This window comes from Streptomyces sp. NBC_01142, from assembly GCF_026341125.1.
Taxonomy (GTDB): Bacteria; Actinomycetota; Actinomycetes; order Streptomycetales; family Streptomycetaceae; genus Streptomyces.
This window is the reverse complement of record NZ_JAPEOR010000002.1, coordinates 801010-915175: the sequence shown is the minus strand read 5'-3', so window position 1 is coordinate 915175 and position 114166 is coordinate 801010. Positions and strand designations below refer to the sequence as shown.

The following is a 114166-nucleotide window of genomic DNA, read 5'->3' as shown; positions in this document are numbered from 1 at the left end:
GGGCCGGCGCGGCGAGGGCGGTTCCGGCGACGACCGTGCCGATCCGGGGCCGGGCCTCGACAAGTCCCTCCAGACGCAGGGTGGTCAGAGCCTTGGTGGCGGTGGCGAGCGCGACGCCCCATTCCCCGGCGATCTGTCGGGTCGAGGCAACCCGGTCCCCTGGGGCGAGTTCACCGTCCGCGATGCGCCGCCGGATCACGGCGACGATGCGCAGATAGGGCGGATCACCGGCTGTGCCTGTGGTCTTCGTCACGTCCTGCCGCCTTCCTGTCCTGTACTAGTGCAGAGGGTAGCAGCGGCAACGCCGAACGGAAGGCATCTGCCCTAGTACACGTCTCGCATTTGGCCAGTTGAGTGGGTCTGTGCGTACGACGTACGTTCAGTCGCGCGTACACCGTACAGAGCACTGGAGGAACTCCTCATGCAGACCGTACTCATCTCCGGCGGCGGCATCGCCGGGCCCGTCCTCGCCTACTGGCTGCGCCGCCACGGCTTCGCGCCCACCGTCGTCGAACGTGCTCCAGGCCAACGCCCCGGCGGCCAGGCCGTGGACATCCGCGGCGTCGCGCTCGAAGTCGTGGAGCGGATGGGCCTGCTGGAGCAGGCAAGCCGTGTACGGACCCGGATGCGCGGCATGTCGATCCTCGCCCCCGACGGCCACGAGGTCGACCGCTCCACCGAGGCGACCTTCAGCAGCGGTCGGCTCGACAGCGAAGACATCGAGGTGCTGCGCGAGGACCTGGTACGGATGGTGTACGAGCACACGCGCGCAGGCGTCGAGCACCTCTTCGGCGACAGCATCACCGCGCTCGACGAGGGTGAGACCGGTGTGCGCGTCGACTTCGCGCACAGACCGTCCCGCACCTTCAACCTCGTGGTCGGGGCCGACGGCCTCCACTCCACCGTACGGCGCCTGGCCTTCGGTCCGGAGGAGCGTTTCGCCCACCACCTCGGGAGCTACCTCTCAGTTTTCAGCGCGGACAACTTTCTCGCCCTGGACGACTGGCAGATGTGGCTGCGGGACGGCGACACGGGCTTCGGCATCATGCCCGTACGCGACAACACCGAACTCAGGATCGCCTTCGGCTTCCAGTCCGCCCCCCTCGCCCACGACCTCCGCGACGGCGGCGCCCTGCGGCAGCTCGTAGTGGACAAGCTCGCGTCGATGCGGTGGGAAGGGACCCGCCTTGCCGAGGCCGCCCGGAAGGCACCCGACTTCTACTGCGACGCCATGGCCCAGATCCGTATGGACCAGTGGTCGCGGGGCCGGGTGACCCTGCTCGGAGACGCCGGCTACTGCCCTTCCCCCCTCTCCGGGCAGGGCACCAGCCTGGCCCTCGTGGGCGCCCACGTGCTGGCCGACTGCCTAGCCCAGGCCAACGGCGACCACCGCACCGCGTATGCCCGCTATGAGCGGCGGATGCGCCCCTTCGTCATCCTCAACCAGGCCCTTGCCACCGAGAACCCCGGCGGACCCGCCTCGGAGGAATCCGTCGCGCACGCCAAAAACGCACTCTCACTGGACATCTGATCCCCTGCCCGAACGGACACCGAAGCAGACAGGAAACAGGACAGAACGGCTCCCGCACTCAGCGCCTGCTGTCACCGGGGGCCAGCAGGCTGGTGAGCTCAGCGATCGCCTCCGGGGAGGGCTTGAAGTAGCGGCGGACGTTCTCCGGCTTCTTGTGCCGGGACTTCGCCATCAGCATCAGCAGGCTCGCCCCGGCCTCGCCGAGATGGGTCAGGGAGGAATGTCGGTACTCGTGCAGGTCCCAACCGGTGCCCGGCCCCCGTACAGCGGTGTACTCGTCGAGCAAGGCGCGGGCCTGCCCGTAGGACAGCCGGGCGAAGCCGGTGTCCGGGCAGACGTCGCGGGGGCTGACGACCTTGCCCGGCCCCGGACGGCGGTGGGTGACGAACATCGGCCCGCGCGTACGGCCCTTCAGCAGGCGCGGAAGGAGCCGGGCGGTGCCAGCGTCCCAGTAGACCGTCTCCAACACGAAGTCCTCGCGGCCCTGGCTCCGGCGGCGGGCCTTGGTCCGGGAGCCCTTCGCCTTCACCTGGCAGCGGCGCCCGGCGAAGTCCAGGTCCTCGATGTTGACGCCCAGGATCTCCTCCGCCCGCCCGGAGGTCTCGTAGAGCATCCTCCACAGCGTCTTCTCCCGCAGGTGGACCTCGCGCCGGGCGATCAGCCGGTCGATGGCCATCTTCGAGCGGGCCGAGGTCCCGGAGTCCGGCACCGCCAGCCGCTTCGCCCAGGCCGAGACCGCCGGGCCCTCGTAGCCGCGCTCGCGGCACCGGCCGAGCCAGGACAGGACCGCGGCCCGGCGGGAGTTCCAGGTGTTGACCGCCGCCCTGCCCCAGAGCAGTTCGAGGGCCTCGCCGATCTCGTCGTCCGCGACCGACGCCAGCGGCCGGCCCTCGCCGATCCGCTCGGCGGTCTTGCCCACCCCGATCCCGTAGTTCCGGATCGTGTTCGGGTTGCCGAGCGAGTCGAGGAACACGTCGGCCGCCGCCCGGACGGTCAACGCCTTCCCGGTCGGCAGTTGCACGACGGTGGACACTGCTTCCCCCTGGCCGCAGATAGCAGGGCCGCTTCACGTAGCGGCCGGAGAACGTCACCGCAGGTGACGGATCAAGCTACCGGAGATATTGGGGTGTTATCTGTGGAAGACTTCACTTCTCTGAACTCTGGTGCGTACACGGCTGGGGTCGGTTGCGCATAGGCGGTTGTGCCGCTTTGCGCCTTGCGCCAGCAGGGAGTGCGCCGCACGCAGGAAGACGGCTCGTCCTGTTGGGTTAGGCCCGCTGTCAGAGAGTGTTGGCAAGATCATCGCCATGAACGGCACACGTACCACCCCGCCGCGGCCGGTCGACATCGCCGCGGTCTTCCCCGCGCTGGCCTCGCTGGCCCGCCCAGCGATGCGGTTGCACCCGCGTCCCGGCTCTCCCACGGTGCACGACAGCTCGATCGGCGGGCCCCTGCTGTGGCCCGCACAGGAACCCTGGCGGTACTGCCGCATCGAGCATGAAGGCCTCCACCCCCTGGTGCCCGTGGCCCAGCTGTACACGCGGGACATACCCCTGCTGCGACCGCCCGGGCGGACCGACCTGCTGCAGGTCCTGTGGTGCCCTTCGGAGCACGCGCCGGACTCAAGCATTCCGATCGAATTGTCCTGGCGGACCGCCGCGGACGTCACCGACGTGCTGGCCGCACCACCCGAGCTGTTCGACGCGGACGAGGACCTCTACGTGCCCGAGCCGTGCGTGCTCGCGCCGGAGCAGGTCACCGAGTACCCCGATTCCCTGGAACTCCCCGCAGAGTTGAAGCAGCAGATCACGGACCCCGCGCCCTGGCGGGCGGCGGGCATCGTGGTCGACGACGCCGACCCGCAGGAGCTCTATGACCACGCGCTGTCCCACGCCCCCGGCTGGAAGATCGGCGGCTGGGCCCCCTGGGGACTCACCGACCCCGTCCCGCGGTTCTGTGTGGCCTGCGGCACCGCGATGACGCCGCTGCTGACCATCGCCTCGTCCGAATGGCACCGCAACAGCACGAGCTGGATCCCGCACGAGGACCGGGTCCCCTGCGCATCCGACGACAGTTGGTCCAATCCGCCCGAGATCACGGTGCTGGACGCCAATCACCTCCAGCTCTACGCCTGCCCGGCGAGCGGAGGCCACCCGCACACCGAACTGGTCCAGTGAGGGGCTGCCGCTTCTTCCCCACCTGTTGCCTGATCACCCTTGCCGGTCCGCTCTCGGCGTTGGCAGACCGAGCAGGACAGACCCGCCCGATGCCGCCGCATCGATCTGGCCGATCTTGGATTCGGCGCCGGCGAGGCTGACCCTGAGCCCCTCGATCTCGCCGAGCCAGCCCTCCCGCTCAGCCTCGGCGATCCGGTCGAGCAGGTTGTCGCGGATCTCCACCAGCCGGCCGCGCTGAGCGGGATCGGGGCGTAGGAGTGAGCAGCGGACGCAGGCGTGTTCGTGGATGCAGGCGGTGCCGTAGGCGCGGGCGCAGGTGCCGACGGACAGCTTGCGGCGTTCGAAGTGGCCGAGGAAGTCCTCCCACTCGGCGTCGGTCGGGGTGCGGTACTCCTGAGTTGGGCGCAGGGTGCGGCGGCGGGCGATGAAGGCGCGGTGGGCTTCGATGGTCTCGGTGGGGTACACGGCGTTGTAGCCCATGGTGGTGTTGATGTTGGCGTGGCCGGCGATGACCTGGGCGATGTGGGGTGGCAGGCCGGTGCGGATGGCGTCGGTGATGAACATCCGTCGGAAGTCCTGCGGGGTGAATACCAGCGGGCGGCCGGCGGCGTCGGTCAGCTGCATGAAGGAGACGGTCTCCTTGAGGATCTCCCGGATGGTCTGGGAGTGGATGACGGCGGGTTCGCCGCCGCGGTTGTACTGGAAGAGCAGGGGTGCGGGCGGGTCCCGCTGGCGTTCTTCGCTGTCGTAGCGGGTGACCAGGGGGATGAGGCCGGTCTTGGGGTCGCGGGCGCGGCGGATGATCGTGGCCAGGACGTCGGCGAGCTCGGGGCTCACGAGCAGGACGCGCTCGACGTCGTTCTTGGAGGGGGCGATCTGCAGGAGGGGGACGATCTCGCCGGTGGTGGGTAGCCGGTACTGGATCATCGCGTGGTGGGTGGTCTCCAGCATCTCCTCCACGCGGGCGCCGGTGTGGCGCAGGAACTCGACCGTCGCCCAGGCCCAGAAGGCGCGGTGCTCGGCGCGGTCGAGGTGCACGAGGCAGCCTTGCTCGTCGCGTGCGGCAGCGCCGACCGGGTTCGCGCCCCGGATGTAGGGGGCGCCGTCGAGCGTGAAGCGGGCGCCGGGCGGGGTGGCGCGGGCGATCTCCAGGTGGGCCGCGCGCAGGCGGTGGTGGTCGGCGGCAGCCCGGGCGAAGGCCTCCAGCACCGGTAGGCGTTCGCGGGTGCGCTGGTCCATGCGGGCCTTGGTCCGGGTGACGCGCTTGCGGTTGGCGGTCTCGGCGACCCTGATTGGGCAGGGTGCCACCCACGGTCCCCAGCGCGCGGGTTCCTCGGTCGCCCAGCGGGCGATGTCCAGGTAGAAGGCGCGGACGTAGATGAAGACCATCGTGCGGTCGGCGCGTTCCACGACGGTTTCCTCGATGGAGCCGTCCGGGCGTCGACGTCGTTGGACGCGGGTGCGCAGGCGTTCCTTCCAGCCGGTGACGGCCTCGGCTGGCAGGCGGAGGGTGTCGATGCCGGGGTGGTGTCGTTCGATGTCGGACCAGAAGTTCCTGGTCAGGTGTCGGGCGAGGTTGTCGAGGGTGGAGTAGTCCAGGCGGGGGCGGCGTTCTTAGAGGTAGTCGATGAGCAGGGCCCTGATCCCCGGGGAGGCGACGGGGTGGCGGTCGACGAGCTGGGCGCAGGTGAGCTGGCCGGTGACCTGTTCCAGGAACCGCAAGGTGGTCGGGGCGTCGGCTGGCAGGTGTCCCAGCTCGCGCAGCCACGCGTAGTAGAGGGTGCCGCCGCTGCTGATGCCGTGAGCGCTCGCGCGGAGGCCGGCGTCGTATTCGAGCGCGTCGCCGACGGTGATGTCCGCCAGCCCGCCGCCCTTGGCCAGTACGATCCGGGTCAGCGCGCGGCGGGCCCGGCCCCCGCCCGTCGACGCCCACCGTTCGTCGCCGACAACCTCGCTCAGACGGGCGAAGCCCTCGGGGTCGCGGCACTCCTCGACCACGGTGCGCACGTGGGGGCTGTTGAGTTCCATCTGCCACGGCAGCGCCAGCCGGATCACGTCGGCGGCGGCCAGCATCCGCAGGCCGGCCTGGATGTTGGTCCCGCGCACCGCGGCGGTGTCCACCCACGTCTCTGCCTCCCGCCGCCAGAGCTTTGGGCATCCGGCGGCCGGGGACGCCTCCCATCGCTCCTGCCAGCTCGCCCCTTCGAAGCCCGACAGCCAGGCCAACAGCGCGCGGGCCCCTGACCGCCGGTGCCACCGGGTGTGCGCCGTGTCCGCCCGGAAGGGAGGCCGCTCCAGCGCGGCGAGCACTTCGTCGGCCGGTGTATCCGTCATGGGCCACCGGTGCCCGGCCACCCTGGCCGGGAATCGGGACCGGGCCTGCTCCAGCAGTCCTCCGGACGCCCGTGGTGCCGGTGGCAGCTCGGACGGGCTGACGGCGGCGGCCCCGGTGGTGTCGCGAACCCTCGACCTCACCTGTTCCTCCCAAACAACTCGTCCAGTGAGTCCGGCCGGTAGCCGGCGGCCGGGACCGCCACCACCTGGGCCTCACGGCCGGCCCGCTCGTGGTGGGCCCGCACGGCGTCGATGATCTCCTCCCGGCCCGCGGGCAGGTAGATCTGGGTGGTGCTCAGGTGCGCGTGCCCCAAGACCCACTGGACGTCCGTCAGCGCCAGCTTCGGATCCCGCGCCATCCGGTACGCCGCCGTCCTGCGCAGGTCGTGCAACGTCCAGTTCGACCCCAGCAACCGGTTGGCTCTCCCGAACATCGCCCGTGCCGCGTGGTAGGTCAGTGGCCGAAACGGCGGGCGCAGCGTCCACCACAGCCATCGACCCGGCCCTCGCGGTACCCCCGCCCGCCATGCCTCCTCCTGATACAGGCGCAACCACACGAATGCGTCCGCCGCCGACGGCACCTGCTGATATGCCCGCGTCCCCTTCCGCACCACCCCCAGCAGCTGCTCGCCCGGCAGTGCATCCCGCTGCCGGCACGTCAGCAACTCCTCCGCCCGTACCCCGTTGGAGACCCAGAACGCCAACAGCGCTCGGTCCCGGTGGTGACGCAGCGCCGCGAACAACTCGTCGAATCGCGCGTCCGGGATCCGGCCTGGGACCCTCACCGGCACCGACGGCTGATACCGACCACCAGGCGCGGACCGGATCGGCCTGCCAGCACTCGCGGGCAGCCGACGACGCTCCCGGCGGGTCGGGAACGGGTTGATGATCGGACCGGTACCCGTTTCCAGGTGGAAGTCGTAGAACGACCGCAACACGGTCTCGTAGTGCGCCCGCGTCGTCGCCGCGAACATCGGCCCCGGCCCCGCCCGCCCCGTCACGGTGTTCGGCACCCCAGCCGATGAACCGACTCCGGCCCGCGCCGTGGCGCCGGCCGCCCGGCCGCGCCAGTGCGGCCTCACAGGCTTCGGCGCGATGGCCATCCAGCGGGCGAAGTCCCGCGCCTCCAGCCGGGTGGCCCGATGCCACTCCACCCCGACGGCATGCAGGAATCGCCACCACCGCAGCAGATCCATTCCGTACGAGCGGATCGTCGACGGCAGTCGCGAACACGCCTGCAACTCGGCGAAGAACGCAGACACCGGATCCACCACCACCCCGCCAGCGTCCAGCAGCACATAGGGCTGGGCCGGATTCGCCACCTCCACCAAGGCACCGGTCTGGGGTAGCGCGAAGCTGATCAGATCCCGTGAGGGACCGCCCGTCTCAAGCATGACCGGAAGCTAGCAGAAACCGCATTTGACCTGCGATTATTCGGAATCTAGTTCAGTCAACACCACGACCGCCCCGGCGCCGACGGCCCGTCAGCCCCCGACCAGCGGCGATACGGGCTCAGCGCCAGTTTCCGTTCCGATGTTCCTCAAATCCCACCTCCAGCCGCGGTAGCGAGGGCGGGCCGCCCCCGGCCCCCGGGCGGTGCGGCGGCTGCACGGGCCCCAGGGTGCGGCTGCACGAGCCCCAGGTGCTGTGCCTCTCGCTCCCCGGAGCGCCCCGGTGCCGGCACTGCCGGCCGGCCCCGGGGCGGGCCGTCAGGCTGGTCGGCGGCCGTGGTTGGCTCTGTGCTTTCTGATGCGCCACTTCCGTTTGCGGGTGCGTTTGGACATCGTCGTCCTCTCCCGGGCGGAGTGTTCCCTACGGTCGTAGCCGAGGACGGCGGGCGCGTCGAGTCCCTAGGCGCGGCCGATCGGGGCCAGCACCGCGGACGTGAGTGCCGCCAGGTCCCGCGGGGAGAGTTCGACCTCCAGGCCGCGGCGGCCGGCCGAGACGCAGATCGTGTCGTGGGAACCGGCCGACGCGTCCAGGACCGTGCGCAGGCGCTTGCGCTGGCCCAGCGGCGAGATTCCGCCCCGTACGTAACCCGTCGTGCGTTCCGCCGCGGCCGGGTCCGCCATCGTTGCCCGTTTGCCGCCGACCGCCGCGGCCAGAGCCTTCAGATCCAGCTGGCCCGCGACCGGGACGACCGCCACCGTCAGTTCGCCGTCGACGTCCGCGACCAGTGTCTTGAAGACCCGGTCGGGGGAGACGCCGAGGGCCGCGGCCGCCTCCTCGCCGTACGACGGGGAGGACGGGTCGTGGTCGTACGCGTGGACGGTGAACGCGGTGCCCGCTGCCGTCAGGGCGACCGTCGCCGGGGTGCCACCGTTACTCCCGGATTTCCTGGACTTCTTGGGCACAGCAGCGATTCCCGTCAGTTGGGGCTCGTCGGCGCCCGGGTCAGATCGACCGCGGGCAGCGACGGAAGATGGCGGATCACCGCGGTCTCCGCGCGCAGGAGCGTCAGTTCCTCGCGCAGCCGGGTCGCCGTGTCCGGGGCCTGCAGCAGCCGCTGCTTCGCGGGGGTGTCCAGCACCGCCGCCGCGGCGACCAGGTACGACACCACCGACGGCTCGTCCGGCAGGTCGGCGCCCGTGGAGAGCGACCGCTCGCGCGCGCCCGCCAGCCGCTTCTGGTAGCTGCGGAACGCCCGCAGCACACCCTCGGCGAGCGCGCCCGCGCTGTCCCCGGTCTCCTCCGGGATCTCCTCCAGCTCGGCCGTCAGAAAGGGACCGCTCGCGTCCACCGAGAGGAGTTTCACCCGCGAGGTCCCCGTGGCGAGCACCTCGAAGCTGCCGTCCCCGCGCTCGCGGATCGTCGCCGCGTCAGCGATGCACCCCACCCGGTGGAAGGCCTGGATCGGGTCCGGGCCGAAGCCCGCCGCCGGTCCGCGCTCGGGCAGCGCGGTCTGGTCCGGCATGCCGGGGGCGGTCGGCGCGACCTCACGGCCGTCGCGGATGGCGACCACGGCGAAGCGGCGCGGCTCGGACTCGTCCGTCTTCAGCAGCTCGCGCATCATGGCGCGATACCGCTCCTCGAAGACGTTCAAGGGCAGAACGAGGCCCGGGAACAGCACCGAGTTCAGCGGGAAGAGGGGCAGAGCGATGGTCACAACGGTCAAGACTAATGGCCGCCGAAGCGGCCTCGTCCGGCCCGTCCCCCCGCCCGGCCTCCGGCCCCGCCGCGCAGCGGTGTCGCCGAGGCGATCTGGATCCGTACACCGTCCCTCGCCTTGAGGAACTGCCCCAGCGGATCATCGGTCACGGACGTCCAGGGGAACGATGTCGCATACGGCCCGATCAGCCGGAACTGCTCCAGCGCATCCTCCCAGCGCCCCCGCCCCACCAGGACGTACGTCAGCAGGTTGCGCACCTCGGCCGGCCAGGAATCCCCCGCCGCGTAGTCTCCCGAGAGCGTGATGGCCAGATCGGCCGCCGCGTCGATCCGATCGTCCTGCACGGACGTGGTCTCCCCGGTCAGCAGCTGCGCGAAGGCCGCCCGCACCGGCAGCGCCTGCACCAGCGAGCCCGGCAGCGCGTCCGCCGCCGCCTCCTCGGCGAAGTCGAAGCACTCGCGGTGTGAGCCGTACCACTGGGCGGACAGATACTGCAGCGCCGCGACATGACACCCGTAGTGGTGCGAGGAGCGGCGTACGGCCTGCTCCCACAGCGACTCGAACGCCGTGTGCGTGACGTGTGTGCCGCGCGCGTGGTCCAGCGCGATCCGCCACGGCACCGGATCGTTGTGATCGCCCTCCGCCGCCGCGTCGATCAGCGGCCCGACCTCGCGCAGCCGCTCGGCGCGCGCGGGCGACTCCCACGCCTTGCGCACCGCCAGCTCCGCCTTGACGACCAGCGCGTCGGGGTCGCGGGGCGCGGCCGCGAGCCAGTCGGTGAGCCACTGGTCGCGGTTGTGCGCGAAGGCCGCGAGGCGTGTGACGTAACGGTCGCGGTTCTCCCACTCGGCCCCTTCGCGGGTGGTGGCCAGCACCTTGGCGGCCGGCTCGTACTCGCCCAGTGCGGCCGCGACGAGCGCCGGGCCCAGGCGCCCGTCGGGAGCGTCGAGCAGCACCGCCTCGTCCGGCGGCAGGCCGTCGGAGAGTTGCGGCGTATGACGGATCATGCGCGCGGTGCGGATCAGGGCGGTGAGCAATGACATTGTGCAGACCATTGAAAACCGCAGGTCGGAGGCGCGCCAGAGCCTCGCTGTGAAACTTTCGTAGCGGCAGAATGGTTGTCCTGGCGAAAGCCAAGAGAGCGTAAAGAAAGTGACTCAGCCGCGCCGGAGAAGGCGGGATGCGCCCGCCGCGACCGTCGTCGCGAGGATCCAGCCGAGCAGAATGAGCGCGGCCGCGGCCCATTGCCAGCGGCCCTCCATCCGCCAGTATCCGTCCTGGCCGAGATTGATCACCGGCAGCAGCAGATCCAGGGCGTACAGCGCGGCATTCCACCGTGGGTGCTCGTCGGGTTTGATCGGCGCCGGGTCCACCGTGGCGAAGGCCACCGCGCCCGCCGCCCACAGCACCGCCATCCACAGCGCCGCCCGGCCGGGGCGGTAGCCGTACGCCACCGTCCAGTCCTGGAGATAGCCCCAGAGCTTCGCGGCCAGCGGCAGTGTCTCGCGGCGGCGGCGCTGCTTGGCGAGCAGCACCTCACGCGCGTCCGAGTCCTCGCCGCTGTTGCGCAGGACCGTCGCCAGCCGTTCGTACGGCTCCGGCGAGTACTCGGGAGTCGCCGAGGCCACCCACTCCAGCCTTCGGCCGAGCGGGAACACCTCGTACGGGACCAGGTTCTCGTAGACGAAACCGCCCATCGCCAGACCGCCGGGACCGGGCCAGCTCGCCGCCCTGTCGATCAGCGTCACCACCTTCGCGCCGTTCAGCACGACGCGCCCCTCCTCCGGGCGCTCCGCGTTGAACCGCAGCTCCGGGGTGGCGATCCTGCGCAGCGACAGCTCCTCGCGCGGGCTCATCGCGAACCGTGCCCCTTGCAGATCGACCGCGTCGCCGAACCGCCCGTCGTCCAGCCGCACCCCGCCGTGGCACTCGAAGCGCTGCAGCCGCGTGCCGCGCGCCGGGGTGCCGGCAGCGGCGATGCCGAACGGGGGAGTGGCGCCCTGGTTTCCCGTGGACTCGCTCACCCACGCGCCCGTCATGTAGAGCGTCCGCTCCACGCTCAGCTGCGGGGCATTGAGTGCCCGCCGCTCGCCCGCCGCGCGCAGCCGGCTGCCGCGCAGGCTCAGTGAAACCCCGACCTTCGCACCGCGCAGACTGAACTCGCCGTACGTCTCGATCAGTTCGGCCTGTAAGTCCTGGGCGACGGACATCCCGTCCGCGGTGATCGCGCGGCCCCGGCGGTCCGGCCGTACATGGATCTGGTTGATCAGCAGATCCGTGCCGATCTGTGCGTCGGTGAGCCGGATGCCGTGCTCCACGCGGCAGCGGGGCAGATGCAGATCGCCCTCGGTGCGCAGCCGGGCGGCCTCGATGCGCGGGATCGCGCAGCCGACCATGCGCACCGTCGTGAAGTGCGCCTCGGGCATCAGCAGTTCGCTCTCGAAGCGGCAGCCGTTCAGCTCGACGTACGGGGAGATGCTGCCGCCCGCGAGCTTGAGCGTCCCGGTGATCTGGATCCCACGCAGCTTGAGCGCGGCGACCCGGCCGGGCCGGGCGGCAGGCCCGCTCAGCAGCAGCCGGGCGAGGATGCCGGCGCGGACGCTGCGCTCGGGGCCCCAGGGGCGGGGGGAGAAGGGATCGTTCAGGAGTGGATTGGGGTCGCTGAGGTCGTACGTACTCCCGTTTCTGAAGGCGTTCCACATATGCAGCTCGGTCGGGCTCAGCCCGTCGGGAGGCCCGTCGTCCAGCGGCTCGGTCACTGCCGCTCCTCCGCTTCATTGGCTCGTACAGCTGTTCTTCCCGCTGAGTAACGGACTGAACGCTAGTGGTCATGGTCAACTTCTGGGGCGTGTGGGCGTGTATCAGCCAGTGATACGGGCGACCGGCGGCCGATTCCGGTCTGAGAGAATTGGTCCCGTGATCTCTCGAATCGATCTGCGCGGCGACGCCCTCCCCGAGGGTGGCGCTCTGCGCGACCTGCTGCCCCGTGCCGAGTTCGACGTGGAAGCCGCCCTGGAGAAGGTGCGGTCCATTTGCGAGGACGTGCATCATCGGGGCACCGCGGCGCTGATCGAGTACGCGGAGAAATTCGACGGGGTGAAGCTGGAGCGCGTTCGGGTGCCCGCAGCGGCCCTCGTCGACGCCCTGGATCAGCTCGACCCCGAGGTCAGGGCCGCCCTGGAGGAGTCGATCCGGCGCGCCAGGATCGTCCACCGCGCACAGCGCCGCAGCGAGCACACCACCCAGGTCGTTCCCGGCGGCACCGTCACCGAGAAGTGGGTGCCGGTCGAGCGCGTCGGTCTGTACGCGCCGGGCGGCCGGTCCGTCTATCCCTCATCCGTGATCATGAACGTGGTCCCGGCGCAGGAGGCCGGCGTCGGATCCGTCGCGCTCGCCTCCCCGCCGCAGGCAGAGTTCGGCGGGCTTCCGCACCCCACGATCCTCGCCGCGTGCGCGCTGCTCGGCGTCGACGAGGTGTACGCCGCCGGAGGCGCCCAGGCCGTTGCGATGTTCGCGTACGGAACGACGGGAGCCGACGGCTGTGCGCCCGCCAACATGGTCACCGGCCCCGGAAACATCTGGGTCGCCGCGGCCAAGCGGTACTTCACCGGCCGGATCGGCATCGACACCGAGGCCGGCCCGACCGAGATCGCGGTCCTCGCCGACTCGACCGCCGACCCGGTGCACGTCGCCGCCGACCTGATCAGCCAGGCCGAGCACGACCCGCTCGCGGCCGCCGTGCTGGTCACCGACTCGGTGGAGCTGGCGGACGCGGTCGAGAAGGAGCTCGAGCCGCAGGTCGCCGCGACCAAGCACATCGAGGACCGGATCGTCCCGGCCCTGTCCGGAAAGCAGTCCGCGATCGTGCTCGTCGACGGCATCGACGAGGGCCTCAGGGTCGTCGACGCGTACGGCGCCGAGCACCTGGAGATCCAGACCGCAGACGCCGCCGCGGTCGCCGCCCGGGTCCGCAACGCCGGCGCGATCTTCGTCGGCCCGTGGGCGCCCGTCTCGCTCGGCGACTACTGCGCGGGCTCCAACCACGTCCTGCCGACCGGCGGCTGTGCCTGCCACTCCTCCGGACTGTCCGTCCAGTCCTTCCTGCGCGGTATCCACATCGTCGACTACACCCGCGACGCGCTCGCCGAGGTGACCCACCACGTGGTGACGCTCGCCGAGGCCGAGGACCTGCCCGCGCACGGCGCGGCCATGAAGGCCCGCTTCGGATGGAAGGTGCCCGGCAAGTGACCTTCGGCATCGACGACCTGCCCATCAGGGACGAGCTGCGCGGCAAGTCCCCGTACGGCGCGCCCCAACTCGACGTACCCGTACGCCTGAACACCAACGAGAACCCCTATCCGCTGCCCGAGCCGCTGGTCGAGCGGATCGCCGAGCGCGTGCGCGAGGCCGCCCGGGAGCTCAACCGCTACCCGGACCGGGACGCGGTCGAGCTCCGCACCGAGCTGGCCCGCTACCTCACCCGCACCGCGGGGCACAAGGTCGGCCTCGCCAATCTCTGGGCGGCCAACGGCTCCAACGAGGTCATCCAGCAGCTGCTGCAGACCTTCGCCGGACCGGGCCGTACCGCGATCGGCTTCGAGCCCTCGTACTCCATGCACGGCCTGATCTCGCGCGGCACCGGCACCGGCTGGATCTCCGGGCCGCGCAACGAGGACTTCACCATCGATGTGGCGGCCGCCCGCGCCGTCATCGCCGAGCACCGCCCCGACGTCGTCTTCATCACCTCGCCCAACAACCCCACGGGCACGGCGGTCGAGGCCGAGACGGTCCTCGCGCTGTACGAGGCGGCACAGGCGGCCAGGCCTTCGGTGGTCGTGGTCGACGAGGCGTACGTCGAGTTCAGCCACCGCCCCTCGCTGCTGCCGCTGATCGAGGGCCGGCCGAATCTGGTGGTCTCGCGGACCATGTCCAAGGCCTTCGGCGCGGCCGGTCTGCGGCTGGGCTATCTGGCCGCGCACCCCGCCGTCGTCGACGCCGTCCAGCTGGTGCGCCTGCCGTACCACCTGTCGGCCGTCACCCAGGCCACCGCCCTCGCCGCGCTGGAGCACACGGATACGCTGCTCGGGTACGTCGAGCAGCTGAAGACCGAGCGGGACCGCCTGGTCACCGAGCTGCGAGCGATCGGATACGAAGTCACCGAGTCCGATGCCAACTTCGTGCAGTTCGGGCGCTTCCCGGATGCCCATGAGGTCTGGCAGCAGATCCTCGACCGGGGCGTCCTGGTCCGTGACAACGGCGTACCGGGCTGGCTGCGGGTCACCGCAGGCACCCCGGCGGAGAACGACGCGTTCCTGGATGCGGTCAACGAAGTCATGGCGACAGCCACACGCGACGTCAAGAAGGAGCAGAGCGCATGAGCCGCGTAGGACGGGTCGAACGCACCACCAAGGAGACATCCGTCGTCGTCGAGATCGACCTCGACGGCACGGGCAAGGTCGATGTCGCGACCGGGGTCGGCTTCTACGACCACATGCTCGACCAGCTCGGCCGCCACGGTCTGTTCGACCTGACCGTCAAGACCGACGGTGATCTGCACATCGACAGCCACCACACCATCGAGGACACCGCCCTCGCGCTCGGCGCCGCCTTCAAGCAGGCCCTGGGCGACAAGGTCGGCATCTACCGCTTCGGCAACTGCACCGTGCCGCTGGACGAGTCGCTCGCGCAGGTCACCGTGGACCTCTCGGGCCGTCCGTACCTCGTGCACACCGAGCCCGAGAACATGGCGCCGATGATCGGTGAGTACGACACGACCATGACCCGGCACATCCTGGAGTCGTTCGTGGCGCAGGCGCAGATCGCGCTGCACGTGCACGTCCCGTACGGCCGCAACGCCCACCACATCGTGGAGTGCCAGTTCAAGGCACTGGCCCGCGCCCTGCGTTACGCGTCCGAGCGTGACCCCCGCGCGGCCGGCATCCTCCCCTCCACGAAGGGCGCGCTGTAACCACATGACCGGCCTCTCCACCATCCTTATCGTCGTCGGCCTCTTCCTGGCCGGCGGTGTGTACTCCTTCTCCAAACAGCAGATGCCCAAGGGCCTGATCGTGCTTCTCGGTATCGGGTCCGTGATGTGCCTGGTCGCCGGTGTCCTGCGGATTCAGGGGATCTGGGAATGAGCGCAGCCAAGAAGGTCGTCGTCTTCGACTACGGATTCGGCAACGTCCGCTCCGCCGAGCGGGCCCTGGCCCGGGTCGGCGCGGATGTCGAGATCACCCGTGACTACGACACGGCCATGAACGCCGACGGGCTCCTGGTGCCCGGTGTCGGCGCGTTCTCCGCCTGCATGGAGGGCCTCAAGAAGGCCCGTGGCGAGTGGATCGTCGACCGCCGGCTCTCCGGCGGCCGCCCCGTCATGGGCATCTGCGTCGGCATGCAGATCCTCTTCGCACGCGGCATCGAGCACGGCGTGGAGACCGAGGGCCTCGACGAGTGGCCCGGCACGGTCGGGCCGCTGAAGGCCCCGATCGTCCCCCACATGGGCTGGAACACGGTCGACGCGCCCGACGACAGCCGCCTCTTCGCCGGCCTCGACGCCGACGCACGGTTCTACTTCGTGCACTCCTACGCCGCGCACGAGTGGGAACTCGAAGTCACCAACCCCGCCATCCGCGCGCCCCAGGTCACCTGGGCCACACATGGCGAGCGCTTCGTCGCCGCCGTCGAGAACAACGTGCTGTGGGCGACCCAGTTCCACCCCGAGAAGTCCGGCGACGCCGGCGCCCAGCTGCTGACCAACTGGATCGAGACGCTGTAATGCCGAAGCTTGAACTCCTTCCCGCAGTCGACGTCCGTGACGGCCAGGCCGTCCGACTCGTGCATGGCGAGTCCGGTACGGAGACGTCGTACGGCTCCCCGCTGGAGGCCGCCCTCACCTGGCAGCGCGCGGGCGCCGAGTGGCTGCATCTGGTCGACCTCGACGCGGCCTTCGGCACCGGTGACAACCGGTCGCTGATCGCCGAGGTCGCCGACGCGATGGACATCAAGGTCGAGCTGTCGGGCGGCATCCGCGACGACGCCTCCCTGGCGGCCGCGCTGGCCACCGGCTGCACCCGGGTCAACCTGGGGACCGCCGCACTGGAGACCCCCGAGTGGGTCGCCAAGGTCATCGCCGAGCACGGCGACAAGATCGCGGTCGGCCTCGACGTCCGCGGGACGACGCTGCGCGGCCGCGGCTGGACCCGGGACGGCGGCGACCTCTACGAGACGCTCGCCCGTCTCGACTCCGAGGGCTGCGCCCGTTACGTCGTCACCGACATCGCCAAGGACGGCACGCTGCAGGGCCCCAACCTGGAGCTGCTGCGCAATGTGTGCGCCGCGACCGACAAGCCGGTCGTCGCCTCCGGCGGCGTCTCCTCGCTCGACGATCTGCGCGCGATCGCCTCCTTGGTCACCGAGGGCGTCGAGGGCGCGATCGTCGGCAAGGCGCTGTACGCGAAGGCGTTCACCCTGGAAGAGGCCCTCGCGGCGGTGGCGGAATGACCGACGCGAGCGACTGGACCGACTCCGTACGCAGGGTCGGACCGGACGGCCCCTGGGAGGACGCCCTCGGCAGCTCCCGGGCCGTGCAGCTGCCGAACGGCCTGGTCCTGGTCTCCGGCTGCACCTCGGACGTCGGCGGCCAGATCGCCGCGGGCGGGCCGTACGACCAGGCGGTCGCCGCCTTCGAAGTCGCCCTCGACGCTCTGAAGGAACTCGGCCTCGGCCGGGAGCATGTGGTGCGTACGCGGATGTACCTCACCCATGCGCGGGACACGGACGAGGTCCGCCGCGCCCACAAGGAGCTGTTCGACGAGGTCCGCCCGGCCACGTCGATGCTCATCGTCTCCGGCTTCGTCAACCCCAGCCTGGTCGTCGAGGTCGAGGTCGAGGCGTACCGAGGAGGTGCGGAATGACCCTCGCGGTCCGAGTGATCCCCTGCCTGGACGTCGACAGCGGACGGGTCGTCAAGGGCGTCAACTTCCAGAACCTGCGCGACGCGGGCGACCCGGTCGAGATGGCCAAGCTGTACGACGCCGAGGGCGCCGACGAGCTCACCTTCCTCGACATCACGGCTTCCTCCGGCAACCGTGAGACGACCTACGACGTGGTGCGCCGCACTGCCGAGCAGGTCTTCATCCCGCTCACGGTCGGCGGCGGCGTCCGCACGCCCGAGGACGTCGACAAGCTGCTGCGGGCCGGCGCCGACAAGGTCGGCGTCAACACCGCGGCCATCGCCCGCCCCGAGCTGATCCGCGAGATCGCCGAGCGCTTCGGCCGCCAGGTGCTGGTGCTGTCGGTCGACGCGCGGCGTACGGAATCGGGGTCCTTCGAGGTCACCACCCACGGTGGCCGCAAGGGGACCGGCATCGACGCCGTCGAATGGGCGCACCGGGCCGCCGAGCTGGGCGCGGGGGAGATCCTGCTCAACTCGATGGACGCCGACGGCACCAAGGACGGCTACGACACCGAGATGATCGCGGCGGTGCGCAAGCACGTCACCGTCCCGGTCATCGCCTCCGGCGGCGCGGGCAGGCTCGCGGACTTCCCCCCGGCCATCGCGGCGGGCGCGGACGCGGTCCTGGCGGCGTCGGTGTTCCACTTCGGCGATCTGCGTATCTCCCAGGTCAAGGACACCCTGCGCGAAGCAGGCCACCCGGTCCGCTAGCCACTTGCCCGCCGGCTCATGGCTGCATCGGCTGCGCGAGCTGGATCAGATTGCCGACCGTGTCGTCCAGTACCGCCGACAGAACAGGGCCCTGTTCTGTCGGCGGTGCGGTGAAGGTCACTCCGAGGCCGGTCAGCCGCTCGTACTCCGCCCGGAGGTCGTCCACGGAGAAGACGATGCAGGGCAGTCCGGCCTCGCGCAGCGCCCGGGTGTAGTTCTGCGCGATCGGGTTGCCGCCCGGCTCCAGCAGCAGCTCCACGTCCTGCTGTGCGCCCGCGGCGCCGACCGTGACGAAGAGGTCGTGGCCCAAGTCGATGTTGTTGCGGGTCTCGAAACCCAGCACGTCCGTGTAGAAGGCGTGGGCCTTGCGCACGTCGTCGACGTACACGCCGGTCATGGCGATCTTGATCATGGCTGATCCCTCGGATCCCTCGGGTCGGGTGGGGTCTGCTGTCTCCCGTCCGATCATGCCGGGTGTCACTGACAGCGACCTCCGCGACCGCGATCGCAGATGCACAACAGAACTTGCGCAATTTATATTGCGCAAGTTTTCCTTTCTGTCTACGGTGAGCGGCATGGCCGACAGGGAGTCCCGCAGGATCACCGACCTCGACACCCTCAAGGCGTTCGGGAACCCCCTGCGCATGAAGCTGTACCGGGCCCTGTTCGTCGCCCGTTCCGCCACCGCCTCCCAGCTCGCCGAAAAGGTCGACGAGGCCGTCTCGCTCGTCAGCTACCACCTGCGCAAGCTCGCCGACCACGGGCTCATCGAGGAGGCCGAGCGGCAGAGCGAGGACGGGCGCGAGCGCTGGTGGCAGGTCGCCTCACAGGTGCTGAGCGTGCGCGACGAGGACTTCCGGGGCGCGCCCGAGCTGGCCGCCACCCACGCGGCCGTCTCCCGGGTCTCCTTCGAACAGCGCGGCGAGCTCTACCGCAGCTACCTCGACGCACAGTCCGCCTGGGGGCCCGCATGGCGAGGGGCGTCGTTCAGCTCCGAGTATCTGGCGCGGCTCACCGCCGAGGAGCTCGACCGGCTCGGCCGCGAGATGCACGAACTGATCAAGAAGTACGACGCGATCGGCTGCGCCGCCGAAGAGGCCGGGGACACGGCGGGGCGCGAGAACGTCGCCCTGCATGTGTACGGCTTCCCGTTCCACGCCTGACACCCCCCGACGCGCCCGAGAGGACCGACCCCGTATGCCGGCCGTGGAAACCGAGGCCGTGGCCCCCACCACCGGGCGGCCCGCCTACCGCGACGCCAATGTGCTGCGCTGGCTCTCCGCCTACGCCGCATCGGCAGTCGGCGACACCATCTACTACCTGGCCCTGTCCTGGGCAGCCATCCGTGGCGGCAGCCCCGCCCAGGCCGCAGTCGTCATGGCAGTGAGCGCCGTACCGCGCGCCCTGCTGATGCTCGGCGGGGGAGTTCTCGCCGACCGTCTCGGACCGCGCCGCGTGGTCGTCGTCAGCGACACCGCCCGCTCCCTGATCGTCCTCGGCGTCGCCGCCCTGCTGCTCGTCACCAGCCCGGGGCTGTGGCTGCTCGCCGTCGTGGCCGTGGTCTTCGGCGTCCTCGACGCGGTCTTCATGCCGGCCGTCGGCGCCCTCCCGCCCCGGATCGCCCCGCCCGGACAGCTCGCCAGGATCCAGGGCCTGCGCGGCCTCGCCTCCCGCCTCGCCACCGTGGCCGGCGCCTCCCTCGGCGGCATCGCGGTGGCCGTCGGCGGACCGGCGGTGGCCTTCGGTGCGGCCGGAGTCCTCTTCGCGCTCTCCGTGCCGTTGCTGCTCGCCGTACGGATCACGCCGCTGCCCACCGACGCGGCGCGGCCGAAGTCCACCCCGCGGCGGGACCTGACCGACGGGCTGGGCTACATCCGCCGCCACCCGGTCCTCGCCCCGCTGCTGGTCGTCATCGCCCTCGGCGACCTGGGCTTCGTCGGACCGCTCAACGTCGGACTGGCGCTGCTCGCGGACGAGCGCGGCTGGGGCGCGTCCGGCATGGGCCTGATCCTCGCCGGATTCGGCTGCGGCTCGGGCGCGGCCTCGCTGCTGCTGGCCGTACGGGGCCGGATGGCGCGCGCCGGACTCGTCCAGGCGCTCGCGCTGATCGTCGGCGCCGGCGCTGTCGGCGCGCTCGCGCTGATGACCCAGGTCGCCGCGGCGATCGGCATCGCGGTGGCGATAGGCCTGCTCACCGGAGTGAGCGGCGCGATGTGCAGCGCGCTGCTGCAGACCGAGACCGACCCTGCCTACCTCGGCCGGGTCACATCCGTCTCGACCCTCGTCAGCCTCGGCCTCGCGCCGCTCAGCTTCCCGCTCACGGGTGCGGCCATCGGGCTCTGGGGCACCGTGCCCGTCTTCACCGCCAGCGCGGCGGTCTGCGCGGCCGGAGCGGTCTACGGACTGTGCTCCCCGGCGCTGCGCCGCGCCGAGCTGCCGCGCTGACCCGCCCGTACGCCTGCATCTGCTGACCCGCCGCCTGCATCGGTCGGCGTCGGTCGGCATCGGCCGGCATCAGTCGGCATCTGCCTCCGTCGAATGACTACATCGAAATGCCGAGCCGGGCCTCGTACACCCGGGCGACCGCGTCCTTGTCGCCCTCCAGCTCCACCCGCGCCGCCTCCTGCCGCCCGAACGCGAACAGTGTCAGCTCTCCGGGCTCCCCGGAGACCGTCACCACCGGGGTGCCGCGGCGGGCGACCGCCGTCTGACCGTTCCTGCGGCGCAGTACCAGCCCGACCGGGGACTTGCGGCCCAGCAGCCGGGCCACCTTCTCCAGCCGCGACCACAGGGCGTTCTCGAAGACCTGGTCCAGGTCCCGCGGCGTCCAGTCGGGCAACGCCCGCCGCACGTCCTCGGCGTGCACGAAGAACTCGACGGTGTTCGCCGCCTCGTCGATCTGCTTGATGCCGTACGGAGACATCCGCGGCGGTCCCGAACGGATCAGCTGGATCAGCTCCTCGTACGGCTTGGCGGCGAATTCCGCCTGCACCCGCTCCATACGTGTCCTGAGCGCGCCGATCATAATCCCGCCGGCCGCGTCCGCACGCCGCTCACGCACCACCACATGGGCGGCGAGATCCCTGGTCGTCCAGCCGCCGCACAGGGTCGGAGCCTCGGGGCCCGCCGTTTCCAACAGCTCGGCGAGCAGAAGTCGTTCACGCTTTGCATGGGTCGACATGCACGCCAGCGTACGACTGGAGCACCCGGTCCGCCCAGTGGACGCTCCGTCCGGGGACCCCCGCGGGCACGGCACAATGGCGGTATGACCAGCAGTGTCCCCGCCAGCCCCCTCGATCCCGCCGTCGCCGTGCGCCTCAAGCGCACCGCCGACGGCCTGCTTCCGGCCATCGCCCAGCAGTACGACACCGGTGAGGTGCTGATGCTCGGGTGGATGGACGACGAGGCCCTGCACCGCACCCTGACGACCGGCCGCTGCACCTACTGGTCCCGCAGCCGGCAGGAGTACTGGGTCAAGGGCGATACGTCCGGCCATGTGCAGCACGTGAAGTCCGTCGCCCTGGACTGTGACGCCGACACGATTCTGGTCAAGGTCGACCAGGTGGGCGCCGCCTGCCACACCGGCGAGCGCACCTGCTTCGACGCCGATGTGCTGCCCCTGGGCAAGTAGGGTCGGGAGCCATGGATCTCGACACCTTCCGCAAGCTCGCCGCCGACCGCCGTGTCATCCCCGTCAGCCGCAAGCTCCTCGCGGACGGCGACACTCCGGTCGGGCTCTACCGCAAGCTCGCCGCCGAGCGCGAAGGCACCTTCCTGCTGGAGTCCGCCGAGAACGGCCGGTCCTGGTCCCGGTACTCCTTCATCGGCGTACGCAGCGACGCCACCCTCACCGAGCGCGACGGCCAGGTGCACTGGCTCGGCACCCCGCCCGTCGGCGTCCCGGTCGACGGCGACCCGCTGCAGGCCCTGCGCGCCACCGTCGAGGCGCTGCACACCCCGCGTGACCTCGCTTCCGGCATGCCGCCCTTCACCGGCGGCATGGTCGGCTATCTCGGCTACGACATCGTCCGCCGACTGGAGAAGATCGGCCCCGGCGAGCGCGACGACCTCAAGCTGCCCGAGCTGACCATGCTGCTCACCTCGGACCTCGCGGTGCTCGACCACTGGGACGGCACCGTCCTGCTGATCGCCAACGCCATCAACCACAACGACCTCGACACCGGCATCGACGAGGCGTACGCGGACGCCGTCGCCCGCCTCGACGCCATGGAGGCCGACCTCACGCGGCCGCTGGCCTCCGTGCCCGCCGCGTTGCCGCCCTCCGAGCTGCCGGAGTTCTCCGCGCTGTGGGGCGGCAAGGAGTACCAGGACGCCGTCGAGGACATCAAGGAGCGGATCAGGGCGGGCGAGGCCTTCCAGGTTGTGCCCTCCCAGCGGTTCGAAACCCCGTGCAGCGCGAGCGCACTGGACGTCTACCGGGTCCTGCGGGCCACCAACCCGAGCCCGTACATGTACCTCTTCCGCTTCGACGGCTTCGACGTCGTCGGCTCCAGCCCCGAGGCGCTGGTCAAGGTCGAGGACGGGCACGCCATGGTCCACCCGATCGCCGGGACCCGGCCGCGCGGCGCCACGCCGCAGGAGGACCAGGCCCTCGCCGAAGAGCTGATGGCCGACCCCAAGGAGCGCGCCGAGCATCTGATGCTGGTCGACCTCGGCCGCAACGACCTGGGCCGGGTCTGCGAACCGGGCAGCGTCGAGGTCGTCGACTTCATGTCGGTCGAGCGGTACTCCCACGTCATGCACATCGTCTCGACCGTGACCGGCCGGGTCGCCGGAGGCCGTACCGCCTTCGACGTACTGACCGCCTGCTTCCCCGCGGGCACCCTCTCCGGCGCCCCCAAGCCCCGCGCGATGCAGATCATCGACGAGCTGGAGCCCTCGCGGCGCGGACTGTACGGCGGCTGTGTCGGCTATCTCGACTTCGCCGGCGACTCCGACACCGCGATCGCCATCCGTACCGCCCTGCTGCGCGACGGCACGGCATTCGTACAGGCCGGAGCGGGTGTCGTGGCCGACTCGGACCCGGTTGGAGAGGACACCGAGTGCCGCAACAAGGCGGCCGCGGTGCTCCGTGCCGTACACAGCGCGAACCGCCTCAACAGCGCGGCGAGCGGTAGGGGATAGTGGGGTACGTGAGTGCTGTACCCGTACCCCAGCCCCGTGCCGAAGCCGCCTCCGCCACCAGCAGCCGCCGCAGCCTCGCCGCAGCCCTGTTCCTCGGCGCCGTCGGCGCGACCGTCGTGCTCCTCGCCTCCGGCCAGATCTGGGCCGAGGGCACGGCCGCCGTCGGGGGCGGCGCCGTGCCGCTCGACGCCCAGGGCAGCGATGTCACCGGTGTCCCGACGGCGCTCGCCATCGTCGGCCTGGCCGCGCTCGTCGCCGTCTTCGCGGTACGCAGAGCGGGCCGGCTGCTCGTCTCCGCCCTGCTCGCCCTGAGTGGCGCGGGCGCGGCGCTCGCCGCCTTCCTCGGGGCCTCCGACAGCGCGGCCCTGGACGCGAAGGCCGCGAAGACCACCGGCGACACGGCCGCCGCGATCGACGCGCTCACCCACACCGCCTGGCCCTATGTGGCCGCGGTCGGCGGCCTGCTGATCCTGCTCGCCGGGCTGCTCGCGCTGTGGTTCGGCAAGAGCTGGCCCGCCATGTCCGGCCGGTACGAGCGGGACGGCAGCCCCCGCCCCCGCAAGGCCCCGGCCGTCGACCCGGACCGTCCCGAGGACCTCTGGAAGGCCCTGGACCGCGGCGAGGACCCGACGCGGGAAGCGTGACCGCCCCCACACCGGATCATGCCCCGGCGTACGGGACAATGTCATGTGAGCATCCGGCTCAGCACAGGGCAAAGGCTCACCCCACAGCATCAGCAACGAGGAGCAAACTCATGGCGGGCAGCAACCACGGACACACCCCGGCCGCCTGGACCGGTGTCACCATCGCCTTCATCGGGTTCTGCGTCGCAGGCGTCTTCATGGTGGCGGCCAATCCGCTCGGCTTCGTGGCCGGGTTGGCCATCATCCTGCTCGGCGGCATCGTCGGCGCGGCCATGAAGGCCGCCGGTCTCGGCATGCCGCGGGAGTCCGAGGCCCAGGTGCGGGCCAGGGCGCAGGCCGGCCGGGCGCAGGCCACCGCGCAGCCGGCCGCCGCGCAGCAGGCCACCGCGCAGCCGGCCGCCGCGCAGGCGTCTTCCTGACCCTGCTGTCCGGCTTGCGTTGCAAGGCGCGGCCCGGCGTTGCCGGGCTGCGCCTTTCCGTATGAACGGGGAGAATCACCGGGTGGACGCCATGCCTTCCTCCGCCGCACCCACACCCGCACGCCGGCCCGGCCCCGCCCCGCTCGCGCGTCGCCTGGCCACGCCCCTGGCCACCCTGGCCGGGGCCGCCGCGGCCTTCGCGTACGTGGGCACGGTCGATCCCAACGAGCCGGGCCACTACCCGGTCTGTCCGCTGCTCCGCTACACCGGGATCTACTGCCCGGGCTGCGGCGGACTGCGCAGCGCCCACGCCTTCATCCACGGCGATCTGGCCACCGCACTGGGCGCGAACGCCGTGGCTGTCATCGGCTACGGAGTCTTCGCCGTGGTGTGGGTGATGTGGCTGATTCACGCCGTACGGGCCATGCCCCTGCGCATTACTGCAGGACCCGTCTGGTGGTGGTCGCTCGGAGGCGCTCTGCTGATCTTCAGCGTGGTCCGGAACCTGCCATTCGGCTCCGCGCTGGCTCCGTAAAGTCCCAGGTAGTGGGACAGCGGTCAGCCGGATGCGGGTCCTGCGCCCTCCTGCGGATACCATCGACATTGGCTGATCCTGATCCATCTCCACCGTCCCGGAAGGGGGCCGCTCGCGTGAGTGTGCTCGACGAGATCATCGAAGGCGTACGCGCCGACCTCGCAGAGCGGCAGGCGCGCGTCAGCCTCGACGAGCTCAAGGAGCGGGCCGCGAAGGCTCCTGCGGCCAAGGACGGCGTCGCCGCGCTGCGCGCCGAGGGCGTCCATGTGATCTGCGAGGTCAAGCGTTCCAGCCCGTCCAAGGGCGCGCTGGCCGCGATCGCCGACCCGGCCGGGCTCGCCGCCGACTATGAGGCGGGCGGCGCGGCCGTCATCTCCGTACTGACCGAGCAGCGCCGCTTCGGGGGATCGCTCGCCGACCTCGAGGCCGTACGCGCCAAGGTCGATGTTCCCCTGCTGCGCAAGGACTTCATCGTCACCGCCTACCAGCTGTGGGAGGCCCGGGCCTACGGCGCCGATCTGGTGCTGCTGATCGTGGCCGCCCTCGAGCAGGAGGCCCTGGTCTCGCTCATCGAGCGTGCCGAGTCGATCGGGCTCACCCCGCTGGTCGAGGTGCACGACGAGGACGAGGTCGAGCGAGCCGTGGAGGCCGGCGCGAAGATCATCGGCGTCAATGCCCGCGATCTGAAGACGCTCAAGGTCGACCGGTCCACCTTCGAGCGGATCGCCCCCGAGATCCCGGCGCACATCGTCAAGATCGCCGAGTCCGGTGTGCGCGGGCCGCACGACCTGATCGCCTACGCCAACGCGGGCGCCGACGCGGTGCTCGTCGGCGAGTCCCTGGTCACCGGGCGCGACCCGAAGTCGGCCGTCGCCGACCTGGTGGCCGCCGGCGCCCACCCTGCCCTGCGGCACGGGCGGAGCTGACCCTCCCGTGACCGTCGCCGCCCGCACCGTCGCCCCGCCGTACCCGACGCCTTCGCGCCCGGAGACGGCGGACGCGGCCATGCGCGTCTGCGCGGCGGCAGACAGCCCCGTGGGCTCGCGGTACAGGACTTTCACGGCCTCCTCCCGCGGCGCGGCGCTCACCGCTGTACCGGGGTCGGGTTCGGCGGCGAGCGCCGCGCGCGACCCCTATGCGCGGCTCGCCCGCGGCTGCAGGCCGCGCGGCTGCCGGGCTCCGGCGCGCCGGGTCCACGGCCGCCGGGTACGTTATGTGATCGGCTCCGAGCCGGGCCAGGTCAACGGCATGCGATGGCGCGGGCGCGCCACGCGCCCTCACCGCTAGCTCCCGCCCCCATGGGCTCCGTCCGCGCTCTGCGCGGCCGCGCCCGATGGGTACGGTGCCGTCGGCCGCCGTTGCCGGGCTCGCCCGCCGTTTGCGCGTACGCGCTGCGTCGGTACGGTCCGGCTCCGTCCGCCGTGGCCGGGCTTCGCCCCCGTCGTGCGTACGCGCTGCGTCGGTGGGCACCGCTGGGTGGCTTCCGCCGGGTTCCGTCCGCCGTTGCGCGGGCGGGCAGGCTGCGCCGGTGCGGCACTGCCGTTCGCCGGCCGCGGGCTTCGTCCGTCGCCTCGCGGTCCGGTGTCGCCGGTCCGCACCCGTCTGGCTTCGCCCGCCTTCGGGCGCGCGCCGCGGCCGGTGCGGTCCGCCGGTCCGCGGCCGTGCGGCTCCATGCCGCGCGGGCGCGCCCGGCGGGTGCGGCACCGCCCGTCCGCCGCACGCCTTCCCGCCGTCGCGGCGGGAGCGCGGAGCCCGGCGTCAGGGCCGGCCCGGCGCCCGGGCCCGGCTCGCGGCGGTGGCCGGCGGCGTCGTCCGAGCACCGCAACCGCAGTGGCGGACCGCGGCGGCGCGTGCGCATACCGTGTCCTTTGCACACCAGACTTCAGGGGCGTCAAGCCCCTTCTGAGGAGTACGTCGGATGTCTTCTGACTTCTTCATTCCGGACCCCGAGGGTCAAGTCCCCACCGCCGAGGGCTACTTCGGCGCGTTCGGCGGCAAGTTCATCCCCGAGGCGCTCGTCGCCGCGGTCGACGAAGTAGCCGTCGAGTACGACAAGGCCAAGGCCGACCCCGCCTTCGCCGCCGAGCTCAACGACCTGATGGCCAACTACACGGGCCGCCCCAGCGCGCTCACCGAGGTGCCCCGGTTCGCCGAGCATGCCGGGGGCGCGCGGGTCTTCCTCAAGCGGGAAGACCTGAACCACACCGGCTCGCACAAGATCAACAATGTGCTGGGTCAGGCGCTGCTCACCAAGCGGATGGGCAAGACCCGGGTCATCGCCGAGACCGGCGCGGGACAGCACGGCGTCGCGACCGCGACCGCCTGTGCGTTGTTCGGCCTCGAGTGCACCATCTACATGGGCGAGATCGACACCGAGCGCCAGGCACTGAACGTGGCCCGGATGCGGATGCTCGGCGCCGAGGTCGTCCCGGTGGCATCCGGCAGCAGGACGCTGAAGGACGCCATCAACGAGGCGTTCCGTGACTGGGTCGCCAATGTGGACCGCACCCACTACCTCTTCGGAACGGTCGCGGGTCCCCACCCCTTCCCCGCCATGGTCCGCGACTTCCACCGCGTCATCGGGGTCGAGGCACGCAGGCAGATCCTGGAGCGGGCAGGCCGTCTGCCCGACGCGGCCGTCGCCTGTGTCGGCGGCGGATCCAACGCGATCGGCCTGTTCCACGCCTTCATCCCCGACGCGTCCGTACGGCTCGTCGGCTGTGAGCCCGCGGGCCACGGCATCGAGTCCGGGGAGCACGCGGCCACCCTCACCGCGGGCGAGCCCGGCATCCTGCACGGTTCGCGGTCGTACGTCCTCCAGGACGAGGAGGGCCAGATCACCGAGCCGTACTCGATCTCCGCCGGACTCGACTACCCGGGCATCGGCCCCGAGCACTCGTATCTCAAGGACAGCGGGCGCGGGGAGTACCGCGCGGTGACCGACGACGAGGCGATGCAGTCGCTGCTGCTGCTCTCCCGTACGGAGGGCATCATCCCGGCCATCGAGTCCGCGCACGCGCTGGCCGGAGCGCTGGAAGTGGGCCGCGAACTCGGCAAGGACGGCCTGATCGTCGTCAATCTGTCGGGCCGTGGCGACAAGGACATGGACACCGCCGCCCGCTACTTCGGGCTGTACGACGCGAAGGGCGGCGCGAGGGTCGCGGCCGACGCCTCCGCGGAGAACGGCGACGCCGAGATCAGGAGGGACGCGAAGTGAGCGGGAACATTCAGCTGCTGAGCGACACGCTCGCCGACGCCAGGAACGAGAACCGGGCCGCGCTCATCGCGTACCTCCCGGCAGGCTTCCCGACCGTCGACGGCGGAATCGATGCCGTCAAGGCCGCTCTGGACGGCGGCGCGGACGTGGTCGAGGTCGGGCTGCCGCACAGCGACCCCGTCCTCGACGGCCCGGTCATCCAGACCGCCGACGACATCGCACTGCGCGGCGGAGTCAAGATCGCCGATGTGATGCGTACGGTCCGCGAGGCGCACGAGGCCACCGGTAAGCCGGTCCTCGTCATGACGTACTGGAATCCGATCGACCGGTACGGCATCGAGCGCTTCACCGCCGAGCTCGCCGAGGCGGGCGGCGCCGGCTGCATCCTGCCCGACCTTCCGGTCGAGGAGGCCGGTGTGTGGCGTGAGCACGCCGAGAAGCACGCTCTCGCCACGGTCTTCGTCGTCGCGCCGAGCAGCCAGGACGCCCGGCTGGCGAAGATCACGGCGGCCGGTTCCGGCTTTGTGTACGCCGCCTCGCTGATGGGTGTCACGGGCACGCGCGAGTCGGTGGGCGCACAGGCCCAGGACCTGGTGCGGCGCACCCGTGCGACGACCGCGCTGCCGGTCTGCGTCGGGCTCGGCGTCTCCAACCCCGAACAGGCCGCGGAGGTCGCCGCGTTCGCGGACGGGGTGATCGTCGGGTCCGCGTTCGTGAAGCGGATGCTCGACGCACCGGACCACGCCGCGGGCCTGGCGGCGGTACGGGAGTTGGCGGCCGACCTCGCCAAGGGCGTGCGCCGGGGCGCGTAGCTCATACGGGTGGATATGGGACCGGGGAGGCATGCGCGTGCCTCCCCGGTTCGTTTGTGGGATGTGAGCGAGAAGAATCAAGAACGAATGAAGTCCGCGCGCGAGCGGCTCCAGCGGGAACGTGAGCTGGGGAAGCAGCGCGACAAGCGCTGGCGGGCGCTGATCGTGTCGGCGGCCGTGGTGGGTGTGATGGGGCTGGCTGCCGTGGCCGGTCTGATCGCCGCCAACGCCGGGAAGGACGACGGCGGCTCGGACGCCGGTCCGCTTCTGGCGCCCAGTGGTGTGGCGGGCAAGGAGCAGCTCGCGCTCCCGGTGGGCGCGAGCGACGCCCCGTCCACGCTCACGGTGTGGGAGGACTTCCGCTGCCCGGCCTGCGCCCAGTTCGAGAACGCCTTCAGGAAGACGATCCACGATCTGGTGCAGGCGGGACAGATCAAGGTCGAGTACCACCTCGCCACGATCATCGACGGGAACATGGGCGGCAGCGGCTCGCTGCGCGCGGCGAATGCCGCCGCGTGCGCGCAGGACGCCGGGAAGTTTGCCCCGTATCACGATGTTCTGTACCAGAACCAGCCGCCGGAGACGGACGATGCCTTCGCCCAGAACAGCAAGCTGATCGCGCTCGCGGGCAAGGTCGAGGGCCTGGACACCCCCGCGTTCCGCAGCTGCGTGGAAGAGGGCAAGCACGACGGCTGGGTGAACAAGTCGAACACCGCATTCCAGAACGGCGGCTTCAAAGGCACCCCGACTGTGCAGCTCAACGGCGAGTCCGTCTTCCCGCAGAAGGGCTCCGAGCAGATCTCCATCGCCAACTTCAAGAAGTGGGTCGCGGAGGCGAACAAGGGCAAGAACCCGGGCACCGAGAGTCCACCCGCCGGCCCGGCTCCGGCGGCCTCCTGAGCCACTGCTCGTTATCCAGACGTTGCCGGGTGGGTTGCCGTACGTCCCACCCGGCAAGGTAGCGTCGGTCCTGCCATGGACCTTGCCTACATTCCCAGCCCGTCGACCGGAGTGATCCATCTCGGACCGCTCCCGCTGCGCGGCTATGCCTTCTGCATCATCATCGGCGTCTTTGTGGCCGTCTGGTACGGCAACAAGCGCTGGGTCGCCCGGGGCGGCAGAGCCGGCACCGTGGCCGACATCGCCGTCTGGGCAGTGCCCTTCGGCCTTGTCGGCGGTCGGCTCTACCATGTGATCACCGACTACCAGCTGTACTTCAGCGACGGTGAGAACTGGGTCGACGCCTTCAAGATCTGGGAGGGCGGCCTCGGTATCTGGGGCGCGATCGCGCTCGGCGCGGTCGGCGCCTGGATCGGCTGCCGGCGCCGCGGGATCCCGCTGCCGGCGTGGGCGGACGCCCTCGCGCCCGCCATCGCCTTCGCTCAGGCGATCGGCCGCTGGGGCAACTGGTTCAACCAGGAGCTGTACGGCAAGCCGACGGATCTGCCGTGGGCCCTCAAGATCACCGAGGGCACCAACCGTGAGGCGGGCCTCTACCACCCGACGTTCCTGTACGAGTCCCTGTGGTGCATCGGCGTCGCGGTCCTGGTCATCTGGGCCGACCGGCGCTTCAAGCTGGGTCACGGCCGGGCGTTCGCGCTGTATGTCGCGTCGTACTGCGTGGGCCGGGCGTGGATCGAGTACATGCGGGTCGACGAGGCACACGAAGTGCTGGGTCTGCGTCTCAATGTCTGGACCTCGGTCATCGTCTTCCTGCTGGCGGTCGTGTACATCGTGATCTCGTCGAGGGTGCGGCCGGGGCGCGAGGAGATCGTCGAGCCGGCGGCCGTGGAGACGGCGAAGCCGGAGGCTGACGCCGAGGACGCCGTGGAGGGCACGGAGCACGAGGACAAGAAGGCAGAGACGGACACGGAGTCGGCCAAGAACAGCTCACCGCAGGGCTGACTGCGGGCATTGCGCGACGAGGCCGCCGGGACCGAAAGGTCCCGGCGGCCTCGTGTTTTCCCGCTTTCCCCAGACGCTGCCCAGGGTCCTCAGGCGCTCAGGGCTCCTCGCGGCGGGCGAGGGCGAGGGTTCGCTGAGCCGCGGCCACGATCGCGGCGTCGACGAAGCGGCCGTCCGGCAGGGCCATGGCGCCCGCGTCGGTGGCGGCCGCCTTGGCGATCTCCTCCGCTTCTTCGATCTCCCGGGGCGAGGGGAGGAACGCCCGCTCGATGACCGGGAGTTGGCGAGGGTGGATGGCCGCACGGCCCAGGAAGCCGAGGGCGCGGCCGTGGGCGCACGAGACCGCCAGGGCGTCCAGGTCGCAGATGTCGGGGAAGACCGACTGGACCGGGGGCGCGAGACCGGCCGCGCGGGCGGCGACCACGGTGCGGGTGCGCGGCCAGTCCAGACCGGTGTCGCCGCGTACACCGAGCTCGGCGCGGAGGTCGGCCTCGCCCAGGACGATGCCCCGGATGGCGGGGTGGGCGGTGGCGATCGCGTACGCGTGCTCGACGGCGAGCGCGGATTCGAGCATCGGGTAGAGGGCGAGACCCGGGGCCCGGGCCGCGATCTGCTGAATGTCAGTGGCGTATGCGACCTTGGGGATACGCAGAGCACAGAGGCCGGGGAGTTCGGCGAGGGCCTCGATGTCATGGGGGGTGTTGATGCGGACATGGACCGGACAGGGCTGGGGGACGGAGAGGAGTTCGACGGTGGCGTCCAGGGCGTATTCCTTGCGGCCGGGGGACACCGCGTCCTCCAGGTCGACGATCACGATGTCGGCGCCGGAGGCGAGGGCCTTGCGTACGGTCGCGGGGCGGTCCCCGGGGGCGTACAGCCAGGTGAGGGGAATGGTCATAGCGCGCCTTGGGTGCGAAGGGCCGTGATGTCGGCGGGGGAGAGACCGAGTTCGGTGAGGACCGCGTCCGTGTCGGCGCCGTGCGGGCGGCCGGCCCAGCGGATGGCGCCGGGGGTCTCGGAGAGGCGGAAGAGGACGTTCTGCATACGGAGGGGGCCGAGTTCGGGGTCCGGGACTTCGGTGATGCTGTCCAGCGCCTGGTACTGGGGGTCTTCCATGACGTCGCGGATGTCGTAGACCGGTGCGATCGCCGCCTCGGCCTTCTCGAAGGCGGCCATGGCATCGACGCGGGTGTGGCGGGCGATCCAGCTGCCGACCGCCTCGTCGAGTACGTCCGCGTGCTCGGCACGGCCGCTGCCGGTGGTGAACCAGGGCTCGTCGATCAGCTCGGCGCGGCCGACCAGATGCATGACGCGTTCGGCGATGGACTGGGCGGAGGTGGAGACGGCCAGCCAGGAGCCGTCGGCCGTGAGATAGGTGTTGCGCGGGGCGTTGTTGCGGGAGCGGTTGCCGGTGCGCGGCTGTACGTAACCGAGCTGGTCGTACCAGAGAGGCTGCGGGCCGAGCACGGTCAGGATCGGCTCGATGATCGCCATGTCGACGACCTGGCCGCGGCCGGTCGCGGTGCGGGCGGTGAGCGCGGTCATGACGGCGTAGGCGGTGGCGAGTGCCGCGATCGAGTCGGCGAGGCCGAACGGAGGGAGGGTGGGCGGGCCTTCGGGCTCACCCGTGATGGAGGCGAAACCGCTCATCGCCTCGGCGAGGGTGCCGAAGCCGGGGCGGTGGGAGTACGGGCCGAACTGCCCGAAACCGGTGACGCGGGTCAGCACGAGGCGGGGGTTGGCCACGCTCAGCTCGTCCCAGCCGAGGCCCCACTTCTCCAGGGTGCCGGGACGGAAGTTCTCGATGACCACGTCGGCGGTGGCCGCGAGACGCAAGAGGGTCTCGCGGCCGCCGGGGGCGGACAGGTCGAGGGTGACGGTGCGCTTGTTGCGGCCGAGCATCTTCCACCAGAGGCCCACGCCGTCCTTGTCGGGGCCGTGGCCCCGGGAGGGGTCGGGGCGGGTGGGGTGCTCGACCTTGATGACCTCGGCGCCGAAGTCGCCGAGCATGGTGGCGGCGAGGGGGCCGGCGAAGAGGGTGGCGAGATCGAGGACGCGCAGACCCTGGAGGGGAGCGGCGGTCATGAGGCGTCGTCGATCTCGGTGCGGTACGGCATGGAGGTGGAGGCACCCGGGCGCTGGACGCACAGGGCGGCGGCCGCCGAGGCCCAGATGAGGGCCTGCTGCATCGGCCTGCCCTCGCCGAGCGCGACGGCAAGGGTGCCCACGAAGGTGTCGCCGGCCGCGGTGGTGTCCACGGCGGTGACCCGGGGGGCGGGGACGGTGAGAGGAGGTGCGCCCCGGGTCGCGTACAGGCTGCCGGCCGAGCCGAGCGTGATCACGACCTCGGGGACCTGACGCAGCAGCGCCTCGGCCGCCGCGTGCGGGTCGGCGATGCCGGCGAGGGTGGCTGCCTCGTGCTCGTTGGGGACGAGCAGATCGGCGGCGGCGAGGAGTTCGGGGGGCAGAGGCTGGGCGGGGGCGGGGGTGAGGACGGTCCGTACACCGTGGCGGCGGGCGGCCTGGGCACCGTCGAGCACGGCGCTCAGGGGGAGTTCGAGCTGGAGGAGCAGTGCGTCGGCGGTGGCGATGAGGGATTCCTCGCCGGGGGCGAGGGCGGTGACGGTGCCGTTCGCGCCGGGGATCACGACGATGGAGTTGCCGCCTTCGTCGTCGACGACGATATGAGCGGTGCCCGAGGGGCCCTCCGCGGTGCGGAGGAGGTCGGTGTCGACGCCCGAGGAGACCAGCGTCTGGCGCAGCCGTACGCCGAATTCGTCCGTGCCGACCGCGCCGATCATCGCGACGTCGCCGCCGGCCCGGGCGGCGGCGACGGCCTGGTTGGCGCCCTTGCCGCCGGGGATCGTGCGGAACTCACGTCCCGTGACGGTCTCTCCGCGTTTGGGTGCGTGGGCGACATACGCGACGAGGTCCATATTGGTGCTGCCGAGCACCACGATGCCGGTCATGGGCGGAGTGCCTCCTGGTGCGTGAGGTGGGCCAGGGTGTCGAAGCCGATCCCGTCGAAGCCGGTGACGGAGGTGGCGAGACGGTTCTTGAGCGGTGCGGTCCAGCGGTCGGGGAGCGCGTCGGGATGGCCGGCGATCAGACCCGCGAGGGAACCGGCGGTCGCGCCGTTGGAGTCGGTGTCCCAGCCGCCGGACACGGCGCGGCAGATGGAGGCGGTGAAGTCGCCGTCGGCGTGGGTGAGGGCGGCGGCGAGCAGGGCGGCGTTGGGGATGACGTGGACCCAGTGGTAGGTGCCGTACGCGGCGTGGAGCCGGTCGGCCACCTGCGCGAAGTCCCGTTCCGTGCGGGCTGTTTCGATGCCGAGGCGTACGGCGCGGGCGAGGCGGGAGTGCGGGGGGACGACGGACAGGCCGGCGGAGAGGGCGTCGTGCACATCGGCGGTACGGGTGGCGGCGGTGGCCAGGGCGGCGGCGACGAACATCGCGCCGTACACACCGTTCGCGGTGTGGGTGAGCGTGGCATCGCGGTAGGCCTGCCGGGCGGCGGCCGCGGGGTCGCCCGGGTGCGTCCAGCCGTGGATGTCGGCGCGGATGGCGGCACCGATCCACTCCCGGAAGGGATTGCGGTGGTGGGCGGTGAGCGGGGGTTCGACGCCGCAGAGGAGATTGCGGTAGGCGACGCGCTCGGCGGTGAAGGTACGCCCGGCCGGGAGCTCGTCCAGCCAGAGTCGGCCGACCTGGGCGGTGGTGAAGTTCCTTCCGTGGCGCTGGAGGAGGAGCAGGTTGACGAGGGGGAAGTTGAGGTCGTCGTCCTCGGGCATGCCGTCGATGTTCTCGGCGAGGGAGGTGGCGGCGCTGCGGCGGTTCCAGGGGTGGGCGGCGGCGAGTTCGGCGGGGAGGCCCTTGGCGGTGAACCAGGTGTGGAGGGGCCAGTTGCCGGTGGCGCGGGCGAGGTCGCGGATGGCGTGGAGGGGAAGCTTCTCCACGGGTTTGCCCAGGAGGCAGCCCACGGCACGCCCGAGCCAGGCGGCGTGCAGGGGATGACTCTCCTCTGTGCCTGTGCCCGTGCCTGTGCCCGCGGCCGGGGCAGAGCTGGGTGCTTCGCGCGAACCGGGGGCGGGCGGGGTGCTTGCCGGTGCATCGTCCGCCCGGCCCGGGTACGGGTCGCGCGTGGCCGGCCACGCGGGGCAGGCCGCGACGATCGCGGCGAGCTCCGTCGGTTCGTCGTGGGCCAACGGGGAGGGAATCAGGGCCAGTTCGTCCAGCAGCTCGTGCGCCAGATCGCGGAGCGCGGGGGACGCCGCGGTCGGGGAAGCGCCCGCGCGGGGCGGGGCCACCCGGCCGCCCGCGTCGACCCAGCGGTCGCGGATCCGGGAGGCGTCGCGGCCGTCCTCCCGCGCCTGGCGCAGCTCATGGCCGATCAGGTCTTCCGGCTGGACCCAGGTGAGCCGGAGGCCGGCCGTCATCGCGCCTCCGTCAGGCGGGCGAACGCGGCCTCGTGGGCGCGGCGGCGTGCCGCGTCGCGGGTGAAGACCTCGCGGGTGACCCGGGTCAGTTCCGCCGCCGGGGCGTGCAGGTCGAGGCGGCTGGCCTCGGCGACCCGTTTCGCCCAGTCACCCGGGACCGCGGACTCGCCGTGGAGCGCTCCCGCGACCGCCCCGGCCATCGTCGCGATCGAGTCGCAGTCCCGGCCGTAGTTGACGGAGCCGAGGACCGTACGGCGGTAGTCGCCCCCGCCCACCACCAGCATGCCAAGGGCGATGGGGAGTTCCTCGATGGCGTGGAGCCGGGAGGGGCGCCGGGCCGCCAGGGACGGGGCCCGGTAGTCCGGGCCGACGGTGTCGAAGGGCGCGATCGCGGCACGGAGAGGGGCGAGGGCCGATTCGAAGTCCGCATGGCGGGCCGCGACGTCGGCCACCGCCTCGATGGCCGCGCGCGTACCGTCCTTGGCCAGGGAGAGGGCCGCGTCGATCACTGTGGTGGGTGTCGCGCCCGGTCCGCACGCCGCCGCCACCGCTGCCGCGAAGACGGCCGCCGCCTCACGCCCGTACGAGGACTGGTGCGCGCCCGCGATGTCGAGGGCCTCGGCGTAAGCGGCGGTGGGATGCGCCGCGTTGACCAGGCCCACCGGCGCCATGTACATCGCCGCACCGCAGTTGACGATATTGCCCACGCCCGCCTCGCGCGGGTCGTTGTGTCCGTAGTGGAGACGGGCGACGATCCACTTCTCGGCGAGGAAGATCCGCTGAAGGGGGAGCGCCTCCGCCTCCAGCTCAGGGATCCAGCGGGGGTTCGAGATCAGGTCGGGTACCAGATGGTCGGCGACGGCGTACGCGTCGAGATGGTCACGGACGGTTGCGTACACGCGGATCAGCGCGTGGGTCATCAGGGTGTCGTCGGTGATGTGGCCGTCACCCTTGTGGTACGGGGCGAGGGGGCGGGCGGTGCGCCATTCGTCCCCGTTCCACGGGCCGACGATGCCGTGGACGCGGCCGCCGTGCCGTTCCACGATCTGCTCCGGGGTGTAGCCCTCGACCGGGCCGCCGAGCGCGTCACCGACCGCCGCGCCGACCAGGCTGCCCGTGATCCGGTCCTCAAGTGTGAGCGTCATGTCGGAATTGTCCACCTCGGGCGGTCAGTTCCGTGTGTGCGAGAAGCCCGGCGAGTTCGACGAGATCCGTGCCGGCGAGCCGGGGGAGCGCACAGCCCGCCAGGGTGCGGCAGGCATCGCGCCAGCTCGCCGGGATGGCTTCGCCACCGCCGAGTGCGCCCGTCAGCGCACCGGCGAGCGCGGGGGCGGAGTCGGCGACGCGGGAGAGACATGCGGCCGCGGGCACGGCTTCGGCGACCCGGCCGCGGGCGGCGGTGGCCACGGCGAGCGCGACCGGGACGGTCTCGGCGGCGGCGATTCCGTAGCTGTAGACGTGGTCGACGATCTGGTGCTCGAGGAGCGGTACGAGGGCGAAAGCGCCGTCGGCGTCGCGGGCCAGCTTGACGGCGTGGTGGGCGTTGCGGCCGATCTCGGTGGCGTCGGGGAGTTCGGCGAGGGCGGCGTCGACCGCGTCGTCGACGGGTGCGCCGCCGAGCGCCGCGGCGACGGCGGCGGCCATGGCGCGGGCGCCGTGCACGCCGTCGCCGTCCTGGGTGTACCGCGCGTCGAACTCGGCCAACTCGGCGGCGGCGGCCGGGTCGCCGGGGTGGACGACGGCGAGGACGGCGGCGCGTACGCAGGCGGCGTCGTCGAAGTAGTGCGGGTTGTCGTGGCCGGTGGCGGGTGGACGCAGACCGGTGGCGAGATTGCCGAGCCCGGCGCGTACGGAGATCCGGGCGCGGAGGGGGAGTACGGCGGACTCGACCTCGGGGGCGCGGTCGGCGGCCGCGGCGACCTCGCTGGCCAGGGAGTTCCAGGCGAGGTCGACGGCGGCGCGCATCCGGCGGGCGGGGGCGAGACCGTGGAAGAGGTGACCGGCGGCGATGAGAACGGTCTCGGCGGCGAAGGCTGCCCACTCGGCATCGTCGGAGGGGCCCAGCCGGAGGGGTTCGGGGGGCTGGTTGAGGGCGATGGGGACGGGAAGGGTGGTGGTCGCGTTCTGCTCGGCGAAGGTGTCGAGTTCGCGGGTGAGGCGCCGGGTCCACTCGGGCATCCGGGCGGCGCGGTGCCGGGCGGCGGGCCACCCGGCGGCGTCTCCGGCGGCGAGGCCGAGGAGGAGGCCTTCGATGGGGCGGAGGGGAGCGACCGGGGGGACCGGGGGGACCGGGGCGGGGTGCTCTTCCCTCACCCCGCCCCTTCCCGGAACGGGGGACAGGGCCCCGGCCCCCCGCCCGGTGCCCGGCGCTTCGTGCGCGCGCGGTGAGGTGCCGGGGCCGGGCCGGTGACCCGCGCCGGTGCCCTCCGGCGGGGGCGACGGTTCGTCCCGGGTTCCGGGAGCGGCCGGCGCGGGTCCGCGGAGTCCGGTCCCGCCGCAACCGGCGCAGAGCGGCGTTTCCGCCCCCCGGTCGGCCTCTCCCGGTCCGGGTGCCGTTCCCCGGCTCGTGTCCCCCGCTGCGGGCGTCATGAGCGGGCCTCGGGGTCGTCGTCCGGGGTGAGGAGTTCCGCGATGTCCAGGACGTGGTAGCCCTGCATCGACGGGAGGCAGCTGCCGCGGACCGGACCGATCACCGAGGACCACTCGGGGGGAATGGCCGTCGCGCCGGACAGCGCCCCCGCCAGCGCTCCCGCGACCGCCGCGGTCGTGTCCGCGTCGCGGCCCATGTTGACCGCCGTCAGGACTGACCTGCGGAAGTCGCCGCGGGCCGCCGCGAACGCGCCGAAGGCCAGACCCACCGCCTCCGGGGCCAGGTCCGTCCAGGGGTAGCCGCCGATGACGACCGCCGAGCGCACCGCCCGTTCCATCGCGAGCGTGTCCGCGTGGGTCCGCTGGGCCGCGACGACCGCGCGGCGCAGGGAGCGGGCGGTCCACGAGTCCATCGGGACCACGGACAGCGCCGCGCCGATCATCCCGGCCGGGCCGGAGCCCGCCATCGCCGCGGCGACGGCGGCCGCCACCGCCTGGCCGCCGTAGATGCCCTCGCCTTCGTGGCTGACGCTTCCGTCGATCGCGACCAGCCGCGCCGCCTCGGCCGGAAGGCCCGCCGCGAAGACTCCGAAGGGCGCCGCGCGCATCGCCAGGCCGTCGCTCCAGGCGTGCCGGTGCTGGGCCGAGATCGGTGCGGTCAGCCCGCGCCGCAGATTCTCCAGAGTGCCGCGTTCGCTGAACCCCGCCCCCCGGAACGGACCTTCGTCGAGGTCCACGATCCAGTGGTGCCAGGCCTGCTCGACATGGGTGACGGTCAGCGCCGAGCCGTGCCGGGCCAGCAACAGCCCGGAGAAGATGGCGTACTCGGTGTCGTCCGTGCCGGCCGGGTCGTCGCTCACAAAGCCTTCGATACGGCCCCATCGGCGCCGGATCTCGGACGGCCGCATGTTCTCGGCCGGGGCGCCGATCGCATCGCCCACGGCGAGACCGAGCATCGCCCCGCAGGCCCGGTCATGAAATGCCGCGGCCGAGCCCGTGGAGTCGGCCGGATCAGCAGGATTGCATGCAACCAACTCCATGGGGCGGGCCCCTTTCGCGAGCAGCCGAGCCTGTTCCTGCATCTGTCCCCCCTGCGAGGCACGACGAGTCTGGGAAACGCTTCTGTCACCCGCCTGACTCCAGGTAAGTACGGCCTGCCTTGCTGGCGGGCCCCTTACATCGCGCGTACTTTCGAGGGTGTTGAGGGGGAGCGGGGTCCAACAGGCCCGCTTCTGGAGCAAGGGGAGAGCTGTGTCCATCATCGAAACCGAAGCGACGCTTCACGCGGCGCATCGCGACAACCACACCCACCGCGATGTGAACGGCGGCTGGCTCCGCCCCGCCGTGTTCGGCGCGATGGACGGACTGGTCTCCAATCTGGCGCTGATGACCGGTGTGGCGGGTGGCTCGGTCTCGCAGCAGACCATCGTCATCACGGGCCTGGCCGGTCTTGCGGCGGGTGCGTTCTCCATGGCCGCCGGCGAGTACACCTCCGTCGCCTCGCAGCGTGAGCTCGTACAGGCCGAACTGGACGTCGAGCGGCGGGAGTTGCGCAAGCACCCGGTCGACGAGATGGAGGAGCTCGCGGCGCTGTACGTGGCACGCGGTGTGGAGCCCGCGCTCGCCCGCGAGGTGGCGATGCAGCTCTCCAGGGACCCGGAGCAGGCGCTGGAGATCCACGCGCGCGAGGAACTGGGCATCGACCCCGACGACCTGCCCTCGCCGACCGTCGCCGCGGTCTCCTCCTTCGCCTCGTTCGCGCTGGGTGCCCTGCTGCCCGTCCTGCCGTATCTGCTCGGCGCGAGCGTCCTGTGGCCCGCGGTGCTGCTGGCGCTCGTCGGGCTCTTCGCCTGCGGTGCGCTCGTCGCCCGGGTGACTGCCCGCTCCTGCTGGTACAGCGGACTGCGCCAGCTGGTCCTGGGTGGCGCGGCCGCGGCCCTGACGTACGGCCTCGGAGCGCTCTTCGGTGCCGCGGTCTGAGGAGCCGCCCTGTGGTGAGCCGCTCTCGGTGAGCCGCTCTCGGTGAGCCGCCTCCGGCCGATCCGCGCCGCCTCCGGCCGATCCGCGCCGCCTCCGGCCGATCCGCGCCGCCTCCGGTCAAGCGGAGCCGGAGCCGGATCCGGGCCGAGCCGCTCCCGACCCGGCCGAGCCGCCCCTGAGGGGCCGCCTCCGAGCCGCCCCGCCCTGCTTCGGAATCGTCCTCGCACCGGCCCTCACCAGGGCCGGTGCGCCCGTATGGTGCCGCCCGGCCCCGAACCTGTGACGTACGTCCCCTCCGCGGATCGGCCCCGGGGTGAGACACTATGCAAGGCACTACATAAGTAGCCGTAACTCCGTGGTTTCGCACCCTTAACCACGGGGCATGAGCCGAAGGCGCTGCGGGCAATGAAGCCTGCTCTGCGACGGGCGTGCGGATATCGATCTGTCCGACTGTGACCCGTGTGATCCACCTCCACCGCACGAAGCGGTGTCCGCATGCTGGAATGCGCTATCCACTTTTCGAGAAGCATTCCATCATGTAACCTGCACGAAATTTCGCGAGGGCCAACGTCGTCCCTCGGCAGTGAACATGCCACGACGACGACGGGAGAGCCGATGCGTTCCGACGCCTGGTCGCCCATGGACGGTCGCCCCGCCCCCCAGGGGATGTACGACCCCCGTAACGAACACGACGCCTGCGGTGTCGGGTTTGTGGCCACCCTGACCGGTGTGGCCAGCCATGCGCTGGTCGAGCAGGCGCTGACCGTACTGCGGAACCTCGAGCACCGCGGCGCCACCGGCTCCGAGCCCGACTCCGGCGACGGCGCCGGCATTCTGCTCCAGGTTCCGGACGCCTTCCTCCGTGAGGCCGCCGGCTTCGAGCTGCCCGAGGCCGGTTCGTACGCCGTCGGTATCGCCTTCCTGCCCGCGCAGGACAGCGCGGATGCTGTCTCACGTATTGAGACGATCGCTGCCGAGGAAGGACTGAACGTCCTCGGCTGGCGCGAGGTCCCGGTCACCCCGGATCTGCTCGGCAACGGCGCGCGCGCCACCATGCCGGCCTTCTCCCAGCTCTTCGTCTCGGACGGTACGAGCACGGGCATCGCTCTTGACCGCAAGGCGTTCGTCCTGCGCAAGCGCGCCGAGCGCGAGGCCGGTGTCTACTTCCCCTCGCTCTCCGCCCGCACCATCGTCTACAAGGGCATGCTGACCACCGGCCAGCTGGAGCCCTTCTTCCCGGACCTCTCCGACCGGCGCTGCGCCACCGCCGTCGCGCTCGTCCACTCGCGGTTCTCGACGAACACCTTCCCGAGCTGGCCGCTGGCCCACCCGTACCGCTTCGTCGCGCACAACGGCGAGATCAACACGGTCAAGGGCAACCGCAACTGGATGAAGGCCCGCGAGTCCCAGCTGGTGAGCGACCTCTTCGGCCCGGAGAAGCTGGACCGGATCTTCCCGCTCTGCACCCCCGACGCCTCCGACTCCGCGTCCTTCGACGAGGTGCTCGAGCTGCTCCACCTCGGCGGGCGCTCGCTGCCGCACTCCGTCCTCATGATGGTCCCCGAGGCGTGGGAGAACCACGACTCCATGGAGCCGCGGCGGCGCGCCTTCTACCAGTACCACTCCACGATGATGGAGCCCTGGGACGGCCCGGCCTGTGTCACCTTCACCGACGGCACCCAGGTCGGCGCGGTTCTCGACCGCAACGGCCTGCGCCCCGGCCGCTACTGGGTCACCGACGACGGACTCGTCGTTCTCTCCTCCGAGGTCGGCGTCCTGGACATCGACCCCGCCAAGGTCGTCCGCAAGGGCCGCCTCCAGCCCGGCAAGATGTTCCTCGTCGACACCGCCGAGCACCGCATCATCGAGGACGACGAGATCAAGTCCTCGCTCGCCGCCGAGCGCCCCTATCAGGAGTGGCTGGAAGCGGGCGAGATCGAGCTCGAGGACCTCCCCGAGCGCGAGCACATCGTCCACACCCACGCCTCGGTCACCCGCCGCCAGCAGACCTTCGGTTACACCGAGGAAGAGCTGCGCGTCATCCTCGCGCCGATGGCGCGCACCGCCGGTGAGCCGCTCGGCTCCATGGGCACGGACTCCCCGATCGCGGCGCTGTCCGAGCGCCCGCGGCTGCTCTTCGACTACTTCACCCAGCTGTTCGCGCAGGTCACCAACCCGCCGCTGGACGCCATCCGCGAGGAGCTCGTCACCTCCCTGCGCTCCTCGCTGGGCCCGCAGGGCAACCTCCTCGAGCCGACCGCGGCCTCCTGTCGCAGCGTCACCCTGCCCTTCCCGGTGATCGACAACGACGAGCTGGCCAAGCTCATCCACATCAACGCCGACGGCGACATGCCCGGCATGACCGCCGCGACGCTCTCCGGTCTCTACCGGGTCGGCGGCGGCGGCGACGCCCTCGCCGCCCGCATCGAGGCCATCTGCACCGAGGTCGACGCGGCCATAGAGGACGGCGCCCGCCTGATCGTCCTCTCCGACCGGCACTCGGACGCCGAGCACGCGCCGATCCCGTCGCTGCTGCTCACCTCCGCCGTGCACCACCACCTCATCCGCACCAAGCAGCGCACCCAGGTGGGCCTGCTGGTCGAGGCCGGCGATGTGCGCGAGGTGCACCATGTCGCGCTCCTCATCGGCTACGGCGCGGCCGCCGTCAACCCGTACCTGGCGATGGAGTCGGTCGAGGACCTGGTCCGCGCCGGTACGTTCATCGAGGGCCTGGAGCCCGAGCAGGCGATCCGCAACCTGATCTACGCCCTCGGCAAGGGCGTCCTGAAGGTCATGTCCAAGATGGGCATCTCGACGGTCGCCTCCTACCGCGGCGCGCAGGTCTTCGAGGCGGTCGGTCTCGACGAGGCCTTCGTCGAGAAGTACTTCCACGGCACGGCCACGAAGATCGGCGGCGCCGGTCTCGAGGTCACCGCCACCGAGGTCGCCGCCCGCCACGCCAAGGCGTACCCCGCCTCCGGTGTCCCCTCCGCGCACCGCGCGCTGGAGATCGGCGGCGAGTACCAGTGGCGCCGCGAGGGCGAGCCGCACCTCTTCGACCCGGAGACGGTCTTCCGGCTGCAGCACGCCACGCGCTCGCGCAGCTACGACATCTTCAAGAAGTACACGGACCGGGTGAACGAGCAGTCCGAGCGCCTGATGACGCTCCGCGGCCTGTTCGGCTTCAAGTCCGACCGTGCCTCGATCCCGCTCGACGAGGTCGAGTCGGCCGCCGAGATCGTCAAGCGCTTCTCCACCGGCGCGATGTCGTACGGCTCCATCTCCCGCGAGGCGCACGAAACCCTCGCCATCGCCATGAACCAGCTGGGCGGCAAGTCCAACACCGGTGAGGGCGGCGAGGACCCGGACCGCCTGTACGACCCGGCGCGCCGCTCCTCCATCAAGCAGGTCGCCTCCGGCCGCTTCGGTGTGACCAGTGAATACCTGGTCAACGCGGACGACATCCAGATCAAGATGGCGCAGGGCGCGAAGCCCGGCGAGGGCGGCCAGCTGCCCGGCCACAAGGTCTACCCGTGGGTCGCCAAGACCCGGCACAGCACACCCGGTGTCGGTCTGATCTCCCCGCCGCCGCACCACGACATCTACTCCATCGAGGACCTGGCTCAGCTGATCCACGACCTCAAGAACGCCAACCCGGCGGCACGTATCCACGTGAAGCTGGTCTCCGAGGTCGGTGTCGGGACCGTCGCCGCGGGTGTCTCCAAGGCCCACGCGGACGTCGTCCTCATCTCCGGCCACGACGGCGGTACGGGCGCCTCGCCGCTGACATCGCTCAAGCACGCGGGCGGCCCCTGGGAGCTCGGTCTCGCCGAGACCCAGCAGACGCTGCTGCTCAACGGCCTGCGCGACCGTATCGTCGTGCAGACCGACGGCCAGCTGAAGACCGGCCGTGACGTGATCATCGCCGCGCTGCTCGGCGCCGAGGAGTTCGGTTTCGCGACCGCGCCGCTCGTCGTCTCCGGCTGCATCATGATGCGCGTCTGCCACCTGGACACCTGCCCGGTCGGCATCGCCACGCAGAACCCGGTGCTGCGCGACCGGTTCTCCGGCAAGGCCGAGTACATCGTCAACTTCTTCGAGTTCATCGCCGAGGAGGTCCGCGAGCTCCTCGCCGAGCTGGGCTTCCGTACGCTCGAAGAGGCCGTCGGCCACGCCGAGCTGCTGGACACCGAGCGGGCAGTGAACCACTGGAAGGCGCAGGGCCTGGACCTCAAGTCCCTCTTCTACGTCCCCGAGCTGCCGGACGGCGCCGTGCGCCACGCGCTGATCGAGCAGGACCACGGTCTGGAGAAGGCGCTCGACAACGAGCTGATCAAGCTCGCCGCCGATGCGCTGGGCGCCGACTCCGCCGAGGCGGCCCAGCCGGTCCGCGCGCAGATCGCGATCCGCAACATCAACCGCACGGTCGGCACGATGCTCGGCCACGAGGTGACGAAGAAGTTCGGCGGTGCGGGCCTGCCCGAGGACACCATCGACATCACCTTCACCGGCTCGGCCGGCCAGTCCTTCGGCGCTTTCCTGCCGCGCGGTGTGACGCTGCGGCTGGAGGGCGACGCCAATGACTACGTCGGCAAGGGCCTCTCCGGCGGCCGTGTCGTCGTCCGCCCGGACCGGGGGGCCGATCACCTCGCCGAGTACTCGACCATCGCGGGCAACACCATCGCCTACGGTGCGACCGGCGGCGAGCTGTTCCTGCGCGGCCGGACGGGCGAGCGGTTCTGCGTCCGCAACTCCGGTGCCACGGTTGTCTCGGAGGGTGTGGGCGACCACGGCTGCGAGTACATGACCGGCGGTCACGCGGTGGTGCTCGGCGAGACGGGTCGCAACTTCGCGGCCGGCATGTCCGGTGGCATCGCGTACGTCATCGACCTCGACCGCGACAACGTCAACATCGGCAACGTCGAGGCCGTCGAAGCGCTGTCGGACACCGACAAGCAGTGGCTGCACGATGTCGTGCGCCGCCACCAGGAGGAGACGGGCTCGACCGTCGCGTCGAAGCTGCTGGCCGAGTGGTCCACCGCGGTGGATCGATTCAGCAAGATCATCCCGACCACGTACAAGGCCGTGCTCGCCGCCAAGGACGCCGCTGAGCTCGCCGGTCTCTCCGAGCAGGAGACCACCGAGAAGATGATGGAGGCGGCGACCAATGGCTGACCCCAAGGGCTTTCTCACCAACGGACGCGAGGTCGCCGAGACCCGTCCGGTGGGCGAGCGGCTGAAGGACTGGAACGAGGTCTACGTTCCGGGCTCCCTGCTGCCGATCATCAGCAAGCAGGCCGGCCGCTGCATGGACTGCGGAATCCCGTTCTGCCACAACGGCTGTCCGCTCGGGAACCTCATCCCCGAGTGGAACGACTACGCCTACCGCGAGGACTGGTCGGCGGCGAGCGAGCGGCTGCACGCGACCAACAACTTCCCGGAGTTCACGGGCCGTCTGTGCCCCGCTCCGTGCGAGGCCGCCTGCGTGCTCGGCATCAACCAGCCGGCCGTCACCATCAAGAACGTCGAAGTCTCGATCATCGACAAGGCGTGGGACAGCGGCGACGTGACCCCGCAGCCGCCGGAGCGGCTTTCCGGCAAGACGGTCGCGGTCATCGGCTCGGGCCCGGCCGGTCTGGCCGCCGCCCAGCAGCTGACCCGGGCGGGCCACACGGTCGCCGTCTACGAGCGCGCGGACCGCATCGGAGGGCTTCTCCGGTACGGCATCCCCGAGTTCAAGATGGAGAAGGTGCACATCAACCGCCGTATCGAGCAGATGCGCGCGGAGGGCACCAAGTTCCGTACGGAGGTCGAGATCGGCCGCGACATCGACGCGGCGAAGCTGCGCAGGCGGTACGACGCGGTGGTCATCGCGGCGGGCGCCACGGTCTCGCGCGACCTGCCCGCCCCCGGGCGTGAGCTGAACGGCATCCACTTCGCGATGGAGTACCTGCCGCTCGCCAACAAGGTGGTCGAGGGCGACTTCGTCGCTCCGCCGATCACCGCGGAGGGCAAGCACGTCGTCGTCATCGGCGGCGGCGACACGGGCGCGGACTGCGTGGGCACGGCGCACCGGCAGGGAGCGGCCTCGGTCACCCAGCTGGAGATCATGCCGCGTCCGGGCGAGGAGCGCTCGGCCGGTCAGCCCTGGCCGACCTTCCCGATGCTCTACAAGGTCACCTCGGCGCACGAGGAGGGCGGCGAGCGGGTCTACTCCGTCTCCACCACCCACTTCGAGGGCGACGAGGACGGCAACGTCCAGTACCTGCACCTCGTCGAGGTGGAGTTCAAGGGCGGCAAGCTGGAGCAGAAGGCCGGCACCGAGCGGAAGATCCCCGCGCAGCTGGTCACCCTGGCGATGGGCTTCACCGGCACGGACCAGGAGAACGGCCTGGTCCAGCAGTTCGGCCTGGAGCTCGACGAGCGCGGCAACGTGGCGCGGGACGCGGAGTTCGCGACGAACGTCGACGGCGTGTACGTTGCCGGTGACGCGGGCCGCGGCCAGTCACTGATCGTGTGGGCGATCGCCGAGGGCCGCTCGGCGGCACGCGGTGTGGACCGCTATCTGACCGGCGCGAGCGAGCTGCCGGCTCCGATCCGTCCCACGGACCGCGCGCTGACGGTCTGATCTCTCCCCAGACGTCCCGTACAACGGCGTACGGGCCGGGTCTTCCGGGGGGTACACCCCCGAGGCCCCGGCAACGCGGCGCCTGCCCTGTCCCCGACCGGACACTGGGCAGGCGCCGCACTGCGTTTCCGCTCGTTTCGCCGGTCCGGCCGGCTGTCGCGCTCAGACCGCGTCGGCGTGCTGCACCGGGGCGGGCTCGGCGGCGTGCTGCACCGGGGCGGGCTCGGCGGGGGCCGGCACCGCGACGGGGACGGTGCGCGGCCGCAGCAGGTGGCGGACCAGGATCGCCGCCAGCATCAGGACCACCGCCACCGTGCCCACCGTGATCTGCCAGGCCTGGGTGAACTCGGCCGCCAGGTCGGGGTGCCGGCCCGCCGTCACCTCGCCGGCCGACGCGCGGTCGCCCACCCGGGACTCCACCAGGGTGATCAGGGCCGCTCCGAAGCCGGCCAGGACCAGTGCGCCCGTGCCGCCCCTCGCCGTGTTGAGGAGGCCCGATGCCATGCCCACGCGCTCCGGTTCGACGATGCTCATCGCCTGGGCGTCGATCTGGCCCAGGACCAGGCCGTTGGCGATACCGATCAGCAGCAGCGGAGTCGCCAGCCGGGCCGGGCCCGCGTCCGGAGCGAGCGCCAGGGCCAGCCAGAGGTTGCCCGCCGCGGAGAGCAGCAGCGCACCGGCGACCAGATGGCGGGCCGGGAGGCCGCGGCCCACCAGCCAGCCGCCGACCGAGGGGAACGCGAAGACCGGCGCGGTCGTCATCAGCATGATCAGACCCGCGTCACCGGCCGAGAGTCCGCCCGCGCCCTGAAGATAGGTCGGGAGGAAGACCAGGATGCCGGTCGCCCCGCCCGCCGTGGACATCGCGCCCAGCGTCCAGCCCATGAACCGGCGGTCGCGCACCAGCGTGAGATCGAGAACAGGGTGGTCGCTGCGTCGCTCCACCGCCCAGAAGGCCACCAGCAGTACGGCCCCGGCCGTCAGCGGCCCCAGCACCTGCACGCTGCCCCAGCCGGCCTGCGCGCCCTGGGTGACGGCGAACATCAGCAGCGCGAGACCGGCGATGAAGGTGACCACTCCCGGCCGGTCCACCCGGGGCCGTGCGTCCGCCCGGGACTCCGGCATCAGACGCGTCGCGAGCAGAATGACCACCCCGGCGATTCCGAAGCCCAGGAAGGTCGCACGCCACCCGAACGCTCCCACCAGAGCACCGGAGAGTGTGGGCCCGACCGCGATGCCGACCCCGGCGACGGTGCCGACGGAGGCGAACACCCGGGTACGCGCCGACCCGTCGAAGACCGTCGCGAGGATTGCCGCACCGCCCGCCATCACCCCGGCCCCGCCGACACCCGCGAGGGTACGGGCGATGTCGAGGACCAGGATGTTCTGGGCCGTGGAGGCGGTCAGGGTGCCCACCCCGTAGAGCGCCGCTCCGGCCGCGTACACCTTCCGCCGCCCGAGCAGGTCGCCGAGCGAGCCCGCGACGAGCATCACCGAGGAGGCCGCCAGCATGTACCCGGTGACCACCCACTGGAGGGCTGTGCCCGAGGCGTCGAGGTCCCGGCCTATCTCCGGAAGGGCGAGGGCGGTGCCGGTCATCGCCATGGGGAGGACGAGATAGCCGAAGAGCACGACCAGCAGGGTGAGCACGGGGCGGGAGAGACGTCGCGTTGTCATGTGCCCCACCGTTGTACCTGAACCAAGGTTGAGGTCAAGTTCTGTTCCGTACTGCTGTGTTGAGGTCTCCCGCGGCACGTCCTCGAACGCGGGACAGCAGGACAGCGGGAGGGGGACAGCGGAACGGCAGTGTTGGCCGGGCGCCGGAAGGGCTCCCTGGCGGTGACGTAATCTCGACTCTCCCGTCACTCCTGTCATATTGAACGAACGGAGCCCTGCATGGCGGCCATCAGCCTCCGCAAGGTCGAGGAGACCGCGCCCGCGCTCGTCAGTCTCTACAAGAGCGCCGGCGTCTCCTTGGACAAGCACCGGCTGAGCGGCGAGCGCGCGGCCGTCTATCTGGTGCTCGACTACTCCGGCTCCATGAAGGAGTACTACAAGGACGGCAGCGTCCAGGCCCTCGCCGACCGGGTGCTCGGTCTGTCGGCCCATCTCGACGACGACGGCCGGGTGCCCGTCGTCTTCTTCTCCACGGACGTCGACGCCGTCACGGACATCGCCCTGGAGAACCACCGCGGGCGGGTCGACGAGATCGTCGCGGGCCTCGGCCACATGGGCAGGACCAGTTACCACCTGGCCATGGACGCGGTCATCGACCACTACATCGACAGCGGCTCGACCGCGCCCGCGCTCGTCGTCTTCCAGACGGACGGCGGCCCGATCAGCAAGCACGCGGCGGAACGCTATCTGTGCAAGGCGGCGAAGCTGCCGCTGTTCTGGCAGTTCGTCGGCTTCGGCAACCGGCGCAGCTCGCAGTTCGACTTCCTGCACAAGCTCGACGAACTCGCCGTCCCCGCCAAGCGTGCCGTCGACAACGCCGGCTTCTTCCATGCCGGACTCGACCCGCGGCAGGTCGCGGACGCCGAGCTGTACGACCGCTTGGTCGCCGAGTTCCCCTCCTGGCTGGCCGCGGCCCGCGCACAGGGCATCGTGCGATGACGGTGCGGGTGTTGCGGGCCGCCGACCGCAGGGCCGTGCCCTGGAAGAACGGCGGCGGGGTCACCCGGGAGATCGCGGCCTCGCCGGAGGGCGCCTCGATGGACGCCTTCGTCTGGCGGATCAGCCTTGCGGATGTCGGCGCGGACGGCCCGTTCTCCGCGTTCCCGCACGCGGACCGGACTCTGACCGTGGTCGAGGGCGCGGGGATGGAGCTCAGGGTGGGCGGGGAGCGCCGGGTCGTGGACGAGAGGTTCCGGCCCTACGACTTCCCCGGGGACGTGGAGACCGACGGCCGCCTCATCGACGGGCCTGTCGTCAACTTCAACGTGATGCACCGCAGGAGCCGTACGGCATGCCTGACTTCGGTGGTACGGGGAGGACTGCTGGTCGCCGTCCCCTCCGGCGCGACCGTGGTGATCGTCGCACTGGAGGGGACCACGGTGCTCAAGGAGGCGGGAGTGACGCTCGAGCGGTACGACGCGGCGCTGCTGGACGCCGCGCCCGGCTCACTGCACACGGACGGGCACGCGGCGGTCGTCACCCTGCAGAATGGGTGAGCGGGGGCCGGGAGGCGGGCCACGGAGGCCGAGTGTGCCTCGGGGGAGGCGTGAACATCAGCTCGGAATCCCGACAGAAGATGTCGGGATATGGCGATGGGATGGGCTCATGACCTCTTCCACATGGGCAGATTTCCGGGCGGCGGAGCCGGTCTTCGCCGAGACCGTCCACCAGCGCTTCACGCGGTACAGGCATCACGTCCTGGCCACCCTGCGCAAGGACGGGTCCCCGCGGGTGAGCGGCCTCGAGGTGGACGTCCGCTTCGGCGAGATGTGGCTCGGCATGATGGCGAACTCCCGCAAGGCGCAGGACCTCCAGCGCGATCCGCGCTGTGCGGTCCAGGCGAACCCCGGGCCCGACGACTCGATGGACGGCGGGGACGTACGGATCGGCGGGCGTGCGGTGGAGGTGACCGATCCCGAGGTGATCGGGCGGTACGCACAGGAGGTCGGGCAGCCGGAGCCGTTCCAGCTGTTCCGGGTCGAGCTGGGCGAGGTGGTGCAGACGTGCGTCGAGGGCGAGGAGCTCGTCGTACGGACCTGGCGGCCGGGCGGAGCCGTACGGACCCTCCGCCGCCGCTGATCCTGCGCGGACCTGCGTGGACCTGCGTGGACCTGCGCGGACCTGCGTGGACCTCCGCGGTCACCCGGCAAGCACGCGGGCCCGGCACCGGGCGGGGGTGCCCCAGGCGTCCCGCAGAGGCCGCGCCTTGCGCAGCCAGAGCGAGAGGTCGAGCTCCTCGGTGTAGCCGACCGCGCCGTGCAGTTGGAGCGCGGCGCGAGCGGCGGCGTACGCGGCCTCACCGGCGGTCACCTTGGCTGCGGCGATATCGGCCGGGGCCATAGACAGGGCGGCGCCGTACAGGAGCGGCCGGGCGAACTCGAGGCCGATCAGGGTGTCGGCAAGCCGGTGCTTGACCGCCTGGAAGGTGCCGATGGCCGTGCCGAACTGGGTGCGCTGCCTGACGTACGCGACGGTGCGGTCGAGCAGGGCGAGCCCGACGCCGAGTGACTGCGCGGCCGTGACGAACGCGGCGACGTCAGCGGCGTACGCGGCGGCGACGCCCACATGGGGCCCATCGGCCAGCACCTCGCCTCCGCCGCCGGGCACGACCAGCCGCCGCACGGGATCGGCGGACACGTGGACGTCGCCGTACCCGGGGGCGATGCGCAGGGTGCCGCCCGGGGGACGCATATCGCGCCCGGCGGCTGCGGCTGCGGTCGCGTCCCGCCCGGCGTCCCTGCCGGTCGCCGTCTCCGCGGCCGACACCACCAACGTCACCGTCGCGGCGTGCGCGTCCAGTGCGTACGGGCCACCGCGCGCCATGGCCAGCGTTGCCGTCGACTCTCCCGACGCGAGCCCCGGCAGCAGCCGCTTCGCGGGCGACGCGTCGCCCAGCTCCGCCAGGCGCGTCAGCACCGCCGCCGCCGCGACCGTTTCGACCAGCGGGCCCGGCACCGCATGGCGGCCCAGCTCCACGAAGGCGACGGCCAGTTCCACCGGGAGCGGGCCCACGCCCTCGTACGCCTCCGGTGCGGCCAGCGCGAAGACCCCCGCCTCCGCCAGGCGCGACCACAGGGCCAGGCCCGGAGCGGGGTCGCCGGCAGCCCACGCCCGTGCCGCCGACGGCGTGTCCGCCGCCGACAGCATCGCGTCCAGCGAGCGTGCGAAGGCCTGCTGTTCGTCGGTGAGCAGGAAACGCATCAGCGGCGGCCCTTCGGGAGGCCGAGCAGACGCTCGGCGACGATGTCGCGCTGGATCTCGTTCGTACCGGCGTAGAGGGGTCCGGCGAGGGAGAAGACGTACCCCTGTGCCCACTCGCCGTCCGTCAACTCCCCCTCAGCGCCCAGTAGATCGAGCGCCGTCTCGTGCAGGGCGATGTCGTACTCGGACCAGAAGACCTTGTTCAGGCTGGACTCGGCGCCGATGCTCGCGCCCGCCGCGAAACGCGAGGCGTTGGCGTAGGTGAAGAGCTGATAGGCGCGCGCGCCGATGACCGCGTCCGCGACCCGGTCGCGCAGTGCCGTGTCCGAGGGATCGGCGCCCGTGCGCCACTGCCGCACCAGACGGTCCGCGGCGGCCAGGAAGCGGCCGGGGGAGCGCAGCGTCAGCCCCCGCTCGTTTCCCGTCGTGGACATCGCGATCCGCCAGCCCTGGCCCGGCTCGCCGATCACGTCCTCGTCGGGCACGAAGACCTGGTCCAGGAAGAGCTCGGCGAAGGCGGGCTTCCCGTCGAGCCGGCCGATGGGCCGGACCGTCACCCCCGGGGCCGACAGATCGAACATCAGATACGTCAGCCCCTGATGGGCCTTGGGTGCATCGGGGTCCGTACGGAAGATGCCGAAGGCCCGGTCGGCGAACGGGGCCCGCGAGGACCAGGTCTTCTGCCCGCTCAGCAGCCAGCCGCCGGCCGTCCGTACGGCACGGGACTTCAGCGACGCGAGGTCGGAACCGGACTCGGGCTCGGACCATGCCTGGGCCCAGATGACCTCGCCGCTCGCCATCGCGGGCAGCACCCGGGCGCGCTGCTCCTCGGTGGCGTGGTCGAAGAGTGTCGGGGCGAGGAGATGGATGCCGTTCTGCGAGACCCGGCCGGGCGCCCCCGCCGCGTAGTACTCCTCCTCGAAGACCAGCCAGCCGAAGATGCCGGCGCCCCGGCCGCCGTACTGGCGTGGCCAGGAGACGACCGACCAGCGGTCCGCGTGCAGCCTGGCCTCCCACTCGCGGTGCGCCGCGAAGCCCTCCTCCGTCTCGAGGGAGGGAAGCGGGGCGGCGGGAACATGCTCGGCGAGCCAGGCCCGCGCCTCGGCGCGGAGGGTCTCCTCGTCGGCGGAGAGGTCCAGGTCCATGCTCATCCTTCCCTAACAAGTGTTTGGTAGGTTAACGTGCTGCCGTGAGGAACAACAAGGCGCAGTACGTCCCGGGGCACGGCCTCCTGAAGGGCCGCACGGCCGTCATCACCGCCGCGGCAGGAGCCGGAATCGGCGGCGCGACCGCCCGCAAGTTCCTGGAGGAGGGCGCGCACATCGTCATCAGCGACGCGCACGCCCGCCGTCTGAAGGAGACGCAGAAGGCGCTCGCCGCGGAGTTCGGGGACGGGGCCGTCGCCTCACTGCCCTGCGACGTCACCGACGAGGCACAGGTCCTGGCCCTGTTCGAGAAGGCGGAACGGGAGCACGGCGGCCTCGACATCGTCGTCAACAACGCGGGGCTCGGCGGCACGGCGGCTCTCGTCGACATGAGCGACGAGCAGTGGGGAAAGGTCCTCGACGTCACCCTGAACGGCACGTTCCGCTGCACCCGGGCCGCCCTGCGCTCGTATCGGGCGGCCGGCCGCGGCGGAGTGATCGTCAACAACTCCTCCGTCGTCGGCTGGCGCGCCCAGGCCGGTCAGGCCCACTACGCCGCAGCGAAGGCCGGCGTCATGGCGCTCACCCGGTGCGCGGCGATCGAGGCCGCGGAGTACGGCGTGCGCGTCAACGCCGTCGCCCCCAGCCTGGCCATGCACCCGCATCTGGTGAAGGTCACCTCGGCCGAACTGCTTCAGGAGCTGACCGCCAAGGAGGCGTTCGGCCGGCACGCCGAGCCGTGGGAGATCGCCAACACCATCGTCTTCCTGGCCAGCGGTTACTCCTCGTACCTCACCGGTGAGGTCGTCTCCATCAGCAGTCAGCATGCGTAGGACGAGAATGGACACGTGCCGAACAACAGCAAGACGGACAACAGCAGGCCCGACAGCACCAAGCCGACCAGCGGCACCAAGCCGAGCAGTGGCAAGAAGCCGAGCGGTGGCAAGAAGAAGAGTCAGGTGACCGCCACCCCGCCCGAGCGGCGCCAGGAGCTCCTCGACACCGCCGCCGAGGTGTTCGCCGCCCAGGGATACAACGCCACCACCGTCCGCAAGATCGCGGACCGGGCGGGGATGCTCGCGGGCAGCCTCTACTACCACTTCGATTCCAAGGAGTCGATGGTCGACGAGATCCTCTCCACCTTTTTGGACGAGCTCTGGCAGGGGTACGACACCGTGCTCGCCGCCGGACTCGGCCCCAGGGAGACCATCGAGGCACTGGTCACCGAGTCCTTCCGGGAGATCGACCGGCACCGCGCCGCCGTCGCGATCTACCAGAAGGAGTCCCGGCACCTGGCCGCACAGCCCCGCTTCCACTACCTCACCGAATCGCAGCAGAAGTTCGAGAAGGCGTGGCTGGGGACGCTGGAGCGCGGGGTCGCCGACCAGGTCTTCCGTGCGGACCTGGACATCCGGCTCACGTACCGCTTTGTGCGCGACACGGTGTGGGTCGCGGCGTCCTGGTACCGGCCGGGCGGACAGCACAGCCCCGAGGAGATCGCCCGGCAGTACCTGTCGATGGTGCTGGACGGAATCGCCGTACGCAGATGACCGAACGAGGAGCTGTCATGGCCGAGGCCTACATAGTCGAAGCGGTACGCACCCCGGTGGGCAGGCGCAAGGGAGGCCTGGCGGGCGTCCATCCGGCCGACCTGGGCGCGCATGTCCTCATGGCCCTGGTCGCGCGCTCCGGAGTCGACCCGTCCGCCGTCGAGGACGTCGTCTTCGGCTGCCTGGACACCGTGGGCCCGCAGGCCGGCGACATCGCCCGCACGGCGTGGCTGGCCGCCGGGCTGCCCGAGGAGGTGCCGGGCGTGACGATCGACCGGCAGTGCGGGTCCTCGCAGCAGGCGGTGCACTTCGCGGCGCAGGGCGTGCTGTCCGGCACCCAGGACCTGGTGGTCGCGGGCGGCACCCAGAACATGACGCAGATCCCGATCGCCTTCGCGTCCCGGCAGGCCGCCGAGCCCCTGGGACTGACCGAGGGCCCGTTCGCAGGCAGCGAGGGCTGGCGCGCCCGGTACGGCGACCAGCCGGTCAACCAGTTCCACGGCGCGCAGCTGATCGCCGAGAAGTGGGGGATCTCGCGGCGCGACATGGAGGAGTTCGCGCTCACCTCCCACCGTCGGGCGGTCCGCGCGATCGACGAGGGCCGCTTCGACCGGGAACTGGTGGCGTACGGCGAGGTGAGCGTGGACGAGGGCCCGCGCCGCGACACCACCCTGGAGAAGATGGCGGGCCTGAAGCCGGTTCTGGAGGGCGGCACCATCACCGCTGCCTGCTCCTCCCAGGTCTCGGACGGCGCGGCGGCGATGCTGATCGCGAGTGAGCGGGCCGTCGCCGAGCACGGGCTCACCCCGCGGGCCCGTGTCCACCACCTGTCGGTGCGGGGCGAGGATCCGATCCGGATGCTGTCGGCCCCGATCCCCGCGACGGCGTACGCGCTGAAGAAGACGGGCATGACCATCGCCGACATCGACCTGGTCGAGATCAACGAGGCGTTCGCGCCCGTGGTGCTCGCCTGGCTGAAGGAGACCGGCGCGGACCCCGACAGGGTCAACGTCAACGGCGGCGCCATCGCGCTGGGTCATCCGCTGGGCGCCACGGGGGTGAAGCTGATGACGACGCTGCTCCATGAACTGGAGCGCACAGGGGGCCGGTTCGGTCTGCAGACAATGTGCGAGGGCGGCGGACAGGCCAACGTCACGATCATCGAGCGGCTGTGACCTGCGACCACTCGCTCGGGCGACACGGGCCTTCCGGGCCGGGGCATGCTACGGTGAGGGCGTTGCAGTTTTGGTACCCATGAACTCTGTGTGCGCCTGACGGGAATGCTTCCTCAGGCGCATATTTTGTTTGCCGGATTCTCCGGATGGGGCTCAATGCAGCGACGGGAAATGCACGAAGTGTGTATTTCCGGCTTGCCCCTGTTTTAGGAGAATGACATGGCTACTGGAACCGTGAAGTGGTTCAACTCGGAAAAGGGCTTCGGCTTCATTGAGCAGGACGGCGGCGGCGCCGACGTCTTCGCCCACTACTCGAACATCGCCACCCAGGGCTTCCGTGAGCTCCAGGAGGGCCAGAAGGTTTCCTTCGACGTCACGCAGGGCCAGAAGGGCCCGCAGGCGGAGAACATCGTCCCGGCCTAATTGCTGGACGCGAACCTCGCAGCCGGGGCCCGCACCGTCAAGGTGCGGGCCTCGGCTTGTGCTGTCTCACATGCCCAGGAGGGCAATATCCGCATGACTCGCTCCGAACGCCCGGCCCGCCCGACCCGACAGCGCCCGGTCAATTCCCGCGCCAAGGGCCCTGTGAAGGGTTCCGGCAAGGCTCCCGCCCGCAAGGTGGCGCCCCCGCAGGAATTCACGCTGCCGGAATCCATTACTCCCGCGCTGCCTGCCGTCGAGGCGTTCGACGAGCTGGACATGCCGGCCGCCCTGCTGAAGACCCTCGCGGCCCAGGGCGTGACCGAGCCCTTCCCGATCCAGGGCGCCACCCTGCCGAACTCCCTCGCCGGCCGCGACATCCTCGGCCGCGGGCGCACCGGCTCGGGCAAGACGCTCGCCTTCGGTCTCGCACTGCTCGCCCGCACCGCGGGCCGGCGTGCCGAGCCGCGGGCGCCGCTCGCGCTCGTCCTCGTACCGACGCGTGAGCTGGCGCAGCAGGTCACCGACGCCCTCTCGCCGTACGCCACCTCGGTGCAGCTTCGCCTGGCCACGGTCGTCGGCGGACTGTCGATCTCCAAGCAGGCGGGCACGCTGCGGCGCGGCGCCGAGGTGGTCGTGGCCACGCCCGGCCGCCTCAAGGACCTGATCGAGCGCGGCGACTGCGCGCTCGACCAGGTGGCGATCACCGTGCTGGACGAGGCCGACCAGATGGCCGACATGGGCTTTATGCCGCAGGTCACGGCGCTGCTCAAGCAGGTCGAGCCGGACGGTCAGCGGATGCTGTTCTCCGCGACCCTGGACAAGAACATCGACCGTCTCGTACGGATGTTCCTGACCGACCCCGTCGTGCACTCCGTCGACCCGTCCGCAGGCGCGGTGACCACGATGGAGCACCATGTGCTGCACGTCGCGGACGAGACCGACAAGAAGGCCGTGGCCACCCGCATCGCGGCCCGCGACGGCCGGGTGATCCTCTTCGTGGACACCAAGCGTGCGGCGGACCGCTTCGCCAAGCGGCTGCTGTCCAGCGGCGTACGTGCGGCTGCGCTCCACGGCGGCCGCTCGCAGCCGCAGCGCAACCGCACGCTCGACCAGTTCAAGAACGGGCAGGTCACCGCTCTGGTGGCGACCAATGTGGCGGCCCGCGGCATCCATGTCGACGATCTCGACCTGGTCGTCAACGTCGATCCGCCCGTCGACCACAAGGACTACCTGCACCGCGGCGGACGCACCGCCAGGGCGGGCGAGTCCGGCAGTGTCGTGACGCTGGTGCTCCCCGAGCAGCGGCGCGAGATGACCCGGCTGATGGTGGACGCGGGCATCAGCCCGCGCACGGCCAGGGTCAAGTCCAGCGACGAAGAGCTGGCCCGCATCACCGGTGCGCGTGAGCCCTCCGGTGTCGCTGTCACCGTCGAGGTGCCGCAGCCCGTCGTGCCGCAGCAGCGGCCGCAGCGGCGCCGTGCCCAGGTCCCGGGCCAGGGACAGGGCGGTGGCCGTGGCGCGCAGGGCGGCGGTGGCGGCGGCGGTCGTGGCCGGCGCGGTGGCCAGGGCGGCGGCCAGGGCGGCGGCCAGGCCCGGCAGGGCGGGCGTCCTGGGCGCGGTGCGCAGGGCGGGCGCCGAACCGCGGCGTAGACCGGCGGCCCTGTCGGGGCTCCGCCCCGAACCCCGCGCCTCGATCGCGGCCTCGATCGCCGGCGGGGCTGACAACGTCAGCCCGTCCGGCGATCGAGGACGTACGGGGAGGGGTGCACCTCCCGGCTACGGGAAGGGGCGGGGCGGGGGAGAGAACCGCGGCAGCGCGTCGAGTGCCCGCGTCGCCTCGGACATCACGCGCGCGACAAGCTCCTCGCAGCTCGGCAGATCCTCGATCAGCCCCGCGACCTGCCCGGAAGCCATCACGCCGAGGTCGGTGCGGCCCTCGACCATGGATGCCTTCAGCAGCATGGGGGTGTTGGCCGCGAGCAGGACCTGGCTCCAGGTCAGGTCCTTGTCGTGCTTCATGGCCAGTCCGTCGCGGATCATCTGTGACCAGGACAGGCCCGAGATCCTCCTGAAGCCGGCGGCACGGCGGACGGCCTGTGCCAGCGCCCTCGTACGGCCCGCCCGTTCGAGGGAGTCGACGAGTTCCGTACGGAGCATCCGGTGCGGCAGCCCGTCGACGGCGGTGGTGACGGTGATGTCCTTGACGGTCGCGGCGAGGTACACGGCCTTCACCGCGTCCGGGACGGTCGAGTCCGAGGTGAGCAGGAAACGCGTGCCCATGGCGATGCCCGCCGCCCCGTAGGCGAGCGCCGCGACCAGGCCGCGCCCGTCGTGGAAGCCGCCCGCCGCGATCACCGGGATGTCCACCGCATCGACAACCTGCGGAAGCAGCACGGTCGTTGCCACGTCGCCGGTGTGGCCGCCGCCCTCGCCGCCCTGCACGATCACCGCGTCCGCGCCCCAGGCCGCGACCTTCTCCGCATGCCGACGGGCCCCGATGGAGGGGATGACGACCACGCCCGCGTCCTTGAGCTCGGCGATCAGTCCACGGGAGGGCGCCAGGGCGAAGGAGGCGACCTTCACTTCTTCGTCGATGATGATCCGGACCCGGTCGCGGGCATCGCCCGCGTCGGCGCGGAGATTGACCCCGAAGGGCGCCTCCGTACGGGACTTCACCTCGCGGACGGACTGCCGCAGCTGTTCGGTGGTCATCGTTGCGGAGGCGAGGATGCCGAGCGCGCCCGCGTTGGCGGAGGCGGAGACCAGCCGCGGCCCGGCCACCCACCCCATGCCGGTCTGTACGAGGGGGTGCCGTACGCCGGTCAGCCGGGTGAGGGCCGTCTCCATCACGCCCTGACCTCACGATCGCGCAGCCCGCCCGGGTCGATGACCTCGCGGATGAGACGCAGCTCCTCGGGGCCGGGCTCGCGGGTGTACGGGATGTCCTGGCCGGTCATGAGGACGAACCCGGTTGCCTCACGGACCCGCTCCACCGTGACGCCCGGATGCAGGGACGCGAGCCGCATCGAGCGGTCGGGGGTCGCGAAGTCGAAGACACCGAGGTCGGAGACGACCCGCGGGATGCGGTGGTAGCGGGTCGCGCTCGGACCGGCGGCGGCCGCGCTGTCGTATCCGACGCCGCTCACCATATCGACGCGTTCGACGAAGACCCTCGTGGAGTGTTTCGGCACCCAGTAACTCACCGGATTGTTGAGGGTGTTGACGGGTGCGCCGCGTACACCGAGAAGCTGGCGTGCGGGCCGCTCCCAGTCGCCGATGCAGGAGATGTTCTGGTTGCCGAAGCGGTCGATCTGGCTCGCGCCCATCATCACGTGGCGCCTGCCGCCGGTCACCATGGCGAGATGGCGGCGGTAGGGCAGCCAGCCCTCCGCCGACCCGTCGGGGCCGACAAGCAGCGCTTCGCCGTCCGTGAGCAGCAGATCGGGGGAGAAGGTGCGTTTGGCGAGCCGGGCGCCGATGGACGGGATGGCGCCCATAGGGCTGGCGAGGATCTCGCCCGCGTCGCGCCAGGCCTCGGCACAGGCGACGACGCAGTACTCGGCACGGGACACGGTCACGGTGCTCACTGCTGCTCCTTGTGCCATGCCGCGACGGCGGACCGGTAGGCGTGTTCGTCGCCGGACAGGAAGCGTTCGGCGAACTCCGGCCAGGGGGTGGTCGCGTAGTGGCGCTGGAATGTCTCGTCGCGGTCGTAGTCGGGGGCGCACGAGGTGAAGTGCGCGCCGTTGGGTGCCTCGACCACTCCGGTCACCGCGTGCCGGCTGACGAGCAGGGTCTGCGGCGCCGCGTCCTTGGTGAGCTCGGCAGTCTCCACCAGTTGCTCGCAGGAGATGTACGCGGTGTCGGCGGCCTCGCAGAACAGGTCGTCGAAGTACGGGTCGGGGCCGAGGTACTGGCCGTTTCCGAGCCTGTCCGCGCGGTTGAGGTGGACCAGCGCCGCGTCCATCCGCAGGGCGGGCATCGCGACGAACTCCTCGCCGTCCTCGTACGGTGAGGTGACCGTACGGAGCCCGGGGTTGACACGCATGACGTCGGAGCCGAGGCCGGCGCGCACGGGGAGGAACGGCAGCCGGTTGGCGGCCGCGTGCAGGCCCCACATGAACATTGCCTCGTCGATCTCGGTGAGTGCGAGGTCGCCGCACTGGCGGGCGGCACGGAAGTGCGGTTCGAGGGGGATCGAGTCGAGGGTGACGAAGGCCGTGACGAGCTTGCGGATCCGGCCGGCGGCGGCGAGGAGGCCGACGTCGGGGCCGCCGTACGAGACGACGGTGAGATCGGTGATGCCGGACCGGAGCAGTGCTCGCACCAGGGCCATCGGTTTGCGGCGGGAGCCCCAGCCGCCGATCCCGAGCGTCATCCCGCTGCTCAGCCGGGCGACCACCTCGTCGGGCGTCATGGTCTTGTCGGTCACGACTGCTCTTCCTTCCCGAAGGTGTCGCGGACGCGGTCGGCGACCCCGCTGAGGTTGGCCTCGAAGGTGAAGCCCTGCTCGAAGCGGTAACTGCGGCGTACGTCGACGGGGTCGATGCCGTTGATGGCGGCCTTGGCCAGCCGGATGAGGCAGCTGTCCTTCCGCGCGATCTCCCGCGCCAGCTCCAGTGCGGCCGCCGCCAGTTCGTCGCGCGGGACGACCTTCCAGACCGAGCCGTGGGCGTGCAGCTCCTGCGCGGTGGCGGTGCGCGAGGTGTAGTACAGCGCGCGCATCAGATGCTGGGGGACAAGGCGGGCGAGATGGGTGGCCGCGCCGAGGGCGCCCCGGTCCAGCTCGGGCAGTCCGAAGGTGGCGTCGTCGGAGGCGACGATCGCGTCCGCGTTGCCGACGAGGCCGATGCCGCCGCCCAGGCAGAAGCCGTTCACCGCGGCGACGACGGGCACCTCGCACTCGTACACCGCGGCGAACGCCTCGGAGCAGCCGCGGTTCGCGCCGATCAGGGCGGTGTGTCCGGTGTCGCGCTGCATCTCCTTGATGTCGACACCCGCGTTGAAGCCCCGTCCCGCGGCGGCCAGCACGACACAGCGGATCTGCGGGTCGCGTCCGGCCGCGCGCAGCGCGTCGGCGAGGTCGTACCAGCCCTGTACGGGAAGGGCGTTGACGGGTGGGAAGTCGACCGTGACGAGGGAGATGCCCTTCTCAGGGCTTGCGGTGGAGACACCCATGAGCGGATCAGCTACCTTTCCACCAAACATTTGTTAGGTGAGGAAGGTAGCAGCCGATGGAGCTGGACGGGAGGGTTGCCGTCGTCACCGGCGGCACGCGGGGCGTGGGCGCGGGCATCGCGCGGGCGTTCCTGCGGGCGGGCGCCGAGGTGGTGGTCTGTGCCCGCAGAGCGCCCGAAGCCCCCGTTGCCGGGGCCGAGTTCGTACCGCTCGACGTGCGCGATCCGGCTGCGGTGGGGGAGTTCTTCGACAAGGTCGCGGTGCGGTACGGCCGACTGGACACCCTGGTCAACAATGCGGGCGGGACACCGTACCGGCTGCTCGGTGCAGGCGACGCCGCCCGCCACGCCCGGGTGATCGAGCTCAATCTCACCGCGCCGCTGACCGCGTCACTCGCGGCGTACGAGCTTCTCAAGGCGGCCCGTGGGTCGATCGTGATGATCGGCAGCGTCAGTGGCGGCCGCCCGTCGCCGGGGTCGGCGGCGTACGGGGCGGCGAAGGCCGGACTGGAGAATCTGGCCCGCTCCATGGCTGTGGAGTGGGCGCCCGAGGTACGGGTGAACACACTCGTCCTCGGCATGGTCCGCACCGAGCTGTCCCGGCTGCACTACGGGGATGAGGAGGGGATCGCGGCGGTCGGTCGCACCGTGCCCCTGGGGCGGCTGGCGGAGCCCTCGGAGATCGGTGACGCGGCCGTCTTCCTCGCCTCGGAGCGGGCGGCCTATGTGAGCGGGGCCTCGCTGCTCGTGCACGGGGGCGGGGAGCGCCCCGCCTTCCTCGATGCCGCAACTGTCAACAAGGAGACGTGAGATGACCCGAATCTGCGAGGGGCGTGTGGTGATCGTGACGGGTGCCGGGCGCGGTCTCGGGCGGGCCCATGCGCTCGCCTTCGCCGCCGAGGGCGCGAAGGTCGTCGTCAACGACCTGGGCGTGGGCCTGGACGGGGCGGGTTGCTCCACCGGCCCGGCCCAGCAGGTCGTCGACGAGATCCGGGCGGCGGGCGGCGAAGCGCTGGCGCACGGCGGCGACATCGCGACGACGGAGGGTGCCACGTCTCTCGTCGCCGCCGCACTGGAGACGTACGGCCGGCTCGACACCCTGGTCAACAACGCGGGTTTTCTGCGTGACCGGATGCTCGTCAACCTCGGCGAGGACGACTGGGACGCCGTGATGCGGGTGCATCTGAAGGGCCATTTCCTGCCGCTCAAGCATGCCGCCGCGCACTGGCGTTCCGAGGCCGGGGCGGGGCGGCCGGTGGCGGCCCGGGTGGTCAACACGACATCCGGGGCAGGGTTGCTGGGCAGCGTCGGCCAGGGCAACTATGCGGCCGCCAAGGCCGGAATCATCGGCCTGACCCTGGTCGCGTCGGCCGAGATGGGCCGGTACGGCGTGCAGGTCAACGCCATCGCGCCGGCGGCCCGTACCCGTATGACGGAGGAGTTCTTCGCGGGTCTTTCCGCCCTGCCCGAGGATGTCTCACCGCTCGTCGTCTGGCTCGGCTCCGACGCCAGTACGGGCGTGAGCGGCCGGGTCTTCGAGGTGGAGGCAGGCCGCATCACTGTCATGGAAGGCTGGCGGCCGGGCCCCACCGCCGACAAGGGTGCGCGCCGGACTCCGGCCGAGGCGGGTGCGGCAGCGCTGGAACTGCTCGCGGAGGCCGAGCCGCCGCAGCCCGTGTACGGCCTGCGGTAGCCGCGCGGACAACGGGTGAAGTTCCCGTGCCGATGGGGCCGAGTAGCGTTAACTTCCGGGAAATTCGGCCAAGTTGTCATTGACGCGTCAAGGTCTACGCGCATCAATGGTGCGTATGCGAATCCCCCCACGAATCGCCACGCTCGGCGGCGTCGCCGCCCTTGTCTCGACCCTGCTCATCGGCGGACAGGCCGCGGCCGCACCGGAGTTCACCTCCGCCGCCGTCGGTGAGATCTGCTACTCCGACCTCCCCTCGCAGGCGCACGACACCCTCGGCCTGATCGAGTCGGACGGGCCGTTCCCGTATCCCCAGGACGGCACCGTCTTCCAGAACCGCGAGGGCATCCTGCCGTCGCAGTCGACCGGCTACTACCACGAGTACACCGTCAAGACGCCGGGCTCGTCCCACCGGGGCGCCCGCCGCCTCGTCACCGGCGACGAGGCACAGGAGGAGGACTACTACACCGCCGACCACTACGAGTCGTTCGACCTCGTCGACCACGGCTGCTGAGCCAGGAAACCTCCTTCCCCGGTAACCTCCGCCCCGTGACCAGGACCTATGTGATCGACGGGGCGGAGGTCGCCGGCCTGGAGAGCTTCTGGCAGGTGATCGGCGAAGCCGTGAACGGGCCGGGCGGATACTTCGGCCGCAACCTCGACGCCTTCGCGGACTGCCTCGGCGGCGGCTTCGGGACGCCGGACGACGGCGACTTCGTCATCGAGTGGCGCGACCACGAACTCTCCCGCCGGGCGCTGGGGCGGGACGAGACCGTACGACAGCTTCGGCTGCGGCTGGGCCGAGTCCATCCGCAGAACAGGGCCGCGGTCCAGGAGGAGCTGGACCGGGCGGAGGCGGGGCAGGGTGCGACCGTCTTCGACTGGCTGGTGCGGATCATGGAGGAGCGGGCGCCGGGTGCGCTGCGGCTCCGGTGAGGCCGGGCCGAACCGGCAGGCCGGGCGCGGCAGGTGTACGGAACCGGGCCGAACCGGCAGGCCGGGCGCGGGCAGGCGTACGGAACCGGGCCGACCGAGCCCGCGCCGCCTCCACTGCCGCCACGGACAGAGCCGCAGGCGCGGGCAGGCGTACGGAACCGGGCCGACCGAGCCCGCGCCGCCTCCACTGCCGCCACGGGCAGAGCCGCAGGCGCGGGTGCGCCGGGATCCGTCAGCGGCAGCGCGGCGACGTTCCTTCCAGGCGGCGCCTGAGCCGCTCGTCCTGTATGTGCCGCACGGCATCCGCGGCGGTGTCGCGGGCGTAGCCGTCCGGGTCCTCGTCCGCCAGCAGGCGCGTCAACGCCTGAGCGGCACGGGGATCCTGACGCATCGCCAGCCCCCTGGCCGCCTCGGCCGCGGTGTCCGCGTCCGGGTCGTTGAGCCGTGCCGCGAGCGCCTCGCGGATCCGGTGCGTATCGGCTTCCACGCCCGCCAGCGCCATGGTCGCCCAGTCCCTGACATGGGCGTCCGCGTCCCGGCTCATCGCGATCAGCGTCTCGATGCCGTCCGCATGGTCGTTCGGCACGAGCCCGCCCAGCGCCAGCGCCACCCGGTGACGCACCTCCGCATCCGGATGCCCGGCATGCCGCAGGATCTCGGGCAGCGCGGCCGGATCCCCGTGGTGGCCGAGCCCGAGGACAACCGCCTGGATCAATTCCGGCTCCTGCGCCTCACGGGACAACTCGCGCAGCAAGGGCAACGCCCGCGCGGCGAACGGCCGCCGGGGCCCGGGGTGTCCGTCCGCCGTCACCGTGCTCGTGAAGCCCAGTTGCGCCAGTACGTCCGCCGCGAATGCCTGCCGCAGCGGGTCGTCGCTCGCGCACCAGGCCGCCGCAGCCTGGAAGGTCTCCTCGTCGCCGCGCCGCCACAGCGCCGTCACCGACTCGATCCAGTCGTCCTGGTCCGGGTCCCCGCAGCGCAGGGCGCGTTCGGCCAGGTCCGCGTACGGCGTCTGGATCCCCAGCTCGCCCTCCAGCAGCGTGGCGATCGCACCGTGGCCGGTCTGCTGCTCATTGCCCGCCATGGGCTCGCCGTCCCGCAGCAGTTCGACGACGACGGTGACCCCGCCGTCCTCCTCGACCCGCCGCGAGTCGGCCTCGTACCCCTCGCTTTCCCCGTACGCCCGCAGCAGCCCCTCCCGCAGCTCCCGCTCCACATCCCGTACGAGCCATTGCCGGGCCTCCGCCAGTGCCGCGTCCTTCGACGCGGCGCCGTGCCGCAGCAGTGCCCGCACCGTCGACGGGGAGCCGCGGCGGGCGGCCGACACCAGCGGCGGCTCACCGTTCGGGCCCGGCAGATCGGGGTCGGCGCCGTACTCCAGCAGCGCCTCGACCGTTGCGGCGTGCCCCTGGCCCACCGCCCAGGCCATGGCCGTGAAGCCGTACGCCTCCGGCAGATCGGGCCGGGCGCCCGCGGCGAGCAGCGCCCGGACCACCTCGGTGTGCCCGCCGACCGCGGCCCCGCACAGCGGAAGGTCCCCGGCGTCGGGGCCGCCGGCCCGCTCGGGCGCGGCGCCCGCGGCCAGCAGCAGCCGCACGATGCCCACCTCGTCGCTCACCGCCGCCAGATAGAGCGGCGTCTGCCCGTCCTCGTCGGTCGCATCGACGGGTATCCCGGCCCTGAGCAGCCCCACGACGACGTCGTCCTCGCCGGCGTGCACCGCCTCGAACAGGTCGGCCACGCCTGCTGTCGGCTCTTTCGTCATGCTTCGACCCTACGGTCGTCCGGTCAGGTGTCGCATTCGAGGATGGTCCGGCACAGCCCGCAGCGGGCGCGCACCCGCCCCCGCACGGGAACGCGGATGCGCTGGAGGCAGGTGGGGCACGGGAAGGAGACGCGCATCCCGTCGGGGTCGCTTTCGAAGGCGTACGCGACGGAGTCGTCCGGCGGGGCAGGGTCCGGATGCTCCCTGGCGTGGCGTCGGTCCTTGGCGTAGCGGTGCCGGCCCGTCCAGCCCGCGGTGGTCAGCGGGGGCTGCTGGGCGTCGCGCAGCGCCTGGGCACGGCCCTTGGTGTACGCCGTGTATCCCTGCGGGCTGGTGAACCACGGCGAGGGATCCTCGTCGAGGGCGATCGCCCGTTTGGCCAGTACATACCCGAACTCCTCGGGCGTGAGGTAGCCCAGTTTCTGGCTGGAGACGCTGTCCTCGCGGAACGCGTCGAGCAGCAGCCAGCCCGCGCCGAGGTAGGTGGTCGCGGTGTCGGTGAGGATCTCGTTGTCCCGGGTGCCGGGGAACGAGAGGTCCAGTCTGTGCAGCAGCACATGCATGATCTCGTGCGCGAGGGCAGCGCCGATGTCCCGGCGGTGTGTACGGAAGCGGTCGTTGAGCTCGATGAAGTACTCGGGACCCGCGGTGAGTTCGACGCTTGCGGCATGGCGCATTTCGCGGAAGCTCACGATCATCCGCGCGTCGGGCAGCCGCAGATGCTGGACGAGGGCGCGGGCGACGCGCTGTGCGCCGAGGTGCAGATCGTCCTGGTCGGCGAAGGCCACATCGGCCGGCAGGACGCTGGGGGCGTAGGAGTGCACGCCCTCGGGGGACAGCCGCCGGTAGAGCGCGGTGATCGCCGCCCGCACGGTGTCGAGATGCGGGAAGCCGCGTACCACCTCGCTGCCGTTCACCACGTTCCGTACCCCCTGTGCGCGACGGTCGGCCGGACTCAACTGTACGGGGGCAGGGGGCGAATCCCCGCTGATGACCATGGCCGAAAACTGCTCCTTGTGGGGCGGCTGATCCACTCTCCATAATCCGGATCACGCTTTGTCGGGCCCATGTCAGCACTGGACCGTGCTGCGCGGGTTCGCCATCCGCGTACCTTTCAACCCCCCACGAAAGGCAGTCCGTTGAAGCAACTTCTGCGCGTGCTCAAGAGATGCGCCGCGGCCGGCGCCGTCGCTCTCGCCGCGATCAGCCTCTCGCCCAGCTCTGCTGCCGCCGCTCCGCCGCCCGTCGTCGGCGGAACTCCGGCCGCTCAGGGAGAGTTCCCCTTCATGGTCCGGCTCTCCATGGGCTGTGGCGGCTCGCTCTACGCCAAGGACATCGTCCTGACCGCCGCTCACTGTGTGAACGGCTCCGGAAACAACACCAGCATCACCGCGACCGCGGGCGTCGTCGACCTGCAGAGCTCCAACGCCATCAAGGTCAGGTCGACCAAGGTCCTCCAGGCTCCCGGCTACAACGGCACGGGCAAGGACTGGGCGCTGATCAAGCTCGCCAAGCCGATCAACCTGCCCACCCTGAAGATCGCCGACACGACGGCGTACAACAGCGGCACCTTCACCGTGGCCGGCTGGGGCGGAACCCGCGAGGGCGGCGCCCAGCAGCGCTACCTCCGCAAGGCCACGGTGCCGTTCGTCTCGGACGCCAGCTGCAAGCAGTCGTACCCCGAGCTCGTGGCCGGCGAGGAGATCTGCGCCGGGTTCCCGCAGGGCGGCGTCGACACCTGCCAGGGTGACTCCGGCGGCCCGATGTTCCGCAAGGACAACGGCGGCGCATGGATCCAGGTCGGCATCGTCAGCTGGGGCCAGGGCTGCGCACGGCCCAACTACCCGGGTGTCTACAGCGAGGTGTCCACCTTCGCCGCCACCATCAAGTCGGAAGCGGCAAAGCTCTAGCACGTGAGAGGGAGGGGCAGGTGCCGGACGCGTCGGTCCGGCATCTGCCCCTCTGTTGTACGGCAGGACCCGCAGGACGGCAGGGCGGGTGAACGGCGGGGCGGCTGCGCGGCGGTACGGCTCAGGAGAGGCGAACAACCCTCTCGCCAACGCCAACGCCAACGCCATCGCCCTCAGGCGCTCCCGCGCTCTCCAGCTCCAGCACCCACACCTCGTTCGTGCCCGCGCGCAGCACCGGCCCGGGGACGTACAGCGCGCGCTGCGGGCCCACCGACCAGTAGCGGCCGAGATTGAAGCCGTTCACCCAGACGAAGCCGCGCCCCCAGCCCGGCAGTTCCAGCGACGCGTCGCCCGGAGAGCTCACCTCGAAGGCGCCCCGGTACAGGCCCGGTGCCCACTCCCCGGCCGCGCGGAAGGGCACCTTGGCGACCGCGCCCGCCTCCTCGAACGCATCCAGCCGCAGCCCCCGCGCCCGTACGCCGTGCAGATACTGCCGCTCGTGCAGTACGCCGCCGGTGATCCCCTTGGACTCGCCAGTGCGCGGCCCGTAGTTGACGCGCCCCAGCGACTCCACCCACAGTTCCACTGCCGCGGGCCCCGCCACCGGCTCCTCCAGCACCGTGTTCTCGCCGTTCAGCACACCGGCCCGTACCCCGTCGACGTACACAACGGCCCGGTCCCGCAGACCCGGGAGGCTCAGCGGATACGGCTGCCGCGGTCCCGGGACGTCGACCCGGTAGCGGACGAGACCGCGGTCCACGTCCAGCTCTTCGAAGGACGGCGGCACGGGAGTCTCCGTCTCCGGCCCGCCGAGCACCTCCAGTACGTCCCCCAGCGGCGCCCACTCGGCGAGCTCCGCCCGCACCGGGGTGCCGAGCCGGGCGGGGGCGGGCGGCGGCTCCGGCAGCGGCCCCTCCCCGTACTGCGCGAGCACCTCCCGGAACAGCCAGAACTTCTCCGTCGGCCGCCCGGACTCGTCGACCGGCGCGTCGTAGTCGTACGACGTGACGTCCGGCTGGAGCTCGGCCATGTGCAGTGCGCCGCCACCCCGGTTGGCTCCCGCCCAGCCGGCGAAGTTCGTGCCGCCGTGCGCCATGTAGATGTTGACCGAGGCGCCGCACTCCAGGATCTCGCGCAGCGCTGCCGCGGCGTCCGCCGGATCGCGTACGACATGGTCCCCGCCCCAGTGGTCGAACCAGCCGCACCAGAACTCCATGGACATCAGCGGCCCGGTGGGCCGATGGCGGCGCAGCGTCTCGAACGCCTCCCGCGCGCCGGACCCGAAGTTCGCCGTCGCGAGCACGCCCGGCACCGAACCGCCGGTCAGCATATGGTCCTCGGGCCCGTCGGAGGTGAACAGCGGGACCGTCACTCCGCAGCTCTGCAGCAGTTCCACGAGGTGGCGCAGATAGCCCTGGTCGGAGCCGTAACTGCCGTACTCGTTCTCGACCTGAACCATGATCACCGGCCCGCCGAGTCCGATCTGGCGCTCCACGACCTGCGGCAGCAGCCGCGTGAACCACCGCTCCACATGCCCCAGGTACTCGGCGTCGTCCGTGCGCGCGCGCCGTCCGAGGCGGCCGGTCAGCCAGTGCGGCAGCCCGCCGTTCTCCCACTCGGCGCAGATGTACGGCCCCGGGCGCACGATCGCGCACAGCCCCGCAGCGTGCGCGGCGTCCAGGAACCGCCCCAGCGCCTCCGCGTCGGCGTACCGGCCGGGCTCGGGCTCGTGCAGGTTCCACGGGACGTACGTCTCGACGCAGTTCAGCCCCATGGCCCGCAGCATCGCCAGCCGGTGGTCCCACTGTGCCTCGTGCACCCGGAAGTAGTGCAGCGCCCCCGACAGCAGCCGCACCGGCCGCCCGTCCACCAGAAAGTCCGTATCACCGACCGTGAACTCAGCCACGTTCCGCCCCTCACTTGGTCACGTACCGCGACCAACGATCGCCCCCTGGCGGTGAGCCGGTCCATGGACAAAGATCGGCGCTGTTTGGACGCAAGGACCCAATCCCGGCCTCCGGCGCCCCCACGGGAAGGACAGAGGCGGATGTACCACACCTGGATGCGCTATTTCACACCGAGCCCGGTCCATCACCGCCTCGGTCTCGTCTGCCTAGGCGTCGGCCTCCAGCACGGAGCCCTGCCCACCGTCGGCCCCCGCACCCTCGACCACCATGTCGCCGTGGTGATCAGCGCCGGCCGCGGCTGGTTCCGCGGCACCGACGGACGGCGCACGACCGTCACCGCGCCCGCCCTGATCTGGCTCACCCCCGGTGTCCCGCACCACTACGGCCCCGATCCGGCCGCCGGCTGGGACGAGAGCTTCGTCGACTTCTCCGGGCCCGCCACCGTCACCTACACGGAACTGGGCTACATAGAGCCCGACCGGCCCGTCGTCCCGCTCTCCGACGCCGCCGGGGCCCGCGCCGCCGTGGGCAGGATCGTCCGCGCCGCCCGCCGTGGTAACCCGCTCCTGGAGGTCGAGACGGGCGCCGCCGTCCATGAGCTCCTCGTCGCCCTGCGCCGCGCCCGCGCCGACACCAATGCCGAGGGCGACCCGGTCCTCGCCGCGCTCGCCCGCGATGCCTTCCAACCGCTCTCCGTTGCCGAGCACGCCGCCCGGCACGGCATGACCCCCGCCGAGCTGCGCACCGCCGTACGACGCGGCGCGGGCTGCAGCCCCAAGGACTACCTCCTCGGCATCCGCCTCGGCCGGGCCAAGGAGCTGCTCGCGGCCACCGAGCTGCCCGTCGCCGCCGTCGCCCGCCGCGTCGGCTACGAGGACCCGGCGTACTTCTCCCGGCTGTTCACCCGCCGCGTCGGCATCGCGCCCATCCGCTTCCGGGAGCAGCAGGGCCGCGCCGTTCCCGGCGGCTGGAGCACCCGGATCCCAGACCCTGAACACCCGCCGACGATCGTCACGTCACCGACGTAAGCTCGCTGACCATGACCACGAGGGACATCGACGAGTCCGTACGCGCCGAACTGAACCGGCTGCGGGAGAGCATCGACAACATCGACGCGGCTGTCGTCCATATGCTCGCCGAACGCTTCAAGTGCACCCAGCAGGTCGGCCACCTCAAGGCGGAGCACCATCTGCCGCCGGCCGACGCGGCCCGGGAGGCGCGCCAGATCGAGCGGCTGCGGCAGCTGGCGGAGAGCGCCAAACTGGACCCGGCCTTCGCCGAGAAGCTGCTGAACTTCATCATCGCCGAGGTCATCCGCCACCACGAGACCATCGCGGCCAAGCCGTCGGCCCCGCACGACACCTGAGGAGCCCGCCTCGCGGGGCCAGGACGGGAGCGTCGCCGGTGCCGGTGCCGGTGCCGGTGCCGGTGCGGGTGCCGGTGCGGGGGCCGGGGCGTCGCCGGTGCAGGGGCGGGGCGGCCGCGGTTCGCCGCCCACGAGATCCAGGCGTTCCTCCTCGAGGTGACCGCGATCGGCAGCCTGTGCCGGTGGGGCTTCGCCCCGTGACAGCGCCGGTGTCCGCCTGCTCTTCGGCACCGTGACGCCACCGGCCACCGGGCGTCGCCGCACAGTGACGCCACCGGCCGCCGCTTTGTGGGCCTGCTCACCTCCCCAAGTGCGCGCGTCCGGCTACCACTCGCGGGCGTTCTGCCCGTCAAGGCCGTCGTGCGGCGGCGCGGCCCGCGCGCTGTACGCACCGGGGCGCACCGCCATCGCGGTCGTCCTCACCGCCGTACTCCTCGCGAACACCGCAGTGGCCGACATCACGCGCCGCCGACCGGTGCGCTGACAGCGAACTGCCAACCCCGTGTACCGGACGCGACCCATCAGGCAGCATGGCTCCCATGCCCGTACTGACGCGCGACGAAGCGCAGACCCGAGCCCAGCTCCTCGATGTCCACCGGTACACGATCGACCTCGATCTCACCACCGGCGTGGAGACCTTCGACTCCCGCACCGTCATCCGGTTCACCGCGCGGACGGCCGGGGACACCTTCGTCGAGCTCAAGCCCGCCGCGCTGCGCTTCATCACCCTCGACGGGCAGCCCCTGGACCCCGAGTCGCTCGTCGAGAACCGGCTCGCGCTCACCGGCCTCAGCGCCGGGGAGCACGAGCTGCGCATCGAGGCGGACATGCGCTACTCCCGCACCGGCGAGGGCATGCACCGCTTCACCGACCCCACCGACGGCGAGACGTACGTCTACACCCAGCTCTTCATGGATGACGTCCAGCGCGTCTTCGCCGCCTTCGACCAGCCCGACCTCAAGGCCGTTTTCGAGCTGTCCGTCACCGCCCCCGAGGGCTGGAGCGTCCTCGGCAACGGCATCGCCACCCACACCGGTGACGGCCGCTGGACCTGCGCGGCAACGCCGCCGCTCGCCACCTACTTCGTGGCGGTCGCCGCCGGCCCCTGGCACTCCGTACGCACCGAGCACGCCGGTCTGCCCTTCGGAATCCACTGCCGCCGCTCGCTCGCGCCGTACCTCGACGCCGACGCCGACGAGATCCTCGAGATCACGCGCCAGTGCTACGACCGGTACCACGAGAAGTTCGAGGAGCCGTACCCCTTCGACTCGTACGACCAGGCCTTCGTGCCCGAGTTCAACGCCGGGGCGATGGAGAACCCGGGCCTGGTCACCTTCCGCGACGAGTTCATCTACCGCTCCGCCGTCACCGACACCCAGCGCCAGACCCGCGCCATGGTCATCGCCCACGAGATGGCCCACATGTGGTTCGGTGACCTCGTCACGCTCAGGTGGTGGGACGACATCTGGCTGAACGAGTCCTTCGCCGAGTACATGGGCTACCAGACGCTCACCGAGGCCACCCGCTTCACCGACACCTGGGTGGACTTCGCCATCGCGCGCAAGTCATGGGGCTACGACGCCGACCAGCGGCCCTCCACCCACCCCGTCGCTCCCGACCCGGCCGCCGTCCCGGACACCGCGTCCGCAATGCTCAACTTCGACGGAATCTCGTACGCCAAGGGCGCCTCGGCCCTGCGTCAGCTGGTCACCTGGCTGGGGGAGAAGGACTTCCTCGCCGGCATCAACACCCACTTCGCCCGGCACAGGTTCGGCAATGCCACCCTCGCCGACTTCATCGACTCCCTCGCGCACGCCACGGACCGCGATGTGCATGCGTGGGCGGAGGCATGGCTGCGTACCTCCGGTGTCGACACGCTCACCCCGTCCGTCGCCGAGTCCAACGGCACCTGGTCGCTGGACATCGCGCGCGACGGCAGCCGCCCGCACCGGATCGCGGTCGGCGCCTACGACGTCGACCCGGTCGACGCGGACCGGCTCGTGCTGCGCGACCGCCTCGAACTGGACGTCCCGCAGAGCCGGAACAGCAGCCAGAACGGCAGCCGCCCCGGCCGTCGCCCCGCTCTCGTCGTCCTCAACGACGGCGACGTCAGCTACGCCAAGGTCCGCCTGGACGCGGTCTCCTGGGCGACGGCGGTACGTGCCCTCTCTGGTGTCCCGGACCCGCTGACGCGTGCCGTCATCTGGAACGCCGCCCGCGACATGGTCCGCGACGGCGAACTGGCCCCCACCGCCTACCTGGACGCCGCCCGCGCCCACCTCCCGCGCGAGCAGGACCTCGCCGTCGTCCAGGGCGTCCTCGCCTTCGCCGCCGGCCAGATCGCCGACTGCTACCTCCCGGCCGACCAGCGTCCCGCGGCCCTCGCCACGATCAGGGGCCTCTGCCGCGACCTGATGCGCCGCACGGAGGACGGCAACGGTTCCGGCCTGCGCCTCACCGCCGTACGCCACTTCATCGACTCCGCCGCCCAGCCCGAGAGTCTCCAGGAGTGGCTCGCCGACGGCAGCGTCCCCGGCGGTCCGGAGCTCGACCCCGAGCTGCGCTGGCGCATCCTCACCCGCCTCGCCGTCCTCGGCGCGATCGAGGACCCGGTGATCGCGGCGGAACTGAACCGCGACCCCAGCGCCACCGGCCAGGAGGGCGCGGCCCGCTGCCGCGCAGCCCTGCCCACACCCGAGGCGAAGGCGGCCGCGTGGGAGCAGCTCTTCACCTCCGACGGCCTCTCCAACTACCTCTTCACCGCCACGGCCCAGGGCTTCTGGCAGCCGGAACAGGCCGACCTGGTCCGGGAGTACGTGCCCCGCTACTATCCGGCCTCGGTAGCGCTCGCCGCCCGCCGCGGCCCCGCCATCGCGGAGGCCGCGGGCCGCTACGGCTTCCCGCTGCACGCGGTGGACGCCGAGGCCCTGAGCCTGGGCGAGGAGTGTCTGCGCGACGCGGACATGCTGCCGGCACTGCGCCGCAAGCTCGTCGACCAACTCGACGACCTGCGCCGGGCACTGGCGGTACGCGCCGGTTAGCCGACATCCCGGGGCTCCGCCCCCGGGTGCCGCTCCTCGATCGCCGCACGGGCTGACGGGCTGAAACGTCAGCCCGTGCGGCGAACGCGGGCCGGGGCCTCGGGAGATGCCCCGGTCCGGGAAGGAGCGGCCGGCGGGAACAGGCCCGCGCAGTGGCATCCATCCGGATCTCTGCCCCCGGACCCTCATAGCAGGGCTCCCGGAACCAACTCCTCCGCACCTCACGGCAATACCACTTTCGGGTTCAGATCGTTGAGCTCTGTGGGCACACCGCCAGATCCCCCGTACACCCTGGTGTGTCACCCCAGCGCTCCCCGAAGGACCCGCATGAGCACGCTCCCGCCCGGCCCGCCCCTCGCCGGAGGCATCGCAGGCCCCGATGGGCTGCGGCCGCTGCTCGCCGTCGTGCTCGACGCGCTCCGCGACGGCGCGACAGCCCGCGGCGGCCCGCTCCCGGCGGGCGGGCCCGACGCCGTCACCGCGTGGGTGCGCGAGGCCGCCGAGCCCGTGCTGCCCGAACACGGCACCGGCGCCGAGGAAGCCCTGCGCACCCTCGTGACCGCCGTCGCGCGCGGCGCCGCCGACCCCGCCGATCCGCTGTGCGCCGCCCATCTGCACACCCCGCCGCTCGCCCTCGCCGTCGCCGCCGATCTGGCCGCGTCCGCGCTCAACCCCTCCATGGACTCCTGGGACCAGGCCCCTGCCGCGTCCGAGCTGGAGGCCGTTCTCACCCGTGCGCTCGCCGCCGAGGTCTATCCGCACGCGAAGGACCCCGACGCCCTGGTCACCACCGGCGGCACGGAGTCCAACCAGCTCGGCCTGCTGCTCGCCCGCGAACGGCACGGCGCGGTCCAGGTGATCTGCGGGGCCGGTACCCACCACTCCGTACAACGCGCCGCCTGGCTGCTGGGGCTGCCCGAGCCGGTGCTCGTCCCGGGGCCCTCCGACGGGCTCGACCTCGCCGCCCTCGACCAGGCCCTCACCGATCTGCACGGGCCGCTGCTCGTCGCCGCCACCGCGGGCACCACCGACACCGGGCGGATCGATCCGCTCGCCGAGATCGCCGACCTGTGCGAGCGCCACCGGGCCGAGCTGCACATCGATGCCGCGTACGGCGGACCGCTGCTCTTCAGTCAGGAACACCGCGCCAGGCTGGCGGGCCTGGAGCGCGCCCACTCCGTCACCCTCGATCTGCACAAACTCGGCTGGCAGCCGGTCGCCGCCGGGCTGCTCGCCGTACCGGACCGGGCCGGCCTCGCCGCCCTCGGCCACACCGCCGACTACCTCAACGCCGACGACGACACCGAAGCCGGCCTGCCCGACCTGCTGGGCCGCTCCCTGCGGACGACCCGCCGCCCCGACATCCTCAAGGTCGCCGTCACCCTCAGAGCGCTCGGCCGCACCGGGCTCGGCGCGCTCGTCGACCGCACCTGCGCCGCTGCCCGTCAGCTCGCCGACCTGGTGGAGAAGACCCCCGGCCTGGAGCTGTACGAGCGGCCCCCGATCTCCACCGTCCTGTTCCGCCCCACCGGGGCCACCGACGAGCAGACCGCCGCCATCCGCCGCACCCTGCTCACCGGGGGCCGAGCGGTCATCGGCCGGGCCCGCGCCGACGGAAGGCTCTGGCTCAAGGCCACCCTCCTCAATCCCCATGCCACCCCCGGCGATCTGACAGCTCTGATTCAAGAAGTCCTGATCGAACTCGTACTCGTGGAAGGCGGCACCCCCGATGACCGGCATGCCCGCAACCGAACTCGACCAGCCTCATGACCTCGTGGGCGTCGGCATCGGCCCGTTCAATCTCTCCCTCGCCGCGCTCGCCGACGGGATCCACGGTGGTCTCGCCACCGCCTTCTACGAGCAGCGGCCCGCCTTCAACTGGCACCCCGGCCTGCTGATCGAGGGCTCCACGCTCCAAGTCCCGTTCCTGGCGGACCTGGTGACGCTGGCCGACCCGGCCAGCCCCTGGACGTTCCTCAACTACCTGCGCTACCGGGACCGGCTCTTCCCCTTCTACTTCGCCGAGCGGTTCCACATCCAGCGCGCCGAATACGACGCCTACTGCCGCTGGGTCAGCGACAACCTCTCCGGCCTCTACTTCGGCCACCAGATCGACGCCGTCCGCTGGAACACCGAACGGTCCCTCTTCGAGGTCGACTTCACCCAGCTCGACGCGGAGGGCGAGGCGGAGGCGCTGGGCCGCACATACACACGGCACATCGCGCTCGGGGTGGGCACCGAGCCGTACGTCCCCGAGCCGCTGCGGCCGCTCGTCGACGCACCCGCTGCCCCCGTCTTCCACTCCGCGGACTATCTGGCGAACCGCGACCGGCTGCTGGCCGCCGAGCACATCACGGTCATCGGCTCGGGACAGTCGGGCGCCGAGGTCTTCCTCGACCTGCTGCGGGCCCGCCCGGCGGGCGCCGAGAAGATCCACTGGATGGCGCGTACGGAGGCGTTCGCGCCGATGGAGTACTCCAAGCTCGGCCTGGAGCACTTCACCCCCGACTACACCCGTTACTTCCACGCCCTGCCCGAGCCGACGCGTGACGCGCTGGTCCCGCGCCAGTGGCAGCTCCACAAGGGCATCGACGCGGACACCATCGCCGCGATCCACGACGAGCTCTACCGCCGCACGCTGCACGGCGGCTGGCCCGACGCCGTCCTGACCCCCGGAGTCTGCGTGCGTACCGCGGGCCGGGTCGCCACCACCATGGTGGAGCTGCACCTCGAGCACATCCAGCAGGCCACCCGCTCCCGCCTCACCACCAACGCCGTGGTCCTGGCGACCGGCTACCGGGAGCGGCCGCTCGACCGGGTGCTGGCCGGCCTCGAACCGTATGTGCTGAGGGACGCGTCCGGACGCCCGCGTATCGACGACCGGTTCCGGCTCGTCCTCGACCGCTCGGTGACCGGCTCGGTATACGTACAGAACGCCGAACGGCACACGCACGGCGTCGGCGCGCCCGACCTCGGTCTCGCCGCCTGGCGAAGCGCCAGCATCCTCAACTCCCTCACCGGCAAGGAGCCCTACCCGCTGCCGCAGCGCACCGCCTTCACCAGCTTCGGACTGGAACGGCGCGAGGCGCCCAGAATCCCCGGACAGGCACCGGAGCTCACGCCCCTGGCACAGGGAATCTGAACGCCTCGCACGCCAGGGGCTAGAAGACGGGCGTGCCGTCCCGGGTCAGCTTCCAGCCCACGGACGCGAACTCCGCCGGATCGACGGTGCCCTTCTTCTGCACCCAGCCGATGATCGTGTTCCGGATCTCCTCCGAGTTCGCCCACAGCTGCTGGGCCGCGGCGATGTGCGGGAAGTTCCCGCCGCCGCTCGCCCGGTAGTTGTTGACGGCCAGCACGAACTGCGCGGCCGGGTCGACCGGCTTGCCGTCGAAGGACAGCTTCACGATCCGTGAACCGGCCGGCCTGGCGATGTCGATCTCGTACGTCAGACCCGAGATCGCGTCGTAGTTGTAGTCCGGGATGTTGTCGGCGTTGGTCAGCTTCGACGTGTCGACGGGCCCGCCGGCCGGAGTCTGCACGTAGTACTTCGCCGAGAACTCCAGATACGCCGCGAGCTGCGCGCCGGTCACCAGACGCGCCTCCAGGGTGTTCTCGAACGGGTAGAGCCCGGCCGCGTCCTTGATGGTCACCCGGCCGGAGGGGATCGCCGCGGTGCGCGAGAAGCAGGAGGCCTGCGAGAGCACGGGCAGCGCCGCGTACTGACCGCCGGCCAGCGCCGCCTTCACCGTCTCGGCCTGGACATGGTTGATCAGATCGATGATCGGCTCGTCCTGCCACGGCGCCGCGGCCGTGGACATGGCGGCGGTGGAGGTGCCGATGACCTGGTTGACGTACGCGACGACCTTCTTGTGCTCGTCGCCGAGCAGCCGGGTGATCTTCTGGTCCTCGGCGACCGTGTTGGAGTTGAGGACCTGCGCCCCGGCCTTCTCGACCGTCCAGCGGCCCTTGCTCCACACCAGGTCGAAGTCGAAGAGGGTGAGCCGCTGGCCCCACTTCAGCGGCTCGGAGAGCACGACCTGCTTGCCGGTCTCCTTGTTGGTGACGAAGTACTCGGCGATCTCGGTGTGCGCGTGCCCGACGAGGATCGCGTCGATGCCGGGCACCTGCTCGGCGACGAGACCCGCGGCGTTCTCGATGTACGGGAGCTGGTCGCCGTACGAAGAGGTGCCGCTGGAGCCCGAGTGCGCGGAGACGATGACCACGTCCGCACCCATGGAGCGCAGCTTCGGCACCCACTTCGCGGCCTGCTCCTCCAGCCCCGGGAAGACCATCTTGCCCTGCACATTGGCCTTGTCCCAGATGGCGATGCCGGGGTTGGTCAGACCGAGGACGGCGACCTTCACATCGCGGCCGCAGGGCGTGCGCAGCCGGTGGACGCTGTACGGCGCGAAGGCCGGACGGAGCGTCTTGGCGTCCAGGGCATTGGCGCCGAGCAGCGGGAAGTCGCACTGCTCCTCGAACTTCCGCAGGACCGGTATGCCGTAGTTGAACTCGTGGTTGCCGAGCGCCGCCGCGTCGTAGCCGATGGCGTTCATGGCCTGGGCCATGGGGTGCACGGGGCCGCGCTTCGCCGTGATCGGGTCGACCTTGGCGTAGTAGTACGACAACTGGGTGCCCTGGATGGTGTCGCCGGCGTCGATGAGCAGCGTGTTGCGCCGGCCCTTGTCCTTGCGGATCTTCTCCACGAGCGTCGAGATCTTCGCGAGGCCCACGTCGTTGTGGGCCTTGTCGTCGAACTCCCTGTCCGTGAAGTAGTCCCAGTTGAAGACATTGCCGTGCAGATCGGTGGTCCCCATGACGGTGAAGGAGTACCGCTTCGGCGGGCGTCCCTGGCCGTGGCCGCGCTCCTGTGCCGTGGCGGGCGCTGCGGCGGCTCCGGCGATGGCCACACCGGCCCCGGCGGCGGCCGACCGCTCCAGGAACGTCCTACGGTTCAGCGGCATTTCGTCTCCCTCGTTTCGGTGCACAACGCGCGTAGATTCTGGCGCAGGAGCATCATCCGGCAACACCCCTCGCGGGTTTCGATCTGGTGTCTGCCGGTTGTCCTGCGCGGATGCGAGAGTGTCCGGGACGACTGCCCAAGGACGTACGAGGGAGCTTTCCGTGACCACCGACGCATCCGCCACCCCCGCGCCGTACGGCACTCCGGAGACACCCCGGGTCGCCGTACGCGGGGAGGCGCGCCTGGAGTTCGACCCGGAGATCGCCAGGATCGGCGTCGCGGTCAGCGCGCGCGGCACGGACCGGCGCAGCGCGCTGGAGGACCTCACCCGCCGCAACTCAGCCGTCCTGGACCTGATCAAGTCCTACGGCGACTCCGTGGAGAAGCTGGAGACAGGGGCGTTCTCCATCAGTCCCGAGCTCACCCGGCACGGCCGCGGCGAACGCATCCGTGCGTACCACGGCCGGGTCCACATCACCGCCGAGCTCGGGGACTTCACCGCCCTCGGCGAACTCACCACCCGCCTCGCGGACCTGGAGCTGACCCGCGTCGACGGCCCCTGGTGGGCGCTGCGTCCCGATTCCCCGGCCCACGGCGAGGCCCGCCGCCAGGCGGTGAAGGAAGCCGTCCAGCGCGCCCGCGAATACGCAGAGGCGCTGGGCGCACAGCTGGCGGCCCTGGTCGAACTGGCCGATCTGGGCGCGGAGAACGCCGTTGCGTACGACGGGCCTCCGGCGCTGGGCGGCATGCGCATGGCCGCGTACGGCGCCGAAGCCGCCGAGATGGCCCCGGCCCTCGATCTGGAGCCCCAGCGCCAGACGGTCTACGCCCAGGTCAACGCCCGCTTTACGATGACCCCGCCGCAGCTGTAGGCCCTGTCCGGTTCTCCTGTCGGGGGCCTGGCGGGTTCCTTTCCGGCCGGTCCTGCCGGGCTCGCGGGTCCGGCACGGTGCCCCCCTCGCCGGGCGCCGCGCACCGATCAGGCCCGATCGACCGGACAGCACCTTGCGAGCGAGGGCTCCAGCAGCTCGAAGACCCGCCGCGCCTCGGCCTCATGGGGCGCGGCGATCTCCGCATTGCTCCCGCCGGTGAGCGTCCGCTCCAGCAGACACCCGAAGAGCACGCGCAGCGCGGCTCCCAACTGGGCCGCCACCGCCCGGCATGTGATGCCCTCCGGGTCCTCTGCGTCCTTTGGGGCCTGTGGATCCCCCCATGCTCCGCCCGTGCCGGCCCGCGCGCCCGCCTCCGCGCCCAGCTGCTCGGCCAGCGCGGCCTCCCGTTGCTCGTGGAACTCCCGCAGCCGTGCCAGCAGCACCGGGCTGTCCACGATCATCCGCGCGAACGGCTCCCCGGAGAAGCCGATCACCGGGTCCTGCTTCCGCACCGCAGCCAGATAGTCGTCCCGCAGCGCTTCCAGTGGCGAGACCCCGGCCGGCCGTGCGGCCACCACCCGGGCGGGACCGGAGACGAACGCCTCGCTCAGATCCAGTACGAGATCTTCCTTGCGCGGGAAGTAGTTGGTGACCGTCATCTTCGCCACGCCAGCGGCCGCCGCGACGTCCGCGATCGTCACCCGGTCGAAGCCGCGCTCGATGAACAGCCCTGTCGCCGCGTCCGAGATCGCCTGCCGGGTCTGCTTCTTCTTCTGCTCCCGCAGGGGTTGTGCGCTCATGGGATCCACCTTCTCATAGGCCGGTCCTAAAATTATGCTTGACATAAGTCGTGGGCTCAACCTAAATTTATGCCCAACCTAATCAGTCGCGACGAGAGGCACCGACTTGCCCGCAGCACTCACCGCCCCCGCCACCGACCAGACCCGCGACTACCTCAAGCAGATCGGCCGCATCCCGCTGCTCACCGCCGAGCAGGAGGTCCGGCTCGGTGAGCGGGTCCAGGCCGGAGTGCGCGCGGAGGAGGAGATCGCCGCCACCGGCATCCCCACCCCCGGCCTCGAGCGCACCTCGCTGGACGGCCGGCGCGCCAAGAACCACATGCTGGAGGCCAACCTCCGGCTCGTCGTCTCCATCGCCAAGCGCTACACCGGCCGCGGCATGCTCTTCCTCGACCTCATCCAGGAAGGCAACCTCGGACTGCTGCGCGCCATCGAGAAGTTCGACCCCGCCAAGGGCTTCAAGCTCTCCACGTACGCCACCTGGTGGATCAAGCAGGCCGTCGGCCGCGCGCTGGCGGACCAGGCCCGCACCATCCGCGTTCCCGTCCACATGGTCGAGGAGATCAACCGGCTCGCCCGCGTCCGGCGCGAGCTGATCACCCTCCTCGGCCGCAACCCCACCACCGCCGAACTCGCCACCGCCCTCGACGTCGCCGAGGAGAGAGTCACCCGCATCCAGGGGTACGACCGGGCTCCCGTCTCCCTCCACACCCCCCTCGGTGATGCCGTCGGCGACGCCGAACTGGGTGACCTCATCGAGGACACCACCACTCCCGCCCCCGAGGACCTCGTCGGCGCGGAGCTCCTGCGGGGCCATCTGCGCGCCGTCCTCGCCGAGTTCACCGAGCGCGAGGCCGGTGTCATCTCCCTGCGGTACGGGCTCGACGGCGACGAGCCCCGCACCCTGGACGAGATCGGCAAGGTCTACGGAGTCACCCGTGAGCGCATCCGTCAGATAGAGGCCAAGACCATGTCCAAGCTGCGGCACCCCTCGCGCGCCCGGGCGCTGCGCGGATACCTGTCATGATCCGCACGGAATTGCGCCGGCCCCGTGCGCGGGGGCGTTCCATATGCTCATCGGAGCACCCCCGCGCACAATTCAACACTTGTCAATAACCTTTCATGTAAAGGTTGTTGAGTCGTCATGCGCAGCCAATTCTCTACCGGCCGGTAAGCCGTAGGCTCGAAGCATGCGCCGAGCAAAGATCGTCTGTACCCTGGGGCCCGCCACCGACACATACGACCAGATCAAGGCACTGGTCGAAGCCGGAATGGACATCGCCCGCTTCAACCTCAGCCACGGCACCTATGCCGAGCACGAGGAGCGCTACCACCGTGTACGCAAGGCTTCCGACGAGACCGGCCGCAGTGTCGGCATCCTCGCCGACCTTCAAGGTCCGAAGATTCGCCTCGGACGCTTTCGCGAAGGCCCCGTACTGCTTGAACGCGGTGATGAATTCACCATCACGGTCGAAGAGACCGAAGGCGACCGTCATACCTGCGGGACCACTTACCGGGGCCTTGCCTCCGATGTGACCACCGGCGAGCGCATTCTGGTCGACGACGGCAAGGTCGCCCTCGAAGTCACCGCGGTCGACGGCCCCCGCGTGCACACCACGGTCGTCGAAGGCGGCATGGTCTCCGACCACAAGGGGCTGAACCTGCCCGGCGTGGCCGTGTCCGTCCCCGCCCTCTCCGAGAAGGACATCGAAGACCTCCGCTGGGCCCTGCGTACCGGCGCCGACATCATCGCGCTCTCCTTCGTACGCAGCGGACGCGACATCGAGGACGTCCTGCACATCATGAAGGAGGAGGGCCGCCGCCTCCCCGTCATCGCCAAGGTCGAAAAGCCCCAGGCCGTCGAGAACATCGACGACATCGTGGCCGCCTTCGACGGGATCATGGTCGCCCGCGGCGACCTGGGCGTCGAAATGCCCCTCGAGCAGGTGCCGATCGTCCAGAAGCGGGCGATCAAACTCGCCAAGCGCAACGCCAAGCCGGTCATCGTCGCCACGCAGATGCTCGACTCGATGATCGACAACTCCCGTCCCACACGCGCCGAGGCCTCCGACGTCGCCAACGCCGTCATGGACGGCACCGACGCCGTGATGCTCTCCGGCGAGACGAGTGTCGGCAAGTACCCCGTCGAGACGGTGCGGACGATGAGCCGCATCGTCGAGGCGGCCGAGGAGGATGTCCTGGCCAAGGGCCTGCCGCCGCTGACCGAGCGCAACAAGCCCCGCACGCAGGGCGGCGCGGTGGCGCGGGCGGCGGCGGAGATGGGCGATTTCCTCGGCGCCAAGTTCCTCGTCGCCTTCACCCAGTCCGGCGACACCGTCAAGCGGCTGTCCCGCTACCGCTCGCCGATCCCGCTGCTGGCCTTCACCCCGGACGCGGCCACCCGCTCCCAGCTCAACCTCACCTGGGGCGTGGAGACCTTCCTCGGCCCGCAGGTCGGTTCGACCGATGCCATGGTCGCGCAGGTCGACGAGGAACTGCTGAAGATCGGCCGCTGCAAGAAGGGCGACATCGTGGTCATCACGGCCGGCTCCCCGCCCGGGGTTGCCGGCTCGACCAACCTCGTCCGGGTTCACCACATCGGTGAGGAAGAAACCACCCGGTAACGCAGTGAGGCCCCTCTGAAGAGGGGCCTCAGTCGTGACCTTGGAAAGTGAGGGAAAGTACCCCGGGTGGGATTCGAACCCACGCTGGATGGTGTTTGAGACCATTGCCTCTACCGCTGGGCTACCGGGGCGCCCTTGGAAACGAAGGATGAAGAAGACCCTTCGTGTCCCAACCATACAGGAGCTGGGTAGGCTCATGGGGAGCACCCTGCCTTGGAATGAGGAGCACCGTGACCGCCCCCGAGTCGCCCCAGCCCGTCGCCGATGACGACAAGTCGCACGTCCCGCCGCTGACGACCCGCGTCGTCATCGCCGAGGACGAGGCCCTCATCCGGCTCGACCTCAAAGAGATGCTCGAGGAAGAGGGATACGCGGTAGTCGGCGAGGCAGGTGACGGCCAGCGGGCCGTCGAGCTCGCCCGTGAGCACCGCCCCGATCTGGTCATCCTCGATGTGAAGATGCCCGTCCTCGACGGAATCTCCGCGGCCGAGAAGATCGCCGAGGAGTCCATCGCGCCCGTCCTGATGCTCACCGCGTTCTCGCAGCGCGACCTGGTCGAGCGGGCCCGGGACGCCGGAGCCATGGCGTACCTGGTGAAGCCGTTCAGCAAGAGCGACGTGGTGCCGGCCATCGAGATGGCCGTGTCCCGCTTCACCGAGCTCAAGGCGCTGGAGCAGGAGGTCGCGGACCTCTCGCAGCGACTGGAGACGCGCAAGCTGGTCGACCGGGCGAAGAGCATTCTGCAGACGCAGTACGGGCTCACCGAGCCGGCCGCGTTCCGCTGGATCCAGAAGACCTCGATGGACCGGCGGCTGTCGATGCAGCAGGTCGCGGAGGCGGTCATCGAGGACGCCGAGGAGAAGAAGAACGCGAAGGGCGAGTAGCCCGGACCGCTCTCGTACGCGTACGAAGAAGGCCCGCACCCCGTGACCGGGATGCGGGCCTCCTCGTGTGTGCGGCTCAGTCCTCGCCGAGGTACGTCTTGCGGACGGACTCGTCGTGGAGCAGCTCGTGGCCGGGGCCCGAGAGCTTGATGGTGCCGACCTCCATGACGTGCGCCTCGTCCGCGAGGGAGAGGGCCGCCTGGGCGTTCTGCTCGACGAGCAGAATGGTGGTGCCCTGCGACTTGAGCTCGACGATGGTCTCCAGGATCTTCTGCATCATGATCGGGGAGAGGCCCATCGACGGCTCGTCGAGCATCAGGAGCTTGGGCTGGGACATGAGCGCGCGTCCCATCGCCAGCATCTGCTGCTCGCCGCCCGAGAGGGTGCCCGCGGCCTGCTTACGGCGCTCTCCCAGAATGGGGAAGAGGTCGTAGGCGCGCTGGATGTCCTTCTCGATACCCGCCTTGTCCGTCCGCAGGAACGCTCCGAGCTGGAGGTTCTCGGCGATCGTGAGGCGCGGGAAGATGTGCCGGCCTTCGGGGGAGTGGGCCAGACCCAGTGACACGATCTTGTGGGCCGGGATTCCGCTCAGCGGTTTGCCGTCGAAGGTGATCCTGCCGCCGGACGGCTTGAGGAGCCCGGACAGCGTCCGCAGGGTGGTGGTCTTGCCCGCACCGTTGGTGCCGATGAGGGTGACGACCTGGCCGGCCTCGACGCTGAAGGAGATGCCCTTGACGGCCTCGATCTTGCCGTAGGCGACCTTGAGGTCCTCGACCTCGAGGAGGGCGGTCATGACGCGTCCCCTTCCGAACCGGTGGTGCTGGTCCTGCCGGTCTTGCTGGTGGAGTCGGTGGTGCTGGTGGAGTCTGTGGTGCTCTCCGCCTCGGCAGCCTCGGCAGCCTCGGGGGCATCCGGGGCATCCGCGGCTTCCGCCGCTTCGGCTGCGGTTGCCTCGGCGGTTTCGGCAGCGGCGTTCGCCTCGGCAGCCGCTTCCGCCTCGGCGGCCTCCACCTCGGCGACCTCCTCCGCGCCCGGCGCGCCCTCGAACGGCGTTCCGAGGTAGGCGGCGACCACGCGCTCGTCACCCTGGACGACGTCGGCCGTGCCCTCGACGAGCTTCTCGCCCTGGACCAGACAGGCCACGCGGTCGCAGAGGTTGAAGATGAAGCGCATGTCGTGCTCGATGACGAGAACGGCGATGCCCTTGTCGCGGATGGCGAAGACGAGTTCCTCGGTCGCCCGTGTCTCCTGAGGGTTCATACCGGCCGTCGGCTCGTCCAGGAGCAGCAGGCCGGGGTCGCTCGCCATCGCCCGGGCGATCTCCAGCTTGCGCTGTTCGCCGTAGGGGAGGTTGCGCGCGAGATGGTCGGCCTTGTGCTCCAGGCCGATGAACTCCAGGAGCTCCATGGCGCGTTCGCGCGAAGCGGCTTCGGCCTTCTTGAAGCCGGGGCCGCGCAGCAGCGCCGACCAGAGACCTTCCTTGGTCCTGGTGTGGCGTCCGACGAGGACGTTCTCCAGGACGGTCATGTTGGCGAAGAGCCTGATGTTCTGGAAGGTACGGGCGATGCCTGCCTTGGTGACCAGGTGGGGCCTGGGCGGCAGGACGGTGCCCTTGTAGCTGACCTTGCCCTCGGTGGGGACGTACAGGCCGGTGAGGCAGTTGAAGAAGGTGGTCTTGCCGGCGCCGTTCGGCCCGATGAGGCCGACGATCTCTCCGCTGTTGACGGTGAGGTCGACGGAGCGTACGGCGGTGAGGCCGCCGAAGCGCATGGTGACGCCGGACGCCTGCAGGACGGTGGTGGCCGTGGCCGTGGTCATGGTGGTCACGCCCCTGACTTGGTGACGCCGACGGTGTTCTCCGTCAGGCCTTGTTCCGGTACGTCGAGCTGCCCGGTCTCATGGAATTCCAGCTGCCGGCGCCGGTTGGCGATGACGCCCTCGGGACGGAAGCGCATCAGCAGGACGAGCGCGACACCGAAGGCGAAGAGCTCGTACTCCTTGAGGAAGCCGAGCTTCTCCGGGAGCAGATAGAGCAGCGTGGCGCCGAGGATCGGGCCGCTGACGGTGCCCATGCCGCCGAGGACGACGGCAGCCAGGAGGAAGGCGGAGTTGGGCGGAGCGGCTCCGGCGAACATGTACGGGTTGGGCACCACGCTATAGGTGACGTGGGCGCTGACCGTGCCCGCGAGGCCGGCCAGCGAGGCGCCGAGCGCGAAGGCGATCAGCTTGACGCGGAAGCCGTTGATGCCCATGGCGGTGGCGGCGGTCTCGTCCTCGCGGATCGCGATCCAGGAGCGGCCGATACGGGAGTTGGCGGCGCGGGTGAAGACCAGCACCACGAGCGCCGTGATCAGCAGCATCAGGAAGAAGTAGTTCGCGAACCGGCCGAGCGTGAAGCCCGCGACTTGGTGCGCGGCCCCGAAGTTGAAGCCGAAGATCTCCAGGTCGGGGATCTGGGCGATGCCGTCGGGGCCGTTGGTGATGTCCGGTCCCGAGGTGCCGTCCAGGTTGTTGATGGCGATACGGAAGATCTCACCGAAGCCGAGCGTCACGATGGCGAGGTAGTCGCCGCGCAGTCGCAGGGTCGGGGCGCCGATCAGTACGCCGAAGACCAGCGATGCCGCCATACCGGTCAGCGCGGCCGCCCAGAAGGGGAACTGGACGCCGGAGAACCGGGAGAACTCGGAGCCGGAGACCAGGGCAGCGGCATAGGCGCCCACACCGAGGAAGGCGACGTAACCGAGGTCGAGGAGACCGGTGAGGCCGACGACGATGTTGAGACCGAGGGCGACCGTTCCGAAGATGAGGATGCTGACGCCGAGGTTGGCGGTGGCGTCATCGCTCTGGGTGAAGGGGAAGATCGCCGCGGCGATGAAGATCATCGAGGTGGCGAAGCCCCGGTGCAGGGCGTTGAGATGGGAGAAGCGCTCGATGAGCCCCGCGCTGAACAGCGCCCAGCAGGTCAGGACCACCAGGAGCAGGAAGCCGATGAAGGTCTCGCTCTCCTCGTCGTCGACACCGAGTCCGTAGGTGAAGGCGACGAGCCCGATGGCCGTGACCACGGTGATGATCAGCCGCTGGGCCCAGGGGGCGAGCGTGCCGGCGGGGGCCGGTATGCCGTCGGGCTTCTTGAAGTACGCCTTCCACGAGTCCCCGGGGTGGGGGAGCGCCAGTGCGCCGATGACCGGCAGCAGGGAGGCGACCGCGGCGACATAGCCGCCGGGCTCGAGGTTGGCGAGACCGCCGAGGTCGACCGCGATGGCGATCATCGTGAACCAGACGACCGCGAACGCCGACAGGGCGCCGAGGAAGACCGGAGCGGTGGCGCGGGCGGGGTTGACCCAACCCAGTCCGCGTACGTTCCACAGGTTCAGCCCGAAGAGCAGGCTGACGGCCGCGGCGACGATGGTGAGCATCTGCAGGCCGGCCGGGTAGCCGTAGACCGTCAGATCACCGGGGAAGGCGGAGGTCCAGGTCCACGCCAGGAACGTGCTGGCGATGGTGAGGACGGAGCCGCCGACGATGAGGGCACGGGCTGCGCCCTGCGGCAGGGCGATGGGGCCGCGTGCGGGGGCGGTGGTGTCCTTGGCAGTGGTGTCGATGGTGGTGGTTGCCATGGTCATCACGCCCTGTCCGCGACGCGTTCGCCGAGTAGACCTTGTGGTCGGAACAGCAGAACGAGGATGAGGAGGACGAAGGCCCAGACCGGGGCCCAGCTGCCGCCGCCGAGCTGCTGCATGCCGGGGATCTCGGAGATGTAGGCGCTGGCGAGGACCTCGGAGAGGCCGAGGACGACGCCGCCGAGCATGGCTCCGTAGATGTTTCCGATGCCGCCGAGCACGGCTGCGGTGAACGCCTTGAGGCCGGTGATGAAGCCCATGTCGAACTTGACGGAGCCGTACTTCAGGCCCCACGCGATACCGGCGACGGCGGCGAAGAAACCGCCGATCGCGAACGCGATCACGATGATCCGGTTGGTGTCGATACCCATGAGCTGTGCGGTGTCCGGGTCCTGCGCCGTGGCCTGCATGGCGCGGCCGGTGCGGGAGGTGCGGATGAAGAAGGCCAGGACAGCCATGCACAGCGGGGCGGCGATCAGCAGGAAGACGTCACCGGTCTGAATCTTGATGGAGCCGATGTCGAAGGGGCCGCCGGGTATCTGCGGGAAGACCCGGTCGTTCTTCGCCTCGGGGTACCAGTTGAAGATCGCCTGCTGCAGCGCGAGCGAGAGTCCGATCGCGGTGATCAGTGGTGCGAGCCTTGGTGCGCCTCGTAGTGGTCGATACGCGAAACGTTCAGCTCCCACTGCGATGAGTACGGCGACGATGGCGCCGCCGAGCAGCATCAGTGGGAGAAGCACCCACATGGACGTGCCGCTGGGCATAAGGAGGAAGACCGTGAGTCCGCCGAAGGCGCCGGTCATGAAGATCTCGCCATGGGCGAAGTTGATGAGCTGGACGATGCCGTACACCATCGTGTATCCGATGGCGATCAGCCCGTACATCGAGCCGAGAATCAGCCCGTTGGCCAGCTGTTGCGGCAGGGTGTTCACCGCATGGCCTCCATGTGGGTGGGGAGAGTGAGCAGAGGGTAGAAATCGGGCCGCGCGGTGACGTGTGGTCGTGGCCGCGCGGCCCTTTTGTTGTGCTGTGCTGTGCGGTGGGTGGATCAGCCGGCGTTGTACGTGCCGCTCTTGACGGCCGCCCACTTGCCGCCCTTGACCTGGTAGACGGTCAGCTGCTTGTTGTTCGTGTCACCGAACTCGTCGAAGGAGACCGGGCCGGCGATGCCCTCGAAGTTCGTCTTCTGGACTTCCTCGACGATCTTGGCGCGGGCGTCGGACGGAACCTTTCCGTCCTTCACGACGGTGCTGACGGCCTTGATGATGGCCGTGGCGGCGTCGTAGGAGTAACCGCCGTAGGCGGCGTAGTCACCCGGGTACTTCTTCGCCTTGTACTTCGTGATGAAGTCCTTGGCGGCCGGCAGGCTGTCGACCGGGACGCCGACCGAGGTGACGAGGTCGCCGTCCGAGGCCGCACCGGCGGTCTTGATGTAGGTGTCGGTGAACATACCGTCGCCACCGAACAGCGGGATCTTGACGCCCGCTTCCTTCAGCTGCTTGGTGAGGATCTGCGACTCGTCGTACTGACCGCCGTAGTAGAGCAGGTCGGCGCCCGAGTCCTTGATCTTCGTGACCAGGGTCCCGAAGTCCTTGTCGCCGGTGTTGACGTGGTCCTCGCCGGCGACCTTGCCGCCCGCCTTGGTGAAGTTCTCCTTGAACAGGCGGGCCAGGCCGGCGCCGTAGGTCTGCTTGTCGTCGACGAGGTAGACCTTCTTCTTCTTCAGGGTCTTCGCGGCGTACTCGGCCGCGAAGCCGCCCTGAAGGGCATCCGTGGTGGCGGTGCGGAAGTAGGTCTTGTAGGAGCGCTTCTTCGCGTCCTTGCCCTTCGCCCAGTCCTTGCCCTGCGTCAGCTCGGGAGCCGTGTTCGCGGGGGAGATCTGGACCATGTTGGCGGTGGCGAAGACCTGCTGCATCGAGACGGCGACGCCGGAGTTCAGCGGGCCGACGGCGCCGAGCACGTCCTTGTCGGCGACGAGCTTGCTGGCGTTCTGCTGGCCGGAGGCGGGCAGCGCCTTGTCGTCGAAGGCCTTGACCTTGAAGGTGACGCCCGGGACGAGCTTCTTCTCATTGGCATCGTCGACGGCGATCTGGACGCCGTACTGGATGCCGAGACCGATGGCGGAGTTCGCACCGGTGAGCGGCGCGTCCACGCCGATGACGACGGTGGTGTTCCCGCCGTCGCTGTTCTTGTTGTCGTCGTCGCGCGACCCGCATGCGGTGAGCGTGAGCGCCCCCGTCGTGAGGACGGAGGTGAGTATGAGCAAGGAACGGTGTCGCACGATGAATCCTCTCCCTGGCGCGGCTTCCTCTGGTGAGGCGCCGTGTGTCTCGCCGGGCCGTACTGGGTTGGTACAGGTCCGTGCTGCAGACGCGCCCGGCGGCGCGGTGACTGGCCGTGACTCTAAGCGCAGGTGAGGGAGTCGGGGATGGGGGAAGGTCAGGATGTGACTGTCTTGTTATGCCGCGGAGGAGAGCAGGGGGGAGCAGTACGGACAGATAGGCCCTTTGTTCGCGCGGCAAAAGTGACCACATAGCGAGAACGTGCAGTTCCGGTAAGGGGCTTGAGGGGATCATGCTGCTGTGGCCGCAGGTGGCGGAAAAGTCTCTGTATGCGGGACCTCGCGGCAGGTGACGGCCGGGTGTGAGGGGTGTTCCACGCCTGTTTCCGTACCGCCCATTCGTTACGGAGAGTAATTCCGGACCGGGCCGTGCAGTGCGGCCCGCCGCGCCCGGCGCGGCGCTCGACGCCGCGCCCGGCGGTGCACCGTTGACGTGCCTGGCGCTCCGTCAAACGCAGTTCTGTGACGGTGCCTTGGCGCTTCCGCTCGGCCCGGGCCGCGGCAACGACCTCCTCGTGGACGGCGTGTTGGCCGATGGACATCCCCTTCCGCTCCCCGACGGGGTCGACGCCGGGACCTTTGGTGATCAGCGTCTTGACCCAGTGGGTGATGAGTTCCGTACGCACACGCACCGGTTCGTCCTCGGCGCAAGCGGATGTGGGGATGGCGCGCCCGGGAGAGGGAGGGGGAGGCGAGCGGCCGAGTGCCACGACGGGGGTGAGAACCGCGGCTGCGGTGAACCGGGCGGAGGGGCGCGGCGGAGTGCTCGTGAGGGAACGCCAGTTCGTCACGATCGGTAACTCAATGACGGTTGTAGATCAGATGTACGGCCCGGTCTATGGGTCGTGGGTAGCGTGCGGGCTTCGCGGCGGTTCCAGCCGTTCCGGCAGTGCCGGTGGGTTTTCGGCGGTGCCGGCAATTTCAGCAAAACGGGAGTCAAACATGATGGGTTCCATGGGAAAGCTCGGCGACCGGCTCCTTGAGCGGTTGGTGCCCAAGGCAACGGCTTCGGCCGACACCAGCTGGACGGAGCGCTGCTACTGCATCAGTGAGCGGCGAGCCCGCTTCCGTACCTGCCACGTGGTAGGGGGCACAAGCGGCTGCACCCCTTGCAACATCGAGCGGGTCGTCAACTGCTTCAGCTGATCACCAGCGAACGTGGGTGAGCAGTGACTCCCTGAACGGTCGCTGCTCACCCATGACGCGTACAGACGCATAAAGCGCCTACAGACGAGTACACCCGAGTACACCCGCGTACAGCGGACATTCGACGGCGTGGATCTTTACGGATCTTCAAGGACTGGGTGCATGACCTATCTCGTTTTCGCGTGCCGGATCCTCTTGATCGGCGTTTTCCTGGTCGCGGTCGTGGGGAAGTTCCGCGGCCGGGCAGCATTCGAGGAGTTCGCGAAGTCGATTGCCGACCTGAGGCTGCTGTCGCGGAGGCTTTCGACGGCCGCCGCAGCCGCGGTCGCCGTCACCGAGCTCGCCGTGCTCGCGCTGCTCGCGGTGCCGCCCACCGCGCCCGCCGGATTCGCGCTCGCTGCCGTGCTGCTCCTCGTCTTCACCACGGGAATCGCGCTGGCCCTGCGCCGTGGACGCCGCGCCCCCTGCCGGTGCTTCGGCGCCTCGGCCGCGCCGCTGGGGCCCGTCCATGTCGTACGCAACCTGATCCTGGCGCTCGCCGGTGCCGCCGGTCTTGGGCTGTCGCTCACCGAGGGGGCCGGGGCCTGGTGGCCCGAGCACGTCGGCGGCACCGCCGTCGCGCTGACGACAGCCGCGATCGGTGTGCTGCTCGTCGTGCGTCTCGACGATCTGATGGCCCTGTTCGCCACCCCGCCTGCCATGAGCCATGAGTAAGGACTTCCGATGACGATTCTGATTGCGGCAGTAGTTCTCGTCGGTGCGCTGTGTCTGTTCGACCTGCTGCTTACGTTCGCGGTGCTGCGCAGGCTGCGGGAGCACACCACCCAGATCGCGGGGCTGGGCGGGCAGCAGCACTTCACCCCGTACGACCCGATGGTGCTCGTCGGCCGGAAGGTGCCCGACCTTCCCGGCGTGGGCGGCGGGGATCCGGGGGATACGGGGGGCACGGACGATGCGCGGGACGGCTCGCGTCTGGTGGCGTTCTTCGACGCCCAGTGCGAGACCTGCCACGACCACGCGCCGGTGTTCGCCGTCCGGGCCCGTGGGCGCGACGCGGTGGCCGTGATCTCCGGCGACGGGATCAAGGTGGATCAGCTCGTCGGCCATGTGGCGGGCGTGGCATCCGTCGTGCGCGGTGGGCAGGCGCAGCGGCTGGTGGACGCCATGGAGATCGAGGCGTTCCCGACCTTTGTCCAGGTGGACGCTGAGGGTGTGGTCGTGCACGCCGTGAACAACCCGGCCGAGCTGCCGGAGCCGGCCATGTCCGCCGCGCCCGGCGCGCGTGCACTGGCCGAGCCCGCGCCGACGGCGTGACCGCGCCGCAGTCCGCGCCCGGCGACGGTCCGGACGGGCACGGGCCGGACAGCGTCGGCCACGAAAAGTACGGGCCGGACAGCGTCGGCCACGAAAAGTACGGGCCGGACGGCGTCGGTCCGGAAAAATACGGTCCCGACAAGGGGCGGCCGCGGCTGCGGCTCCGCCACATCGGCACGGCGTGGCTGCTGTGCTGGCGGGCAGGGCCGCTCCTGGCCGGGGTGTATCTCGTGATCACCGTGGTCTCCGGGCTGGTGCCCACCGGTACCGCGTGGTTCACGAAGTTCATCGTCGACGATCTCGCCGCCGGGCAGCCGGACGGAGTACTGCGCTGGGCGTTCGGTCTCGCCGCCCTGGGGCTCGCGGCCGGTGTGCTGCCGCATCTGGGCAACTTCCTCCAGAACGAACTCGCCCGTCGGCTGGACCGCCTGATGCAGGACCGGCTCTACACCACGATCAACGGGTTCCAGGGGCTTTCACGGTTCGAGAACCCTGACTTCCGCAATGACCTCAGCATGGCCATGCAGGCGTCGGGCGGCGCGATGGGGCCGGTCACCACCGGCCTTTTCGACACCGCGCGCAATGTGATCACCCTGGTGAGCCTGCTGGGAACGCTGTCGGTGCTCAGCCCCGTCATGGCCGGACTGGTGACGGTGGCCGCGCTGCCCGCCCTGTTCGCCCGGCTGTCGTTGTCGCGGCGGCGGGTGAGCATGATGGCCGGTATCTCCCCGGCGACCCGACGGCAGATCTTCTACTCGGTGCTGATCACCGATGTGCGCGGGGCGAAGGAGACCCGGCTGTTCGGCCTCGGCGACTTCCTCAGGCAGCGCATGCTCGGCGAACTCGCGACCCAGCAGACGGGGGAGCGGCGGCTGGACGTGCAGGAGACGCGCACGCAGTCGCTGCTCGCTCTGCTGTCCACGGTGGTCGCGGGGGCAGGGCTGGTCTGGGCGGTGCGCGCGGCCGCGGCGGGAGAGCTGAGCGTCGGCGATGTGACGGCGTTCGTCGCCGCCGTGGCCGGTACGCAGGGCGCGCTGACGAGCCTGGTGGACAACGTTGCGCTCGCCCATCAGGCGCTGCTCGTCTTCGGCTATCACGACAAGGTGGTCTCACTCCCCGACGATCTCCCCTCCGTCTCGGTCTCGGTCTCCGCCTCCACTGCTGCTGCCGCTTCCGCTGCCATTTCCGGGGCGGCTTCGGTCTCCGGGGCGGCGGCGACGCCCGCCGAGCTGCCCGCGCTGCGCGGCGCGATCGAGCTGCGGGACGTCTGGTTCCGCTACGACGAGAGCCATCCATGGGTCCTGCGGGGCCTCAACCTCACTATTCCCCACGGCAGTTCCGTGGCGCTGGTAGGGCTCAACGGCGCGGGCAAGAGCACGCTGATCAAGCTGCTGTGCCGGTTCTACGACCCCACGCGCGGAGCGATCCTCTGGGACGGCGTCGACATCCGTGACGTACCGCCCGCGGAGCTGCGCCGCCGGATGGGCGTGCTGTTCCAGGACTACATGTGTTACGACCTGACAGCCGCGGAGAACATCGGGGTGGGCGAGCTGGATGCGCTCTCCGACCGGCCGAGGCTGCGTAAAGCCGCGCGGATGGCGGACATCGACACCACTGTCGAGGATCTCCCCCGCGGCTATGACACCTTGCTCAGCCGGATCTTCACCGATCAGACGGACGACGACGATCCGCAGACGGGCGTGGTGCTCTCCGGCGGACAGTGGCAGCGCCTGGCCCTGGCCCGCACGCTGTTGCGTGACAAGCGGGACCTGCTGATTCTCGACGAGCCGAGCGCGGGCCTCGACGCCCAGGCCGAGCACGAGATCCACCGCCGGCTGCGCGAACACCGCACCGGCCGCACCAGCCTGCTCGTCTCGCACCGGCTCGGCGCCGTCCGCGAGGCCGATGTGATCGTCGTCCTCGACGGCGGCCGGATCGTCGAGCGCGGCGCGCACGGCGAACTCCTGGCGAGCGGCGGGGAGTACGCGCGGCTCTTCGCCATCCAGGCCGAGGGCTACCGCACCACCTCCGATGCCCCCCATGACGCCCACGAGGAGGCCTGCCCGGGCATTGAGCAGGCCGTCGAGCGGGCCGTCGAGCAGGTCACCGATCGGGCCGTCGATCGGGGCATCGGGCAGGGAGTTGAGCAGGGCGTCGAGCGTCGGGAGACCGAGCCACAGGATGCCGAGCCGGTCAGCTCGCCGGCCGGGTGAGAACCAGGTCCGCGGAGGCGCCGCGCGGTGGCGGCACCTCCGCTGCCGCGAGCTCGGCGGCGTAGAGACGTACCAGATCGCGCATGCGGTACAGGCCCTGGGCGACCGGCTCCAGCAGGCCGACGGCCACCAGCTCGTCCAGGGCTCGCTCGGTCGACAACGGCCCGGAGCCGAGCAGTTCGGTGACGCGTGCCACGGGAAAGGGCGATTCGAGGGAGCTCAGCCGGGGGAACGCATCCGCGGCCGCGTGCCGTGCCGGATCGTCGCCGCGTGACAGATCGGCGTAACTCACCGCGTAGCAGGACCGCATGGAGAGGTCCGCTATCTGTAGTTCGTCCAGCCGCCGTGCCGGATCGCGCAGCCGCTGGGCGAATCCGGTGAGCGACCAGTCGGGCCGGCCGGCGAAGCGGGCGCCGACGATGCTGAGCGCCAGTGGATTGCCCTCGCACCAGCGGGCGATCTCCGTGGCCCCGAGGGGTTCCGCGACCACCCGCGACTGACCGGTCAACAGGGCCAGGACACGTACGGAGTTGGTGGCGTCCAGCGCGCGCGCCGCGATCCGTACCGCGTCCAGCGTGGGCAGGATGCTCCTGCTGGTGATGAGTACGGCGCAGTCGCTGCTCGCGGGCAGCAGCGGCATCACCTGACTGCGGTGGGAGACGTTGTCGGCGACGATCAGGATGCGGCGGCCCGCCAGCACGGACTGGTAGCCCGCTGCGGCCTCGGCCGGCGTCGTGGGAACACTGTCGCGCGGCATTCCCAGGGCGCGCAGGAAGCTGCCGAGGACATCGACCGGCAGTAGCGGCTCCAGCCGCGGCCGGTATCCCTGAAGATCCACATAGAGCTGGCCGTCGGGGTACCGGTCGGCGACGGAATGGGCGGTGCGCAGAGCCAGAGCGGACTTCCCCAGCCCGCTGGAACCGTGGAAAACGATCACGGGTGCACCTGTCGTATTGCGCCCGATCGAGCGCAGGGCAGAGTGTGCACGTGTAATTTCGCGCTCCCGTCCGACGAAGACCGTCGATTCCCGGGGGAGCTGGCGGGGCGGATCCGAAAAAGTCCGTGAAGAGAGCATGTTCATCTCTCCGGGAAGGCTGGGAGGCAATAAGTGGGGGGCTCTTCGCAGGACGGCCTGATGTGTGTGGGAGAGCTCGGGGCCGGGGTCCACTCCCAGTTCGTCGCGCAGCGCCTTACGGGCTTGGCCGAAGGCTGCGAGGGCGGCGGCCGTATCACCGCTTCGGTACAGGGCGATCATCAGTCGGCTGTGAATGCGTTCACGCAGCGGGTATCTTCGGGCCAGCGGTCTTAATTGCTCGACCAGAGCCGCTCCCTTGCCCAGCGAGAGCTCGACGTCCGCGTAATTCTCGACCGTGCTCAGATACTGTTCGGTAAGGCTTGCGGTGAGTCCGCGAAGGGTCGGTCCGAGGGCGATGTCCTCCATGGGACTTCCGCGCCACAGCGCGAGGGCCCGGCCGAATGCATCCGCCGCTTCGGTGAGTTCCTGGCGGGCCGCGGCGTTACGCCCTCGGGCGGCGAGTGCCTCGAAGTGCGGGATGTCGAACTCGCCCTCGGCCAGCCTCAGCGCGTAGCCGGAACGGGAGGTGACCAGGCGGGCGCCGGAGGGATCGTCGAGCGGCCGCAGCAGCCGCCGTAGCTGCATCACGTACGTACGGAGATTGGGCACCGCCGAATGCGGCGGGGTGTCCCCCCATACCTCCTCCACGAGCTGGTGCACCGGTACGACATGCCCCGCGTGGGTAAGCAGCATGGCCAGGATGGTGCGTTGCTTGCCCGCGGCGACATGAATCGACCCGGCCCCGGTCGAAATCTCCATCGGCCCGAGGGACCGAAACTCGATGCCCATCGTTTCTGAATGCCTTCCCCCGGTGTCATTCACAATGTGCGACCGCCGAGCATGCGAATCGCTACGCCCAGGATCTGATCCGCGGGAAAGAATCCGCGCTGCCTGGAATCAACACTGTCGGAATTGTCGCCGAATACGACGAGGGACCTGGGTGGTACCTGCGCGATGCCTTCTCCGCCGGGTATTCCGTCGGGCACGGGATCTCCGGGAAGGGCCGCTGCACGCTTGATGTTCCAGGCCTTGTCGTTCACCGACTCGTAGCGCTCCGAGGTTTTCGGTGGCCGCAGCACGATCACGTCGCCGGAGCGGACCGCATCGATTTTCCTGCGCACCACCACGACTTGATCACCGGGGGCGAGCGTCGGCGCCATGCTTGTACCTTCGACCGTCACGACGACGAATCGTCCGCGCAGGCGGCGCACGATCAGGAAGACCCCGATTCCCCCGATGATTACTCCGCCAAGAATCCACTTCACAGATGCAATCAGCCTTCCCTGATTCCCCCCGGTCCGGATGATCGTGCACACCGGTGGTGACGCCTGTCAATGCTTTCACTCGGACGCAGGTGCGAATCGCGGGAGGGCTGTCCGGCTCATCCCGAATGGCACGGTCATTCCACAGCTTTCTCGCCGATGAACAGCAAAACACCCGAAATGCGGACGCATTTCGGGTGTCGGTGTTGCCGTGCGAAGGATCAGGCGGGCGCGCCGGGTGCGCCGGGCGCATCGCGCAGCATGCATGTCAGCCGGGCCGTGCAGACCCGCTTGTCCTGCTCGTCGGTGATGACGATCTCGTACGTGGCGGTGGAGCGGCCACGGTGCACCGGGGTCGCCACGCCGGTCACCAGCCCGGAGCGGACGCCGCGGTGGTGGGTGCAGTTGAGGTCCACACCAACGGCGATCTTGGTGATCCCGCCGTGCAGCATCGCGCCGATGGAGCCGAGGGTCTCGGCCAGCACGGCGGATGCGCCGCCGTGCAGCAGCCCGTACGGCTGGGTGTTGCCCTCGACGGGCATCGTGGCGACGACGCGCTCCGCCGAGGCCTCGACGATCTGCACGCCCATGCGATTGCCCAGATGCCCGGCGGAGAAGAGCGCGGGCAGGTCGACCCCGAGTGCGGCGTACTCCTCGATGACCTCTGGCGGGAACTTCACGGTGGTCTGCTCGCCCATGGGGCCCGGCTCCGATCGTCGGCGTTCGTTGTGTGCTGTGCACACCGTCTTATCAGATGCCTGAGCGAACGCTTAGACGGGTGGTCTCATTCCCCGCGCTCGAAGCGGATCACCACGGACTTGCTCGCGGGAGTGTTGCTGGTGTCGGCGGTGGAGTCCAGCGGCACCAGCACATTGGTCTCCGGGTAGTACGCGGCGGCACAGCCACGGGCGGTGGGGTAGTGCACCACCCGGAAACCGGGGGCACGCCGCTCCACGCCGTCCTTCCACTCGCTGACCAGATCGGTGTACGAGCCGTCCGCCAGGCCCAGCTCCCGGGCATCCTCGGGGTGCACCATGACGATCCGGCGGCCGCCCTTGATGCCGCGGTAGCGGTCGTCGAGTCCGTAGATCGTGGTGTTGTACTGATCGTGCGAGCGCAGTGTCTGCAGCAGCAGCCGGCCCGCGGGGACCCGGGGATACTCCACGGGCGCGGCGGTGAAGTTGGCCTTGCCGGTGGCGGTGGGGAAGCGGCGCTCGTCGCGCGGGGCGTGGGGGAGTGTGAATCCGCCGGGGCGGGCGATCTTGGTGTTGAAGTCCTCGAAGCCGGGCACCACGCGCGCGATGCGGTCGCGGATCGTCGCGTAGTCCTTCTCGAACTCCTCCCAGGGTGTCGCCGATCCGGGGCCGAGCACTGCGCGCGCCAGCCGAGCCACGATGGCCGGCTCGGACAGCAGATGAGGGCTTGCCGGGGTGAGATTGCCGCGCGAGGCGTGCACCAGCCCCATCGAGTCCTCGACCGTCACGACTTGCCTGCCGCCCGCCTGTACGTCCTTGTCGGTGCGGCCGAGGGTGGGCAGGATCAGCGCGTGTGTGCCGGTGACGGCGTGCGAGCGGTTCAGTTTCGTCGACACATGGACGGTCAGGCGAGCCCGGCGCATCGCGGCCTCGGTGACCTCGGTGTCGGGGGTGGCGCTCACGAAATTGCCGCCCATGGCGAAGAAGACCTTCGCCTCCCCGTCGCGCAGTGCCCGGATGGACCGTACGACGTCGAAGCCGTGGTGGCGGGGCGGCGCAAAGCCGAACTCCTTCTCCAGGGCGTCAAGGAAGGCCTCGGAGGGGCGCTCGAAGATGCCCATGGTGCGGTCGCCCTGGACGTTGGAGTGGCCGCGCACGGGGCAGACGCCGGCGCCGGGACGGCCGATGTTGCCGCGCAGCAGAAGGAAGTTGACCACTTCACGGATGGTCGGCACGGCGTGTTTGTGCTGGGTCAGGCCCATCGCCCAGCACACGATCGTGCGCTTCGAGGCGAGGATCATCTTCAGAGCCCGCTCGATCTCGGCGCGATCGAGTCCGGTCGCCGCCAGCGTCTCGTCCCAGTCCGCATCGCGGGCGGCGGCCGCGAACTCCTCGAACCCATGGGTGTGTTCCCGTACGAACGTCTCGTCGACGGCCCCGGAGCCCGCGCCGGAGGCGTTGTCGGCCTCGGCCAGGATCAGCTTGTTCAGCAGCCGGAACAGGGCCTGGTCGCCGCCGATGCGGATCTGCAGGAAGAGGTCGTTGAGTGCGGTGCCCTTGAGCATGCCGCGCGGGGACTGCGGGTTCTTGAACCGCTCGAGGCCGGCCTCGGGCAGCGGATTCACCGAGATGATCTTCGCGCCGGCCTTCTTGGCGTCCTCCAGGGCGGAGAGCATCCGGGGATGGTTCGTGCCCGGGTTCTGCCCGGCGACGATGATCAGGTCCGCCTGGTGGAGATCTTCCAGCGAGACGCTGCCCTTGCCGACGCCGAGGGTCTCGGTGAGTGCCGAGCCGGACGACTCGTGGCACATGTTGGAGCAGTCGGGCAGGTTGTTGGTGCCGAACTCGCGGGCGAAGAGCTGGAGCAGGAACGCCGCTTCGTTGCTGGTGCGCCCCGAGGTGTAGAAGAGCGCCTCGTCGGGCGAGCTCAGCGCGGTCAGCTCCGCCGCGATGATCGCGAAGGCACGCTCCCAGGTCACCGCCTCGTACCGGTCGGCACCCTCGGGCAGGTACACCGGCTGGGTGAGACGGCCCTGCTGCCCCAGCCAGTACCCGCTGCGCGAGGCCAGGTCCGCGACGGGATGCGCGGCAAAGAATTCGGGCGTGACCCGGCGCAGTGTCGCCTCTTCGGCGACGGCCTTCGCGCCGTTCTCGCAGAACTCCGCCGTGTGTCGTTTGTCGCCCTCCGGCCAGGCGCAGCCGGGACAGTCGAAGCCGTCCTTCTGGTTGACCTTGAGCAGTGTCTGCGCGGTGCGCCGGACACCCATCTGCTGCTGGGCGATACGCAGTGTGTGTCCGATGGCCGAGAGGCCGGCGGCGGCGTGCTGCGGGGCCGCGACCTGCGGGGCGTCCTGGACCGGATCGCCTGTGGGCGGTTTGCTGGCCATCGCGCTCTCCCTCGAGCCTGCGTCTGCGGGTACCACTCCGATCCTGCCACGGTCGGGATTGTCAGTGGTACGTGGCAGGATCGTGGACGTGGCTGAGACGGCATCGAAGAAGACCGCAGACAACCGACCGCGCCTGCTCCTCATGGACGGGCATTCCCTGGCGTACCGGGCGTTCTTCGCGCTGCCCGCGGAGAATTTCACGACCGCGTCCGGTCAGCCGACCAACGCCATCTACGGCTTCGCGTCGATGCTGGCGAACACGCTGCGCGACGAGTCGCCCACGCATTTCGCGGTGGCCTTCGACGTCTCCCGCAAGACGTGGCGCTCGCAGGACTTCCCCGAGTACAAGGCGAACCGCTCCAAGACCCCGGACGAGTTCAAGGGTCAGGTCGAGCTGATCGGCGAGCTGCTGGACACCATGAACGCCGTGCGGTTCGCGGTGGACGGTTTCGAGGCGGACGACGTCATCGCGACCCTCGCCACCCAGGCCGAGGCCGCCGGCTTCGATGTGCTGATCGTCACTGGTGACCGGGACTCCTTCCAGCTGGTCAGCGAGCACACCACCGTGCTCTACCCCACCAAGGGCGTCTCCGAGCTGACCCGCTTCACCCCGGCGAAGGTCGAGGAGAAGTACGGGCTGACCCCCCAGCAGTACCCCGACTTCGCCGCCCTGCGCGGCGATCCGTCGGACAACCTGCCGGGCATCCCCGGTGTCGGTGAGAAGACCGCCACGAAGTGGATCACCCAGTTCGGTTCGTTCGCGGAGCTGGTGGAGCGCGCCGACGAGGTCAAGGGCAAGGTCGGGCAGGCCCTCCGCGACCACCTGGAGTCCGTCAAGCTCAACCGCCACCTCACCGAGCTGGTGCGGGACGTGGAGCTGCCCAAGGCAGTCGCGGACCTGGAGCGCGCACCGTACGACAGGACCGCGCTGAAGGGGTTCCTGGAGGTCCTGGAGATCCGTAACCCGAGCCTGCGTGAGCGGCTCCTCGCCGTCGACCCCGGCGCCGTGGAGGACGAGGCCCCGGCGCCCGCCCCCGGCGTGGAGCTGGACGGCGCGGTCGTGTCCACCGGCGAGCTCGCACCCTGGCTGGAGCAGCACGGCGCGCAGCCGCTCGGTGTGGCCACCGTCGACACCTGGGCGCTCGGCACCGGCAGCGTCACCGAGGTCGCGCTCGCAGCCGCCGCCGGACCGGCGGCCTGGTTCGACACCACCCAGCTGAACGAGGCCGACGAGCAGGCCTTCGCCGCCTGGATCGCCGACGCCGGCCGGCCGAAGATCATGCACAACGCCAAGGCCGCGATGCGGGTCTTCCCCGAGCACGGCTGGAGCGTCGCAGGCGTCACCATGGACACCGCGCTCGCCGCCTACCTGGTCAAGCCGGGGCGCCGCTCCTTTGCGCTGGATGCGCTCTCCGTGGAGTATCTGGGCCGTGAGCTCGCCCCGGCCGCGGCCGATGGCCAGCTCGCCTTCGGCGCGGACGAGCAGGCCGAGGCCGACGCCCTGATGGCCCAGGCCCGCGCGGTCCTCGACCTCGGTGAAGCCTTCACCGAGCGGCTGAAGGAGGTCGGCGCCGTCGATCTGCTGCACGACGTCGAACTGCCCACCTCCGAGCTGCTCGCCCGCATGGAGCGGAACGGCATCGCAGCCGACCGCCCCCATCTGGAGGCCATGGAGCAGCAGTTCGCGGGCGCCGTTCAGCAGGCCGTGAAGGAGGCGCACGCCTCGGTCGGCCACGAGTTCAACCTCGGCTCGCCCAAGCAGCTCCAGGAAGTCCTCTTCGGCGAGCTGAACCTCCCCAAGACGAAGAAGACCAAGACCGGTTACACCACCGACGCGGACGCGCTGGCCTGGCTGGCCGCGCAGACCGAGCACGAACTGCCGGTCCTCATGCTGCGCCACCGTGAGCAGGCGAAGCTGCGGGTCACCGTCGAGGGCCTGGTCAAGACGATCGCGTCGGACGGCCGTATCCACACCAGCTTCAGCCAGATCGTGGCGGCGACCGGCCGGCTCTCCTCCACCGACCCGAACCTGCAGAACGTACCGGTGCGCACCGACGAGGGCCGGGCGATCCGCCGTGGCTTCGTCGTCGGCGAGGGCTTCGAGTCACTGATGACCGCCGACTACAGTCAGATCGAACTGCGCGTGATGGCCCATCTGTCGGAGGACGAGGGCCTGCTGGAGGCGTTCGCCTCAGGCGAGGATCTGCACACCACCGTCGCCTCCCAGGTGTTCAGCGTGGACAAGTCCGCCGTCGACGCCGAGATGCGCCGCAAGATCAAGGCGATGTCGTACGGACTGGCCTACGGCCTCTCGGCGTTCGGCCTCTCCCAGCAGCTGAACATCGAGCCCGCCGAGGCGCGCGGCCTGATGGACACCTACTTCGAGCGGTTCGGCGGCGTACGCGACTATCTGCAGCGCGTCGTCGTGGAGGCGCGGGCCACCGGCTACACCCAGACGATGCTGGGTCGCCGCCGCTATCTGCCCGACCTGAACAGCGACAACCGTCAGCGCCGCGAGGCGGCCGAGCGGATGGCGCTCAACGCCCCCATCCAGGGCACCGCGGCGGACATCGTCAAGGTCGCCATGCTGAACGTCGAGCGGGCGCTGCGGGAAGCGAAGCTGTCCTCCCGGCTGCTCCTCCAGGTGCACGACGAAATCGTTCTGGAGCTGTCCCCGGGAGAGCGCAAGCAGGTGGAGGAGCTGGTCCGCCGCGAGATGTCGTCGGCCGTGTCCCTGCGCGCGCCGCTGGACGTCTCGGTGGGCGTGGGGGCGGACTGGGAGTCCGCGGCTCACTGATTCAGCTCACCGATTCAGCTCACCGAGGCGGCTCACTGGCGCGGCTGACTCGCGCAGGTCACCGAACGCAGGTCACCTGTCGCGGAACAGCCGACCGCGGGTCACCGGACGCGGGTTGCCGTCACAGGTCAGCGGGACGTCTCACGGGGGCGTTCGAGCGGTTGCTGCGGGGGCGTACGAGTAGTGCGAGTACGTCCCCGCAGTCGCATCCCCGCCCCGTACAGCACCAGTCCGGCCGCGAGCCCCGCTCCCGCACCGAAGCACGCGGTCGGGATGATGTCGAGGGGCGAGTCCACCCGCCCGGTGTACGCGTACCAGCGCGCACACCGATGGGCCACGCCGATCAGCATGCACGCCCCCAGCAGGGCCCCGGCGAGCCAGCGCCCGCGCCGGTCGAGCACCGGTACGGACACGGGCGCCGCGACCGCCGGATGCCGCCGCAGCGCGGAGACCACGAACCACACCAGAGCCGCGAGGGCGAGTGCCGAACTGCCGTACTGCGCATACGAGTACACCGGCAGACCCGCCGCGGTCTCACTGAGCACCGGCAGCATCCTGGTGCCCCACCGGTCGTGATGGGTGAAGGCATCCCACACGATATGGGTACTCGCGCCGAGGACCGCCGAGACGTAGAAGCGAAGGGCGAGCCACCGGCCCAGGGTTCCTTCCGGCGCCTGCCCCCGTACGGCCCCGAGGACGCGGCCCTGCCGGCGGCGCGGCAACAGGGCGACCAGTGGCTCGCGTACCACCAGCCACACCGCCACCAGCGCCGCCGTGATCGCCACATCGACGGTGAGAAGGCCCGGAACGGCGTGGGTGACATCTCCGAACTCCATGGCACCGGGAATCACGCTGGCCGCGAAGTACGTCATATCGGGCGCGAAGGAGCCCATCACGAGTGCGGAGGCGAGCAGCGGACCGCGCGCGGAACCGTCCCTCCGGAGGCCGGGCAGCACTGCCGCGGCATGACTCAGCGTGAACGGCATGGACGTGCTCCCTGTAACCGGAATTCATCAATGACGCCCAGTATGCGCGATGTTCGAAGCACGGAAGCCGGGCATCCGGGACGTGGCGAACTGGTGAAAACCGGTCAAGAACCGGTGTCCCGGCGCCCCGAGTTGCCGTAGGGTCACGTGAGTCCGCGCTGGGGAGCGCGAACAGTCGCCGACGGGGAGGGCACGGACATATGGCAGCGCAATTCGGCCGCCGACTGCGCAGGGGAGCGACCACGGCCACGGTGGCCGCGGCCGCCGTGGCGGCACTCTCCGCCTCACAGGCTCCCGGTGTTCTGCCCGCCACCTCGGGCGACAGCCGGGAAGCGGCCGATGCAACTCCACCGCCCGGCACTCCGGTCACCGGCAACTCCCCGTACTACACGGACCTTCCGCCGCTGCACACGCCCGACAAACCGGGCGCGTCCATAGACCTCCCCGCGACCGGGACGACGGAAGCGGGCATTCCAGCTACCGTCCTCGCGGCGTACAAGCAGGCCCAGCAGTCGATCGCGGGTACCGACCCCGGCTGCCATGTGCCGTGGCAACTGCTCGCGGCGATCGGCAAGGTGGAGTCCGGGCAGGCGCGCGGCGGCCGCGTCGACGCCAACGGCACCACGCTCTCGCCGATCCTGGGACCCGTCCTCAACGGTGTCGGCTTCGCGAACATCTCGGACACCGACAAGGGTGCCTACGACGGCGACTCGACGCACGACCGTGCGGTCGGCCCGATGCAGTTCATCCCGTCGACCTGGGCCCGGTGGGGCCAGGACGCCAACGAGGACGGACGCAAGGACCCCAACAACATCCACGACGCCGCGCTCGCCGCCGGCCTCTATCTCTGCGCCGACGGCCGGGACCTGGCGGTCAAGGGCGACCTCGACCGCGCCATCCTCGGCTACAACCACTCGCAGGAGTATCTGCGTACGGTTCTGTCCTGGTTCGACTACTACAAGCGCGGCACCCACGAGGTCCCGGACGGCTCCGGCGTGCTGCCGGTCGGCAACGGACCCGACAGCTCGCGCCCCACGCCCACGCCGACGCCCATTCCCACGCCCACGCCGAAGCCGAAGCCGAAGCCGGAACCCACGCCCGGCGGCTCCGGCAGCCCCGGCTCGAAGCCGACCCCCGGCCCGTCCGAGCCCGGTGACGGCCCTGGCGGAACGCCGCCCCCGACGAAGCCCACACCTGTACCGACGCCGGCCCCGTCTCCCGTCACCCGCATCGAGGACGCGGGGACCGGGGAACTGGCGGCCATGGCCGGCCGCCCGTTCACGGAGCGGGCCACGGTCCGGGTGAAGAACGCCGCAGGCAAGTCCGTCCCGAAGCAGCTCGTACGGTTCGAGATCGTCGGCGACACGGATGCCCGCTTCACCGGCGGGAAGACGAGCGTCATCCTGGCCACCGGTGCCGACGGCACAGTCGAGGCGCCTGCCCTGCAGGCGGGCGAGAAGACCGGCCGCTTCACGGTCCGGGCCACGGTGACGAGCCGCAAGCTGCTCCCCGTCGACTTCGCCGCCACCGTCACCGCCCGTGCGGCCGACGCGGTCGCGAGGACCGGCGACAAGGCCCTCACCGCCGCCCCGGGCGCCGAGTTCGCGGACGACGTCGAGGTGAAGGCCACCTACAAGGACGCCGTCGCCCCCGGCGTGGCAGTCACCGCGACCATGATCACCTCGCCCGAGAAGCCGGACACGAACGACAAGGGTCCGTACTTCAAGGATGCCGAGGGCAAGCCGGTCCGCACGCTCACCGGGTTGAAGACCGACGCCGACGGAGTCCTGAAGCTCCCGAAGATCTTCGCGGACGACGCGGAGGGCACCTTCCTGCTCCGCCTCACCACCGAGGGCGGCGCCACCGTCACCATCGAGCTCAAGGTCGCCGCCCCCGCTTCCTAATGTTGTTGTCAAGCAGCCGGTGTCACTGGGGGTGCGACCTGGTAGCACCGTCGGTCGCGGATCAGGGCCCATAGGACGTTGACGCGTCGGCGGGCGAGGGCGAGCACGGCCTGGACGTGTTTCTTCCCCTCGGCGCGTTTGCGGTCGTAGAACTTCCGGGAGTTGGGATCGCATCGGATGCTGACCAGCGCGGAGGTGTAGAACACCCGCTGCAATCGCCGGTGGTATGCCATGGGCCGGTGGAGATTGCCGCTGACCTTGCCCGAGTCACGCGGCGCGGGAGCGACACCGGCGAAGGCCGCCAGGGCGTCCGGGGAGTCGAACTCGTCGAGGCTGCCGCCGATGGCGGCGAGGAACTCCGCACCGAGCACGGTGCCGATGCCCGGAACACTTTGGACTATGTCGGCGAGTTCGTGCTCGCGAAACCGGCCCTCGATGAGCTTGTCCATCTCGGAGATCTGCTCGTTGAGGGTCATCACCTCCTCGGCCAGGGTGTGGACCAGCCTGGCGATGGTCTTCTCCCCTGGGATCGAGGTGTGCTGGCGCTCGGCGGCCCCGACCGCCGCCTCGGCCAGGGCCCTCGCGTTACGGACCTTGCGGTTGGCCAGCCACTTGGTCAGCCGCGAGGTGCCGGTGCGGCGGATCGCGGCCGGGGTCTGGTAGCCCGTCAGCAGCTTGAGCGGTCCGGCGTTGGTCACGTCCAGGGCCCGTTCCAGGGCCGGGAACATGCTCATCAGGGTGCCGCGAAGGCGGTTGACCACGCGGGTGCGGTCCTCGACAAGGTCGGCACGGCGTCCAGTCAGCAGCTTGAGCTCGATGGCGGCTTCGTCGCCGGGGCGGATGGGCCGCAGGTCGCGGCGCATCCTGGCCTGGTCGGCGATCACGTAGGCGTCGCGGGCATCGGTCTTGCCCTCACCGCGGTAGCCGTCGGAGGCCCGGTTGACCAGGCGGCCGGGGATGTAGAGGACCTCCTGGCCGTGGCTGACCAGCAGGGCCAGCAGCAGCGCGGGCTCGCCCCCGGTCATGTCGATGGCCCAGGTGACCTGACGGCCGTCGGCCAGGTCGAGGACGTCACCGATCAGCTTCAGCAGCTCGGGCTCGTCGTTGGCGACCCGCCGCGAGAGCAATGTCTTGCTGTCGGCGTCCATCGCAAGGCCGTGATGATGGCCCTTGCCGCTGTCGATGCCCACCCATATCCGGCTCATCGCGCTCCTGCCATGCGTATTCGTACGGTTCGTACCACGGACGACCTCGCCGGCATTGCTCTACTCAGCGACTTGTTCGCACTTCCTAATCGGCGGCCGAGTCGTCGTGGGGCGCCGGGCGGCGAAGCGAGGGAAGCCACCGTCGGCAGCAGCCTGATAGCCACACCCGACACCCCTGGGTGTCCTCACCCTACGAATGGGAGGACCAACCCGATCAAGAAGGTAGAGCAGCCTGACCGGCGCACGGCTCTCCTTACTCCCGCACCGCCCCTCTGCCGCAACCGGGCAGAGGGGCGGCGCCATGTGCCGGCGGTGCAACGTGTTCTCATCTCCACCTGTTCTCATCTCGCGGCTCCATTGCTACGGTGCCCCAGCCCTGACGCCGTATCAGATCCCGATCGGATCCGAGCTTCCCGGGAGGCCGAGCATGCGCGCCCTCGTCGCCGCCGCCATCGGGCTGGCCACTGCCCTCGCACTCGTCCTCACCATCACGGCGATCGGCGCACCTCCTGGCGAGACCTCGCCCGAGCCGCTGCTGACCACCGTCCCCGGCCCCAAGAAGTAGGAGGGCCGGAGCATGCGCCGTAGAGCGAGCCTCGTACTCCTTGCCCTCGCCGTCTTCTTCACCGCGCTGTCACCGCTGCTGCGCTGGTACGCCTTTCCGCGGCTCGCGAAGATCCCGCCCGGCCAGTACCAGGAGATGGTGCTGGAGGCGAAGCCCGCGACCCTCCTCGACTACGGCACCCTGCAGGCGAAGGAGGTCGAGAAGGTCACCATCGTGCAGACCCTCAAGGGCAATGTGGAGGAGTCCGAGAAGATCGAGCGCAGTGCCGGCCGCGACGTCGTCGTCTGGGACTCGCTCTCCTACGTCCAGGGCCCCGACGGCAAGATGGTCTCCCAGATCCCCGAGCGCTACATCTTCGACGCCCACAGCCAGGCGCCGGTGCACGCGACCGGGGAGATGGTCGACGGCGACCCGGTCCGGCGTGAGGGCATCGAGTTCAAGTGGCCGTTCCTCACCGAGAAGCGGGCGTACGAGTACTTCGACGCCCAGGCCCGTACGTCCGCGCCCATCCACTACAAGGGGACACAGAACTTCCGTGGGCTCGAGGTCTACTACTTCGAGCAGACCATCCCGTGGACCAAGGTGCCCTACCCGAAGAAGATGCCCATCCCCGGCGTCGACGCCACCACGCTGGAGAAGCAGACCGGCACCACGCGCTGGTACACGACCAAGCGGATGTTCTGGGTCGACCCCGTCACCGGCGCGCCGGTCAACGGCGAGGAGATCCACAAGGAGGAGCTGCGCGGCGGCACGCTGCTGGGCGGCCGGGACAAGGTCACCGCGTTCGCGGGGCATGTGAAGATGCGGCCGGACTACGTCGACTCGACCGTCGAACTGGTCACGTCCCAGCGGCAGCTGGTGCTGTTGATGACGTCCTACCTGCCGTGGGGTTTCCTGGCCCTCGGAGGCGGGCTGCTGGCTCTGGCCCTGGTCCTGGAGGCACGCGGCCGCCGTCCCAGGGCGCCGGCCGCGGAGCGCGAGGCGGAGACCGTCAGTGCGTGACCCTACGGTCGCGAGGCGGAGACTGTCAGTGCCTGACCCTACGGTGGTGGCATGGCACTTCTCCTGCGACCGCTCGATGCCCCGCTCGCCGGCCAACTGGCCGAACTGGCGAGGCTGACCTGGACCGACGGTTCCGTCACCGCCGCCGCGGCCGAGTCTTTCGGCTGGATGGCGGACGGCTCGATGATGAACGCCTACATGACGCCGGGCGGGCACCCCGTCCACCCGGAGTGCTTCGGCACGCCGGGTCAGGACGAGGTGTCCTGCCTGCTGTCGTTCGCGTACCTCTACGAGCAGGACGAGCACGACGTCCGCGATGAACGGGACGGGTACAAGACCAACCTCACCTGGATCAGGCGCTTCTACGCGGAGGACGACCGCTGGGTCTTCGACCAGGATGCGGGACGGGCGGCCTTCGACACCACCTGGCGCACGGCCGCGGAGCTCTTCACCGCGCAATGCGGCGAACCGGAGGTGTCGGCGCGGATCCGGGACGACGACGAGGGCTGCCCGCCGTGGAACTACACCGCCTGGCGGTGCGGCGACAACGCCCTGATCGTCGGCCAGTGCTCCGACTTCGTCTCGTTCAGCGTCTTCGAGCAGGCGGTGGTGTGGATCGGCCGCTACCCCAAGGACGAACCCTTCCCCGAGGCCACCGACTTCTGGAGGCTGCTGGAAGCCTGACGCTCCGGCGGGCGTGGCTCAGCGGCGGGTGTTCGTGCGGCGGGTGGGCTCGGCCGTCGAAGGGTCCTCCGGCCAGGGGTGCCTGGGGTACCGGCCGCGCAACTCCGCCCGTACGGACCGGTACCCGTCCTTCCAGAAGGACGCAAGGTCGGCCGTGACCGCGGCGGGCCGCCCGGCGGGCGAGAGCAGATGCACCAGCACCGGCACCCCCGAGACCGTGGGCGTCTCGCGCAGACCGAACAACTCCTGGAGCTTCACCGCCAGTACGGGCTGCTCGCCGCCGTACTCCACCCGGACCCGCGATCCGCTCGGCACCTCGATCCGCTCCGGCGCCAGCTGGTCCAGCCGGGCCGCGTCGCCCGTCGCCCAGGGCAACAGACGTTGCAGGGCCTGACCGGCCTGTATACGCCCGAGGTCGGACCGCCGCCGGGCCCTGGACAGCTCCGGCTCCAGCCACTGTTCGGTACGGTCCAGCAGTGCGGCGTCCGACACGTCGGGCCAGGGCGCGCCCACCGCCCGGTGCAGGAACGCGAGCCGCTCACGCAGCCCCTCCGCCTCACGGGTCCAGCGCAGCAGTCCGAGCCCCTCGCGCCGGAGCCCCTCCAGCAGGGCGTCCCGTACGAGAGCGGCGTCCGGGTCCTTCAGCACACGTACGGAGAGCTCGACGGCCCCCAGCCGCTCCACGCGGCGGGCGACGACATCGCCGTCCTCCCAGTGGACCTCCTCGCCGGCGACGAGCAGATGCGCGGCGGCGGCGCGCGCGGTCTCCTCGTCGACGACGGCGGCGAGCCGCACCCGCGCGGAGGCCGCCTGCGCGGGCCGGTCGGCCACGGCGACGGCGAGCCACTGCGCACTCCGGAGCCCCGACCCACCGGTCAGTTCGGCCCCGGTCCCCGAGGCCATGAGGAAGGCCCCTTCGCCACGGGCCCTTGCCACCCGCTCGGGAAACGCGAGAGCGGTGACGAGCCCGGCGACGGTGTCGTCGCCGGCGCGCTCCTGTCCGGAGGCCCGGGGAAACTCCGGCCTCGCCGGCGTTCGAGGCGCGGGTGCCGGGGCGGAGTCCCGGTGACGGGAAGCGGGACGGGGAGCAGCGGACAGCTGCGACCGGGAAGGGGGACGGGGAGCAGCGGACAGCTGCGACTCCAGGCGGCCCGCCTCCGTCCTCCAGCGCGCCGCATACCCGTCACCGCCCCGCCGGGCCGTGCGCCAGGCAGCGGCAAGGTCGTCGCCGTACTCCCGCGGCGGCTCCTCGCTGAGCAGGGCCACCACCTCGGCCGCCCGGCGCGCACCCACCTCCCGCGCGCCGTCGAGCAGCGCCCGCGCCAGCCGGGGGTGCAGGCCCAGCCTTGACATCCGTACGCCCCGTTCGGTGGCCCGGCCTGTCGCGTCCACCGCGCCGATCGCCGTCAGCACCGAGCGTGCCGCGGCCAGCGCGCCCGCCGGGGGCGCATCGAGGAGTGCCAGGCCCGAGGCGGCCGGGTCGCCCCAGCACGCCGCCTGAAGTGCGAACGCCGCCAGGTCCGCGACCTTGATCTCGGGGGAGGGGAACCGCGGCAGCCGGCTGTCCTCCGCCTCGGCCCAGCAGCGGTACACCGCGCCGGGCGCCTCACGGCCCGCCCGCCCGGCCCGCTGGCGCGCCGCCGCCTGCGAGGCCCGCACCGTGGTCAGCGCGCTCAGGCCGCGCGCGTGATCGGTGCGCGGCTCGCGTGCGAGGCCCGCGTCCACGACGACCCGCACGCCCGGCACCGTCAGGCTCGACTCCGCGACCGACGTGGCCAGCACCACCCGCCGTACTCCCGAGGAGCCCGCCAGTACCGCGTCCTGCACCGCCGCCGGCGCCCGTCCGTGGACCTGGAGGACTTCCGTGCCCACGTCCCCCAACTGGCCCGCCACCCGGCCGATCTCGCCGACCCCGGGCAGGAAACACAGCACGTCACCCGCGCGCTCGGCCAGCGCCCGGCGCACCACCGAGGCCACATGCGTCAGCAGCGCCGGGTCGACCCGCATCCCGTGCGGCGGCCGCACCGGCCTCGCGGGCGGGGCCCACACCACCTCCACGGGATGCGCGACGCCCGCCGCCTCCACCACCGGCGCATCTCCGAGAAGCCGTGCCCAGCCCTGCGCGTCGGTGGTCGCCGAGGCCGCCACCAGCCGCAGCTCCGGCCGCAGCGCGGCCCGTACATCCAGCAGAAAGGCGGCCACCGTGTCCGCGTCCAGATGCCGCTCGTGGCACTCGTCGAGAATCACCACATCGACCCCGGACAGTTCCTGGTCGCGCTGCAGCCGCTGAAGCAGCACACCGGTGGTCACCACCTCCACCACCGTCCCGCGCCCGACCACGCGTTCCCCGCGTACGGTGAAGCCGACCCTGCCCCCGGCCTTCTCGCCGAGCAGCCACGCCATCCGACGGGCCGCGGCCCGCGCCGCGATCCGCCGGGGCTCGGCCACCACCACGCGCCGTGCGGGCCCGCCGCCCACCAGGCCCGCGAGGACCAGCGGTACGAGGGTGGTCTTGCCGGTCCCGGGCGGCGCGCACAGCACCGCGCACCCGTGCGTGTCGAGCGCACGCGTCAGCGCGGGCACGGCCGTATGAACGGGCAGGCTGCCGAGGACATCTTCGCGGATCACCGCCCCAGTCTCCCAAGAGACGCTGCCCGGACGACCATCGCCGACGACGGCCGCGACGGCGGAACGTGTGTGATGCGTGCCCCGGGCCCCGGTGCTTCCGGCGCTCAGTCCCGTTCGCAGACGAAGATCGCCGTGCCCGGGATCAGACCGCCGCGCAGCGGGGACCAGCCTCCCCACTCCTGGCTGTTCCAGGCCGGCCACTCCGGCTCGACCAGGTCCACCAGCCGGAAGCCCCCCGCCACCACGTCCCGTACGCGGTCGCCGAGCGTCCTGTGGTGTTCGACGTAGACCGCCTGCCCCCGCTCGTCCTGCTCGACGTAAGGAGTGCGGTCGAAGTACGAGGCGGCCACCGAGAGCCCCTCGGGCCCCGGCTCGTCGGGGAACGCCCAGCGAATCGGGTGCGTGACGGAGAAGACCCACCGCCCACCGGGCCGCAGCACCCGCCGTACCTCCCGGAACACCTTCACCGGGTCCGCGACGAAGGGCACCGCCCCGTACGCCGAGCACGCGAGATCGAAGGAGCCGTCGAGGAACGGCAGCGCCCCCGCGTCCGCCTCCACCAGCGGTACGCGGCCGGCACCGTCGCCGATCCGCAGCGCGTGCTGCAGCTGCCGGTGGGAGAGGTCCAGGGCCACCGGGCGCGCACCCTGTGCGGCCAGCCAGCGCGCGCACTGCGCCGCGCCCGCGCCGATCTCCAGGACGTCGAGCCCCTTCAGAGATCCGGCCGGCCCCAGCAGTCCGGCCTCCGCCTCGTCGAGGCCCTCCGGCCCCCATACGAAACGGTCGTCGCCGAGGAACTGGCCATGATCGGTCTGGTACTCGTCGGCGTTCCGGTCCCACCAGCCGCGGCTTGCCCGGCTGCTCTCCGGATCGCCGGCGTCACGGCGAGTGGCTTCCGGTTCGAAATCTTGGCTCATCGTCACCGTCGTTGTAGTTTGCGTTCAGCGCGCCGATGGCGGCCGGAGGCGGCCATCCTGGCCTCGGCAAACATTAGTTGTGCCGGGTATGGAGCGTTCCGCCCCGGGTGTGCGCCTTCGCGCATTGACCCTGTCCGGCTGCCCCCGTATGCTACAAGTTGCGCTGCGGGCCTGCGCGCCTCAGACAGAGCAGGTCGCGCTCGCATCTGTATGTATGTCCCCTCGGTTCACGAGGCGCCCCCGGGTCCACACTGGGCAGGTGCTTCCTAGGCTGTCCGGTCTTCTGCAGCTGCGATACGGGTTCTCGGCGTAGCAGTACCTACGACTCACTGTCCGTACCGGAGCCCTTTCCCACATGACGAGCAGCACCGAGACCACCGCCACCACTCCGCAGGTAGCGGTCAACGACATCGGTAACGAGGAAGCCTTCCTCGCCGCGATCGACGAGACGATCAAGTACTTCAACGACGGCGACATCGTCGACGGCGTCATCGTGAAGGTCGACCGGGACGAGGTCCTGCTCGACATCGGTTACAAGACCGAAGGTGTCATCCCGAGCCGCGAGCTCTCGATCAAGCACGACGTCGACCCGAACGAGGTCGTCAAGGTCGGCGACGAGATCGAGGCCCTGGTCCTCCAGAAGGAGGACAAGGAAGGCCGCCTGATCCTCTCGAAGAAGCGCGCTCAGTACGAGCGTGCCTGGGGCACCATCGAGAAGATCAAGGAAGAGGACGGCATCGTCACCGGCACCGTCATCGAGGTGGTCAAGGGTGGTCTCATCCTCGACATCGGCCTCCGTGGCTTCCTGCCGGCATCTCTCGTCGAGATGCGCCGTGTCCGCGACCTCCAGCCCTACGTGGGCAAGGAGCTCGAGGCGAAGATCATCGAGCTGGACAAGAACCGCAACAACGTGGTCCTGTCCCGCCGCGCCTGGCTCGAGCAGACCCAGTCCGAGGTTCGCCAGACGTTCCTCACCACCCTGCAGAAGGGTCAGGTCCGCTCCGGCGTCGTCTCCTCGATCGTCAACTTCGGTGCCTTCGTGGACCTGGGTGGCGTCGACGGTCTCGTCCACGTCTCCGAGCTCTCCTGGAAGCACATCGACCACCCCTCCGAGGTTGTCGAGGTCGGCCAGGAAGTCACCGTCGAGGTCCTCGACGTCGACATGGACCGCGAGCGTGTCTCCCTGTCGCTCAAGGCGACGCAGGAAGACCCGTGGCAGCAGTTCGCCCGCACGCACCAGATCGGGCAGGTTGTTCCCGGTAAGGTCACCAAGCTCGTTCCGTTCGGTGCGTTCGTGCGCGTCGACGAGGGCATCGAGGGCCTGGTCCACATCTCCGAGCTGGCCGAGCGCCACGTGGAGATCCCGGAGCAGGTCGTCCAGGTCAACGACGAGATCTTCGTCAAGGTCATCGACATCGACCTCGAGCGTCGTCGCATCAGCCTCTCGCTGAAGCAGGCCAACGAGTCCTTCGGTGCCGACCCGGCCTCGGTCGAGTTCGACCCGACGCTGTACGGCATGGCCGCGTCGTACGACGACCAGGGGAACTACATCTACCCCGAGGGCTTCGACCCCGAGACCAACGACTGGCTCGAGGGCTTCGAGACCCAGCGCGAGGCGTGGGAGGGCCAGTACGCCGAGGCGCAGCAGCGCTTCGAGCAGCACCAGGCTCAGGTCATCAAGTCCCGCGAGGCCGACGAGGCCGCTGCTGCCGAGGGCGTTGCCGCCCCGGCCGCCGGTGGCAGCACCGGTGCGGGTGTCTCGGGTGGTTCGTACTCCTCGGAGTCGGACGACAACTCCGGCGCCCTGGCGTCGGACGAGGCCCTGGCTGCCCTGCGCGAGAAGCTGGCCGGCGGCCAGAGCTGACGCTCTGCCCCAGCTGGTAACTAGCTGAAAGTAAGGCCCGCTCCCTCTGGGGAGCGGGCCTTACTTGCGTAGGGCGTGCCGTTGCGCTGCCTCGCCGTCAGCAGGGGAGGAGGGGAGTGGGCATGCCGAAGGTGTGGACCAAGAGGGGTGAGCTGGGCCGCCGCCGCTGAAGTGGGCGTCCCGTCCGAGCTGTTCACCGAGCGTCGGCGGGAATGCCTGTGTGCCACCAGGCGTTCTTCTCTACGAACACGAGGAGGAGCGGTAATCGTGCTTGATCCGCAGGGTTTGTACGAATGGGAGCCGAAGGGCCTCGCGGTCGTCGAC

General features: G+C 70.7%; 102 protein-coding genes, 1 tRNA gene and 1 pseudogene (2 of these 104 running past the window's edge). 60 read left to right on the top strand and 44 right to left on the bottom strand.

Annotation, left to right across the window (positions count from 1 at the left end; all coding sequences use genetic code 11):
• Positions 1-253, bottom strand: the start of a protein-coding gene (locus OG883_RS21605) for a TetR/AcrR family transcriptional regulator C-terminal domain-containing protein (protein ID WP_266543325.1). The gene continues 710 nt to the left of window position 1, outside the view; 253 of the gene's 963 nt are visible here — the first part of the coding sequence; the start codon lies at positions 251-253; the stop codon falls past the left edge of the window.
• A 168-nt stretch (positions 254-421) separates the two neighbouring features.
• On the opposite strand from OG883_RS21605, the gene OG883_RS21600 reads away from it, so the two are divergent.
• Positions 422-1531, top strand: coding sequence for an FAD-dependent monooxygenase (locus OG883_RS21600; RefSeq protein WP_266543324.1), 1110 nt, complete (start codon positions 422-424; stop codon positions 1529-1531).
• 58 nt (positions 1532-1589) lie between these two features.
• On the opposite strand, the gene OG883_RS21595 is transcribed toward OG883_RS21600, so the two are convergent.
• Positions 1590-2564, bottom strand: coding sequence for a site-specific integrase (locus tag OG883_RS21595; RefSeq protein ID WP_266543323.1), 975 nt, complete (start codon positions 2562-2564; stop codon positions 1590-1592).
• Between the two features lie 274 nt (positions 2565-2838).
• Here OG883_RS21595 and OG883_RS21590 point away from each other — a divergent pair, with 274 nt between their 5' ends.
• The gene (locus tag OG883_RS21590; RefSeq protein ID WP_266543321.1) at positions 2839-3708 is read left to right on the top strand and encodes a hypothetical protein; all 870 of its coding nucleotides are present in this window, start codon (positions 2839-2841) and stop codon (positions 3706-3708) included.
• 33 nt (positions 3709-3741) lie between these two features.
• On the opposite strand, the gene OG883_RS21585 is transcribed toward OG883_RS21590, so the two are convergent.
• From OG883_RS21585 to OG883_RS21555, 7 genes are all read right to left on the bottom strand, one after another.
• The gene (locus OG883_RS21585; RefSeq protein ID WP_266543319.1) at positions 3742-5118 is read right to left on the bottom strand and encodes a site-specific integrase; all 1377 of its coding nucleotides are present in this window, start codon (positions 5116-5118) and stop codon (positions 3742-3744) included.
• Positions 5119-5322: 204 nt separating this feature from the next.
• A complete protein-coding gene (locus tag OG883_RS21580; RefSeq protein ID WP_266543317.1) occupies positions 5323-6042 on the bottom strand; it encodes a hypothetical protein in 720 nt (239 codons plus the stop codon).
• A 137-nt stretch (positions 6043-6179) separates the two neighbouring features.
• Complete coding sequence (locus OG883_RS21575; protein ID WP_266543315.1) at positions 6180-7436, bottom strand: tyrosine-type recombinase/integrase; 1257 nt, start codon at positions 7434-7436, stop codon at positions 6180-6182.
• A gap of 456 nt (positions 7437-7892) precedes the next feature.
• On the bottom strand, positions 7893-8396 hold the full coding sequence (gene ybaK / locus OG883_RS21570) for a Cys-tRNA(Pro) deacylase (protein WP_266543313.1): 504 nt from the start codon (positions 8394-8396) through the stop codon (positions 7893-7895).
• 14 nt (positions 8397-8410) lie between these two features.
• On the bottom strand, positions 8411-9157 hold the full coding sequence (locus tag OG883_RS21565; RefSeq protein WP_266543311.1) for an LON peptidase substrate-binding domain-containing protein: 747 nt from the start codon (positions 9155-9157) through the stop codon (positions 8411-8413).
• A 2-nt stretch (positions 9158-9159) separates the two neighbouring features.
• The gene (locus OG883_RS21560; RefSeq protein WP_266543309.1) at positions 9160-10206 is read right to left on the bottom strand and encodes a hypothetical protein; all 1047 of its coding nucleotides are present in this window, start codon (positions 10204-10206) and stop codon (positions 9160-9162) included.
• Between the two features lie 102 nt (positions 10207-10308).
• Positions 10309-11910, bottom strand: a complete 1602-nt coding sequence (locus OG883_RS21555; RefSeq protein ID WP_266543307.1) for an oxidoreductase — start codon at positions 11908-11910, stop codon at positions 10309-10311.
• 157 nt (positions 11911-12067) lie between these two features.
• On the opposite strand from OG883_RS21555, the gene hisD reads away from it, so the two are divergent.
• The 8 genes from hisD to hisF are packed head-to-tail and all read left to right on the top strand — an operon-like array spanning position 12068 to position 17819.
• Positions 12068-13399 (top strand): histidinol dehydrogenase, encoded by a 1332-nt coding sequence (gene hisD / locus OG883_RS21550; RefSeq protein ID WP_266543305.1) that lies wholly within the window; start codon positions 12068-12070, stop codon positions 13397-13399.
• A complete protein-coding gene (locus tag OG883_RS21545; protein WP_266543303.1) occupies positions 13396-14529 on the top strand; it encodes a histidinol-phosphate transaminase in 1134 nt (377 codons plus the stop codon). Before hisD ends, OG883_RS21545 begins: the two co-directional genes overlap by 4 nt.
• Positions 14526-15119: an imidazoleglycerol-phosphate dehydratase HisB gene (gene hisB, locus OG883_RS21540; RefSeq protein ID WP_266543301.1), complete on the top strand. Its 594-nt coding sequence runs from the start codon at positions 14526-14528 to the stop codon at positions 15117-15119. The genes OG883_RS21545 and hisB overlap by 4 nt, the downstream gene beginning before the upstream one ends.
• A 4-nt stretch (positions 15120-15123) precedes the next feature.
• A complete protein-coding gene (locus OG883_RS21535) occupies positions 15124-15291 on the top strand; it encodes a hypothetical protein (protein ID WP_266543299.1) in 168 nt (55 codons plus the stop codon).
• Positions 15288-15929 (top strand): imidazole glycerol phosphate synthase subunit HisH, encoded by a 642-nt coding sequence (hisH, locus tag OG883_RS21530; RefSeq protein WP_266543297.1) that lies wholly within the window; start codon positions 15288-15290, stop codon positions 15927-15929. The genes OG883_RS21535 and hisH overlap by 4 nt, the downstream gene beginning before the upstream one ends.
• Positions 15929-16654 carry a bifunctional 1-(5-phosphoribosyl)-5-((5-phosphoribosylamino)methylideneamino)imidazole-4-carboxamide isomerase/phosphoribosylanthranilate isomerase PriA gene (gene priA / locus OG883_RS21525; protein ID WP_266543295.1) on the top strand — a complete coding sequence of 242 codons (726 nt, stop codon included), beginning with the start codon at positions 15929-15931 and terminating at the stop codon, positions 16652-16654. The genes hisH and priA overlap by 1 nt, the downstream gene beginning before the upstream one ends.
• On the top strand, positions 16651-17067 hold the full coding sequence (locus OG883_RS21520; RefSeq protein ID WP_266543293.1) for a Rid family hydrolase: 417 nt from the start codon (positions 16651-16653) through the stop codon (positions 17065-17067). Before priA ends, OG883_RS21520 begins: the two co-directional genes overlap by 4 nt.
• Positions 17064-17819, top strand: a complete 756-nt coding sequence (hisF, locus tag OG883_RS21515; RefSeq protein ID WP_266543291.1) for an imidazole glycerol phosphate synthase subunit HisF — start codon at positions 17064-17066, stop codon at positions 17817-17819. The genes OG883_RS21520 and hisF overlap by 4 nt, the downstream gene beginning before the upstream one ends.
• Before the next feature lie 16 nt (positions 17820-17835).
• Here the strand turns inward: hisF and OG883_RS21510 are convergent, their stop codons facing one another.
• Positions 17836-18231: a VOC family protein gene (locus tag OG883_RS21510; protein ID WP_266543289.1), complete on the bottom strand. Its 396-nt coding sequence runs from the start codon at positions 18229-18231 to the stop codon at positions 17836-17838.
• 163 nt (positions 18232-18394) lie between these two features.
• Between OG883_RS21510 and OG883_RS21505 the strand changes: the two genes are divergently transcribed.
• Complete coding sequence (locus OG883_RS21505; RefSeq protein ID WP_266543288.1) at positions 18395-18982, top strand: transcriptional regulator; 588 nt, start codon at positions 18395-18397, stop codon at positions 18980-18982.
• A gap of 34 nt (positions 18983-19016) precedes the next feature.
• The gene (locus OG883_RS21500) at positions 19017-20264 is read left to right on the top strand and encodes an MFS transporter (protein WP_266543286.1); all 1248 of its coding nucleotides are present in this window, start codon (positions 19017-19019) and stop codon (positions 20262-20264) included.
• A gap of 97 nt (positions 20265-20361) precedes the next feature.
• Here OG883_RS21500 and OG883_RS21495 read toward each other — a convergent pair whose 3' ends face one another.
• Positions 20362-21000, bottom strand: a complete 639-nt coding sequence (locus OG883_RS21495) for a TIGR03085 family metal-binding protein (RefSeq protein ID WP_266543284.1) — start codon at positions 20998-21000, stop codon at positions 20362-20364.
• A gap of 84 nt (positions 21001-21084) precedes the next feature.
• On the opposite strand from OG883_RS21495, the gene hisI reads away from it, so the two are divergent.
• The 11 genes from hisI to lgt all read left to right on the top strand — a co-directional run bounded on the left by hisI (position 21085) and on the right by lgt (position 30496).
• Positions 21085-21450 (top strand): phosphoribosyl-AMP cyclohydrolase, encoded by a 366-nt coding sequence (hisI, locus tag OG883_RS21490; RefSeq protein WP_266543282.1) that lies wholly within the window; start codon positions 21085-21087, stop codon positions 21448-21450.
• 11 nt (positions 21451-21461) lie between these two features.
• Positions 21462-22964 carry an anthranilate synthase component I gene (locus tag OG883_RS21485; RefSeq protein WP_266543280.1) on the top strand — a complete coding sequence of 501 codons (1503 nt, stop codon included), beginning with the start codon at positions 21462-21464 and terminating at the stop codon, positions 22962-22964.
• Positions 22964-23608 (top strand): TIGR02234 family membrane protein, encoded by a 645-nt coding sequence (locus tag OG883_RS21480; protein WP_266543278.1) that lies wholly within the window; start codon positions 22964-22966, stop codon positions 23606-23608. Before OG883_RS21485 ends, OG883_RS21480 begins: the two co-directional genes overlap by 1 nt.
• Positions 23609-23718: 110 nt before the next feature.
• On the top strand, positions 23719-24027 hold the full coding sequence (locus tag OG883_RS21475) for an HGxxPAAW family protein (protein WP_266543277.1): 309 nt from the start codon (positions 23719-23721) through the stop codon (positions 24025-24027).
• Between the two features lie 91 nt (positions 24028-24118).
• Positions 24119-24562 (top strand): DUF2752 domain-containing protein, encoded by a 444-nt coding sequence (locus tag OG883_RS21470; RefSeq protein ID WP_266549290.1) that lies wholly within the window; start codon positions 24119-24121, stop codon positions 24560-24562.
• Positions 24563-24678: 116 nt separating this feature from the next.
• The gene (trpC, locus tag OG883_RS21465; RefSeq protein WP_266543276.1) at positions 24679-25488 is read left to right on the top strand and encodes an indole-3-glycerol phosphate synthase TrpC; all 810 of its coding nucleotides are present in this window, start codon (positions 24679-24681) and stop codon (positions 25486-25488) included.
• 109 nt (positions 25489-25597) lie between these two features.
• Entirely contained in the window at positions 25598-25849 is a 252-nt protein-coding gene (trpM, locus tag OG883_RS21460; RefSeq protein WP_266549288.1) for a tryptophan biosynthesis modulator TrpM, read from the top strand.
• A gap of 631 nt (positions 25850-26480) precedes the next feature.
• A complete protein-coding gene (trpB, locus tag OG883_RS21455; RefSeq protein ID WP_266543274.1) occupies positions 26481-27779 on the top strand; it encodes a tryptophan synthase subunit beta in 1299 nt (432 codons plus the stop codon).
• Positions 27776-28591, top strand: coding sequence for a tryptophan synthase subunit alpha (gene trpA / locus OG883_RS21450; RefSeq protein ID WP_266543272.1), 816 nt, complete (start codon positions 27776-27778; stop codon positions 28589-28591). The genes trpB and trpA overlap by 4 nt, the downstream gene beginning before the upstream one ends.
• A gap of 63 nt (positions 28592-28654) precedes the next feature.
• Positions 28655-29491: a thioredoxin domain-containing protein gene (locus OG883_RS21445; RefSeq protein ID WP_266543270.1), complete on the top strand. Its 837-nt coding sequence runs from the start codon at positions 28655-28657 to the stop codon at positions 29489-29491.
• 75 nt (positions 29492-29566) lie between these two features.
• Positions 29567-30496: a prolipoprotein diacylglyceryl transferase gene (gene lgt, locus OG883_RS21440; protein ID WP_266543268.1), complete on the top strand. Its 930-nt coding sequence runs from the start codon at positions 29567-29569 to the stop codon at positions 30494-30496.
• A 97-nt stretch (positions 30497-30593) separates the two neighbouring features.
• Here the strand turns inward: lgt and OG883_RS21435 are convergent, their stop codons facing one another.
• From OG883_RS21435 to OG883_RS21405, 7 genes are all read right to left on the bottom strand, one after another.
• Positions 30594-31394: a CoA ester lyase gene (locus tag OG883_RS21435; protein ID WP_266543266.1), complete on the bottom strand. Its 801-nt coding sequence runs from the start codon at positions 31392-31394 to the stop codon at positions 30594-30596.
• Complete coding sequence (locus OG883_RS21430; RefSeq protein WP_266543264.1) at positions 31391-32581, bottom strand: CaiB/BaiF CoA-transferase family protein; 1191 nt, start codon at positions 32579-32581, stop codon at positions 31391-31393. Before OG883_RS21430 ends, OG883_RS21435 begins: the two co-directional genes overlap by 4 nt.
• Entirely contained in the window at positions 32578-33465 is an 888-nt protein-coding gene (gene rbsK, locus OG883_RS21425; RefSeq protein ID WP_266543263.1) for a ribokinase, read from the bottom strand. The genes OG883_RS21430 and rbsK overlap by 4 nt, the downstream gene beginning before the upstream one ends.
• Positions 33462-34931: an ADP-ribosylglycohydrolase family protein gene (locus OG883_RS21420; RefSeq protein ID WP_266543261.1), complete on the bottom strand. Its 1470-nt coding sequence runs from the start codon at positions 34929-34931 to the stop codon at positions 33462-33464. The genes rbsK and OG883_RS21420 overlap by 4 nt, the downstream gene beginning before the upstream one ends.
• On the bottom strand, positions 34928-36076 hold the full coding sequence (locus tag OG883_RS21415; RefSeq protein ID WP_266543259.1) for an ADP-ribosylglycohydrolase family protein: 1149 nt from the start codon (positions 36074-36076) through the stop codon (positions 34928-34930). Before OG883_RS21415 ends, OG883_RS21420 begins: the two co-directional genes overlap by 4 nt.
• Positions 36060-37244 (bottom strand): ADP-ribosylglycohydrolase family protein, encoded by a 1185-nt coding sequence (locus tag OG883_RS21410; protein WP_266543257.1) that lies wholly within the window; start codon positions 37242-37244, stop codon positions 36060-36062. The genes OG883_RS21415 and OG883_RS21410 overlap by 17 nt, the downstream gene beginning before the upstream one ends.
• 272 nt (positions 37245-37516) lie before the next feature.
• Positions 37517-38476 (bottom strand): ADP-ribosylglycohydrolase family protein, encoded by a 960-nt coding sequence (locus tag OG883_RS21405; RefSeq protein ID WP_266549286.1) that lies wholly within the window; start codon positions 38474-38476, stop codon positions 37517-37519.
• Positions 38477-38771: 295 nt separating this feature from the next.
• Between OG883_RS21405 and OG883_RS21400 the strand changes: the two genes are divergently transcribed.
• The 3 genes from OG883_RS21400 (at position 38772) to OG883_RS21390 (ending at position 46128) form a co-directional block, all read left to right on the top strand.
• Complete coding sequence (locus tag OG883_RS21400) at positions 38772-39500, top strand: VIT1/CCC1 transporter family protein (protein ID WP_266543256.1); 729 nt, start codon at positions 38772-38774, stop codon at positions 39498-39500.
• 615 nt (positions 39501-40115) lie between these two features.
• Positions 40116-44675: a glutamate synthase large subunit gene (gltB, locus tag OG883_RS21395; protein ID WP_266543254.1), complete on the top strand. Its 4560-nt coding sequence runs from the start codon at positions 40116-40118 to the stop codon at positions 44673-44675.
• Positions 44668-46128: a glutamate synthase subunit beta gene (locus tag OG883_RS21390; protein ID WP_266543252.1), complete on the top strand. Its 1461-nt coding sequence runs from the start codon at positions 44668-44670 to the stop codon at positions 46126-46128. Before gltB ends, OG883_RS21390 begins: the two co-directional genes overlap by 8 nt.
• Positions 46129-46290: 162 nt before the next feature.
• Here the strand turns inward: OG883_RS21390 and OG883_RS21385 are convergent, their stop codons facing one another.
• Entirely contained in the window at positions 46291-47805 is a 1515-nt protein-coding gene (locus OG883_RS21385; protein WP_266543250.1) for an MFS transporter, read from the bottom strand.
• Between the two features lie 219 nt (positions 47806-48024).
• On the opposite strand from OG883_RS21385, the gene OG883_RS21380 reads away from it, so the two are divergent.
• The 3 genes from OG883_RS21380 to OG883_RS21370 all read left to right on the top strand — a co-directional run bounded on the left by OG883_RS21380 (position 48025) and on the right by OG883_RS21370 (position 49884).
• Positions 48025-48744 (top strand): VWA domain-containing protein, encoded by a 720-nt coding sequence (locus OG883_RS21380; RefSeq protein ID WP_266543249.1) that lies wholly within the window; start codon positions 48025-48027, stop codon positions 48742-48744.
• The gene (locus tag OG883_RS21375; RefSeq protein ID WP_266543247.1) at positions 48741-49301 is read left to right on the top strand and encodes a HutD family protein; all 561 of its coding nucleotides are present in this window, start codon (positions 48741-48743) and stop codon (positions 49299-49301) included. Before OG883_RS21380 ends, OG883_RS21375 begins: the two co-directional genes overlap by 4 nt.
• A 109-nt stretch (positions 49302-49410) precedes the next feature.
• Complete coding sequence (locus OG883_RS21370; RefSeq protein WP_266543245.1) at positions 49411-49884, top strand: pyridoxamine 5'-phosphate oxidase family protein; 474 nt, start codon at positions 49411-49413, stop codon at positions 49882-49884.
• Positions 49885-49944: 60 nt separating this feature from the next.
• On the opposite strand, the gene OG883_RS21365 is transcribed toward OG883_RS21370, so the two are convergent.
• Both OG883_RS21365 and OG883_RS21360 read right to left on the bottom strand, forming a co-directional pair.
• Positions 49945-51006: an acyl-CoA dehydrogenase family protein gene (locus tag OG883_RS21365; protein ID WP_266543243.1), complete on the bottom strand. Its 1062-nt coding sequence runs from the start codon at positions 51004-51006 to the stop codon at positions 49945-49947.
• Positions 51006-52151 carry an acyl-CoA dehydrogenase family protein gene (locus tag OG883_RS21360; RefSeq protein ID WP_266543241.1) on the bottom strand — a complete coding sequence of 382 codons (1146 nt, stop codon included), beginning with the start codon at positions 52149-52151 and terminating at the stop codon, positions 51006-51008. Before OG883_RS21360 ends, OG883_RS21365 begins: the two co-directional genes overlap by 1 nt.
• A gap of 44 nt (positions 52152-52195) precedes the next feature.
• Here OG883_RS21360 and OG883_RS21355 point away from each other — a divergent pair, with 44 nt between their 5' ends.
• The 5 genes from OG883_RS21355 to OG883_RS21335 all read left to right on the top strand — a co-directional run bounded on the left by OG883_RS21355 (position 52196) and on the right by OG883_RS21335 (position 56949).
• Positions 52196-52984 (top strand): SDR family oxidoreductase, encoded by a 789-nt coding sequence (locus OG883_RS21355; protein ID WP_266543239.1) that lies wholly within the window; start codon positions 52196-52198, stop codon positions 52982-52984.
• 126 nt (positions 52985-53110) lie between these two features.
• Positions 53111-53701 (top strand): TetR/AcrR family transcriptional regulator, encoded by a 591-nt coding sequence (locus OG883_RS21350; RefSeq protein WP_266549283.1) that lies wholly within the window; start codon positions 53111-53113, stop codon positions 53699-53701.
• Between the two features lie 17 nt (positions 53702-53718).
• Positions 53719-54876, top strand: coding sequence for an acetyl-CoA C-acetyltransferase (locus tag OG883_RS21345; protein ID WP_266543237.1), 1158 nt, complete (start codon positions 53719-53721; stop codon positions 54874-54876).
• Between the two features lie 219 nt (positions 54877-55095).
• Positions 55096-55299, top strand: coding sequence for a cold-shock protein (locus tag OG883_RS21340; RefSeq protein ID WP_015607926.1), 204 nt, complete (start codon positions 55096-55098; stop codon positions 55297-55299).
• Positions 55300-55392: 93 nt separating this feature from the next.
• A complete protein-coding gene (locus tag OG883_RS21335) occupies positions 55393-56949 on the top strand; it encodes a DEAD/DEAH box helicase (RefSeq protein ID WP_266543235.1) in 1557 nt (518 codons plus the stop codon).
• A 126-nt stretch (positions 56950-57075) separates the two neighbouring features.
• Here OG883_RS21335 and OG883_RS21330 read toward each other — a convergent pair whose 3' ends face one another.
• The 4 genes from OG883_RS21330 to OG883_RS21315 are packed head-to-tail and all read right to left on the bottom strand — an operon-like array spanning position 57076 to position 60477.
• A complete protein-coding gene (locus tag OG883_RS21330) occupies positions 57076-58146 on the bottom strand; it encodes a nitronate monooxygenase family protein (RefSeq protein ID WP_266549280.1) in 1071 nt (356 codons plus the stop codon).
• Positions 58146-58904, bottom strand: coding sequence for a CoA-transferase subunit beta (locus tag OG883_RS21325; protein ID WP_266543233.1), 759 nt, complete (start codon positions 58902-58904; stop codon positions 58146-58148). The genes OG883_RS21330 and OG883_RS21325 overlap by 1 nt, the downstream gene beginning before the upstream one ends.
• Positions 58883-59731 (bottom strand): CoA transferase subunit A, encoded by an 849-nt coding sequence (locus OG883_RS21320; protein WP_266543231.1) that lies wholly within the window; start codon positions 59729-59731, stop codon positions 58883-58885. Before OG883_RS21320 ends, OG883_RS21325 begins: the two co-directional genes overlap by 22 nt.
• Complete coding sequence (locus OG883_RS21315; protein ID WP_266543229.1) at positions 59728-60477, bottom strand: enoyl-CoA hydratase family protein; 750 nt, start codon at positions 60475-60477, stop codon at positions 59728-59730. Before OG883_RS21315 ends, OG883_RS21320 begins: the two co-directional genes overlap by 4 nt.
• A gap of 56 nt (positions 60478-60533) precedes the next feature.
• Between OG883_RS21315 and OG883_RS21310 the strand changes: the two genes are divergently transcribed.
• From OG883_RS21310 to OG883_RS21295, 4 genes are all read left to right on the top strand, one after another.
• Positions 60534-61286 (top strand): SDR family oxidoreductase, encoded by a 753-nt coding sequence (locus OG883_RS21310; RefSeq protein WP_266543227.1) that lies wholly within the window; start codon positions 60534-60536, stop codon positions 61284-61286.
• Position 61287: 1 nt separating this feature from the next.
• A complete protein-coding gene (locus OG883_RS21305) occupies positions 61288-62169 on the top strand; it encodes an SDR family oxidoreductase (protein WP_266543225.1) in 882 nt (293 codons plus the stop codon).
• 115 nt (positions 62170-62284) lie between these two features.
• On the top strand, positions 62285-62680 hold the full coding sequence (locus tag OG883_RS21300; protein WP_266549278.1) for a ribonuclease: 396 nt from the start codon (positions 62285-62287) through the stop codon (positions 62678-62680).
• 35 nt (positions 62681-62715) lie between these two features.
• On the top strand, positions 62716-63102 hold the full coding sequence (locus OG883_RS21295) for a barstar family protein (protein ID WP_266543223.1): 387 nt from the start codon (positions 62716-62718) through the stop codon (positions 63100-63102).
• Positions 63103-63334: 232 nt separating this feature from the next.
• Here the strand turns inward: OG883_RS21295 and OG883_RS21290 are convergent, their stop codons facing one another.
• Both OG883_RS21290 and OG883_RS21285 read right to left on the bottom strand, forming a co-directional pair.
• On the bottom strand, positions 63335-64867 hold the full coding sequence (locus OG883_RS21290) for a HEAT repeat domain-containing protein (RefSeq protein WP_266543221.1): 1533 nt from the start codon (positions 64865-64867) through the stop codon (positions 63335-63337).
• Positions 64868-64890: 23 nt separating this feature from the next.
• Positions 64891-65787: a hypothetical protein gene (locus OG883_RS21285; protein WP_266549276.1), complete on the bottom strand. Its 897-nt coding sequence runs from the start codon at positions 65785-65787 to the stop codon at positions 64891-64893.
• Positions 65788-66006: 219 nt separating this feature from the next.
• Between OG883_RS21285 and OG883_RS21280 the strand changes: the two genes are divergently transcribed.
• On the top strand, positions 66007-66777 hold the full coding sequence (locus tag OG883_RS21280; protein ID WP_266543219.1) for a trypsin-like serine protease: 771 nt from the start codon (positions 66007-66009) through the stop codon (positions 66775-66777).
• Between the two features lie 121 nt (positions 66778-66898).
• On the opposite strand, the gene OG883_RS21275 is transcribed toward OG883_RS21280, so the two are convergent.
• Positions 66899-68683, bottom strand: coding sequence for a beta-galactosidase (locus OG883_RS21275; protein ID WP_266543217.1), 1785 nt, complete (start codon positions 68681-68683; stop codon positions 66899-66901).
• A 141-nt stretch (positions 68684-68824) separates the two neighbouring features.
• On the opposite strand from OG883_RS21275, the gene OG883_RS21270 reads away from it, so the two are divergent.
• The 6 genes from OG883_RS21270 (at position 68825) to OG883_RS21245 (ending at position 76233) form a co-directional block, all read left to right on the top strand.
• The gene (locus OG883_RS21270; RefSeq protein WP_266543216.1) at positions 68825-69712 is read left to right on the top strand and encodes an AraC family transcriptional regulator; all 888 of its coding nucleotides are present in this window, start codon (positions 68825-68827) and stop codon (positions 69710-69712) included.
• Positions 69713-69723: 11 nt separating this feature from the next.
• Positions 69724-70050, top strand: coding sequence for a chorismate mutase (locus tag OG883_RS21265; protein WP_266543215.1), 327 nt, complete (start codon positions 69724-69726; stop codon positions 70048-70050).
• A gap of 310 nt (positions 70051-70360) precedes the next feature.
• Entirely contained in the window at positions 70361-70534 is a 174-nt protein-coding gene (locus OG883_RS21260) for a hypothetical protein (protein ID WP_266543213.1), read from the top strand.
• A 55-nt stretch (positions 70535-70589) separates the two neighbouring features.
• Complete coding sequence (gene pepN, locus OG883_RS21255; RefSeq protein ID WP_266543211.1) at positions 70590-73091, top strand: aminopeptidase N; 2502 nt, start codon at positions 70590-70592, stop codon at positions 73089-73091.
• Between the two features lie 327 nt (positions 73092-73418).
• Complete coding sequence (locus OG883_RS21250) at positions 73419-74861, top strand: aminotransferase class I/II-fold pyridoxal phosphate-dependent enzyme (protein ID WP_266543209.1); 1443 nt, start codon at positions 73419-73421, stop codon at positions 74859-74861.
• Positions 74821-76233 (top strand): lysine N(6)-hydroxylase/L-ornithine N(5)-oxygenase family protein, encoded by a 1413-nt coding sequence (locus OG883_RS21245; protein WP_266543207.1) that lies wholly within the window; start codon positions 74821-74823, stop codon positions 76231-76233. The genes OG883_RS21250 and OG883_RS21245 overlap by 41 nt, the downstream gene beginning before the upstream one ends.
• A gap of 19 nt (positions 76234-76252) precedes the next feature.
• On the opposite strand, the gene OG883_RS21240 is transcribed toward OG883_RS21245, so the two are convergent.
• Positions 76253-78058, bottom strand: coding sequence for a bifunctional UDP-sugar hydrolase/5'-nucleotidase (locus OG883_RS21240; protein ID WP_266543205.1), 1806 nt, complete (start codon positions 78056-78058; stop codon positions 76253-76255).
• A 160-nt stretch (positions 78059-78218) separates the two neighbouring features.
• Here OG883_RS21240 and OG883_RS21235 point away from each other — a divergent pair, with 160 nt between their 5' ends.
• On the top strand, positions 78219-78929 hold the full coding sequence (locus OG883_RS21235; protein ID WP_266543203.1) for an SIMPL domain-containing protein: 711 nt from the start codon (positions 78219-78221) through the stop codon (positions 78927-78929).
• Between the two features lie 107 nt (positions 78930-79036).
• On the opposite strand, the gene OG883_RS21230 is transcribed toward OG883_RS21235, so the two are convergent.
• Positions 79037-79729, bottom strand: coding sequence for a TetR/AcrR family transcriptional regulator (locus OG883_RS21230; RefSeq protein ID WP_266543201.1), 693 nt, complete (start codon positions 79727-79729; stop codon positions 79037-79039).
• Between the two features lie 145 nt (positions 79730-79874).
• Here OG883_RS21230 and OG883_RS21225 point away from each other — a divergent pair.
• Both OG883_RS21225 and pyk read left to right on the top strand, forming a co-directional pair.
• Positions 79875-80756 (top strand): annotated as a pseudogene (locus OG883_RS21225) (RNA polymerase sigma factor); the annotation flags it as partial.
• Positions 80757-80919: 163 nt separating this feature from the next.
• On the top strand, positions 80920-82353 hold the full coding sequence (gene pyk, locus OG883_RS21220) for a pyruvate kinase (RefSeq protein WP_266543200.1): 1434 nt from the start codon (positions 80920-80922) through the stop codon (positions 82351-82353).
• Positions 82354-82411: 58 nt separating this feature from the next.
• On the opposite strand, the gene OG883_RS21215 is transcribed toward pyk, so the two are convergent.
• A tRNA-Leu gene (locus OG883_RS21215) sits at positions 82412-82484 on the bottom strand.
• A gap of 99 nt (positions 82485-82583) precedes the next feature.
• On the opposite strand from OG883_RS21215, the gene OG883_RS21210 reads away from it, so the two are divergent.
• Positions 82584-83237, top strand: coding sequence for an ANTAR domain-containing response regulator (locus tag OG883_RS21210; RefSeq protein ID WP_266549273.1), 654 nt, complete (start codon positions 82584-82586; stop codon positions 83235-83237).
• Between the two features lie 76 nt (positions 83238-83313).
• On the opposite strand, the gene OG883_RS21205 is transcribed toward OG883_RS21210, so the two are convergent.
• From OG883_RS21205 to OG883_RS21185, 5 genes are all read right to left on the bottom strand, one after another.
• On the bottom strand, positions 83314-84030 hold the full coding sequence (locus tag OG883_RS21205; RefSeq protein WP_266543198.1) for an ABC transporter ATP-binding protein: 717 nt from the start codon (positions 84028-84030) through the stop codon (positions 83314-83316).
• A complete protein-coding gene (locus tag OG883_RS21200) occupies positions 84027-85055 on the bottom strand; it encodes an ABC transporter ATP-binding protein (protein ID WP_266543197.1) in 1029 nt (342 codons plus the stop codon). The genes OG883_RS21205 and OG883_RS21200 overlap by 4 nt, the downstream gene beginning before the upstream one ends.
• A gap of 5 nt (positions 85056-85060) precedes the next feature.
• Positions 85061-86854: a branched-chain amino acid ABC transporter permease gene (locus OG883_RS21195; protein ID WP_266543195.1), complete on the bottom strand. Its 1794-nt coding sequence runs from the start codon at positions 86852-86854 to the stop codon at positions 85061-85063.
• Positions 86855-86859: 5 nt separating this feature from the next.
• Positions 86860-87789, bottom strand: a complete 930-nt coding sequence (locus OG883_RS21190) for a branched-chain amino acid ABC transporter permease (RefSeq protein ID WP_266543193.1) — start codon at positions 87787-87789, stop codon at positions 86860-86862.
• A 116-nt stretch (positions 87790-87905) separates the two neighbouring features.
• Positions 87906-89138, bottom strand: coding sequence for a branched-chain amino acid ABC transporter substrate-binding protein (locus OG883_RS21185; protein WP_266543191.1), 1233 nt, complete (start codon positions 89136-89138; stop codon positions 87906-87908).
• A 1014-nt stretch (positions 89139-90152) separates the two neighbouring features.
• Here OG883_RS21185 and OG883_RS21180 point away from each other — a divergent pair.
• From OG883_RS21180 to OG883_RS21165, 4 genes are all read left to right on the top strand, one after another.
• A complete protein-coding gene (locus OG883_RS21180) occupies positions 90153-90344 on the top strand; it encodes a hypothetical protein (RefSeq protein ID WP_266543190.1) in 192 nt (63 codons plus the stop codon).
• A gap of 162 nt (positions 90345-90506) precedes the next feature.
• Positions 90507-91058, top strand: coding sequence for a MauE/DoxX family redox-associated membrane protein (locus OG883_RS21175; RefSeq protein WP_266543188.1), 552 nt, complete (start codon positions 90507-90509; stop codon positions 91056-91058).
• 9 nt (positions 91059-91067) lie between these two features.
• Positions 91068-91658 (top strand): hypothetical protein, encoded by a 591-nt coding sequence (locus tag OG883_RS21170; protein ID WP_266543186.1) that lies wholly within the window; start codon positions 91068-91070, stop codon positions 91656-91658.
• A complete protein-coding gene (locus OG883_RS21165; RefSeq protein WP_266543184.1) occupies positions 91655-93871 on the top strand; it encodes an ABC transporter ATP-binding protein in 2217 nt (738 codons plus the stop codon). The genes OG883_RS21170 and OG883_RS21165 overlap by 4 nt, the downstream gene beginning before the upstream one ends.
• On the opposite strand, the gene OG883_RS21160 is transcribed toward OG883_RS21165, so the two are convergent.
• From OG883_RS21160 to OG883_RS21145, 4 genes are all read right to left on the bottom strand, one after another.
• Positions 93852-95705: a BTAD domain-containing putative transcriptional regulator gene (locus OG883_RS21160; protein WP_266543182.1), complete on the bottom strand. Its 1854-nt coding sequence runs from the start codon at positions 95703-95705 to the stop codon at positions 93852-93854. The two genes, OG883_RS21165 and OG883_RS21160, sit on opposite strands and share 20 nt — an antisense overlap.
• A 59-nt stretch (positions 95706-95764) precedes the next feature.
• Positions 95765-96211 (bottom strand): S26 family signal peptidase, encoded by a 447-nt coding sequence (locus OG883_RS21155; protein ID WP_266543181.1) that lies wholly within the window; start codon positions 96209-96211, stop codon positions 95765-95767.
• 218 nt (positions 96212-96429) lie between these two features.
• On the bottom strand, positions 96430-96906 hold the full coding sequence (locus OG883_RS21150; protein ID WP_266543179.1) for a PaaI family thioesterase: 477 nt from the start codon (positions 96904-96906) through the stop codon (positions 96430-96432).
• Positions 96907-96992: 86 nt separating this feature from the next.
• Entirely contained in the window at positions 96993-99290 is a 2298-nt protein-coding gene (locus OG883_RS21145; RefSeq protein ID WP_266543178.1) for an FdhF/YdeP family oxidoreductase, read from the bottom strand.
• 88 nt (positions 99291-99378) lie between these two features.
• On the opposite strand from OG883_RS21145, the gene polA reads away from it, so the two are divergent.
• Entirely contained in the window at positions 99379-102087 is a 2709-nt protein-coding gene (gene polA, locus OG883_RS21140; protein ID WP_266543176.1) for a DNA polymerase I, read from the top strand.
• A gap of 128 nt (positions 102088-102215) precedes the next feature.
• Here polA and OG883_RS21135 read toward each other — a convergent pair whose 3' ends face one another.
• Entirely contained in the window at positions 102216-103073 is an 858-nt protein-coding gene (locus OG883_RS21135) for a DUF4184 family protein (protein ID WP_266543174.1), read from the bottom strand.
• Positions 103074-103273: 200 nt separating this feature from the next.
• Here OG883_RS21135 and OG883_RS21130 point away from each other — a divergent pair, with 200 nt between their 5' ends.
• Positions 103274-104977, top strand: a complete 1704-nt coding sequence (locus OG883_RS21130; protein WP_266543172.1) for a lytic transglycosylase domain-containing protein — start codon at positions 103274-103276, stop codon at positions 104975-104977.
• Positions 104978-104985: 8 nt separating this feature from the next.
• Here the strand turns inward: OG883_RS21130 and OG883_RS21125 are convergent, their stop codons facing one another.
• Positions 104986-106182, bottom strand: a complete 1197-nt coding sequence (locus OG883_RS21125) for an IS110 family transposase (protein WP_266539015.1) — start codon at positions 106180-106182, stop codon at positions 104986-104988.
• Between the two features lie 427 nt (positions 106183-106609).
• Between OG883_RS21125 and OG883_RS21120 the strand changes: the two genes are divergently transcribed.
• Genes OG883_RS21120 through OG883_RS21110 form a run of 3 tightly spaced genes read left to right on the top strand, consistent with a single transcriptional unit; the run spans position 106610 to position 108433 of the window.
• Positions 106610-106747, top strand: coding sequence for an SPW_0924 family protein (locus tag OG883_RS21120; protein ID WP_266543171.1), 138 nt, complete (start codon positions 106610-106612; stop codon positions 106745-106747).
• 12 nt (positions 106748-106759) lie between these two features.
• Positions 106760-107749 carry a DUF3068 domain-containing protein gene (locus OG883_RS21115; protein ID WP_266543170.1) on the top strand — a complete coding sequence of 330 codons (990 nt, stop codon included), beginning with the start codon at positions 106760-106762 and terminating at the stop codon, positions 107747-107749.
• Between the two features lie 51 nt (positions 107750-107800).
• Entirely contained in the window at positions 107801-108433 is a 633-nt protein-coding gene (locus OG883_RS21110; protein WP_266543168.1) for a hypothetical protein, read from the top strand.
• A gap of 18 nt (positions 108434-108451) precedes the next feature.
• Here OG883_RS21110 and hrpB read toward each other — a convergent pair whose 3' ends face one another.
• Together hrpB and OG883_RS21100 are read right to left on the bottom strand one after the other, a co-directional pair.
• Complete coding sequence (gene hrpB / locus OG883_RS21105; protein ID WP_266543166.1) at positions 108452-111061, bottom strand: ATP-dependent helicase HrpB; 2610 nt, start codon at positions 111059-111061, stop codon at positions 108452-108454.
• Between the two features lie 104 nt (positions 111062-111165).
• The gene (locus OG883_RS21100) at positions 111166-111978 is read right to left on the bottom strand and encodes a class I SAM-dependent methyltransferase (protein ID WP_266543164.1); all 813 of its coding nucleotides are present in this window, start codon (positions 111976-111978) and stop codon (positions 111166-111168) included.
• A 355-nt stretch (positions 111979-112333) separates the two neighbouring features.
• Between OG883_RS21100 and rpsA the strand changes: the two genes are divergently transcribed.
• The gene (rpsA, locus tag OG883_RS21095; RefSeq protein WP_266543162.1) at positions 112334-113842 is read left to right on the top strand and encodes a 30S ribosomal protein S1; all 1509 of its coding nucleotides are present in this window, start codon (positions 112334-112336) and stop codon (positions 113840-113842) included.
• A gap of 267 nt (positions 113843-114109) precedes the next feature.
• Positions 114110-114166: the beginning of a PAC2 family protein gene (locus OG883_RS21090; protein ID WP_266543160.1), read on the top strand. Its footprint extends 882 nt past the window's final position; the window shows 57 of its 939 coding nt (coding positions 1-57); its start codon is at positions 114110-114112; the stop codon falls past the right edge of the window.

Bases quoted from the DNA above. Each gene is read 5' to 3' on its own strand.
- OG883_RS21600 (WP_266543324.1), top strand. From the start codon at position 422: ATGCAGACCGTACTCATCTCCGGCGGCGGCATCGCCGGGCCCGTCCTC.
- OG883_RS21590 (WP_266543321.1), top strand. From the start codon at position 2,839: ATGAACGGCACACGTACCACCCCGCCGCGGCCGGTCGACATCGCCGCG.
- OG883_RS21580 (WP_266543317.1), bottom strand. From the start codon at position 6,042: ATGACGGATACACCGGCCGACGAAGTGCTCGCCGCGCTGGAGCGGCCT.
- OG883_RS21575 (WP_266543315.1), bottom strand. From the start codon at position 7,436: ATGCTTGAGACGGGCGGTCCCTCACGGGATCTGATCAGCTTCGCGCTA.
- OG883_RS21560 (WP_266543309.1), bottom strand. From the start codon at position 10,206: ATGGTCTGCACAATGTCATTGCTCACCGCCCTGATCCGCACCGCGCGC.
- hisB (WP_266543301.1), top strand. From the start codon at position 14,526: ATGAGCCGCGTAGGACGGGTCGAACGCACCACCAAGGAGACATCCGTC.
- OG883_RS21535 (WP_266543299.1), top strand. From the start codon at position 15,124: ATGACCGGCCTCTCCACCATCCTTATCGTCGTCGGCCTCTTCCTGGCC.
- hisH (WP_266543297.1), top strand. From the start codon at position 15,288: ATGAGCGCAGCCAAGAAGGTCGTCGTCTTCGACTACGGATTCGGCAAC.
- priA (WP_266543295.1), top strand. From the start codon at position 15,929: ATGCCGAAGCTTGAACTCCTTCCCGCAGTCGACGTCCGTGACGGCCAG.
- OG883_RS21520 (WP_266543293.1), top strand. From the start codon at position 16,651: ATGACCGACGCGAGCGACTGGACCGACTCCGTACGCAGGGTCGGACCG.
- hisF (WP_266543291.1), top strand. From the start codon at position 17,064: ATGACCCTCGCGGTCCGAGTGATCCCCTGCCTGGACGTCGACAGCGGA.
- OG883_RS21510 (WP_266543289.1), bottom strand. From the start codon at position 18,231: ATGATCAAGATCGCCATGACCGGCGTGTACGTCGACGACGTGCGCAAG.
- OG883_RS21505 (WP_266543288.1), top strand. From the start codon at position 18,395: ATGGCCGACAGGGAGTCCCGCAGGATCACCGACCTCGACACCCTCAAG.
- OG883_RS21500 (WP_266543286.1), top strand. From the start codon at position 19,017: ATGCCGGCCGTGGAAACCGAGGCCGTGGCCCCCACCACCGGGCGGCCC.
- OG883_RS21495 (WP_266543284.1), bottom strand. From the start codon at position 21,000: ATGTCGACCCATGCAAAGCGTGAACGACTTCTGCTCGCCGAGCTGTTG.
- hisI (WP_266543282.1), top strand. From the start codon at position 21,085: ATGACCAGCAGTGTCCCCGCCAGCCCCCTCGATCCCGCCGTCGCCGTG.
- OG883_RS21485 (WP_266543280.1), top strand. From the start codon at position 21,462: ATGGATCTCGACACCTTCCGCAAGCTCGCCGCCGACCGCCGTGTCATC.
- OG883_RS21475 (WP_266543277.1), top strand. From the start codon at position 23,719: ATGGCGGGCAGCAACCACGGACACACCCCGGCCGCCTGGACCGGTGTC.
- OG883_RS21470 (WP_266549290.1), top strand. From the start codon at position 24,119: ATGCCTTCCTCCGCCGCACCCACACCCGCACGCCGGCCCGGCCCCGCC.
- trpB (WP_266543274.1), top strand. From the start codon at position 26,481: ATGTCTTCTGACTTCTTCATTCCGGACCCCGAGGGTCAAGTCCCCACC.
- lgt (WP_266543268.1), top strand. From the start codon at position 29,567: ATGGACCTTGCCTACATTCCCAGCCCGTCGACCGGAGTGATCCATCTC.
- OG883_RS21435 (WP_266543266.1), bottom strand. From the start codon at position 31,394: ATGACCATTCCCCTCACCTGGCTGTACGCCCCCGGGGACCGCCCCGCG.
- OG883_RS21430 (WP_266543264.1), bottom strand. From the start codon at position 32,581: ATGACCGCCGCTCCCCTCCAGGGTCTGCGCGTCCTCGATCTCGCCACC.
- rbsK (WP_266543263.1), bottom strand. From the start codon at position 33,465: ATGACCGGCATCGTGGTGCTCGGCAGCACCAATATGGACCTCGTCGCG.
- OG883_RS21420 (WP_266543261.1), bottom strand. From the start codon at position 34,931: ATGACGGCCGGCCTCCGGCTCACCTGGGTCCAGCCGGAAGACCTGATC.
- OG883_RS21415 (WP_266543259.1), bottom strand. From the start codon at position 36,076: ATGACGCTCACACTTGAGGACCGGATCACGGGCAGCCTGGTCGGCGCG.
- OG883_RS21405 (WP_266549286.1), bottom strand. From the start codon at position 38,476: ATGCTCGGTCTCGCCGTGGGCGATGCGATCGGCGCCCCGGCCGAGAAC.
- gltB (WP_266543254.1), top strand. From the start codon at position 40,116: ATGCGTTCCGACGCCTGGTCGCCCATGGACGGTCGCCCCGCCCCCCAG.
- OG883_RS21390 (WP_266543252.1), top strand. From the start codon at position 44,668: ATGGCTGACCCCAAGGGCTTTCTCACCAACGGACGCGAGGTCGCCGAG.
- OG883_RS21385 (WP_266543250.1), bottom strand. From the start codon at position 47,805: ATGACAACGCGACGTCTCTCCCGCCCCGTGCTCACCCTGCTGGTCGTG.
- OG883_RS21380 (WP_266543249.1), top strand. From the start codon at position 48,025: ATGGCGGCCATCAGCCTCCGCAAGGTCGAGGAGACCGCGCCCGCGCTC.
- OG883_RS21375 (WP_266543247.1), top strand. From the start codon at position 48,741: ATGACGGTGCGGGTGTTGCGGGCCGCCGACCGCAGGGCCGTGCCCTGG.
- OG883_RS21370 (WP_266543245.1), top strand. From the start codon at position 49,411: ATGACCTCTTCCACATGGGCAGATTTCCGGGCGGCGGAGCCGGTCTTC.
- OG883_RS21365 (WP_266543243.1), bottom strand. From the start codon at position 51,006: ATGCGTTTCCTGCTCACCGACGAACAGCAGGCCTTCGCACGCTCGCTG.
- OG883_RS21360 (WP_266543241.1), bottom strand. From the start codon at position 52,151: ATGGACCTGGACCTCTCCGCCGACGAGGAGACCCTCCGCGCCGAGGCG.
- OG883_RS21345 (WP_266543237.1), top strand. From the start codon at position 53,719: ATGGCCGAGGCCTACATAGTCGAAGCGGTACGCACCCCGGTGGGCAGG.
- OG883_RS21340 (WP_015607926.1), top strand. From the start codon at position 55,096: ATGGCTACTGGAACCGTGAAGTGGTTCAACTCGGAAAAGGGCTTCGGC.
- OG883_RS21335 (WP_266543235.1), top strand. From the start codon at position 55,393: ATGACTCGCTCCGAACGCCCGGCCCGCCCGACCCGACAGCGCCCGGTC.
- OG883_RS21330 (WP_266549280.1), bottom strand. From the start codon at position 58,146: ATGGAGACGGCCCTCACCCGGCTGACCGGCGTACGGCACCCCCTCGTA.
- OG883_RS21325 (WP_266543233.1), bottom strand. From the start codon at position 58,904: ATGGCACAAGGAGCAGCAGTGAGCACCGTGACCGTGTCCCGTGCCGAG.
- OG883_RS21315 (WP_266543229.1), bottom strand. From the start codon at position 60,477: ATGGGTGTCTCCACCGCAAGCCCTGAGAAGGGCATCTCCCTCGTCACG.
- OG883_RS21310 (WP_266543227.1), top strand. From the start codon at position 60,534: ATGGAGCTGGACGGGAGGGTTGCCGTCGTCACCGGCGGCACGCGGGGC.
- OG883_RS21305 (WP_266543225.1), top strand. From the start codon at position 61,288: ATGACCCGAATCTGCGAGGGGCGTGTGGTGATCGTGACGGGTGCCGGG.
- OG883_RS21300 (WP_266549278.1), top strand. From the start codon at position 62,285: ATGCGAATCCCCCCACGAATCGCCACGCTCGGCGGCGTCGCCGCCCTT.
- OG883_RS21290 (WP_266543221.1), bottom strand. From the start codon at position 64,867: ATGACGAAAGAGCCGACAGCAGGCGTGGCCGACCTGTTCGAGGCGGTG.
- OG883_RS21270 (WP_266543216.1), top strand. From the start codon at position 68,825: ATGTACCACACCTGGATGCGCTATTTCACACCGAGCCCGGTCCATCAC.
- OG883_RS21265 (WP_266543215.1), top strand. From the start codon at position 69,724: ATGACCACGAGGGACATCGACGAGTCCGTACGCGCCGAACTGAACCGG.
- pepN (WP_266543211.1), top strand. From the start codon at position 70,590: ATGCCCGTACTGACGCGCGACGAAGCGCAGACCCGAGCCCAGCTCCTC.
- OG883_RS21250 (WP_266543209.1), top strand. From the start codon at position 73,419: ATGAGCACGCTCCCGCCCGGCCCGCCCCTCGCCGGAGGCATCGCAGGC.
- OG883_RS21245 (WP_266543207.1), top strand. From the start codon at position 74,821: ATGACCGGCATGCCCGCAACCGAACTCGACCAGCCTCATGACCTCGTG.
- OG883_RS21240 (WP_266543205.1), bottom strand. From the start codon at position 78,058: ATGCCGCTGAACCGTAGGACGTTCCTGGAGCGGTCGGCCGCCGCCGGG.
- OG883_RS21230 (WP_266543201.1), bottom strand. From the start codon at position 79,729: ATGAGCGCACAACCCCTGCGGGAGCAGAAGAAGAAGCAGACCCGGCAG.
- pyk (WP_266543200.1), top strand. From the start codon at position 80,920: ATGCGCCGAGCAAAGATCGTCTGTACCCTGGGGCCCGCCACCGACACA.
- OG883_RS21205 (WP_266543198.1), bottom strand. From the start codon at position 84,030: ATGACCGCCCTCCTCGAGGTCGAGGACCTCAAGGTCGCCTACGGCAAG.
- OG883_RS21200 (WP_266543197.1), bottom strand. From the start codon at position 85,055: ATGACCACGGCCACGGCCACCACCGTCCTGCAGGCGTCCGGCGTCACC.
- OG883_RS21195 (WP_266543195.1), bottom strand. From the start codon at position 86,854: ATGGCAACCACCACCATCGACACCACTGCCAAGGACACCACCGCCCCC.
- OG883_RS21180 (WP_266543190.1), top strand. From the start codon at position 90,153: ATGGGAAAGCTCGGCGACCGGCTCCTTGAGCGGTTGGTGCCCAAGGCA.
- OG883_RS21175 (WP_266543188.1), top strand. From the start codon at position 90,507: ATGACCTATCTCGTTTTCGCGTGCCGGATCCTCTTGATCGGCGTTTTC.
- OG883_RS21170 (WP_266543186.1), top strand. From the start codon at position 91,068: ATGACGATTCTGATTGCGGCAGTAGTTCTCGTCGGTGCGCTGTGTCTG.
- OG883_RS21160 (WP_266543182.1), bottom strand. From the start codon at position 95,705: ATGGAGATTTCGACCGGGGCCGGGTCGATTCATGTCGCCGCGGGCAAG.
- OG883_RS21150 (WP_266543179.1), bottom strand. From the start codon at position 96,906: ATGGGCGAGCAGACCACCGTGAAGTTCCCGCCAGAGGTCATCGAGGAG.
- OG883_RS21145 (WP_266543178.1), bottom strand. From the start codon at position 99,290: ATGGCCAGCAAACCGCCCACAGGCGATCCGGTCCAGGACGCCCCGCAG.
- OG883_RS21135 (WP_266543174.1), bottom strand. From the start codon at position 103,073: ATGCCGTTCACGCTGAGTCATGCCGCGGCAGTGCTGCCCGGCCTCCGG.
- OG883_RS21130 (WP_266543172.1), top strand. From the start codon at position 103,274: ATGGCAGCGCAATTCGGCCGCCGACTGCGCAGGGGAGCGACCACGGCC.
- OG883_RS21125 (WP_266539015.1), bottom strand. From the start codon at position 106,182: ATGAGCCGGATATGGGTGGGCATCGACAGCGGCAAGGGCCATCATCAC.
- OG883_RS21120 (WP_266543171.1), top strand. From the start codon at position 106,610: ATGCGCGCCCTCGTCGCCGCCGCCATCGGGCTGGCCACTGCCCTCGCA.
- OG883_RS21115 (WP_266543170.1), top strand. From the start codon at position 106,760: ATGCGCCGTAGAGCGAGCCTCGTACTCCTTGCCCTCGCCGTCTTCTTC.
- OG883_RS21110 (WP_266543168.1), top strand. From the start codon at position 107,801: ATGGCACTTCTCCTGCGACCGCTCGATGCCCCGCTCGCCGGCCAACTG.
- OG883_RS21100 (WP_266543164.1), bottom strand. From the start codon at position 111,978: ATGAGCCAAGATTTCGAACCGGAAGCCACTCGCCGTGACGCCGGCGAT.
- rpsA (WP_266543162.1), top strand. From the start codon at position 112,334: ATGACGAGCAGCACCGAGACCACCGCCACCACTCCGCAGGTAGCGGTC.